Source organism: uncultured Thalassospira sp., from assembly GCF_963976115.1.
GTDB lineage: Bacteria > Pseudomonadota > Alphaproteobacteria > Rhodospirillales > Thalassospiraceae > Thalassospira.
Genome location: NZ_CAXBJJ010000011.1, coordinates 115,344 through 213,023, shown reverse-complemented (window position 1 = coordinate 213,023; position 97,680 = coordinate 115,344). Strand labels below are relative to the sequence as shown.

The 97,680-nt window shown below is 54.0% G+C and carries 89 protein-coding genes and 1 pseudogene (1 of these 90 cut by a window edge); 45 read left to right on the top strand and 45 right to left on the bottom strand.

Annotation, left to right across the window (positions count from 1 at the left end; genetic code table 11):
• Positions 1–82 precede the first annotated feature (82 nt).
• The 3 genes from AAC086_RS16180 (at position 83) to AAC086_RS16170 (ending at position 2,312) form a co-directional block, all read left to right on the top strand.
• Complete coding sequence (locus tag AAC086_RS16180) at positions 83–421, top strand: glyoxalase superfamily protein (RefSeq protein ID WP_339780186.1); 339 nt, start codon at positions 83–85, stop codon at positions 419–421.
• Positions 422–438: 17 nt separating this feature from the next.
• Positions 439–909: a GIY-YIG nuclease family protein gene (locus tag AAC086_RS16175; protein ID WP_339780184.1), complete on the top strand. Its 471-nt coding sequence runs from the start codon at positions 439–441 to the stop codon at positions 907–909.
• Positions 910–1,217: 308 nt separating this feature from the next.
• Positions 1,218–2,312: a helix-turn-helix domain-containing protein gene (locus tag AAC086_RS16170; RefSeq protein WP_339780182.1), complete on the top strand. Its 1,095-nt coding sequence runs from the start codon at positions 1,218–1,220 to the stop codon at positions 2,310–2,312.
• 43 nt (positions 2,313–2,355) lie between these two features.
• Here the strand turns inward: AAC086_RS16170 and AAC086_RS16165 are convergent, their stop codons facing one another.
• Positions 2,356–3,285 (bottom strand): LysR family transcriptional regulator, encoded by a 930-nt coding sequence (locus tag AAC086_RS16165; protein ID WP_339780181.1) that lies wholly within the window; start codon positions 3,283–3,285, stop codon positions 2,356–2,358.
• A gap of 87 nt (positions 3,286–3,372) precedes the next feature.
• On the opposite strand from AAC086_RS16165, the gene AAC086_RS16160 reads away from it, so the two are divergent.
• The gene (locus AAC086_RS16160; protein ID WP_339780179.1) at positions 3,373–4,200 is read left to right on the top strand and encodes a phytanoyl-CoA dioxygenase family protein; all 828 of its coding nucleotides are present in this window, start codon (positions 3,373–3,375) and stop codon (positions 4,198–4,200) included.
• A 46-nt stretch (positions 4,201–4,246) separates the two neighbouring features.
• Here AAC086_RS16160 and moaA read toward each other — a convergent pair whose 3' ends face one another.
• From moaA to AAC086_RS16145, 3 genes are all read right to left on the bottom strand, one after another.
• Positions 4,247–5,245, bottom strand: coding sequence for a GTP 3',8-cyclase MoaA (moaA, locus tag AAC086_RS16155; protein ID WP_339780177.1), 999 nt, complete (start codon positions 5,243–5,245; stop codon positions 4,247–4,249).
• 134 nt (positions 5,246–5,379) lie between these two features.
• Positions 5,380–6,231, bottom strand: coding sequence for a hypothetical protein (locus AAC086_RS16150; protein WP_339780176.1), 852 nt, complete (start codon positions 6,229–6,231; stop codon positions 5,380–5,382).
• Between the two features lie 162 nt (positions 6,232–6,393).
• Positions 6,394–6,579, bottom strand: a complete 186-nt coding sequence (locus tag AAC086_RS16145; protein ID WP_339780174.1) for a DUF3553 domain-containing protein — start codon at positions 6,577–6,579, stop codon at positions 6,394–6,396.
• A 348-nt stretch (positions 6,580–6,927) separates the two neighbouring features.
• On the opposite strand from AAC086_RS16145, the gene AAC086_RS16140 reads away from it, so the two are divergent.
• The 6 genes and pseudogenes from AAC086_RS16140 to AAC086_RS16115 form a co-directional block, all read left to right on the top strand.
• Complete coding sequence (locus tag AAC086_RS16140) at positions 6,928–7,539, top strand: histidine phosphotransferase family protein (RefSeq protein WP_339780172.1); 612 nt, start codon at positions 6,928–6,930, stop codon at positions 7,537–7,539.
• A 157-nt stretch (positions 7,540–7,696) separates the two neighbouring features.
• A complete protein-coding gene (locus AAC086_RS16135) occupies positions 7,697–10,360 on the top strand; it encodes a hybrid sensor histidine kinase/response regulator (RefSeq protein WP_339780170.1) in 2,664 nt (887 codons plus the stop codon).
• A gap of 17 nt (positions 10,361–10,377) precedes the next feature.
• Positions 10,378–10,884, top strand: a complete 507-nt coding sequence (locus tag AAC086_RS16130; RefSeq protein WP_339780168.1) for a chemotaxis protein CheW — start codon at positions 10,378–10,380, stop codon at positions 10,882–10,884.
• An 89-nt stretch (positions 10,885–10,973) separates the two neighbouring features.
• Entirely contained in the window at positions 10,974–11,339 is a 366-nt protein-coding gene (locus AAC086_RS16125) for a response regulator (RefSeq protein ID WP_339780167.1), read from the top strand.
• A gap of 64 nt (positions 11,340–11,403) precedes the next feature.
• Positions 11,404–13,182, top strand: a complete 1,779-nt coding sequence (locus AAC086_RS16120; protein ID WP_339780165.1) for a chemotaxis protein CheB — start codon at positions 11,404–11,406, stop codon at positions 13,180–13,182.
• Positions 13,183–13,191: 9 nt separating this feature from the next.
• Positions 13,192–13,992, top strand: a pseudogene (locus tag AAC086_RS16115) (protein-glutamate O-methyltransferase CheR); the annotation flags it as partial.
• A gap of 620 nt (positions 13,993–14,612) precedes the next feature.
• On the opposite strand, the gene AAC086_RS16110 reads toward AAC086_RS16115, so the two are convergent.
• Positions 14,613–15,314, bottom strand: a complete 702-nt coding sequence (locus AAC086_RS16110) for a response regulator transcription factor (protein WP_085589642.1) — start codon at positions 15,312–15,314, stop codon at positions 14,613–14,615.
• A gap of 370 nt (positions 15,315–15,684) precedes the next feature.
• Between AAC086_RS16110 and fliI the strand changes: the two genes are divergently transcribed.
• Together fliI and AAC086_RS16100 are read left to right on the top strand one after the other, a co-directional pair.
• On the top strand, positions 15,685–17,145 hold the full coding sequence (gene fliI, locus AAC086_RS16105) for a flagellar protein export ATPase FliI (protein WP_339780161.1): 1,461 nt from the start codon (positions 15,685–15,687) through the stop codon (positions 17,143–17,145).
• A gap of 131 nt (positions 17,146–17,276) precedes the next feature.
• Positions 17,277–17,705, top strand: coding sequence for a flagellar FliJ family protein (locus AAC086_RS16100; protein ID WP_339780160.1), 429 nt, complete (start codon positions 17,277–17,279; stop codon positions 17,703–17,705).
• A gap of 29 nt (positions 17,706–17,734) precedes the next feature.
• Here the strand turns inward: AAC086_RS16100 and AAC086_RS16095 are convergent, their stop codons facing one another.
• A complete protein-coding gene (locus tag AAC086_RS16095; RefSeq protein WP_339780158.1) occupies positions 17,735–18,226 on the bottom strand; it encodes a YbaK/EbsC family protein in 492 nt (163 codons plus the stop codon).
• 446 nt (positions 18,227–18,672) lie between these two features.
• Between AAC086_RS16095 and AAC086_RS16090 the strand changes: the two genes are divergently transcribed.
• The 3 genes from AAC086_RS16090 (at position 18,673) to AAC086_RS16080 (ending at position 21,136) form a co-directional block, all read left to right on the top strand.
• On the top strand, positions 18,673–19,230 hold the full coding sequence (locus AAC086_RS16090; protein ID WP_339780156.1) for an iron transporter: 558 nt from the start codon (positions 18,673–18,675) through the stop codon (positions 19,228–19,230).
• Positions 19,231–19,302: 72 nt separating this feature from the next.
• Complete coding sequence (locus tag AAC086_RS16085; RefSeq protein ID WP_339780155.1) at positions 19,303–19,671, top strand: cupredoxin domain-containing protein; 369 nt, start codon at positions 19,303–19,305, stop codon at positions 19,669–19,671.
• 52 nt (positions 19,672–19,723) lie between these two features.
• On the top strand, positions 19,724–21,136 hold the full coding sequence (locus AAC086_RS16080) for a 4Fe-4S binding protein (RefSeq protein ID WP_339780153.1): 1,413 nt from the start codon (positions 19,724–19,726) through the stop codon (positions 21,134–21,136).
• 57 nt (positions 21,137–21,193) lie between these two features.
• On the opposite strand, the gene AAC086_RS16075 is transcribed toward AAC086_RS16080, so the two are convergent.
• Positions 21,194–21,937, bottom strand: a complete 744-nt coding sequence (locus AAC086_RS16075) for a TerC family protein (RefSeq protein WP_339780151.1) — start codon at positions 21,935–21,937, stop codon at positions 21,194–21,196.
• Between the two features lie 219 nt (positions 21,938–22,156).
• Between AAC086_RS16075 and AAC086_RS16070 the strand changes: the two genes are divergently transcribed.
• The 4 genes from AAC086_RS16070 (at position 22,157) to AAC086_RS16055 (ending at position 26,581) form a co-directional block, all read left to right on the top strand.
• Complete coding sequence (locus tag AAC086_RS16070; protein ID WP_339780150.1) at positions 22,157–23,392, top strand: ABC transporter substrate-binding protein; 1,236 nt, start codon at positions 22,157–22,159, stop codon at positions 23,390–23,392.
• A gap of 96 nt (positions 23,393–23,488) precedes the next feature.
• Positions 23,489–25,177 carry an ABC transporter permease subunit gene (locus AAC086_RS16065; RefSeq protein ID WP_339780149.1) on the top strand — a complete coding sequence of 563 codons (1,689 nt, stop codon included), beginning with the start codon at positions 23,489–23,491 and terminating at the stop codon, positions 25,175–25,177.
• Positions 25,174–25,851, top strand: a complete 678-nt coding sequence (locus AAC086_RS16060) for an ATP-binding cassette domain-containing protein (RefSeq protein ID WP_339780148.1) — start codon at positions 25,174–25,176, stop codon at positions 25,849–25,851. Before AAC086_RS16065 ends, AAC086_RS16060 begins: the two co-directional genes overlap by 4 nt.
• Positions 25,852–26,026: 175 nt before the next feature.
• Positions 26,027–26,581, top strand: a complete 555-nt coding sequence (locus AAC086_RS16055) for a 2OG-Fe(II) oxygenase (protein ID WP_339780146.1) — start codon at positions 26,027–26,029, stop codon at positions 26,579–26,581.
• A 6-nt stretch (positions 26,582–26,587) separates the two neighbouring features.
• On the opposite strand, the gene AAC086_RS16050 is transcribed toward AAC086_RS16055, so the two are convergent.
• The 23 genes from AAC086_RS16050 to AAC086_RS15940 form a co-directional block, all read right to left on the bottom strand.
• On the bottom strand, positions 26,588–26,989 hold the full coding sequence (locus tag AAC086_RS16050) for a hypothetical protein (RefSeq protein ID WP_339780144.1): 402 nt from the start codon (positions 26,987–26,989) through the stop codon (positions 26,588–26,590).
• A 138-nt stretch (positions 26,990–27,127) separates the two neighbouring features.
• Positions 27,128–28,747, bottom strand: a complete 1,620-nt coding sequence (locus tag AAC086_RS16045; RefSeq protein ID WP_339780142.1) for a hypothetical protein — start codon at positions 28,745–28,747, stop codon at positions 27,128–27,130.
• 7 nt (positions 28,748–28,754) lie between these two features.
• The gene (locus AAC086_RS16040) at positions 28,755–29,543 is read right to left on the bottom strand and encodes a MinD/ParA family protein (protein WP_339780140.1); all 789 of its coding nucleotides are present in this window, start codon (positions 29,541–29,543) and stop codon (positions 28,755–28,757) included.
• Positions 29,540–30,538, bottom strand: coding sequence for a GTP-binding protein (locus AAC086_RS16035; protein WP_339780139.1), 999 nt, complete (start codon positions 30,536–30,538; stop codon positions 29,540–29,542). The genes AAC086_RS16040 and AAC086_RS16035 overlap by 4 nt, the downstream gene beginning before the upstream one ends.
• Before the next feature lie 24 nt (positions 30,539–30,562).
• Positions 30,563–32,644, bottom strand: a complete 2,082-nt coding sequence (gene flhA, locus AAC086_RS16030; protein ID WP_339780138.1) for a flagellar biosynthesis protein FlhA — start codon at positions 32,642–32,644, stop codon at positions 30,563–30,565.
• 224 nt (positions 32,645–32,868) lie between these two features.
• Positions 32,869–34,482 carry a sigma-54 dependent transcriptional regulator gene (locus tag AAC086_RS16025; protein ID WP_339780137.1) on the bottom strand — a complete coding sequence of 538 codons (1,614 nt, stop codon included), beginning with the start codon at positions 34,480–34,482 and terminating at the stop codon, positions 32,869–32,871.
• A gap of 82 nt (positions 34,483–34,564) precedes the next feature.
• Positions 34,565–35,359, bottom strand: a complete 795-nt coding sequence (locus tag AAC086_RS16020; protein WP_339780136.1) for a MotA/TolQ/ExbB proton channel family protein — start codon at positions 35,357–35,359, stop codon at positions 34,565–34,567.
• Between the two features lie 23 nt (positions 35,360–35,382).
• Complete coding sequence (gene fliN / locus AAC086_RS16015; protein WP_073953552.1) at positions 35,383–35,745, bottom strand: flagellar motor switch protein FliN; 363 nt, start codon at positions 35,743–35,745, stop codon at positions 35,383–35,385.
• Positions 35,746–35,931: 186 nt separating this feature from the next.
• On the bottom strand, positions 35,932–36,870 hold the full coding sequence (locus AAC086_RS16010) for a FliH/SctL family protein (RefSeq protein WP_339780134.1): 939 nt from the start codon (positions 36,868–36,870) through the stop codon (positions 35,932–35,934).
• A 94-nt stretch (positions 36,871–36,964) separates the two neighbouring features.
• Positions 36,965–38,617, bottom strand: a complete 1,653-nt coding sequence (gene fliF, locus AAC086_RS16005; RefSeq protein ID WP_339780133.1) for a flagellar basal-body MS-ring/collar protein FliF — start codon at positions 38,615–38,617, stop codon at positions 36,965–36,967.
• Positions 38,618–38,914: 297 nt separating this feature from the next.
• Positions 38,915–40,630: a flagellar hook-basal body complex protein gene (locus tag AAC086_RS16000; protein WP_339780131.1), complete on the bottom strand. Its 1,716-nt coding sequence runs from the start codon at positions 40,628–40,630 to the stop codon at positions 38,915–38,917.
• A gap of 52 nt (positions 40,631–40,682) precedes the next feature.
• A complete protein-coding gene (locus tag AAC086_RS15995; protein ID WP_339780130.1) occupies positions 40,683–41,471 on the bottom strand; it encodes a flagellar hook capping FlgD N-terminal domain-containing protein in 789 nt (262 codons plus the stop codon).
• A gap of 16 nt (positions 41,472–41,487) precedes the next feature.
• Complete coding sequence (locus AAC086_RS15990) at positions 41,488–43,095, bottom strand: flagellar hook-length control protein FliK (RefSeq protein WP_339780129.1); 1,608 nt, start codon at positions 43,093–43,095, stop codon at positions 41,488–41,490.
• Between the two features lie 488 nt (positions 43,096–43,583).
• Positions 43,584–44,117 carry a flagellar export chaperone FliS gene (fliS, locus tag AAC086_RS15985; RefSeq protein WP_339780128.1) on the bottom strand — a complete coding sequence of 178 codons (534 nt, stop codon included), beginning with the start codon at positions 44,115–44,117 and terminating at the stop codon, positions 43,584–43,586.
• 55 nt (positions 44,118–44,172) lie between these two features.
• Positions 44,173–45,975, bottom strand: a complete 1,803-nt coding sequence (fliD, locus tag AAC086_RS15980; protein ID WP_339780127.1) for a flagellar filament capping protein FliD — start codon at positions 45,973–45,975, stop codon at positions 44,173–44,175.
• Positions 45,976–46,077: 102 nt separating this feature from the next.
• Positions 46,078–46,488 carry a flagellar protein FlaG gene (locus AAC086_RS15975; protein ID WP_339780126.1) on the bottom strand — a complete coding sequence of 137 codons (411 nt, stop codon included), beginning with the start codon at positions 46,486–46,488 and terminating at the stop codon, positions 46,078–46,080.
• A gap of 87 nt (positions 46,489–46,575) precedes the next feature.
• Positions 46,576–47,895 carry a flagellin gene (locus AAC086_RS15970; protein WP_339780124.1) on the bottom strand — a complete coding sequence of 440 codons (1,320 nt, stop codon included), beginning with the start codon at positions 47,893–47,895 and terminating at the stop codon, positions 46,576–46,578.
• A gap of 282 nt (positions 47,896–48,177) precedes the next feature.
• On the bottom strand, positions 48,178–48,648 hold the full coding sequence (locus tag AAC086_RS15965; RefSeq protein WP_339780122.1) for a flagellar assembly protein FliW: 471 nt from the start codon (positions 48,646–48,648) through the stop codon (positions 48,178–48,180).
• Positions 48,649–48,745: 97 nt separating this feature from the next.
• On the bottom strand, positions 48,746–49,936 hold the full coding sequence (flgL, locus tag AAC086_RS15960) for a flagellar hook-associated protein FlgL (RefSeq protein ID WP_339780119.1): 1,191 nt from the start codon (positions 49,934–49,936) through the stop codon (positions 48,746–48,748).
• A 26-nt stretch (positions 49,937–49,962) separates the two neighbouring features.
• Positions 49,963–52,419, bottom strand: coding sequence for a flagellar hook-associated protein FlgK (gene flgK / locus AAC086_RS15955; protein WP_339780117.1), 2,457 nt, complete (start codon positions 52,417–52,419; stop codon positions 49,963–49,965).
• A gap of 17 nt (positions 52,420–52,436) precedes the next feature.
• Positions 52,437–52,898 (bottom strand): hypothetical protein, encoded by a 462-nt coding sequence (locus AAC086_RS15950; RefSeq protein WP_339780115.1) that lies wholly within the window; start codon positions 52,896–52,898, stop codon positions 52,437–52,439.
• 4 nt (positions 52,899–52,902) lie between these two features.
• Complete coding sequence (locus AAC086_RS15945) at positions 52,903–53,250, bottom strand: rod-binding protein (RefSeq protein WP_339780113.1); 348 nt, start codon at positions 53,248–53,250, stop codon at positions 52,903–52,905.
• Positions 53,250–54,392 (bottom strand): flagellar basal body P-ring protein FlgI, encoded by a 1,143-nt coding sequence (locus tag AAC086_RS15940; RefSeq protein WP_339780111.1) that lies wholly within the window; start codon positions 54,390–54,392, stop codon positions 53,250–53,252. The genes AAC086_RS15945 and AAC086_RS15940 overlap by 1 nt, the downstream gene beginning before the upstream one ends.
• Positions 54,393–54,757: 365 nt before the next feature.
• Here AAC086_RS15940 and AAC086_RS15935 point away from each other — a divergent pair, with 365 nt between their 5' ends.
• Positions 54,758–55,204 (top strand): flagellar assembly protein FliX, encoded by a 447-nt coding sequence (locus tag AAC086_RS15935; RefSeq protein ID WP_339780109.1) that lies wholly within the window; start codon positions 54,758–54,760, stop codon positions 55,202–55,204.
• A 148-nt stretch (positions 55,205–55,352) separates the two neighbouring features.
• Positions 55,353–55,769, top strand: a complete 417-nt coding sequence (gene dksA / locus AAC086_RS15930) for an RNA polymerase-binding protein DksA (protein WP_339780108.1) — start codon at positions 55,353–55,355, stop codon at positions 55,767–55,769.
• A gap of 250 nt (positions 55,770–56,019) precedes the next feature.
• Here dksA and flgH read toward each other — a convergent pair whose 3' ends face one another.
• The 4 genes from flgH to flgF form a co-directional block, all read right to left on the bottom strand.
• Positions 56,020–56,817, bottom strand: a complete 798-nt coding sequence (gene flgH, locus AAC086_RS15925) for a flagellar basal body L-ring protein FlgH (protein ID WP_339780107.1) — start codon at positions 56,815–56,817, stop codon at positions 56,020–56,022.
• Positions 56,818–57,058: 241 nt separating this feature from the next.
• On the bottom strand, positions 57,059–57,937 hold the full coding sequence (gene flgA / locus AAC086_RS15920) for a flagellar basal body P-ring formation chaperone FlgA (RefSeq protein WP_339780106.1): 879 nt from the start codon (positions 57,935–57,937) through the stop codon (positions 57,059–57,061).
• A gap of 193 nt (positions 57,938–58,130) precedes the next feature.
• Positions 58,131–58,916, bottom strand: coding sequence for a flagellar basal-body rod protein FlgG (gene flgG / locus AAC086_RS15915; protein ID WP_339780105.1), 786 nt, complete (start codon positions 58,914–58,916; stop codon positions 58,131–58,133).
• A gap of 78 nt (positions 58,917–58,994) precedes the next feature.
• Entirely contained in the window at positions 58,995–59,735 is a 741-nt protein-coding gene (gene flgF, locus AAC086_RS15910; protein ID WP_339780104.1) for a flagellar basal-body rod protein FlgF, read from the bottom strand.
• Positions 59,736–60,319: 584 nt separating this feature from the next.
• Between flgF and AAC086_RS15905 the strand changes: the two genes are divergently transcribed.
• The 10 genes from AAC086_RS15905 (at position 60,320) to AAC086_RS15860 (ending at position 71,773) form a co-directional block, all read left to right on the top strand.
• Positions 60,320–60,856 (top strand): flagellar basal body-associated FliL family protein, encoded by a 537-nt coding sequence (locus AAC086_RS15905; protein ID WP_339780103.1) that lies wholly within the window; start codon positions 60,320–60,322, stop codon positions 60,854–60,856.
• Positions 60,857–60,899: 43 nt separating this feature from the next.
• Entirely contained in the window at positions 60,900–62,027 is a 1,128-nt protein-coding gene (gene fliM / locus AAC086_RS15900) for a flagellar motor switch protein FliM (RefSeq protein ID WP_339780101.1), read from the top strand.
• Positions 62,027–62,695 carry a DUF6468 domain-containing protein gene (locus AAC086_RS15895; RefSeq protein WP_339780099.1) on the top strand — a complete coding sequence of 223 codons (669 nt, stop codon included), beginning with the start codon at positions 62,027–62,029 and terminating at the stop codon, positions 62,693–62,695. Before fliM ends, AAC086_RS15895 begins: the two co-directional genes overlap by 1 nt.
• Before the next feature lie 242 nt (positions 62,696–62,937).
• Positions 62,938–63,663, top strand: coding sequence for a hypothetical protein (locus tag AAC086_RS15890; RefSeq protein ID WP_339780097.1), 726 nt, complete (start codon positions 62,938–62,940; stop codon positions 63,661–63,663).
• A gap of 209 nt (positions 63,664–63,872) precedes the next feature.
• Positions 63,873–64,259 carry a response regulator gene (locus tag AAC086_RS15885; protein WP_085580778.1) on the top strand — a complete coding sequence of 129 codons (387 nt, stop codon included), beginning with the start codon at positions 63,873–63,875 and terminating at the stop codon, positions 64,257–64,259.
• A gap of 23 nt (positions 64,260–64,282) precedes the next feature.
• Positions 64,283–64,945: a protein phosphatase CheZ gene (locus tag AAC086_RS15880; protein ID WP_339780092.1), complete on the top strand. Its 663-nt coding sequence runs from the start codon at positions 64,283–64,285 to the stop codon at positions 64,943–64,945.
• A 26-nt stretch (positions 64,946–64,971) separates the two neighbouring features.
• Positions 64,972–65,817 (top strand): hypothetical protein, encoded by an 846-nt coding sequence (locus AAC086_RS15875; protein WP_339780090.1) that lies wholly within the window; start codon positions 64,972–64,974, stop codon positions 65,815–65,817.
• Positions 65,814–66,536, top strand: a complete 723-nt coding sequence (locus AAC086_RS15870) for a flagellar motor protein MotB (protein ID WP_339780088.1) — start codon at positions 65,814–65,816, stop codon at positions 66,534–66,536. The genes AAC086_RS15875 and AAC086_RS15870 overlap by 4 nt, the downstream gene beginning before the upstream one ends.
• Before the next feature lie 2 nt (positions 66,537–66,538).
• Positions 66,539–70,165, top strand: coding sequence for a hypothetical protein (locus tag AAC086_RS15865; RefSeq protein ID WP_339780086.1), 3,627 nt, complete (start codon positions 66,539–66,541; stop codon positions 70,163–70,165).
• A gap of 321 nt (positions 70,166–70,486) precedes the next feature.
• Positions 70,487–71,773, top strand: coding sequence for a tetratricopeptide repeat protein (locus AAC086_RS15860; protein WP_339780084.1), 1,287 nt, complete (start codon positions 70,487–70,489; stop codon positions 71,771–71,773).
• A 129-nt stretch (positions 71,774–71,902) separates the two neighbouring features.
• On the opposite strand, the gene fliP is transcribed toward AAC086_RS15860, so the two are convergent.
• The 5 genes from fliP to csrA form a co-directional block, all read right to left on the bottom strand.
• Complete coding sequence (gene fliP, locus AAC086_RS15855; RefSeq protein ID WP_339780194.1) at positions 71,903–72,655, bottom strand: flagellar type III secretion system pore protein FliP; 753 nt, start codon at positions 72,653–72,655, stop codon at positions 71,903–71,905.
• A gap of 95 nt (positions 72,656–72,750) precedes the next feature.
• Positions 72,751–73,149 (bottom strand): flagellar biosynthetic protein FliO, encoded by a 399-nt coding sequence (locus AAC086_RS15850; RefSeq protein ID WP_339780082.1) that lies wholly within the window; start codon positions 73,147–73,149, stop codon positions 72,751–72,753.
• Between the two features lie 169 nt (positions 73,150–73,318).
• Entirely contained in the window at positions 73,319–73,639 is a 321-nt protein-coding gene (locus AAC086_RS15845; RefSeq protein ID WP_339780080.1) for a hypothetical protein, read from the bottom strand.
• A gap of 4 nt (positions 73,640–73,643) precedes the next feature.
• Positions 73,644–74,057: an EscU/YscU/HrcU family type III secretion system export apparatus switch protein gene (locus AAC086_RS15840; RefSeq protein ID WP_339780078.1), complete on the bottom strand. Its 414-nt coding sequence runs from the start codon at positions 74,055–74,057 to the stop codon at positions 73,644–73,646.
• A 255-nt stretch (positions 74,058–74,312) separates the two neighbouring features.
• Positions 74,313–74,627: a carbon storage regulator CsrA gene (csrA, locus tag AAC086_RS15835; protein WP_339780076.1), complete on the bottom strand. Its 315-nt coding sequence runs from the start codon at positions 74,625–74,627 to the stop codon at positions 74,313–74,315.
• Positions 74,628–74,889: 262 nt separating this feature from the next.
• Between csrA and AAC086_RS15830 the strand changes: the two genes are divergently transcribed.
• The 10 genes from AAC086_RS15830 (at position 74,890) to AAC086_RS15785 (ending at position 85,437) form a co-directional block, all read left to right on the top strand.
• Positions 74,890–75,294, top strand: coding sequence for a flagellar basal body protein (locus AAC086_RS15830; RefSeq protein WP_339780074.1), 405 nt, complete (start codon positions 74,890–74,892; stop codon positions 75,292–75,294).
• Between the two features lie 29 nt (positions 75,295–75,323).
• Positions 75,324–75,731, top strand: coding sequence for a flagellar basal body rod protein FlgC (flgC, locus tag AAC086_RS15825; protein WP_339780072.1), 408 nt, complete (start codon positions 75,324–75,326; stop codon positions 75,729–75,731).
• Positions 75,732–75,762: 31 nt separating this feature from the next.
• The gene (fliE, locus tag AAC086_RS15820) at positions 75,763–76,089 is read left to right on the top strand and encodes a flagellar hook-basal body complex protein FliE (RefSeq protein ID WP_339780070.1); all 327 of its coding nucleotides are present in this window, start codon (positions 75,763–75,765) and stop codon (positions 76,087–76,089) included.
• Positions 76,090–76,334: 245 nt separating this feature from the next.
• The gene (fliQ, locus tag AAC086_RS15815; RefSeq protein WP_339780068.1) at positions 76,335–76,604 is read left to right on the top strand and encodes a flagellar biosynthesis protein FliQ; all 270 of its coding nucleotides are present in this window, start codon (positions 76,335–76,337) and stop codon (positions 76,602–76,604) included.
• Positions 76,605–76,679: 75 nt separating this feature from the next.
• Positions 76,680–77,447: a flagellar biosynthetic protein FliR gene (gene fliR, locus AAC086_RS15810; protein ID WP_339780066.1), complete on the top strand. Its 768-nt coding sequence runs from the start codon at positions 76,680–76,682 to the stop codon at positions 77,445–77,447.
• 71 nt (positions 77,448–77,518) lie between these two features.
• Positions 77,519–78,589: a flagellar biosynthesis protein FlhB gene (gene flhB, locus AAC086_RS15805; RefSeq protein ID WP_339780064.1), complete on the top strand. Its 1,071-nt coding sequence runs from the start codon at positions 77,519–77,521 to the stop codon at positions 78,587–78,589.
• A 282-nt stretch (positions 78,590–78,871) separates the two neighbouring features.
• Positions 78,872–80,884 (top strand): methyl-accepting chemotaxis protein, encoded by a 2,013-nt coding sequence (locus tag AAC086_RS15800; protein ID WP_339780062.1) that lies wholly within the window; start codon positions 78,872–78,874, stop codon positions 80,882–80,884.
• A 273-nt stretch (positions 80,885–81,157) separates the two neighbouring features.
• Positions 81,158–83,812 (top strand): ATP-binding protein, encoded by a 2,655-nt coding sequence (locus tag AAC086_RS15795; RefSeq protein ID WP_339780060.1) that lies wholly within the window; start codon positions 81,158–81,160, stop codon positions 83,810–83,812.
• Positions 83,813–83,988: 176 nt separating this feature from the next.
• On the top strand, positions 83,989–84,717 hold the full coding sequence (locus tag AAC086_RS15790) for a hypothetical protein (RefSeq protein ID WP_339780058.1): 729 nt from the start codon (positions 83,989–83,991) through the stop codon (positions 84,715–84,717).
• Positions 84,718–84,927: 210 nt separating this feature from the next.
• Positions 84,928–85,437 carry a DUF523 domain-containing protein gene (locus AAC086_RS15785; protein ID WP_339780056.1) on the top strand — a complete coding sequence of 170 codons (510 nt, stop codon included), beginning with the start codon at positions 84,928–84,930 and terminating at the stop codon, positions 85,435–85,437.
• Between the two features lie 54 nt (positions 85,438–85,491).
• Here AAC086_RS15785 and AAC086_RS15780 read toward each other — a convergent pair whose 3' ends face one another.
• The 4 genes from AAC086_RS15780 to goxA form a co-directional block, all read right to left on the bottom strand.
• On the bottom strand, positions 85,492–86,262 hold the full coding sequence (locus tag AAC086_RS15780; protein ID WP_339780054.1) for a PH domain-containing protein: 771 nt from the start codon (positions 86,260–86,262) through the stop codon (positions 85,492–85,494).
• 130 nt (positions 86,263–86,392) lie between these two features.
• Positions 86,393–87,205 carry a class D beta-lactamase gene (gene blaOXA / locus AAC086_RS15775; RefSeq protein WP_339780052.1) on the bottom strand — a complete coding sequence of 271 codons (813 nt, stop codon included), beginning with the start codon at positions 87,203–87,205 and terminating at the stop codon, positions 86,393–86,395.
• 505 nt (positions 87,206–87,710) lie between these two features.
• Positions 87,711–88,802, bottom strand: coding sequence for a glycine oxidase maturase GoxB (gene goxB / locus AAC086_RS15770; protein ID WP_339780051.1), 1,092 nt, complete (start codon positions 88,800–88,802; stop codon positions 87,711–87,713).
• Positions 88,799–90,841 (bottom strand): CTQ-dependent glycine oxidase GoxA, encoded by a 2,043-nt coding sequence (gene goxA / locus AAC086_RS15765; RefSeq protein ID WP_339780049.1) that lies wholly within the window; start codon positions 90,839–90,841, stop codon positions 88,799–88,801. The genes goxB and goxA overlap by 4 nt, the downstream gene beginning before the upstream one ends.
• A 288-nt stretch (positions 90,842–91,129) precedes the next feature.
• Here goxA and AAC086_RS15760 point away from each other — a divergent pair, with 288 nt between their 5' ends.
• The 3 genes from AAC086_RS15760 (at position 91,130) to recA (ending at position 94,246) form a co-directional block, all read left to right on the top strand.
• Positions 91,130–92,029, top strand: coding sequence for a DMT family transporter (locus tag AAC086_RS15760; RefSeq protein ID WP_339780047.1), 900 nt, complete (start codon positions 91,130–91,132; stop codon positions 92,027–92,029).
• Positions 92,030–92,389: 360 nt separating this feature from the next.
• A complete protein-coding gene (nikR, locus tag AAC086_RS15755) occupies positions 92,390–92,863 on the top strand; it encodes a nickel-responsive transcriptional regulator NikR (protein WP_339780045.1) in 474 nt (157 codons plus the stop codon).
• Positions 92,864–93,172: 309 nt separating this feature from the next.
• The gene (recA, locus tag AAC086_RS15750) at positions 93,173–94,246 is read left to right on the top strand and encodes a recombinase RecA (protein ID WP_339780043.1); all 1,074 of its coding nucleotides are present in this window, start codon (positions 93,173–93,175) and stop codon (positions 94,244–94,246) included.
• 301 nt (positions 94,247–94,547) lie between these two features.
• Here recA and AAC086_RS15745 read toward each other — a convergent pair whose 3' ends face one another.
• Positions 94,548–95,066 (bottom strand): superoxide dismutase family protein, encoded by a 519-nt coding sequence (locus AAC086_RS15745; protein ID WP_339780042.1) that lies wholly within the window; start codon positions 95,064–95,066, stop codon positions 94,548–94,550.
• Between the two features lie 471 nt (positions 95,067–95,537).
• The gene (locus AAC086_RS15740; protein WP_339780040.1) at positions 95,538–96,224 is read right to left on the bottom strand and encodes a DUF5610 domain-containing protein; all 687 of its coding nucleotides are present in this window, start codon (positions 96,222–96,224) and stop codon (positions 95,538–95,540) included.
• 328 nt (positions 96,225–96,552) lie between these two features.
• Between AAC086_RS15740 and leuS the strand changes: the two genes are divergently transcribed.
• Positions 96,553–97,680: the 5' end (the start) of a leucine--tRNA ligase gene (gene leuS / locus AAC086_RS15735; RefSeq protein ID WP_339780192.1), read on the top strand. 1,905 nt of this gene lie beyond the right edge of the window; only the first 1,128 of its 3,033 coding nucleotides appear in the window; the start codon lies at positions 96,553–96,555; its stop codon lies off the right edge, out of view.

Here is a 97,680-nt window from a genome sequence, read left to right as displayed (position 1 = left end):
CCCATTACGCCCTGCGGACTTCTCCTTGCCAGGCGGCAGACTGCGCTGGCAAAATGGGTCATATTAAAGGAAACATGCTTTAATGGCGCAAAGTTACGGTTTTCGTAACTGGAACACCGCCCTTGCCATGACACGGCGCAATTCCATCGAGATCAGTATCGAAAATCTTGGAATCGGTAAACGCTTTGCCGGTTCTTATCTTGGCCATGCCGTGTCGGGTAAAATCCTGGGGGTAACCCGCACACCCGTTGGTGGTGTCTACCGGATCGAGGTGCATCTTGATCACCCGGTCGATGTGGTGGCGTCCAAACATTTCAGCGGCTTTCGCCAGCGTATTGCTGCGCGGATCAATCGCGATTGCGAACCGGTTCTGGCATCGGGCCAGCGCGGACCGGGCCTGTCGGTTGATTTGTTGTTATAGCGTGGTCAATATCACGAATGCTGCTTTTGCCCACCCTTAATGACCAAACCCTCCGGCTGCTGCCCAATGCAGCCGGAGCCTATATTTTGCACATTGTCGTGAAAGCCGATGTTGCCCTGGTCCAGCGCCAGTTTGCCGGGAAGGTCATTAAACATGGGACATATTTTTATTGTGGGAGTGCGCGGGGGCCTGGTGGCCTTGCCGCACGGGTCAAACGTCATTGCGCCAGCGATAAAAAACCGCACTGGCACATAGATACCCTGACAATCATGCCGGTCGGCAAGGTTATGTCGGTTTTGGCTGTACCTGATGGCAATGAATGCGATTTGTGCTGCTGGTTACGTGAAAAGTTTTTACTTGCGGTTCCTGTTCCCGGTTTCGGCAGTTCTGACTGTGCGGTATGCCCCGCACATTTGCTGGCAGTTCCAGGGGGAGCCTTAATGGCGGTTAACATATTGAACAGCATCAAAAATACCGCTTCCGTCTGAGTTGAAGGGAAAATGTTCGATGTTGTTTTATGGTACTCCCTGTTTATGATCGTCGGGTATGGTCTGTATCTGTTCGTAATTGATCCGGATGGATGGAAACGCGATAGTGGTGCGGTGCCGAAGGTTTATTTCCCGGATCATTTTGCGGTTTCGGGTGGCGTTTTAATTTCTGTTAGGCCTGATACATGCTTGAACTGAAAGGTGTCGCCCTGCTGATTATTGCTGTCGTCGGGATCGGCCAGGCGCTTTTTTTGATATTATTGCTGCTTCAGGAAGGCAAACGTGCCTTTCGGGCCAATCGCTGGTTGATGTTTTTCACAGCGATCGTTTGTATTATTTTTGTTGATAAGGTTCTCGACGTTTTCTTGTCTCCATTGATACGTTTGTATCTTGCCCCTTTATTCTCGCCCTTTGTTTTTGCCTCCATTCCGGCAACTTATTTGTATTTTCGCGAAATTTCCGGTCGTCCTGTGCCGCAACCAGCCAGGCATTTCGCCATTGTTTTGCTTGTCGCCATCTGCACATCCGTCATTGTCTGGGCTATTCATAGCAATACAGATGTAAACCGCCTGTTGTTGACAGATCAGGGGCTTGGTCTGAACTGGAAGGCCCCTGTCTCGGTAACGGCGTTGATGCTGGCGATGATTGCCGTGTATTGCGGGCAATTTATTGCCTATATGATTGCGATATGGCGAACATGTCTGGTCTATCACAGGCAGGTGCAACAGCAGTTTGGTCTTGATGGGGCGGTATTGCGCAACTGGACTATCGAGTTGCTTGTTGAAACAAGTGTTATCTTTGCGATTTATACAGCGATTAACCTGTTTGATATCTTTGTATTAAGAAGCGAATGGCTGATTATTCTTGCTCATTGCGGTTTTGTTTTGGTCTTTTTTCGTATCAGTCACGTCATCGCAACCAACCCTGCGCTTTTTGTCGAGGCAGGTGTGGCTGGCGTTTATGATGTCTTGGACAAAGAGGGGGTGCCGCCTGACGGTGTACCGGGAAGCAATGCAACATCGCGCAATCTTGTGGATGAAGATGAGGTCAGGCGCATTTGTCGACGGCTAGATAAGATCGTTACGCGCGACGAGGTGATATTTGATCCCTTACTTTCGATGCCCAAGCTGGCCCAAATTGTCGGGGTGACACCTAATCAGCTTTCCTTCGTGCTAAATCGGTATCTTGGGAAAAGCTTTTTTGATTTTGTTAACTCGGTGCGAATTGATCACGCCTTGCGCTTGCTGGTCGAGGAGCCTGATCGGCAGATCCTTGATATAGCCATCAGCATCGGATTTAATTCAAAATCGACGTTCAATCTGGCTTTTAAAAAGATCACGGGGACAACACCGTCCGCCTATCGGGCCACGAATATCGCGAAAGACGTACCGCAGATCATTTGACCGAAGACAAGGTAGCGAACGCGTTTGCATCTGTTTGGGGCTGCTATTTTGGGGCTTTGAGGCCATTTTTCTGATTTTGATCGTCGAATATACGACAAATCAGGCGTTGGGCACTGTTTGCTGCCGCCAATTTTGGAAGATGATTGCTACGGGCCAAAATGATGGGTTCAATTGCGCTATGATCCCTGATTTTGCGGGCAATAACGGGATTGCCGTCATAGGAAAAATCGCCGGGCGGCAGGGTATAGGCAATGCCGATGCCTTCGCCATTGGCGGCAAGGCTGCGCATGACCTCCAGCGACCGCACCCGGTGGGCAACGGTGGGGTTATGGCCTGCATGGCGAAACAGGTTCAGCATGTGGCGGATCGACAAGCCTTCCTCAAACAGGATCAGCGGTTGCGATGCCAGATCGGCAAGGCTGACACTGCCATGTGCGGCCAATATTGAATGGGGGGCCATAAAGGCGTGCGGTGAAACCGCTTTCAGCGCCGTTTTATCGAACGCGGCGTCCAGCCCGAGGTCATAGGTCAGGGCAAGGTCGATTTGCCCTTCGCGCAGGGTGCGCGCCAGACTTTCAAAATCGCAAATGCGCCAGCGCAGGACGACATCGGGCAGGCCGGTTCGCAAGGCCTTTAACATCGGGGCAAGGTGGCCCGGTGCCAGATCATCAAAACAGCCTAATGTCAGCGTGCCATTCACATTGCGCAAGAGTGCCGCCGGGTCTTCCAGCCTTTGTGCCTGTGCCAGCAGGGTTTGGGCTTCGGCGATATAGTTTTGGGCAAACGCGGTCAGGGTGATCGGGCTGCCTTTGCGGCGGATAAACAGTTTTTGTCCCAGCCTGTTTTCCACCAGTGTCAGTGCCACCGACAATGCCGGTTGCGACACATGCAGGTTTTGCGCCGCCTGTGCCAGGCTTCCGGCATGGGCAACAGCCACCACATATTCGATCTGACGCAGGGTTAAATATAACATCAGATTAATTATAACTTTAGAATGTATTATTGGAAACTATTTAGCAGGCACGGCAAGCTGGTGACATTGCCAAGCAGGAGTTTCCCCATGCCCCAATCCGCCACGCCGCATTCCGCCACGCCGCACTTTCTTGTATCCCCGTCCGATATTGAAACCTTTCAACGCGATGGTGTGGTTTTGATCCGCGGGCTGTTCGCCGACTATGTTGACCAACTGGCCGCCGGGATCGAAACCAATATGAGCCAGCCCGGCCCCTATGCCGCCGAGAATTTGAAGGAAGGGGAAGGCGGGCGGTTTTTCGATGATTATTGCAACTGGCAGCGCATTGGCGAATTTGAACAGGTGATCTGCCGATCCCCGTTGGGCGAAGTTGCGGCGGATTTGATGTGCTCGCAAGGGGTGCAATTGTTTCATGATCATGTGCTGGTCAAAGAACCGGGCACGTCCAAGCCCACGCCGTGGCATCAAGATAGCCCGTATTATTTTGTTGAAGGGCAGCAAACCATCAGTTTCTGGTCGCCGCTGGACCCGGTGCGCGAGGCATCCTTGCGCTGTGTTGCGGGGTCTCACACATGGCCGCGTGCGGTATTGCCAACACGGTGGTTGTCAGAACAAAGTTTTTATCCCGACGAGGCCGATTATATGCCCATCCCCGACCCGGATGCCGACGGCATGGACATTCGCGAATGGGAAATGGCGCCGGGCGATGCCGTGGCCTTTGATTTTCGCATATTACACGGCGCGCGCGGCAATTTGACGGGTAACCGCCGTCGGGCTTTTTCGGTGCGGCTGGTGGGGGATGATGCCCGTTATGTTGACCGCCCCGGTCCGACATCGCCGCCCTTTCCCGGGCATGGCATGCAAGCCGGGCAAAAATTGCGCGAGGACTGGTTTCCGACGATTTTTCAGCGGTGATGTACCGAGATATTTGACGGGGCTTTATCGCGGCCTATGGGGCGGTTTAACCGCCCGTCATGCTCATATGGCGCGCAACCGCGGGTTTGGCCCCTTTGCGCTCGATGATAAAATCGTGGCCCTTGGGTTTAAGCAGCATGGCGCGGTCCAGGGCGGCATCAAGCAGGGCGGGGTCATTTTCGCGCAGGATTTCGCGCAGGTCGATATGGTCTTCCTGGCCCAGGCACATATAAAGGGTGCCGGTGCAGGTGATGCGGACCCGGTTGCAGCCTTCGCAGAAATTATGGGTGAGAGGGGTAATGAAACCAAGGCGTCCGCCGGTTTCGGCAACGCTGACATAGCGGGCCGGGCCGGGAGTGACATGGTTGCTGGGCACCAGCGTCCAGTCTTTTTCCAACCGTTCGCGCACCACGGTTAATGGCAGGTAATGGTCGGTCCGGTCGCCATCAATATCGCCGAGCGGCATGGTTTCGATCAGGCAAAGATCAAACCCTTCCTGCCCGCACCAGGCCAGCATGCGCGAAAATTCGTCTTCATTCTGGCCGCGCAGGGCAACCGCGTTGATCTTGATGCCAATACCGGCTTCCTTGGCGGCTTGCAGGCCGGTCAGGACCTGTTCTAACCGTCCGCGCCGGGTGATCTCGGCAAATTTCTGATGATCCAGCGTATCAAGCGAGATGTTTAACCGTTTGACTCCGGCCCGGGCCAGATCATCGGCATAGGTGGCAAGCTGGCTGCCATTGGTGGTCAGGGTCAGTTCATCAAGCGCGCCCGATTTCAAATGGCGTGACAAACCGCGGATCAGATCCATGATGCCACGCCGCACCAGCGGTTCGCCGCCGGTCAGGCGCAATTTGCGCACACCGCGTGCAATAAAGGCCGAGCAAAGCTGATCAAGTTCTTCAAGCGTCAGGATCTGTGATTTGGGCAGAAACGTCATGTTTTCCGCCATGCAATAGGTGCAGCGAAAATCACAACGGTCCGTTACGGAAACCCGTAAATACGAGACATGACGGCCATATTTGTCGATCAGTGGTTTGTGCACGGTTTTGCTGCCTGCATGTTATGTGGTCTGTTTGCCCCCGATCCTCCGGGTGACCGATAGTTTATAACAGATAGTTCATATATGGGGGCACGGGCAAGGCCCGCCACCTCACTTTTTGCGGAGCAAGGCGGAGGTCAGGCCTGATGATCCTCCTGCCATGTGGCGGCCTCGCGATTATGCAGGGCGGCAACGTCGCGGTCGATATGGGCCATAACACTACGTAATGTGGTGACTTTGCTGTGGTCAATTTCGGCGGCTAGCAGGGCGGAGCGTTCCGGGTTGGCGAGAATGGAACGGACATCCCGAAACAGGGCCTGGACCAGTTTGACAAAATGATCTTCGGTAAATTCCCATTGCGTTCCGTTGCGGTGCATATTGTCGTTCACCAGCTGGATGAACCAGTTTTTGCGCTTTTCGTAATCGGCAAAATGCATGGCCATGCGCACAAAAACCATTGTGATCTGGGTAGATACCAGCGGATTGGCCGAAAGATGATCCCAGAAATCGGTGGCATCGCGCATTTCGTCTTCTTCACTGGCGTGAGTATCGACAATGGCCCGAATTTCAGAATCGATCTGTTCGATGGTGTCGGCCCCGACCATCATGCGGATCACCTGAAAAAACGGATGCAGCATTTCACGCGACAGCGCGCCATGTTCCAGATCGCCTGCTTCGCGGCCTTCAAGCAAATAGGCAAAGCGGCTGACCATCAGGCGGCCAAACGGGTCGTTGCGGATGGACGGGGTGCGCCGGGCATTGGCGGCGTTGACTTCGGATTCCAGAGCATACCATGCATCGTCAAACAGTTTGGGTTGCGCCTTTAATGATGCCAGCGCCTTGTTGATGTCTTCCACACGGATTTCATTTCCCTGGTTGCGGGCCTTTTCTGCCAGCCCGTTGGCAAAACGTTCCAAAACGGCCCAGGCGGCGTCGTGGTGGCGTTTTTTAAAGCTGTCGGCTGCCAGCGGCGTTTCAGTGTTTGTCATTTAAGGTGTCCGCAATTGTTCGGGGTCATGAAAACGCAGGTGTTAAGCACGGTCCGTTGAGGCGACAGTCTAGCGCGGGAACCCGCGATGTTGCAGTCAAAAATCGACTGTCATTTTTCCGGCGCAATAACTATCGTCGATATCCGCCGGTTTGGGGCTGTTTTATTCGTAACCGATGGCCGGTTCGACAATTTCCAGCACCACATGGCGCGTCCGAATAATCTGGCGTCCGGCTTCTTCGAAATTAACCGCAAGCCGGTCGCCATCAACGGCCTGAATGCGGCCAAGCCCCCAGTCAGGCTGAGAGGGGTGGCGAACAATGGTGCCTGGTGTAAGAAGAAAATCCATAAAAACTGTGATCCCAACCGTTAAGGGTGTTTTTCAGGGGCACATTTCGCAGGCATCTGACCATTTTTGCATCGGGCCAGGCGAAATCTGCTCTCAGGGTGTTATTTATTTAACCTGTTTGGACAAATCTAGCATCGCAAGGCACGGCAGACAAAGGGCGAAAAATGGCATCTTGCCAAATTGCCCTGCCTGCCGGTGCGATTTTGGCCTATCATGTAAATAAGGTTTTAATACCTGTTTTGCACATTAGGGCCTGGATTCCCGTCTTGCGGGGCGAAATCCGTTTGTTTTTATGTGGGGATGCGGTTTTTTGGGGAAACCGCACCGTCAGAATCTGGAGCACAGTGCATGCAACAGGACAGGCAGCTAGAGCTTATCCTGATAGAACTTATCAGCTCGCGAATTTGTCATGATCTGGTTGGTCCGGTTGGCGCCGTAAATGCCGGGGCCGAACTGATGGACGAAGCGGGTGGTACAGATGATGAAGCCCTGGCCCTGATGCGCCGCAGCGGACAGGAGGCCCAGCGCCGCCTGCAACTGTTTCGCATGGCTTATGGCCGGGCCGGTAACAGTGTTGATGCATCGACACTGCACAAGACGGTTACGCAGGCATATGAGGCCGATGGCAAGGTAACGCTGGTCTGGACGGACTACCGTGGCATCGATGCGGTAACCGGCAGAGTTGTCCTGAACATGATCATGATGGCCCGCGAGGCCCTGCCATTTGGCGGCGAAATATCGGTTCAGCACGACTCCGAAAAGAAAATTCGAGTCGTCGCACAGGGAAAACGAGCCGCAATCCGGCCGGAAATTGAAAAGGTTCTTTCAGGCCCGGTTGACCCGCAAGAGCTTGATCCGCGTAACATTCAGGGCTTTTTTGCCCGGAACCTGGCTGAAAAAATGGGGCGGACTCTGGCGGTAGAGGCAAAAGAAAATTCAGTTACTTTGATCTATGTTTAAAAAAATTGCAGTCCCAGTATAGTAAAACCGTATGCTAGGCTCTACCTACATGGTAGCTCTCGTGTAAGACGAGAAAAAGAATTTAGTGGGCAGATTTGATGCGGTTGACGTCCCGGGTCCGGTGATGGTCTGATTGCCGGCATTGTGGAGGGGGTATATGGACGATCTTTTAAGTGAATTTCTGACCGAAACTTCGGAAAGTCTTTCGACGCTTGACGTCGAGCTGGTGAAACTTGAGCAGAACCCGAACGACCCGGATATTCTATCGAATATCTTCCGTCTGGTTCATACCATCAAGGGCACTTGCGGATTTTTGGGGTTGCCGCGTCTGGAAGCTGTTGCTCATGCGGGTGAAAACGTGCTGGGCAAAATTCGCGATGGCGAGCTGATTGTTACGCCCGATGCCGTGACGCTGGTTCTTGAATCGATCGACACGATTAAATATCTGTTGAGCGAACTTGAAACCAACGAAACGGAGCCGGAAGGAAACGACGCAGACCTGATCGCCCGTTTGAACTATTTTGCTGATACTGGCAACCTGCCTGCCGCTGGCGATACGCTGGCCACGCCTGCCGAAAGCGCCCCGGCTCCCCGGGCGAAGATTTTTCTCGAGCCTGAAGTTGCAGCAGAGCCCGAACCTGAACCGAAGCCCGAAGCCCCCAAGGCACCTGCCGCTGCGGCCAAGCCGCCCTCGGCGCCGAAATCGCAGGCCGTTCAGGCCGCTGTTGACGCGGCGCATGATGCCGGTGCCAAGGCTGACCCGCATCATCGCAACGAAGCCAAGGAAAGCACGGTTGCGGCACAGACCATTCGTGTGAATGTCGAACTGCTTGAAAACCTGATGACACTGGTTTCCGAACTGGTGTTGACACGTAACCAGCTGTTGCAGATGGTGCGTGGCAAGGATGACAGCGAATTTACCGTGCCCTTGCAGCGTTTGTCGCACATCACCACCGACCTTCAGGAAGGTGTGATGAAAACCCGTATGCAGCCGATTGGGAATGCATGGGCGAAATTGCCGCGTATTGTGCGCGATCTGGCCCTTGAAATGGGTAAAAAAATCGATCTGCAAATGATTGGTGCCGATACTGAACTGGACCGTCAGGTTCTTGAATTGATCAAGGACCCGCTGACGCACATGGTTCGGAACTCTGCCGATCATGGCCTTGAAGATATTCAGGGCCGCCGGGATGTTGGCAAGCCTGAAACCGGAACGGTCACTTTGAACGCCTATCATGAAGGCGGTCACATTATTATCGAGATTTCCGATGACGGGCGCGGACTGAACGTCCCACGGATCAAGGAAAAGGCACTCAGCAACGGCCTGGTGTCCGAAGGCGAACTGGAAAGCATGTCGGATCAGCAGATCCACCAGTTCATCTTCAAAGCCGGTTTTTCTACGGCTGAAAAAGTCACCTCGGTGTCTGGTCGTGGTGTCGGTATGGACGTGGTTCGGACCAACATTGAAAAGATTGGCGGTACGGTCGAACTGAAATCGGTTGAAGGTCGCGGGTCGAGCTTCATCATTAAAATTCCGCTGACCCTGGCCATTGTTTCGGCCTTGATTGTTGAAAGTGGTGGCGAACGCTTTGCCATTCCGCAAATCAGCGTTCTGGAACTGGTCCGCGCCTCCAGCAATTCCGAACATTGCATTGAGCGTATCCACGACACACCGGTTCTGCGCCTGCGCAACCGTTTGCTGCCGCTGGTCACGCTCAAGAAAATTCTGGGGCTGGATGAAGCCGACGAAAGTGATGTCGATGAAGAAGCCTTCATCGTCGTGGCCCAGGTTGGCACCTACAGTTTTGGTATTATTGTTGACCGTGTGTTTGACACCGAGGAAATCGTGGTCAAGCCGGTCGCCCCGATCTTGCGCGATCTGTCGCTGTTCTCGGGCAATACCATTCTTGGTGACGGCAGCGTCATTATGATTTTGGATCCGAACGGCATTGCGACCCGGACCGGTGAAATTACGGTTGGTGGTCAGCAGGGCGTTGAATCCAAAGCCAAATCTGAAAGCTCTGACCGCGAAACCACCTCGATGCTGGTGTTCCGCGCGGGCGGTAACGAAATACGGGCCGTGCCGCTGGCACTGGTGGCACGACTGGAAGAAATCGATGTTGAAAGCATTGAATATTCCAACGGTCGTCCGCTGGTTCAGTATCGTGGCAAGTTAATGCCGCTGGTGTTTATTGATAATGCCTATCAGATGAAAACCGAAGGTCGACAGCCGACCCTGGTGTTCCAGGATCGCGAACGGACCATGGGGCTTGTTGTTGACGAGATCGTTGATATTGTTGACGATGTGCTGAATGTTGAGCTGACAGCTGACCGCGATGGTCTGGTTGGGTCTGCCGTGGTTGATGGCAAGGCAACGGATCTGATCGATGCGGGCTATTACCTTGAGCTGGCCTTTAGCGACTGGTTTGGCAAGGAAGAGGCAACTGGCGAAAAGAAAAAGGTGCTGTTGGTTGATGACAGCCCGTTCTTCCGCAATTTGCTGACGCCAATGCTGTCGGTTTCGGGCTTTAAGGTGACGTCGGTTGAAAGTGCTGAACAGGCGATTGAACTGAAAAACAGTGGTGCGCTATTTGACGCCATTATCAGTGATATTGAAATGCCCGGCATGAACGGCTTTGAATTTGCTGAAAGCCTGCAAAAAGATGAGGCCTGGGGTGAAATTCCGATTATTGCCCTGTCCTCTCATACCAGCGAAGAAGATTTCGAGCGGGGACGTCGTGCCGGGTTTAGCGATTATGTCGCTAAATTTGACCGCGAAGCCCTTGTGTCGACCCTGATCCAGACGCTGGCAGCTGTCTAAGTCGAAGGTAAAGTATCATGAGTGACAAAAACGCACTTGTCCCCAGTTCTGATCGCCAGACGGCCCTTGATCTGGGGGGATCAACCAAGGATTTCGTGACGGCGACAATCGGCAAACAGATGTTTGGCATTCCGGTTTTGACCGTACAGGATGTGCTTGGTCCGCAGCGGATTACCCGTATTCCGCTTGCGCCGCCAGAAGTAGCCGGTTCTTTGAACCTTCGCGGGCGTATCGTTACGGCGATCGATGTGCGCAAGCGTCTTGGCTTGCGCAACAAAGAAGACGAAGATCCGGGAATGAGCATTGTTGTTGACCTGGGGGGCGAACTTTATAGCCTGATGGTTGACCAGGTCGGGGAAGTTCTGAGCGTGCCGCAAAACGCATTTGAACGGAACCCGGCAACACTTGATCCGCGCTGGCGGGAATTTTCCGACGGGATTTTCCGTTTGGAAAAGACCTTGCTGGTTATTCTTGATGTGACCCGGTTGCTTGATTTTGCCGGGTCTGTGAAGCAGGCGGGCTGATGCCTGTCTGTTAAAGATGTACCGGGCGCGCCCGGCGCCCGGATATTGCCGGTCGTGGCTTAACAAGTGAAATTGCGAGAAGGAAGTCGATGAAGAGTTGTCTCGTCGTCGATGATTCAAAAGTCATCAGAATGGTGGCACGCCGTATTCTCGAGGAATTGGGATTCGAGGTTGTCGAAGCCGAAGACGGCATGGAAGCACTTGAAAAGTGTTTTTCCGACATGCCTGATGCCGTGCTGCTTGATTGGAACATGCCGATTAAAAGCGGCATTGATTTCCTCCGGGATTTGCGTGCAGCGCCAGGAGGGGATGAACCCGTTGTTGTGTTCTGCACCACGGAAAATGACCTGGAACATATCCAGGAAGCCATTACCGCCGGGGCAAATGAATACATCATGAAACCCTTTGATAGCGAGATCATCCAGGCCAAATTTGAACAGGTTGGCCTGATCTGATCCTTGTGGCCGCGACATCATTTGGGGCGTTGCGGCCTTTTGACCAAGCGGGAACATCGTATCTGTGGAACAAAACCACATCGATCCACCATACAAAGTCCTGATCGTTGACGATTCGGCAATTGTACGCGGGCTTATCGCGCGTATGTTGCAGGACGATCATGATATCGAAGTCGTCGGGGCTGTTGCCAACGGGGAAGACGCCCTTGGTGTCATGCATGATGGTGGCATTGAAACCGTCGTTCTCGATATCGAGATGCCGGTGATGGACGGTTTGACCGCCTTGCCGAAAATCCTCGAGATTGATCCGACGGTGCGCGTGATCATGGCATCGACCCTGACCAAGCGAAATGCTGATATCAGTTTCCGTGCCATGACCCTGGGCGCGGTGGACTATATTCCCAAGCCTTCCTCGGCAAAGGACCTTAATGTTGGTTCGGGGTTTCGTAGCGAACTGATCGACAAGGTCAAGGCATGGTCCGAACAACGTCGCAAGATGCTCGAACAGTCAGCTGCATTTGACGCGGGTGAATTTGACGAGGAGACCGATCCTGGTGCGATGCCATATTCGGACTCGCTGGCGGATGCTGGCACAGAAGTGCCTGTCAATGCGGATGCGGGTTTTGCCGATGCCGCAGAAAATGTGGCTGCGGATACCCCGGAACATGAGAGCGCCGACATCGACGGTGAAAAGCCGTTTCGCGCCGAATTGTCGGTCGACCATCAGGTGTTGCAAAAAACCGGGCGGATCCAGCGCAAACGGTTTACGGCCGAACTGCGCCCCCGACCGATGCAGCAACCGATGCGCCCGCAAATGCGGCCAATGCCCTCTGCGCCCATGCGGAACCAGGATGACGCTGCGCCGATGCCAGATCGCGGTTCTGCCCATGCCCAGCCGGGCGGTGCTTATCCGCCGCGTGATCCGGGCCGCCTGATTGAAGAAGCTGCCGTTGCTGCGAAAAAGGCGGGCATTGTTCCCGTTGGCGGGGCGCCTGCTTCGGGCCATACTGCCAAGGCCCATTTGACAGGCAAGCCGTCAGTCGCGCGCGCGGCACCCGGCGAGGGCACTGCGCCTGGGGCGAAAAATACGGACCCGGCCTCTGCGCGGGCTGCGGGGCAAAAACGTGATGTTCCTGCCCGCACGCCAGCACCGGCACGTCCGGCCGACAGCAAGGCCAAACGGGGATCGGTCGTTGGCAATGCCCCGGCACCGGCACGACGGGGGCGCAACAATCAGGGCCCGGTAACCCTGCAGCCTGAAAAACATATCAACGTTGAAGCGATTGCCATTGGCAGCTCCACGGGCGGGCCACAGGCATTGTTTGAAGTTTTGCGCGGCCTGGTGGGGGTGCGTCAGCCCATTTTTATTACCCAGCATATGCCCGCCACGTTCACGACCATTCTGGCCGAACATATTACCCGTTTGACCGGGTTGAAGTGCGGCGAAGGGGTGAATGGCGAAAACGTTGAGCCAGGAAGGGTTTATTTGGCCCCTGGTGATTACCATATGGTCGTTGAGGGGCGCGGTAATAATCGCCGGATCGCCCTAAACCAGAATGCGCCGGAAAACTTTTGCCGTCCGTCCGTTGATCCGATGTTGCGCAGCCTTGTTGACAGTTATGGTGGTAATTTGCTGACAATCATCCTGACCGGAATGGGCCAGGATGGTATGTTGGGGGGGCGCAATGTTGTCAGCGCTGGCGGCATGGTGGTGGCACAGGACGAAGCAACCAGCGTGGTATGGGGAATGCCCGGAGCTGCCGCCCATGCCGGGGTTTGTACGGCGATACTGCCAATAGGGGGCATTGCCCCTTACGTGAAAAAATTTGCCGGAGGTCGTTAACACAAGATGCTGAAGCCGGAAGACTTTGATTTCGTTAGCAAACTGATCAAATCCCGCTCGGGCCTGGTCCTGACGCAGGATAAGTTCTATTTGCTCGAAAGCCGGCTCATGCCGATTGCGCGCAAGCGTGGTCTGAAAGACCTCGGCGAATTGATCGGCGCCTTGCGTGGTATGGACCGAACATTGATTGAAGATGTGGTCGAAGCGATGACCACCAACGAGTCTTTTTTCTTTCGCGATACCAAACCGTTCGATCAGTTTCGCCATGTTGTGTTGCCCCATATGATCAAGGCGCGGGCCAGCAAACGTCATTTGCGCATCTGGTGTGCGGCGGCGTCTTCGGGGCAGGAACCCTATTCGCTGGCCATGATCCTGCAGGATTTTGCCAGCCAGCTGGCGGGATGGCGGATTGAAATTATCGGCACCGACATTTCGCGCGAGATCCTGAACAAGGCGCGGGCCGGTCTTTATTCGCAATTTGAAGTTCAACGTGGTTTGCCAATTGCCCTTCTGGTCAAGCATTTTCAGAAGGCTGAAGACATGTGGCAAATTTCGGCTGATTTGCGCGCCAAGGTTCAGTACCGCGAATATAACCTGCTGGAAGATTTAAAGCCGCTGGGGCAGTTCGACGTTGTTTATTGCCGCAACGTGCTGATCTATTTTGATCAGCCGACCAAAACCGATGTGCTGTCGCGTATTGCGGCACAAATGCCCGATGACGGCTTTTTGTTTTTGGGTGGTGCTGAAACCGTGCTGGGCATTTCTGACAAGTTCAAGCCCCTTGTTCGTCAGCGCGGTATTTATCAGCTTAACCGTCCAGGCGCGCCGGATGTTGATGTGACCGCCCTTGAAAAAGTGCAGGCTGCCGCAGGTGCGGCACCCGGGGCAGCAGGTGGTTTTGCCTTTCCCAAGCCCAAAGCAATGCAGACGGGCGCTGCTGGCAGCACCGCAGCCACGACGCCCTCAACGGCACGCCCATCGACGACCAGCACAACACCGCGCCCTTATGGTGCCGGAAGCACAGGCGCGGGGACGACAGGAAGCAGTACCTATAGCCGTCCTGCACCAAGTGGAACGGGGACTGCGGGTTCTGGCGGTGTTGGAACGTCACGCTATGGTACCGGTGGTGTGGCGGCAGGTGGCAGCGGCACGTCAAGCAGCGGTTATCAGCGCCCGGTAACCCCGGCAACTCCTGCGGGCGCGGACACAGGAAGCAAATATTCCTCCACCCGTCCGGCATCCTCTACTTTTGGTCGGACGTACCCGCGCAAGCCCGACGACAAAAAAGATTAAACGTGCTTTATATTCCGCGATAAACGCCCGGACTTTCAGCCGGGCGTTTGTTTGCGATGTTGTCTTGAGACAAAAAACACCTCGCCACGTTATGTACGGCGAGGTGTTTTTTGCTGTGCAGATAGCGGCACTGCCATTCAGGCTGCTGCGTGCGCACCATTACTTTCCGGGTCACGCAGCACATAGCCACGGCCCCAGACAGTGTGAATGTAATTATCGCCTTCGGTCGCAGACTGGATTTTCTTGCGCAACTTACAGACAAAGACGTCAATAATTTTCAGTTCCGGTTCATCCATGCCGCCATAAAGATGGTTCAAGAACATCTCTTTGGTCAGCGTGGTGCCCTTGCGCAAGGACAGCAATTCTAAAATGCCATATTCCTTGCCGGTCAAATGCAAGGGCGACCCGGCCACATCGACGGTGCGGGCATCAAGATTGACATGCAATTTCCCCGTCGCAATAACCGATTGCGCATGCCCCTTGGACCGGCGAACAATCGCCTGGATGCGGGCTAACAGCTCGGTTTTGTCAAATGGCTTGGTCAGATAGTCGTCCGCGCCAAACCCCAAACCTTTTACCTTGTCTTCGGTTTCAGTCAGGCCCGACAAAATGAGAACCGGTGTTTCCACCCGCGCATCGCGCAGGCGACGCAAAACCTCGTACCCGTCAATGTCGGGCAACATCAGGTCCAGCAAAATAATATCGTAATCGTATAGTTTACCAATCTCGAGGCCGTCTTCGCCCAGATCGGTGGTATCCACAACCATGCCTTCGGATTTCAGCATAAGCTCTATGCTGTCCGACATGGCGTCGTCGTCTTCTACAAGCAGCACCCGCATTTTCCGCTCCGCTCCGTTACCATATTCCGCAATAAATCTTGTGTTTATCCGGATTGTCCCGGCTATGCCCCAACAGCAGCCGTATCATGGGATTTTTCCCGTTTTGTTAACGATACGTTGCTTTGCGACTCGTGGCAAGCAGACGAGTCGCCATTTATTAACTTTTTTACCGCCATATTGTTCCCGTCATGACCAAGTAAAGAATTAACAGGGGTTTAAGGCCCTTTCCCTAGGTCAGAACTTTGGCGTCATTACGGCCAAAACGACGGGCGGCTTTGAAAATTTGGTCTTATCGCCTATATTTGGGGCATAGAACGCCGGTTTCCGCCCCCGCGTCGCAAACCATTCTTCCCCAGCAAAGCAGGGCCCCATGTTTCAGATTGGCAAAAACATTATCGCCGACCTTCGCCACATCCCCGAATACTGGGTGGTTGGCCGTGTGACGGCTGTTTTGGGGTTGCTGGTTGAAATTGGGGGTGTTGAAGGGGCAATGTCGATTGGTGACCGGTGCAAGGTTGTTCGTCGTGATGGCGAAGCCGTAATTTGCGAGGTTGTCGGCTTTCGCAGTGAACGCGCCCTTTTAATGCCCTTTGGCGCGCTTGATGGCATTGGTATTGGATGTCAGGTTGAATTGTCCGATACCCAGCCGCAAATTTACCCCGATGATGGCTGGTTGGGCCGCGTGATCAATGCATTTGGCGATCCGGTCGATGGCAAGGGGCCATTGCCGCAGGGCAATGTTCCCTATGCCATCCGCCGGACCCCGCCGTCGGCCCATACCCGCCAGCGCGTTTCGGGCAAGCTGGATTTGGGCGTGCGCGCGATGAACACTTTCCTGACCTGCTGCCGGGGGCAGCGCATGGGTATTTTCGCCGGTTCCGGCGTTGGTAAATCCAGTATGTTATCGATGATGACGCGCCATACCACATCCGATGTATCGGTGGTCGGGTTGATTGGTGAACGTGGCCGTGAAGCGCGCGAATTTATCGAGGATGATTTGGGCGAGGAAGGTTTGCGCCGGTCTGTTGTGGTGGTGGCCACATCGGACGAACCTCCTTTGATGCGCCGTCAGGCCGCTTATATGACAATGGCGGTTTCCGAATTTTTCCGCGACCGCGGGCGTGATGTGTTGTGCATGATGGATTCCGTGACCCGGTTTGCCATGGCCCAACGTGAAATCAGCCTGTCGACCGGGGAACCCCCGGCGTCAAAGGGGTATACGCCAACCGTGTTTGCCGAACTGCCGCGTTTGCTGGAACGGGCCGGGCCGGGCGGGCCGGGGCAGGGGTCGATTACCGGGCTGTTTACCGTGCTGGTGGATGGGGATGACCATAACGAACCCATTTCCGATGCCGTGCGCGGTATTTTGGATGGTCACGTGGTGCTGGACCGTGCAATTGCCGAACAGGGCCGCTACCCGGCGATTAATATATTGCGCAGCGTATCGCGGACCATGCCGGGATGTAATAACGAGTATGAAAACCAGATCGTGCGCCGTGCCCGGCAATTGCTGGCAACCTATAACGACATGGCGGAATTGATCCGGCTGGGGGCCTATCGCCGCGGGACGGATACCAAGGTGGACGAAGCCATTCATTATTTCCCCCTGATCGAGGAATTTTTAAGCCAGCGCAAAAATGAATGTACCCGCCTGGCCGAAGGTTATGCCGATTTGGCCCGCAGGCTGGATATGACCCCGGTTGAGGGGGGGAACGCCCAGGTGGCCGGTAATGCAGGCCATGCAGCCCGACCAGGCGGGACGGTAAACAGCCAGTCGCGCCAAACGCCGACCGATTTGAACGCGGCCAAACGCGCCCTTGGTGGGGGATAGCTATAAAGCCTGAAGCTTGCTGGTGGTATATTCGGGCATAGGCGGGCTTGTGCCTGTTCCTGTGCCTGCGTGGGGCTGTAACGCGGGCTGATTGGCGATGATAAAGCAAGAGACATAAGAAAGGCTGCCAGATGGCCAAGGATTTTAAGACCCTTGTGCGTATTCGCAAATGGACGCTGGATGAAAAACAGCGCGAATTGGGTGACATGTTGCGTGTGCTGGAACAGTTGATTGAACAGCGCGAAGAACTGGGTCGGGCATTAATAGCCGAACAAAAGGTAGCGGCGGAGAACCCGCATACGGCAGGTTTTGCCTATGGCAATTTTGCCAATGCCGTGATTGCTGAACGCGCCGCCCTTGTCGAGCAGATTGCAGCACAGGAAGCCAAAATTGACAGTTTCCGCGATGTGGTGGCCCAGGCGTTTAAGGATATGAAAACTGCCGAAATTTCAGAGCGGAACCGTGTTGCCACCGTGCGCGCCGAAGAGGACCGCAAGGAACAGGAAAACCTCGATGAAATTGGGTCACGTGCCGCCACGCGCAAAGATAGCCTGATGTAGGGGGGGGCAGTCCTGCGTCTTGGTGGCGTTTATGGCGCGTTCTGGTCCAGTATATGGCCCTTTGTAATGCCGGTGATATGACATAATTGTGCCGGGGTCAGGCAAAATACACTGCGCGGCGTGCCTGCCGCCAGCCAGATGGCGGGTTTTGCCAGCAGCTTTTCGTCAATCAGTGTTCGTATGGCATTGGCATGACCAAAGGGCGGTACGCCCCCAATTGCATATCCGGTATGGTCTTTGACCTGTGTCGCATCGGCCTTGCCAATGGCTTCGCCAATCACGGCTTCAACCTTGTTTTCGCAAACCCGATCCGCCCCGTTCATAATGATCAGGACCGGGGTTTGTGTATTTTTACCCTGAAATATCAATGATTTGCCAATGTCACTGATGTCGCAGCCAACGGCCCTTGCTGCATCGGCGGCTGAACGGGTGCCATCGGGAAATTCCAGCACATCAATATCAGCCAAACCGGCTTGTTCAAAGGCGGCGGCAAGTCTGGCGGGGGGCGCTATTTTTTTCATAACCTGGCGGCTGCTTTGCGGGCTGTGATGAATAATGATTAAAAAGAATAGCTTTTTACCAATTTCTTGCCAAAACATTTCACCATGAAATTTGTTTTGGGCGATAACTTTTGCCTTTGCGACTCTGTGACCGATTGGGCGACGTGAACCTGAAGCCATTCCAGAGATGTAAATTAATCCGCACTTTGCAAGTATTCTGATTTCCCTGCTGATTGTATGACGTGCTGTTTTGGGGATGATTTCACCCGGTGAGGACAATTTTTGCCGATTATTCTGGCGCCGTAAGTTTGATAATGATAATCCTTCTCATGTCATTTGGGGGCCTTGTTTGTTAAGCCCTTCCTTTCTGCCCCCATTTTAAAACCTGTGAACACGTCGTTATCACCTGCGGTTTGTTGTTGATTGCCTGTTGGCATTTGGCTTCATCGCATGAAGGAGTGTGCCTTATGAAATTTAAAGCCCCCTGGATTGCCAGGATTGGTGCTGCCGGTCTTGGTGTGTCTGCATTGTTGATGTCATTGCCTGCACAGGCGCTTGAATATCCCATTGGTGAACCCCAGCAGGGGGGCGGCCTTGAAGTGGCAGCGGTCTATTTGCAGCCAATCACCATGGAACCCAAGGGGATCATGCGGCCTGCCGAGACATCTGATATTCATCTTGAGGCGGATATTCATGCCTTGGCTGATAATAAAAACGGCTTGGCAGAAGGCGAATGGGCACCGTATCTGGACATTGGTTATACCCTGACCAAACTTGATGATGGCAAAACTGAATCCGGGATGCTGATGCCGATGGTTGCCAATGACGGCCCGCATTACGGCGACAATGTTAAATTGATGGGGCCGGGAAAATACCGTTTGACCCTGGATGTTGCACCGCCTGCTGCCGCATCGAAATTCGGGCGTCACATTGATAAGGAAACCGGCGTTGCGCCGTGGTTTAAACCTTTCAAAAAGAACTATGACTTTGTTTTTGCCGGTATTGGCAAAAAGGGCGGTTATTAAAACGGCCTGTGAAGCTGGCGCGTGTTTGACGTGCCAGCTTTTTCAATCTGCTTGTTAATCAAGGAAATAGGCATGATGCAAAAATGGAAACAGGCTGTTTTCGCGATTTGGGCCGTTATCCTGGTCGGTGCGGGCCTGGCATGTTTGCCCGGTGCGGCACAGGCCGACGAGATGCAAGTCATCCATATGGATATCAAAGACGGTGTGATTACGCCCAACCGGATCGAGGTTGCAGCGGGCACCACGTTTAAAATTATGGTGACCAATTCGGGCAGCAGCCCGGCGGAATTTGAAAGTTTGCGTTTGCACCGCGAAAAGGTTTTGGCACCGGGTGTGACATCCTTCGTCGTGATCCGTCATCTTTCTGCCGGGACATACGAATTTTATGACGAATTCCATATGGATCAGAAAACGGCCAATGGCGTTATTGTTGCGAAATAGGAAGCCGGGCGACCTCGACGGTGCCCGGTATTTGTGAAGCGGCCTTGATGACATGACGATATTCACAAAAATTGTAAATGGTTCTGGTGCCGTCCCGTCCGGGCGGCTTTTGGCGTTTGGAATGTGGTTGCGCAACCACCAGGTGCTGGTTCGTCGCCTGCAATGGGCGGTGGTCGGCATTTATGCGATATTGCTGATTGTGCCGGTTCTTATGCCTTTGCCCGGTCTGGCGTCGCATATCTGGAACAATGTGACCGTGTTTGCACAGTTCGTGTTCTGGGGCATTTGGTGGCCCGGTGTGCTGGTGTCGATGTTGCTGTTCGGGCGGCTGTGGTGCGGGCTTTTGTGCCCGGAAGGGGCGCTGACGGAGTTTGCCAGTCGCCACGGGCGGGGCCGTGCCATTCCGCGTTGGGTCCGCTGGCCGGGCTGGCCGTTTGTGGCGTTTGTTCTGACCACTGTCTATGGGCAAATGATCAGCGTTTATCAATATCCGGCACCGGTTTTGCTTATTTTGGGCGGATCAACGCTCGGGGCGATGATTGTTGGTTATCTTTACGGGCGTAACAAGCGGGTATGGTGCCGGTATTTGTGCCCGGTGAACGGTGTTTTTGGGGTGTTGGCCAAGCTGGCCCCGATGCATTACGGTGTTGATCGTGCGAAATGGGACCTGAATGCCGCAACCCACAGCCACGAGCACCGGTTTAACTGTGCGCCCTTGGTGGCGGTGAAAAACATGGAAAGCCCGTCGCCCTGCCATATGTGTGGCCGCTGCAGCGGTTTTCACGATGCCGTTGCCCTTCAATCCCGTTCTCCCAATGATGAAATTGTGCGTTTGTCGGGCCGCACGGCAACAATTTGGGACAGCTTGTTGATCATTACCGGCCTGATGGGCGTTGCCATCGGCGCCTTTGAATGGAGCAGCAGCCCGTGGTTTGTCGAGATCAAGCAGATGTTGGCGATGGCACTGGTGAACCACAATATTATCTGGCCGTTGCAAGCGACTTTGCCCTGGTGGATTTTAACCAATTATGCCGCCCTGAATGACGTGCTGACCGTGCTCGATGGTGCCGTGTTGCTAGGTTATATTGCCGCAACCGCGCTTGTCCTGTCGGTTTTGATTTCGATCCCCTTGAAGCTGGCCTGTCGGGTGACGCGTTCGCGTGGCGGGCAGCCCTTTTTCCATTTATCCCATGCACTGATTCCGTTGGCGGCCAGTGGGGTTATTTTGGGGCTATCGGCACAGACGGTAACGTTGCTGCGGGCGGACGGTTTTGCTTTGGCATGGGTGCCAATGGCGCGCCTGGCCCTGCTGATCGCGGCAACAACCTGGTCGTGGTGGCTGGGAACCTCAATTTTAGTTCGCAAGGATGGGGGGGCTGTGCAAAAGGTTGCCGCGTCGTTGCTGTTTGCGCTGGCGCTGGTCGCACCTGTTTATGCGTGGGTGTTGATGTTCTGGATCTGGTAGGCAGACATGAAGGATGCCGCCGCGTGCCCGATCAAAATGGCAGCGGCGGCAACCGGTTTATTGGTCGGTGCCGGTTTGGTATTTAAGCTGGTTTTTCTTTTTGCGCTGACGGTTAAGCAGATTAAGGGTTTCCACCGACAGGCTGAAAGCCATGGCAAAATAAATATAACCCTTGGGAACATGTATTTGTACACCGTCCAGCAGCAAAACAAACCCGACCAATATCAGAAACGACAGGGCCAGCATTTTGATCGACGGGTGTTTGTCGACAAAATCGCCAATCATGCGCGCGGCCATTAACATCACCCCCACCGATATGATCACGGCCAGCATCATGACGGTAAGATGGTCCACCAGGCCCACAGCGGTGATCACGGAATCAAGCGAAAAGATAATATCAAGCAGCATGATCTGAACAATGGTGCCAATAAAACCGGCAACGGGTTTTGCTTCATGTTCGCCCGGTTCATCAATGGTGTGGTGAATTTCCATCGATGCCTTGGCAATCAAAAACAGGCCACCAACAATCAGGATCATGTCGCGTCCGCTAATGGCGCGGTCAAATATTTCAAACAGGGGGGCGGTTAGTTCCATGACCCATGCGATGCAGGCCAGCAGCAACAAGCGCATCAGCATGGCCGCCAGCAGGCCCGCGCGACGGGCCGCTTTTTGCTGCTTTTGCGGCAGTTTAGAGACAATCACCGACAGAAAAACGATATTGTCGATGCCCAGAACAATCTCAAGGGCGGTCAGTGTTGCAAGACCTACCCACATATGGGGGTCGGTGATCCAGTCAAACATTGGTGTTTCCATTTCAGGGGTGTGGCCTTGCGGCATCGTCGCACCAAGATGTGTTTGGCGCGGTCTTAACGCAAGCGTGAATTGATTTCACAGGCCATAGGCCCGACAACAATTTAGTGCAGATTGGTAACGGCGGCAAAAATTGATTGTTCCGGTGTGCCCACAAAGCAACCATCGACATGCACGCCGATTTTAAAAGTTCAGGGGGAAGGAACACATATGCCCAAATTAATCGCCGGTTTAATGGTGGCGGCAACGCTTGGCGCAAGCCTGACTGGATTTTCCCCCCGTGCCAGTGCAGACCCGGCCCCGGATATGCAAAACTGGGATGCGGTTTTAAAACAGGCCAAGGGCCAAACCGTTTACTGGTATGCCTGGGGCGGGGAGCCGCGCATTAATGATTATATTGCCTGGGCTGGTAACCAGGTGCAGGAAAAATACGGCGTTACCGTCAAACAGGTGAAACTTGCCGATACCGCCGATGCGGTTTCAAAGGTGGTTTCGGAAAAGGCCGCAGGTATTACCGATGGCGGGGCGGTGGATATGATCTGGATTAACGGTGAAAATTTTGCCGCGATGAAGCGCAATGATTTGCTGTTTGGGCCGTGGGCGGAGCAAACCCCGAACTTCAAATATGTTGATGTGGCGGGCAAGCCAACCACGGTGAACGATTTTACCGTGCCGACCGATGGGCTTGAAGCCCCGTGGGGCATGGCGCAGCTTAGCTTTTTTGATGATACATCACGGGTGAAAACCCCGCCACACAGTGCGCAGGAATTGCTGGCATGGTTGCAGAACCATCCCGGTCGGTTCACCTATCCGCAACCGCCCGACTATATGGGGTCATCCTTTTTAAAACAGGTTTTAACCGAACTGGTTGATGACCCGGCGGTTTTGCAAAAACCGGCTGATGAGGCCGATACGCAAAAGGTGTTAGCGCCACTTTGGGCTTATCTGGCAAAAATGCAGCCGCTTTTGTGGCGCGATGGCAAGGCATATCCGGCCAATGGGGCGGCCTTGCGTGCCATGATGGCCGATAATGAAATTGATATCGGCTTTTCTTTTAGTGCGGCCGAGGTTTCCTCGGCGATTGCCAATTTCGAACTGCCCGATAGTGTGCGCAGCTTTGTGTTTGATGGGGGCACCTTGGGCAATACCAACTTTGTCGCCATTCCGTTTAATGCATCGGCCAAGGCCGGGGCGGTGGTGCTGGCTGATTTTTTGATGTCGCCTGAAGCCCAGTTGCGCAAGCAGGACCCGGAAATCTGGGGCAGTTTTACCGTGCTTGATATGGATAAAATTCCACCCGCAGATCGCGAAAAATTTGACATGCTGGATTTGGGTGTTGCCACCCTGTCGCCTGCCGAAATGGGCAATGTGTTGCCCGAACCGCACCCAAGCTGGATGGAGCTGGTCGAACGTGAATGGCAAAAACGTTATGGCGTTGCCAAATGATTTTGCCAGCTTTCGTTTTCGGGTCGTGCCATTGTTGTGGCTGCAAATGGTCCCGCGCGGCTGTGCCAGGCGTATGTTTGTTGTGACGGGGGATCTGTGCCCAAGCTGCTAAAATATGCGCCGGGTTTAACCGTGTTTTTAATGGTCGGGCCGTTATTGGCCGGGCTGTTGGGCACGGTGTTGCCTGCTTTTGGCTATTTACCGGCCTTGGGTGGCGGGCAATGGTCGCTGTCGGCGTGGCAGGCTTTATGGGCGCAGCCGGGATTGCTGATTTCAATAAGGTTATCGGCGGTGACGGGGCTGTTGGCAACGGGGATTTCCTTTGGTGTGGTCATGCTTTTTTGCGCGGCATGGCAGGGCACACGTGCCTTTGGCCTGATGCAGCGGGTATTGGCACCGATTTTGTCGGTCCCCCATGCGGCAGCGGCCTTTGGCATTGCCTTTTTAATTGCCCCGTCTGGCTGGATCATGCGGGGTTTTGCCGCCCTTGGCGGCTGGGACCGCCCACCCGATATTATCACCGTGCAAGATGGCTGGGGGCTGGCGCTGGTGGTTGGGCTGGTGGCAAAGGAAATACCATTTTTGTTTTTGATGACGCTGGGGGCCCTGCCCCAGGCCGATGTCGAACGCACCCGCCATATTGCGTTAACCCTGGGATATGGGCGCATAGCGGGCTGGTTTAAAACCGTGTTGCCGCGTATTTATCCGCAAATCAAATTACCGGTTTTTGCGGTTTTGGCCTATTCGGCGTCGGTGGTTGATGTGGCGATGATTTTGGCCCCCACCACACCGGCCCCGTTGGCGGTGCGTATTTTACACTGGGTGTCCGACCCGGATTTATCGATGCGCTTTATGGCATCGGCCGCCGCCCTTGTTCAGTTGGGCGTGGTTGTCGGCCTGATTGTCCTGTGGTGGGTGGGTGAAAAAACAGTCGCCCGGGCGGGGCGTGGCTGGGCCGAGGCCGGGGGGCGCTATCGCCAGGAGGGGGCCGCGCGCGTGGCGGCGGCGGCTTTGGCGGGGATCAGTGCTGCCTTGGTGTTGTTGGGCATTGCCGGTTTGGCGCTATGGAGTATTGCCGGGTTTTGGCGCTTCCCCGATATGCTGCCGGGGCAATGGAGCGTAAAATTATGGCTGCGCGAATTGCCTGCGCTGGGCGATGGGATGATCAACACCATCATCATTGGCGGGGCGGCGGTGTTGCTGGCGATTATTTTGGTGGTGGCCTGCCTGGAATGTGAACAGCGTAACGGTGCCCGGCCCGGACGCGGGGCCTTGTGGCTGATTTATGTGCCTTTACTGATGCCGCAAATCAGTTTCATGTTTGGTTTGCAGGTGTTTTTCAGTTTTTTGGAGCTGGAACGCACGCTGGTGTCGGTGGTGCTGGCCCATTTGATTTTTGTGTTGCCCTATGTGTTTTTATCACTGGCCGACCCGTTTCGCGCCCTTGATACGCGGTATCGCCAAACCGCCTTGTGTTTAGGGGCATCGCCCGACCGGGTGTTCTGGCAGGTGATTTTGCCGTTATTAACCCGGCCCGTTTTGGTGGCCATTGCGGTTGGCTTTGCCGTTAGTGTCGGGCAATATTTACCGACATTGCTGATTGGTGCCGGGCGCTTTGCCACCCTTACCACCGATGCGGTGGCCTTGGCGGCGGGCAATGACCGGCGCATGATTGGTATTTACGGTATTTTGCAAACCATTTTGCCGTTTATCGGCTTTGGCATCGCCATGATTATTCCCGTAACCCTGTTTCGCCGCCGTCGTGGTATGCAGGGTGGTCTATGAAACAACCCGATAAAAACACCGGCCTTACGCTGGATGATGTTCGCATTTCGGTAAGGGGCCAACAATTATGCGATGTCAACCTGACGGTTGCGGCAGGCGAGATCGTTACTGTGATGGGCCCCAGCGGTGTTGGCAAATCATCCTTGCTGGCATATGTGTGCGGTACATTGGCGTGCGGGTTTGATGCCGTGGGACGTGTCTTTTTAAATGGCACGCAGATCGATACCCTGGCCCCGCAAGACCGCCATGTCGGTATTCTGTTTCAGGATGACTTGCTGTTTCCGCATTTATCGGTGGGGGGCAATCTGGCTTTTGCCTTGCCTGCGCATATCAAGGGCCGGGGGCTGCGCCGTGACGCGGTAGAGCAGGCCCTGTTAACGGCCGATCTGGCAGGTTTTGCCGACCGTGACCCGGCAACATTATCGGGCGGGCAGCGGGCCCGGGTGGCGGTGATGCGGGTTTTGCTGTCGCAACCGCGTGCCTTGTTGCTTGACGAACCTTTTTCCAAACTTGATGCAACCCTGCGCGATCAGTTTCGCCGCTTTGTGTTTGATCAGGCCCGCAAACAGGCCTTGCCCACCTTGCTGGTCACCCACGACCCCGACGACGCCAGCGCCACCGGCGGGCCGATATTGACACTGATGGCGCAAAACGACGATGTCATCGTGCCCTAAGCACACCGATCAAGGCTGGCATCTGTCTAAAAATCGACACAGGGGTATGATGCTATTGCCCTGAATTTGCGCTGTTAAAAATGTGTCCGGTATCCGTTTTTTCCGCTGGTCAGGTGTGAAAAAGCGGTATAGATCGGCGCTTGCACCAACAGGGTGCTTTTGGAGTCCTGGCGATATGTTTCCTGACGAAATGTCTTTGGTTGTGCCAGACGCACTGGATGTTGAAACCTGCGACCGGTTGATTGCCAATTTCAACGACCGCCTTGATGAAGGCGGGCTGGTGCAGGGGCAATCGGCCAGCCATATTCGCCGCAGTCAAATCGGCTGGTTCAACGAAGAACAGGAACCCGAGGTGATGCGCCGGATCATTGATCTGGTGGCAACCGCCAACCGAACCTGTTTTGATTTCGGCCTGACCGATTTTGCCGAAAATGCCCAGATCGCCCGTTATGAAGGCGACCAGCGCGGGCATTATGACTGGCACAGCGATATTGGCGCATCTGATGTGGCACGCCGACGCAAGTTGACAATGGTGATCCAGCTTTCCGATCCGGCTGATTATGACGGCGGGCAGTTGCAGCTTAACCCGGCCGGACATGTGATTGATGCGCCCATGGCACGCGGTAGCGCTATTTTATTTCCCAGTTTTGTTTTGCACCGTGTCGCGCCGACTGTGGCCGGGACGCGGTTTTCCCTGTCCATCTGGATTCACGGTCAGCCGTTTCGCTAACCTGCTTTAATACCGTTCCAGCCGTTCCAGCAGGCGGGTATTGTGCCAGCGGGGCTGGCGATCTTCCAGGGTGGCTTCGTGATGGTGTACTGTGTCGTTGTCGGCGGTGTATTTGTTTAACCGCATATTGATCCAGCGCGGCACCAGTTCGTTGTTGAAATCTTCCATAAGCAGGACGGCAGCCTGTTCAAGGTTGTCAAAGGTTATGGTTCCGATTTCCTGAAAATATGCTGCCAGACAGTCGGATTTCAAAAGCAAGCGGTCCGGCACATACCGGAGGCTTAATTGCGCCGGGAAAACATTTTTCGCACCGTGAAGTTCGCTTTGCAGGGTGACAACGTAATCAAACTGAATGCCGGGGTTGGCTTCGGTTTGCAGCAAGTTGCGGCGTTCAAAAATTTCCAGCATGGGCCTGTTCCTGATCCAGATATATTATCAAGCAGCATAGTGGCAGCGGCGTATTAAAGGAAACGTGCTTTAATGCCAGCGGCGCCAGGGTTAATGCCGTTAACCGGCAATGTACTTTATTGTGGTGTGCTTTGTGTTTCAGGCTTCGAACCCGCGTTTTTGCGGCCCGGTTGATGCCGGGTCGGGGCTGACCGCGACAAAGCGGCTGCCATTTTGGAAATTTAGCGCGCCCCCCAGTTTCGCAATCGCCAGAGCCTGATGAAAAATGGCCCGAATATCGTCGCGCTGCGGGCCATCAAGGGCATTTTCGGTGCGCACGATCAAATCAAATTTCTGGGTTTCCTTGCGCACCAGCCCGTCAAGCTGGGTATGACCCAGCCGCGTAAAAGACAAATCCAGCAAAAACCGGGTTCCCGCATCATCGGCCTTGCGGTTCGATGTGTCGTCTTCTTCGCCGTGGCCGTGTCGCCAGGCCAGTTGCATCTGTTCAATGCGTTCGCCCATATGAAACGGCATCGCCATCACCCGCCAGCCATCTGAACGCGGTTCGCTGGCCATGTTGCGCAGAATGTTAAAATCATTGTCCAGTTTTTTGCCCAGCCCGGCATCTTTGCCATCGCGACCGTCAAGTGCGCTGATGGTGCGTTCGCCCAGCCACCCTTTGGCAGACCCGGTTGCACCCGTCATGGCGGTAAAGAAAAACATCATGGTGGTGGTCAGGCGTGGCCCGGCTGCCGGGATTTGGTTGAGCAGGGCCTGTGCGGCTTGCGGGTCCGCCTGGGCAAGGGCGGCAATCGCGCGTTGCAGGCTGTCCCAGTTGTGGCTAAGGCTGGCGGCCTGGCCACGGGCCAGAAGTTCGCCCTCGGTCATGACAGGCAGGGGAATGCGGGCGGCGGCGGCACTGGTGGCATCAACCGCAAAAGACAGCATTGCGCCAACCGGGGCAGGGACCGGCAGCCGGACGCCGATAATACCGGCATTGGTCCGCAGGGCGGTAAACCCGTCGGGCAACATACGGGCTTCGGGGCTGTTGGCGGGCAATACCGTGCCGGTTAACAATAGAGGCGGGCGGGCTCCGGTGATATTTGCGGCCGCTGCTACCTGCCCCGTTTGCCCGGCCTGCCCGGCAAGGATGTTGGTGCTGGCGGCGTTGGCGATGTTTGCCGGTGCCGTTTGTCCGGCGATGTGTCCGGCGGGCAGAAAACTGGCGGCCTGGGCCGGTGATGCAGCACCGGGGCCGATAAAGACCATTTGCATCTGGCTGCCCGCAGGCAGGGTGCTGCCGCCGGGAAAGGTCAGGCTGGTGGTGGTAACACCGGTAAAACTTTGCCCGGGAACCAACGGAGCCGGATTGGGGGTAACGGGTGCCGCAGCCCCGCTGGCCCCGGCACTGGCCCCTGAAGCTGCACCGCCAGCGGTGTTGAGCACTGTTTGCGGCAATACCTGCAATCGCAGGCTGCTGCTGCCATCGGCACCGGTTTGGGGCATGATGCGCACCCAAACCAGATCATTCATAGTGGCAGGCAGGGCTTGTGGCAGTTTCAGGGTGACAGTCCCCGCACTGGTTTGCAGGGTGACTTCGGCGCCGTTTTTGCTTTGGATGGTCGCCTGGATCAGGCTGTCGACCGGTAATCTGGCAAGGGCCGCGGGGGGATTTTGAACAACCGCACTGGTGCCCGCATTGCCCGCACCTGCTGCACCACTGCCAGTGGCGTTGGCACCGGAGACAGAGGCAACAGGGGGGCTGATTTCTGCCATGCTGCTGTTATCCTTCGATCAGCCTGGTTGCGATTGCTTCAATATCCTGTGCGGCAATGGAATTGGGATGACGGGTGAGCAGCGGTGTCTGGCTGCGGATGCATTCCGATACTTTGCTATCCGCCCGGATCACGCCCAAAAGCGGCGGAGAGATTTTTAAAAATCCTTCGCAGGCCTTGAGAAGTTTGGCATAGATCGCTTCGCCTTCCTTTTTGTCTTTTGCCAGATTAACCACCACACGGATGTCGGCCTTGGGCCGGGTCATATGTGTGACCTTGATAAAGGCATAGGCATCGGTCAAAGCGGTGGGGTCGCCATTGGTCAGCACAATTACGGTATTGGCAAGGCTGGTCATCTGGCGAACACCCTGATCCACCCCGGCACCAAGGTCGATGATCACCTTGTCATAAGATTTGCCGGTTTGCAGCAAATCATCGGACAGGGCCTGCAAGCGGCTGGCGGGCAGGTTGGCCAATGTGCCCGACCCGCTGCGCCCGGCCACAATATCAAAGCCGCCAACTTCAAAGGTTGTAATGGCATCGCGTAGCGCAATGCGCCCGGAAATAACCCCGCCCAAATCATGCTTGGGCATCAGGCCTAACTGAATGTCGATATTGGCAAGGCCTAAATCACCGTCAAACAGCAGCGATTTTAATTCATGCAAAGCCAGGGCATGACACAGCGAAATGGCAAACCAGGTCTTTCCTACGCCGCCTTTTCCCGAAGCAACGGCAATGACATTGCGTCCCTTGGTGCGTCCAGCCTGTTTTGGGGTGGCATCAGATGTGGCTGTCATTTCATGACCTCGGCGAAACTCTTTTTCTTGTGGGTGTGTTTGGCAGGCATAAGCAACTTTGCCAGTGCGACCGGGCTAATGGCTGTCAACCCGTCTGCAACCTGGGCGGTCATGCTGACATTACACAAGGAAAGGTTTCCTGTGTCCGCACCATATAACGCGCCTCCCAGTCGGGATGCAACATCAAGGCGTGTGATCAGCATTCGGGTTGTTCCGCATTCCGCAAAGGCATTGGCAATATCGCCTGTTTCTTCGGCATCAACACCGGCCGGGCAAACCAGAATGGGTTCGCTGGGAACGGCATGTAAAAGTTCGCCCAGTACCGCAAGTTCGGCCTGGACATAGGGGTTGCAGTTTGCCGTGTCGAGAAACACCAGATCCGCCCCGCGGACGGCATCAAACTGTTCGCGCAGGTCTTCGGGGGATTTGATAATTCCCAATGGAATTTTCAGAATTTTGGTAAAGGCGCGTAATTGGTCTACGCCACCGGCCCGTCGGGTGTCGCTGGTTAAAACCGCAACCCGGCGTTTTTTCATGACGGCCCGTGCGGCGGCCTTGGCAACGCAAAGTGTTTTTCCCGCCCCTGGTGTGCCGACAAAGGCAATCGCCCGTGGGCTGCTTTTTTCGGGAAGGGGGGCAAATTCAAATATTTCGTCAAGCGCACTGGCCAGCAATTGCTGCGCATTGCCCGGGGTGCGTTCGCGGCCCATGGCATCGCACAGGCGCAGGCGCAATCGTTCGGGGACTGAATGGCGAATTAAGGCACGTTCGACTTCCTCGATCAGTTCGCTTTGCGTCGGGGCATCGGCCCTGTCATCAATGCCGGTGCCATGGCCGATCTCAAAATCGGGTTCATTGTCGATGGCGGCTGTCAGGCGTACCCCGGAACCGGGAATATCCTGGGTCGATACAATAATGGCATCCGCACCCATATGCTCTTTGACCAGTGCCATCGCGGCACTCATGGTGGGGGCGGTAAAGGTTTTAAGGCGCATGGCGCGCCCCTTTTTGCCCGATCATTAAATTTGCCCCATTGTTTTTAATTGCGCCTTGGGGTGAATTTCATTTTGCGACATGACAACCGTTGCCGGGCGGAAACGTTCCACAATGGATCGCACATAAGGACGAATGCCCGGGCTGGTCAGCAAAACGGGGGATTCCCCCATCATGCCCAGGCGTTCAAATGTGGTGCGCACTTTGTTGATAAATTCCTGCAACTGGCTAGGCGGCATCGATAGCTGCTTTTCTTCGCCTGCTCCGACCAGGCTTTCGGCAAAAATCTGTTCCCATTCCGGCGACAGGGTGACAAGCGGAATAACGCCATCGGCGTTTGAATTGTTGTCAGAAAGCTGGCGGGCAAGACGGGAACGGACATGCTCGGTCATGAAGGTCGGGTTGCGGGTAAAGGCGGTGGCTTCGCCGATCCCTTCCAGAATGGTGGGTAGATCGCGGATCGAAATGCGTTCGGTCAGCAATGCCTGCAACACACGCTGAACCCCGCCAATAGAAATCTGGCTGGGAATAATATCCTCGACCAGTTTTTTCTGTTCGTCTTCCATCTCGTCGAGCAGCTTTTGCGTTTCGGCATAAGATAGCAGTTCGGGCATATGGTCCTTGACCACTTCGGTCAGATGGGTGGTGATCACGGTTTGCGGGTCCACCACCGTATAGCCCCGGAACATGGCTTCTTCCTTCATGCCCTGTTCCACCCACATGGCGGGCAGGTTAAAGGTGGGTTCGATGGTTTTTTCACCCGCCAGGGTGATTTCCTCGCCGCGCGGATCCATGATCAGCAACATGTTGGGGCGCAAATCGCCCCGTCCGGCCTCGATTTCCTTGACCCGCACCACATAGGTATTGGCCGGAAGCTGCATGTTGTCCTGGATGCGCACACTGGGCATGACAAAACCCATATCTGCTGCCATCTGGCGCCGCAGGGCCTTGATTTGATCGGTCAGTTTCTGTCCGCGTTCGGTGCTGATCAGCGATAACAGGCCATAGCCGAGTTCAAGCCGGACATAATCCATGCGCAGGGCGTTGGCGATGGGTTCTTCGGCGGGCGGGGCGGCGGCATCGGCGGCAGCATCGCTGGCTTCCTGAACCACAAGGGCGGCGGCCTTGTCTTTGTTTTTGCCAAGTTTCCAGGCCAGATAACCCATGCCGATTGCCGCCCCCATAAACCAGATCATGGGGATACCGGGCAAAAGCGACATGCCGCCCATCATGGCAGCGGCAATGCCCAGCGCGGCAGGATAGTTCGAAACCTGGCCAAAGACGGCCTTTTCCGTTGCCCCTTCCATCCCGCCTTTGGTAACCAGCAACCCGGCGGCGGTTGAAACGATCAGGGCGGGGATCTGTGATACCAGACCATCGCCGACTGTCAGGATGGTGTAGGTTTCGGTGGCTTCATTCAGGCTTAGCCCCATTTGGGCCGTGCCAATGATAATGCCGCCAATCACGTTGATGAAGGTAATCAGAATACCGGCAACGGCATCGCCACGCACGAATTTGGACGCACCATCCATCGACCCGAAAAACGAGCTTTCTTCTTCCAGTTCCTTGCGCCGCGCCTTGGCCTGTTCTTCGTTGATCAGGCCCGACGACAAATCGGCATCAACCGCCATTTGCTTGCCGGGCATGGCATCAAGGGTAAAACGCGCGGCGACTTCGGCAATACGGCCTGAACCCTTGGTGATCACGACAAAGTTAATAATGACCAGAATGGCAAAAACAATGATGCCGATAACAAAATTGCCACTGACCAGAAAGCTGCCAAAGGCCTGAATCACATGGCCTGCGGCCTGCGGGCCTTCATGGCCATGCCCCAGAATAAGCCGGGTTGTTGCAATGTTCAGCGCCAGGCGCAGTGATGTCGCGACCAGCAAAATCGTTGGAAAAGAGTTAAATTCCAACGGTTTCTGAATGAACAGGGCGGTCATCAGAATCAGGATGGAAAAGCTGATCGACAGGGCCAGAAACATGTCGAGCAACCAGGTTGGCAGCGGAAACATCATGATCACAAGGATCAGAACGAACCCCAATGCCATGGCAATGTCGCCACGCCGCATGGCCGAACGGAAACGCCCTTTCAGATTCCCCATAAGGGCATTGCCGCCGGATTGTCCGTCGGTGTTTCGGGGCCCTGAAGGGGTTATTTGGCGACCATCTGCCATGTTTTGCGCTTTGGTTCCTGTCTGTTGCCATTTATGGCGGGGAAAACCCGGCCTTGTTTATAAGGTGCTTTTTTCGCTATCACGCCCAAAGGTCAGCCATCTGTGACAGTGGCAATGTACCCCGGGCATGTGTCGATACCCGTTTTATCCGTTTATCCGTTGCCGGGAAGCGGAACGCTAACCCCTTCGTCGTTATACTGGCGCAATTTGTTGCGCAAGGTACGGATCGATATTCCCAATATGTTGGCGGCATGGGTGCGGTTGCCAAAACAATGTTTCAACGTATCGATAATCAGTTCCCGTTCAACATCGGCCACTGTCCGACCCACCAGGGCCGCTGTGATAGAGCCGTTCTCGGATATCACACCCTGATCGGCGCGATCGTCCGCGATATCGGTTGGTGCCGACGCCGGGGCCGCACGCGCATTTTCAGTATAGGGATCTTGCGGTGCCGGTGCCGGTTGTCGGGGGGGCGCGCCATAGGTGCCATTGCCAGATGTATCATAGCCGCCCGTTGCCGCACCCGAACTGCGATAGGCCTGGTTAACGTATGCCGGGTTATAGGCCGACGCCGCCACATTGTTTCGGGCGATGTCGCGCGGATCGGGGCCGGATGCGCCATAGCCTTGCTGTTGTGGCGGCGGGGCTTGCGGGGCAGGTTGTGGAGCCGTGCCGCTTAACATGATGGCTTCGGGGCCAATTTCGTCGGGGCCGGCAATCAGCACGGCACGGTGCATGGTGTTTTCAAGTTCGCGCACATTGCCGCGCCAGTAATGGTGCACCAGCCGTTCAATCGCCAGCGGACTGATCGGCCGGATCGGCATGTCGTTGGCTTCGGAATATTTACGCACAAAAAACTCTGCCAGTACAGGGATGTCGCCGGGCCGCTCGCGCAACGCGGGAATATCCAGATTGACGACATTCAGGCGAAAATAAAGGTCTTCGCGGAAATTGCCTGATTGCACATAGGCTTCAAGGTCGCGGTTGGATGTTGCCAGAATGCGCACATCAACCTTTACCGGTTTGCTGCCACCCAGCCGGTCAATTTCGCGTTCCTGGATCACGCGCAGCAATTTGGCTTGCAGGCGCACATCCATTTCGCTGATTTCGTCGAGCAGCAAGGTTCCACCATCGGCTTCTTCAAACTTGCCAATGCGCCGTGCCTGGGCGCCGGTAAAGGCACCTTTTTCATGGCCAAACAGCTCCGATTCCAGCAAGTTTTCGGGAATGGCAGCACAATTGACGGCGACAAAGGGTTTGTCAGCCCGGTTTGATTTGCGATGGATAAACCGGCATAGAATTTCCTTGCCGGTGCCACTTTCGCCGGTGATCAGGATGGACGCGGTGCTGCGGGACACCTGTTCGGCAAGGCGTAATGTTTCGGTCATGCGCGGATCGCGATGGATCAGGGCATGGCTTTCTTCGGTCACGGCTTCAAAAATGGCTGCAATCAGATCTGCCTCGGGGGGCAGGGGGATATATTCCTGTGCCCCGGCCTTGATCGCATTTACAGCGCCATTGATGTCGTTGCCCACACCGCAGGCCACGACCGGAACGCTGATGCGTTCGCGCGACAGGGCCGTGATCAGGGCCCCAACATCCAGGGTGATGTCGGCCATGACCAGATCAATGCGCTTGCCCGCGCGCAGGATGTTCAAGGCAGTGGTAACGCTTTCGGCCAACTGAACCGAAGCGCCCCGTGCCATCGCGATCTTGCTGGCTGCGCCGATCTGGCCGCCCAGTCCACCAACGATCAATACCTGCATTGCCTAATCTCTTTCCGATCCGCTTTTTGTATGTCTTTGCTGCAATACCATTGTTTTGTCACCGAAAAATGGCAGTCGGGGATCAATCAAAATAACTGACCCGTTTCGCCGGTGGCAAAATCGAATTTATCAGCATTTCGAGGCGACGGGGGTTTTCCTGTCGTCCGATTGAAACGGCACCGACCATATAGACCGAGTTCAATAGTTCTTCTTCCTGCGAGTTGCGTTCCAGTTTGGCCGCCAGCGGCATGAACACCATGTTCGACAAAACAGCACCGTAGAAAGTTGTCAAAAGTGCCACCGCCATCGAAGGACCAATTGATGACGGATCATCAAGGTTGCCCAGCATCTGCACCAGGCCGATCAGTGTGCCGATCAGGCCCATTGCCGGGGCAATGTCGCCTGCTTTTTTTAATATGCTCGCCCCTTTTTGGTGGCGCGAAATAGTGGCGTTCATGTCCTTGCGCATGATCCCTTCAACTTCTTCGGGCGGGGTGCCATCCACAACCAGGGACAACCCTTTCCAAAGAAACTCCTCGCTTAGCAAGCTGTCGAGATGTCCTTGTAGCGACAGAACACCGCCCTTGCGGGCAATTTCAGCCAGTTGCAAAATTTGCAAAGCCGCATCTGCAGGGTTGCGCGACGGATGAAAAATCGTCCGTGCCAACACTTTGCCCACCCCGAGAAATTCGCCCAGGGCAAAACACACTGCCGTAATCGCGGCCGTCCCCCCAATCACGATCAGGATCGACGGTACGTCAATAAATGCCCCAGGCGATCCGCCCAGGAAAATTGCCGCAATAACCAACGCAAACCCGACGATGAGCCCGACCACCGTTGCGATGTCGAACGTCGTCTTCGTCCCCCCGTCCGCCATTCCCAGCTATCCTTCTGACCAGCCTAGTTTCGTTCTGATTTGATAATTTCCGTCATGGTTACCCCCAGACGGTCTTCGACAACAACCACTTCGCCACGCGCGACCAGGCGGTTGTTAACATATATATCAATAGCTTCCCCAACCTTGCGGTCAAGCTCCACGACAGCACCACGGCCCAATTTTAGCAATTGGCTCACCTGCATGGTTGCTTTTCCAAGCACAGCCGAGACCTGAACAGGAATATCATATACCGCTTCAAGGTCTTTGGAGGTTTTCATTCCCTCGCCACTGGTATCGAGTCCGGCCAGTAATTCAGTCCCTTCGCCTTCCAGCTCGATATCGTCATCATCGAGTTCGGACAGTTCAAGATCGTCATCGTCTGCCATTGTATTCTCCTGCATGTTTCGGGACGGATTGCTCCTGCCGAACCCGCATTGTCGCTGTCATCACATGTGTGATGCAATCTATTGTTTAAAACTGCCAGCGGTATCTTTTTTTATGGGGGGCAAGTTCGCCTGTCGGCGTATCAGTATTACTGTACGGGTCCATATGCCCTCCGGCATTTTACCGTGTTATTCGTCGTTTGTTGCGGCCACCTGTGCGCTTGCGTTTTCAGGCCCGGTTTTGGTGTTTTCCGCCTCGGCGGGCGGTGGCGAAGGCGTCGGTGCTGCATTTGCTTGCGGTTGGAGGGGGACGCCAGGAGCAGCGGCTGGTTCCGGTTTGCGGCTTTCCTGAATTTCGGGGTCAGTCATCGGATTGTCGTGGGAAAGGTCAAATCCCTCGCGGTGGGCGGTAATGGCGTTATCAACAACGGCATTTATTTCCGCCCATGTCCGTTCCTGGTCGCGAATGGCGGTGCCATCGCCCCACGATACCCGGCAGTCGCCTGTGGCAATGCTGGCTTCGCCGACAACAACAGCCTGGCCGGAAAAACCGCGACTGCGGGCAATTTCGCTCACACGGTTTTGCAGTTCTTCGGCAATGTCGGGGTGAACCTGTACCAGCACCTTGGGAACATCGAACAGGTTCGACAGGCATTGGCGAACGATATTTTCGATTTCAAGCGTGGTGTTTCCTTGTGTCCAGGCCGGGATCAGCTTTTTGACAATAGCACGGGTCACATGGATGGCATCTTCGACCGTGGTGGCGTGGGCGCGTTTCTGGATCTCGTCAATATGTTCCAGCCGGGCCGCAATTTGCCCGGCGGTATCGGAAACGGTTTTTTGCACCGACGCCAAAATTTCGTCGCGCCCCTGGGTCAGCCCCTGCGCATGGCCTTGTGTAAAGGCTTCATCACGTGCGCGGCTTTCGGCTTCGCGCAACATGGTTTGCATTTGCTCTTCGGTGTAAATCGCCGGGGGCGGCGGGGGGCCTTTTTCTTCCTCTTCTCTTTTCTTTCGCTGCGATTTGCGCTTGATCGAATAGTGTTCCTCTTCCGCGCCAGCGGGGCGGATGACGGTATCGGCATCGTCGAAGTTAAGCTCAAATTTGAATTTTTCGATCGCAGTCATATCATTTCGGCAATCTGTCGGGTGTTAGTCCGGGGTCGTAACGCGTAACCCCGGATCAGGAATATCAAACAAACGGTGCGCTCTGACCCGGCCTTCAGTTTTCCTGATAAAGCCAGTTGCGAATGATCGCCAGGGCCTCTTCCGGGTGCTTGTCAACAATTTCACCAATCTTCTTGACCGAGGAGGCTTTCACCCGGCCCTCGACCTGCGAAATATTGATCAGTTCGTCATGTTCTTCGTTCATATGCCCACCGGGCACCGGGGCCGGGCCAGCCAGGGCGGGGGTGCCATCCTGCATCATGTTGCCGTCTTCTGCCAGCAATTGCCGTTGTGCCATATCTGCCGCGCTGGGCAGGGTTTCAAAGGCACGGGTCAGAAGCGGGCGAACCACCAGCAAGATAACAAGGATCGCGACAATTGCCAGCACCAGCATTTCGGCAATACGGAAGACTTCAGACTTGTCAAGCCCCAGGAAGGTATCAACCGGTGTGTCGCTGAACATGTCTGCCGTATCAGCAAATTTCATGTTGATGACTTCAACCTGGTCGCCACGGTTGGGGTCATAGCCAATGGCACTGCGCACCAGAGCCGCAATCTTGTCGAGATCGCCAGACGAGCGTTCCTGATAAACTTTCTCGCCATTTGCGTCGGTCGTGTAGGTGCCATCGACCAGAACAGCAACGGTGACCCGCGAAATTTCACCAATTTCCTTGATGCTGGTGGTGGTGGTTTTGGAAATTTCGTAATTGACGGTTTCTTCCGAGCGGTTTTCCTGGCTGTTGCTGCCTGCGCCATTGTTGCCCAGATTGGGGTCGGGCAGGTTATTTTGCAGGGTTACCGGGTCCGTACCGTCATTTTCGGTGTTGGTTGAGGTCTGATCAACTGTCTGGCTGGATCGTACCACCTGTTCGTCGGGGTTAAACCGTTCGTTATTGGTGGTGACTTTGTTGAAATTCATATCGACCGAAACTTCGGCCCGCACTTCGCCAAATCCCAGCGACCGGGACAGCAGGTCCTCGATGGTGTTGCGCAACCGGGTTTCGTTGCGAACGCGCATTTCGTTGGCCGTCTGGGTCAGAAAGGTTGCCGTTTGCTGTTCACCATCACCGCGTGCCAGCAGATGCCCGCGTTCGTCAATGATGGAAACCTTGCTGGGTACCAGTTGCGGCACAGCGGCAGCCACAAGGTGCTGAATGGCGCTAACCTGTTCGGCATCAAGCGTTTTTCCCTGCAATTGCAGGGCGATAGACGCACTGGGTTCCTGGGTTTCGCGCGAAAACATTTGTCGTTTGGGCAAAACCAGATGGACGCGCGCCTGTTTTACGGTATCGATCGAGGCGATGGTACGCGACAATTCACCTTCAAGAGCACGCACATGGTTGATATTTTGCTCGAAACTGGTCGAGCCAATGCCATCCTGCTTGTCGAAAATTTCATAACCGACCGATCCGCCCGATGGCAAACCGGCTTCGGCCATTGAAATGCGCATGCGGTTGACCTGATCTGCCGGGACCAGAATTTCCGTGCCGCCCTTTAGCAACTGGTATTCGATCTGCTGTGTTTCCAGACGATCAACGATCTGTCCGGCATCTGCCGGGGACAGGTCGCGATACAGCAAATCCATATTTGGCTGCGAGACACGCAAAATCAAAAAAGCAAAGAACACAATCAACAACAGGCCAACGCCCGACAACGCCATCAGACGTGTCGGCCCCAGGCTCTTGAGAGTCTGTAAAATGCCGCCCATTCAGGCTGCTCCTATCCCGCTCGGTCACCCCAATTCCCAAACTGGCGAGGCATCGTACCGCCACACCACCCCTAACACGAATAGGGGGGCAAGTTGAAGAACAGGTTAACGACCGGCAATTTTTGCCCACCGATGTTCGTTTACAGGCATCTTTGGTTGAAAGATCGATACTACACCATATGGGTATTGGATCGTCGAAAAAAAAGCCCGGCAAAAGCCGGGCGAGTCCCTAACAATAAGCCTGTGGCAGAAACTGCCGTGGCAGCGGCGCGGGCGATTAACCCGCGCCAACCGCTGTTAACGTTTCACCCGGATCAGTTCGTCCAGCATATCGTCCGTGGTGGTAATGGTCTTGGTGTTGGCCGAATAGGCACGCTGGGTGATAATCATATTGGTGAACTCTTCGGCCAGATCGACGTTCGAGGATTCAAGGGCCGATGCCACCACTTTGCCTGCGCCATTTGTACCTGGTTCGCGCAACAGATAGTCGCCCGATTCACGGGTCTGGCGGTAGACGTTGCCAGTATGGTTTTCCAGTGAATCCGGGGCTTCGAAGGTCGCAACCGCCAGCTTGTAGACCGGGCGTTTCACGCCATTGGCAAATTGAATTTGCAAGAATCCATCTTCGGTGAAGCCGTAATTGACCATGGTACCGGCCTGCGCCCCATCCTGATTGATGAAGTCGGTTGTATATTCGATCAGGTTGCCATTGGCGTCGGTTCCGGCGGCAAACTGTTTAATCCCGTCCGTCTTCCCGATTGTTCCGGCATCAAGGGTGATGGAACTTGGTTCGGCGCCGTTGCTCCAGGTAATGCCGGTCACGGGTTGGTCAACCCGTGAAATGCCGTTTTCATCTGTAAAGGTTTTAAGACCACCATCGCCATTAAAGGTCATTGTTCCCGATGCGACGAGACCATTCGGATGCGTTGTTGCGTCAAGCTGGCCTGCTGCCGTTGATCCCGTGAGTTCATAACCCCATTTATTTTGCCCCAGCTTTACGACCTGAAGGTTCAGTTTATGTGCGGCCCCCAGGGAGTCATAAACTGTTACAGGCAGGGAATTATTTGCGGTAATCGCACCAGACGCGATGTTACCAGCCCCTGGTGTAAAAGCAGCTGTTGTTGTGAGTGTACCAAAGCCCAATCCGGTCAATGGTGTATTGTTGTTATTCGCCAGTGTCAGGGTTTCCTCTGGATCGGTAGAAGAAATTGACAATGTGTGGTTGGTGCTGGTGGTATCAACTGTTGCGGTTACGCCGGTCAGGGCCGTAATTTTGGCAGCCAGACTGTTCAGGGTTTCGCCGGCGGCAATTGTTATTGTTTGCGGGGCGCCCGTGCCAACCGTAATGTCAAATGAATCGCCGGCAGTTATCCCTGCCAGTGTGGTGAGGTCGGTTGTGCTGGCATCAATACCGGCCGTGCTGGACGTCGTCGGGGTTCCGGTGAGTGCGGTTTCTTCCAGGTTTAAAGTTGCACCAAATTCGATTCTGGTGGTCGATGCCGCTGCCGTCAGGATCGAGTTGATATCCAGAATCTGAAGATCTCCGGCCGCAGAGCTGTTCGACGACGTGACAGCGCCTGTTTTGTCAAGCAAATTTCCGTTGCGATCCGTTGCCCAGCCTTGAACGTAATAGCCAGCTGTATTTTTCAGATACCCGTCATCGTCGGGTTTGAAATCTCCGGCCCGGGTAAAGAACAATTCGCTGTCGTCGCCCGGGTTTGATGTATCGCGTACAACGAAGAAACCATCGCCCGAAATGGCGGCTGCCGTTGTCGAGGATGTTGCTTGCAACAGGCCCTGTTTACTGATCATGGCTGTCGGGTGAAACTGTACACCACCGGGCGTATAGTTGGTGTTGGTTGCGGCTTGCGTCACCAGGGTCGAGAACCGACCCACGGTGCTTTTATAGCCGACAGTATTAAGGTTGGCGATATTGTCAGAAATAACACCAAGGTTCTGGCTCTGGGCGTTAAGGCCAGATACACCAGAAATCATTGCACCGAAAAGGCTCATTTTTTTCTCCTGCGCTTACAGGCTGTTAGGCATTTCAAAAGTGGTCGATCGATCAGGCGGCTGTGTCGCTTGCCGGATCGTCGCCATCGTTTCCGGTGCTACCTGTTCCGGAGGTGCCATCACTGGCGTTATTCGTTGTGGTTGCGGCCAGTTTGACGTTGGTCAGGGTCGCAAACGGGACTGACACATCGCCAATCCGCAGATAAATATCGTCATCGCCAATATCAACACTGTCGACTTTGCCGACGATGCCAATTGACACCGATGCCAGTTTGCCCTTGTCATCTTTGAAGGTTTCGCCGTCTTTCCCCAGCGGCTTGATAACAAAGGTATAGGCACCTTCAGCGGCAGCAACACCGGCGTTATTCTTGCCGTCCCAGTTAAAGGACTGGACACCCGAAACATCTTCGACCGTTTCCGCATAAACCGTTTTGCCGTCCTGATCGACGATCTGAAGCTGAGCTGACGGAACTTCCGGCGAGATGCTGTATTTGAATTTGAGGTCTTCGCCGGGCGTGTGCCAGTTGGTATCGCCTATCGCCTCGATTTCGGCACCGACATAGGACAGAGCAGACAATTGGCGCTGCTGCCCTTGCATGGTCAGCAGGTTTTCAAGATTTTTGTTGGTTTCGATACCTTGTTCGACCTGGGCAAACTGGCTGAGCTGGTCGGTGAATTTGTCACTTTCCATCGGCGAGGTCGGGTCCTGATTCTTTAACTGCGTGGTCAGCAGCGTCAGGAAGGTATCGAAGTTCTGCGAAAGCGACGCGGTCGATTTGGTCGAAGACGCATTCGCATTATTGGTCTGAAGACCGATGTTGGTTAAGGAAGAAACCGTCATTTTTTATCTCCGGTATCTAAATGCGAATGTCAATAAGACCGTTGGAATTAATGCCGTAGCCCACAGCAACGTGTTGGGCCAGTTCGGCACCGCTAATAATATCGCCTTCATTGGGGCGAGATGCACCAGCACGTCCGCCATTGCCGCTATTCTGGTTCTGGCTTTGCCCCTGACCACCTTCCTGGCGGTGCTCAAAGGTGAAACTTTGTGAATCTGCATTCAGGCCTGCATCTCGTAATGCTTGCTGCAATCCTTTGACGTCCTGTCGCAGCATGTCCAGGGTTTGGCGGTTATCAGCCTGAACCACGGTTTGAACGCGGCCATCATGGGAAATTTCCAGTTTGACATCGACCCGCCCCAAATGTTCGGGGCGCAGTTGCACTGAAATCCGGTCAACGCCATCGCCCGCCCCTTTTTTAATTTGAACGGCCACCTGTTGCTGGACCGTTTCGGCGGTTGCGGCGCCTCGGCCCGCCTGGCCTGCGGCGGCCTGTGCCGTTGCGGTGGCTGTGCCGTTAACAACCTGCCCGGTAACGCCCGGGACAGCTCCGTTGGCACTTGCCGCGTCTGTTGCCCCGATGGCGGCGGTGGCTTTGGTTGCTGTCGCAGGTGCGGGCGTGGGTGTCGCCTGGGGCGCGGTGGCATTTTGCAGGGCGGCAAGATTTGCCATTGCGGTGTTGCTGCCTTGCGCGGGTGCGCTATTGGCTGTGGTGCCCGTGTTGGCGGCGTTGTTTGCACCGTTATTGGTATTGTTTTGGCCGTTGCCGCCATCTGCCTTGCCATTACCCGGTGCTTGTTGCTTCAGGGCGGCTTCAAAACTTGCCTTGGCATCCGGGGCGGCAGCATCGCCATCACTGCCAGCGCCGCCTGGCGACAGGGCTGCCTGCATTGTTTTGGCGGCACTCCCGTCATTCTGGACGGCACCATTGGTTGTTGCCGATTGCGACAGGGCAGTTGACGATAGCAGGGCATCCCTGGTGGTACCGTCACCGGTTTCTGTCGTTGCAGTCTGTCCAGCCGGTGTCGGAATTGTCGGAATACCAACGGTCGTTTGGCTGGCAATGACAGGTTGGGTGGCACCGGCGATGGCTTCTGCGGTGGTTTCATCCACCGTTTTTGCAGCCGTTCCGGTGTCCTCGGTGGCAGGTTTGCTCGTGTCCGCCGTGGTTTGTTCGTCATCTTTTGCGCCCGCGGTGTTGGTGGGCGCGTCGGTGTCGTCCGGGTTGGTTTCTTTGACCGGTTTGTCGTCGGCTACGTCCTGACTATCGACATTTTTATCGTCGCTGCCGGGATCATTCTTTGTCGCGGTTTTGTCTTTTGATGTGTCGTCGGCTTTAGATGCTGGTACATCGTCTTTGCGATCCGCGCGCGGCGTTGTGTCGCGATCATCATTTGACGTGCTGCGGGCGGGTTTGCGATCGTCCTGCGTGCTGCGGGTATCGCGCGACGACAGGTCGGCGGCACTATTTGCCGGGCTGTTTCGGGTGCGGGTAGCCGTTTCCGCCCGTTCCGCATGCACCTTGTCCATGATGTCGGCAAAGGCCACGCTGCTACTGGCAGGTTGGTTTTGCGCGGGCACCGATATGGTCGGCGTACTGAGTTTAGCTATCGCAGAGCTGTGCATGACACGGTCCCTATTTGTAAGTCTACGATAGATTATGCAATCTGCGGGCCAGTTTTAAAATTCGCCAATGGGTCATATTAAAGGAAACATGCTTTATCCAGTTCTCGATGCGTTGTTCTCATCGAGAACTGGTATTCCGGCACATCAACGGCAGGATGAAATTTCCCCGACAGGTAACAAATACGTTTCATCGCTTGTTTCTCCACAAGATATGCCAAACGAGATGATCGTTGATCCTTGCGGTTCACGCGCTATTTGCGTAGTGGTGTTGCGTTGAGCCGTGTCTTCCCACAACGTGCTCTATCCACCCGGCATCTTTTGCCGCTTTGCGGTTTTGGGGGTGGGGTAAGGGCACAATGCACAAATCCCCCGATCATGGATCGGGGGATAAAATACGATGCGGTTATGTCTGGTATTGCAAAAGAACTGCAGATAACACGCTATTTGGGGCAGGGCAGCCAAAACGGGTTATGGCACCAGAGCACGCGTTATGCTGAAATTGAAATGCCTGACGGGCGCGGTGCGTCGGGGCTTGCCGATCCCGCCGGGGTCGCGGGTTTGTCATCGCCTTCGGGGGCGGCGTTCTGCGACATGTCCTGTTGTTCGGTATTCCCATCCTTGGCACCTTGAACAGCCTGACGCAGTTCATCGGCACTTTTGCGGGCCAGAATTGCCCAGGAATCACGCATGGGGGTCAATAGACCAATAACGTCTTGTGCCGCCTGGGCGTCGTTATTGCGGTCAACCTTCATCAGGTGAACCGTGGAAAAACGATACAGTTCACGCAGGTTGCTGGCAATTTCGCCGCCTTGCTCCAGGTCGAGCGTGCCAGACAAATGAGCAATAATTTCCATTGCCTTGCAATTGGCGTTGCAGCGGGCCTGGATATCGTTGGCTTCAATCGCCTTGATCGCTTCCTGAAGCAAAGAAATGGTTTTATTATACAGCATGTAAACCATTTGGGCCGGCGATGCTGTGTTGACCTGCTGGTCGCCATAGGCGCGGGCTGCGTTCGTATTCATGCTATATTCCTTGATATCCAAAAGGTGGTAAATCGACGGCGGCCCCCGAGATTACCTAGTTATTTTTTTTCCCGGCTGCCATCAACTCGTCAAGCGAGCTTTGCACGTTTTTAATCTGTGCCAAAGCCTGTTCCATGTTGATGAACTTGTTCATCATGACTTCGCGCTGGTTGGTGATGCGGCTGTCGATGCGGTCAATTTTGTCTTCAAAACCGGTATTTTGTGTTTTGATAGAATTTATTTCCTGCGGCAAGCTGCCTTGTTCGCTATCGAGCATGTCCTGCATGGCAAATTGCAATCGGGCACCAAGACCGACAGAGGTGTCAATTGTTGCCGTTTCAGTTGCACCAGCAGCACCATTATAGAATATTTTCAGGCCATCAGCCGTAGTCAAGCTGCTGCCATTAATTGTTGCGTTCTTGGTTTCGCCATTCAGGGTATAGGTTGCGTCGGTTATCTTACCGTCGGCATCCTTGGTAACAGAAAACTCGTAATTTCCAGCACCGGTATTTCCGGTGAAGCTGGTCATGTTGAAGGCGGGATTGTCGGTTGTGGCTTTAAAATTAAAAAGCTCGGCGACTTCATCGACATTATTGATCAGCATGTCGTTCAGTTTTGTATCGTCGATCTTGAGTGTCCCGGCAGAATATTTGCTGTCGTCGGTACCACCACCGGCTTCCGCAGCCGATGTCAAGGTAATGCCGATTTGTGCCAGAACAGCCAGATCGTTATCGCTGCTTGTTGACCGAGACGGTGTGGAACCGACAATTTGCTGCAGGCTGGTTTCAACGGATTTAACCGTCGAATTGCCCAGCAATACAGCCCCTTCACCCGCTTTTTGCGTTTGAGGGTCGACATAGGTTTTTTCGTTGATAAATGATTTAACTGCGTTGTAAGCGTCGACAAATCCAAGTATTGCCTTTTTCGCAGCCGTCAAATCCTGTTCAACCGATACATTTATCGTTGTGCCAGGTGCTGCATCAAACAAGCTGATGGACAGGCCATCGACCAGGTCATTAACGTCGTTAGATGGTCGGGTAATTGAAACGCCGTCCATGGTGAATTTGGCGTCATTTCCAGGGTCGATTTCCTTGGCAGGATTGATTTCCATCGTACCCGTGCCGCTGTCTAATGACAGAATGCCCATGTTTTCCAAAACATTGCCTGTGTCATCGGACAAGGTCATGCGGTTGGTCGACCCGTTTTCTGTGGATGTCAGGACAATGGTTGATTGTCCTTCAGCCACTTTAACGACAGATGCCTGAACGCCTGTGGTCCCTGTGACGGTGTTGATCTTATCGCGAATATCCTGAAGCGTGTCTGTCGCGGTAACATCAATCTGTGCACTGCCCTTGCTGGTGCCGATGCTAAAGCTGCCGGTGCCAATCGCAGTTCCGCTGCTATTGGTGGCGGTGCTCAGGGCTCCTTCGGGGTTTATGTTGACGTTGTCGGCGCCAACTTTGTGCTTTGACGCGGTCTGTTCAACAACAAACTTGTAAGTACCCGTCGCAGCACTGTTACTTGCGCTGACGGACATTATATTTGCGGCATTGCCATCGGCAGATGTGCTGAAAACCTGCTTGGACGCGAAGGTGTTTTTGGACTGATCGAAACTTGTTGCACCATAAAGAGACGAAATCGAGGACTGAAGAGTTTTGACCAGATCCTGCAACTGGCTGACGGCAGTCAGTTTTTCGTCATTGGACTCAATGCGTTTTTGAAGATTGTCAGCCGGGATACGGCGCGCCTTCATCATCTTATCGACAACATCAACAAAGTCGATATTGGAACTCAAGCCTGAAAGCTGAATTCGTCCGTTATCGCCGACATAGACATTGTTTAAATTGACGCCGCTCATGATGCGTCTCCCGGTAACGAAAGCTGGGCAAATTTTACCCGAAAATGATTATGCGCACATTCATACGCAAATACCATGCCTGAAACGCTTTTTGCGTAATAATCAGGCTTCTTCGTTGACAAAGGTACCGAGATAATCACGAATTTGGGAAAACAGATTCTGAAGTTCCTTTGACGGAATTTCGCGAAGAACCTCGCCGTTTGTACGATCTGTTACCTTGGCAACAACACGCCCGGTATCGCGGTTGAAATTCAGTTCAACCCGATAATTGTCGATGGGGCGACCTGTAAGGTCAAGGTCGGCAAATGCCTGTTTTAACTGATCTGTCGCATCAATCGGAGCAATATCCCCAGATGCCTGATATCTTGATACCGGTGCAACGGTTGCAGGGGCTAAAGAAGAACCCGAATTTACGGATGGTAGCCCAAGGGTAGAAACACCAGAAGCCGCAGTAGTGCCGTTCGATGAAGAAGCGGTGCCATGAAGCGGCGATAAAGATTGGGTGATTTCCATTTGGGCCTCCCGTGCCGATGAAACCGGCATAGGATAATCCGTATAAGGAACGGAGCAATATGCTCCGTTCCCTTACGAATATCCGGATTACTGCAACAGACGCAGCAGGTTCTGCGGCATCTGGTTGGCCTGTGCCAGCATGGCAACGCCAGACTGAACCAGAACCTGTTTCGAACTAAACGCCGTCATTTCCGAAGCAACGTCCAGGTCCATAAGGGTCGAACGGGCGGCTTCAGTGTTTTCCTGCGTGGTCGAGAGGTTCTGTGCGGCAAAGTCAAGACGGTTCTGGAACACACCAATCTTTGCGCGTGCGGTCTGCAGATCGTTGATCGAGTTACCAACCGTTTCAATCGCGGCTTGCGCGAAGGTCTGGTTAGAAAGGTTGCTTGACTGCAGGGTGTCGGTGCCAGAAACCGTTCCAAGCGATCCCGTATCAACAGCGGTCAATGAGACGGTAAACCGGTCATTGGCGGTGTTGCCAGACCCGATCTGGAAGTCAACGTCAGCAAGCGCTGCAGAAGTAGAGGTCGGACGAAGTTCAATCGTACGAGCTGCGGCACCAGAAGTATTAGCTGTAGCATCATTGCTCCAGTCGTTGATCTGCGCCACTGTTGTATCATCTACCGGGTGCACGAAGTTTTCGTTCAGCTTCAGCTTGATGCCGAGCTTGTCGAAGTTCAGTTCCTTGGTCTGCCCTACACCAATCTTTTGTGAGCCGGTAGCTCCAAATTGGGTAACGTCGATCGATTGCGTAATAGGATTGTTGTTACCATCTAAGAGAGCTGTCGTACCGTCATTCGCAAAGGCAGACAATGTTAAAATTTTGCTGCCAGCAGCATTCTCTTGCATACTGAAGATAATTTTGTTACCTGCCACATCCGTGCCAGGGGGAATCGGCGAATTGGACGAGAAAGTGAGGCTCTGAATGCCACTGGCAGTCGTAACGTCCGCACCAATAGCCGTCGCTTTAACTTCGGTGCCGCCACCGGAGCCAAGCAACTGCTTGTCGTTGAATTTGGTGGTACCTGCGATACGGTCGATTTCGTCGCTCAGGTTGCCATATTCGTCGTTCAGGAAGCCACGTTCAACGTCGGACAAGTTGCCCGAAGATGCTTGAACAGCGAGGCTTTTCATGCGAACGAGAACGTTATCGATGGTGGCCATGCCGCCATCGGCGATCTGCAGCATCGAGTTAGCCTGGCCAACGTTAACCGTTGCGGTTTTTAGCGACTGGCTTTCTGCGTTCAAACGCGCGCCAATGGCCATCGAAGCCGCATCATCACGTGCCGAGACGACACGGGTACCAGACGACAGTTTTGAGAGCGAACGCGTCGCTGCTTCGTCTGAAGCCTGAAGGTTACGGTGCGCAACGTTGGCGGCATAGTTGGAAATAATGTTCAAGGCCATAGTGATATACTCCTACATGGATCACTTGCAATTGGCGATTTTGCCAATCAAACCCGGCAACTTTGCCGGAGGGCACCGAGATCTTCTTGATCAAGGATTACCGATTCGATAGACCAAATATACCCAACTGCGAAGATAGAGTCTAGTGTTTTTTGAAATCCCAAATTACCGAATGATAATAACGGGCTTCGGTCTTGACCGGTTAAAATATTCTTAACCGGTCAAGCGGCGGACAGGCTTCACGAAGCGAAATGCGGGCCGCTTCGTGTCTTGGATCGTCTGTCAGATATCGTGTTGAACAGGATATTTGTCATGCGGCATAATATGCTGCCAGCCAATCTGACGGGTTGTGTTGATGATAACCGGTGCCTGCAAATTAACAGACATGGCAAAACTTTGTTCATTCCCGGTCGGGCGAACGGTGACAATAAGCAAAATCGCCAGGTCTTCCTCGGGAATGGCGAGACTTTTGCCTGCACGTTCGATATCGACAGGGTCGTAAATACCGCTATCTGAATTATACGGTGCGACAACAAAAGACAGGTCTGCATCCGTCAGGCTTTGGAAAAGTTTGAACTGGTCAAGATTTTTGCCCGGAATATTGGCCAGTCCGAAAACATGCTGATCCGAGAATCCAAGCAAACCCACTGGCATGTAAATGGCCTTGTCCCAGACAAAATCGATATCGCCAAATCGCGTTTCCACAAGAATCGATTTGGGTACGCTGGTTTCATCAATTGGTTGCGTTGTCATTCTTTGTTGTCTTTCCCCACTGTAACACACCAAACATGTGATGCCTGATGGCAGCATCGTCAAGTTCTGTCGCGCGTGCCATGCCTTATATCAAGTCTTAACGCAGATAATTGACGAGAGAGAGATCTGCGGACTTGGAAATTGTCAGGAAACTGGCCTGCAATGCGGTATTGTATTGTTCAAGATCGGCCAGAGTTATCGGCACATCAACGTTTTTGATGTTGGAAATGGCATTGTTGGCAAAAACGGTAAAGTCCTGATGTTGAGCCTGAACCGTTTCAACGTTTTTGGTGTCGATGCCAATTTTCGATGTCACGTTGGGAAGATTTTCGATGGCATAATCAATATGGCCCATCGCCATGCGTAACGAGTCTTCGTCGGTGGATGTGCTCATGATGCGTAAACCGGCAATCAGGCTGGCAAAGGCGGGATCATCGGCACGAACGCCGTAATTGACGGCATAGTCTTCGTCAACACGCGCAGTCAGATTTTTCTGATCGCCATTATAATAGCCGGTATCGGCTGCCAATGCAGGATTATGCGACAGGCCGTCAAGCAGGTTGCCACCACCTGTTTCCGAAATCGACATGGCATTTCCGGAAAAGTCTTCAATAACCAGTCGGTAATTGCTTGTTCCCGGGTCGGCCCGGACGGACGCAATGGCCGGGGGCGGGGACAACTGGTTGATTTTATCGGCCAGATCCTGGGCCGTATCGGTCGGTAAATAGGTTACGGTTTGACCATTGATGTCAAGGCTGCCGCCAACGGTGCCGCCCAATGTGCTGAGCGGGGCAGCGGCATTTCCGGCAACCGAGGCAAAATAGGTATCGGGTATGGGGGCTGTGTCGAAATTTACCGGTGCTGTATCGGTCGTTGCCCCGCCAAACAGATAGCGACCGTCCAATGTGGTGTTGAGAAGAGACTGGACCTGATTAAGGGCCTGTTTTCCTTCTTCATCCAGATTAAGGTCATCTGCTTGGGAGTTGCTAAGGCCCTGTAGTAAAAGGGTTTTAATGCGGACAGCAACATCCGTCATCGAATCGGTTGCCGATTCCATGTTTTGCAACCGCAGTTTTATCTGTGTAATGTTGTTCAGATACTGACCGTTGCGCGAGAGCGAACCCTCCAGGTTCAGCAATTGCTGTGAGTCGGAGGCAATACCGGCATAGTCGCGCGACTTCTGGCCACCAGACGACTGGATGCTCAGGTCGGCATATTTTGCGGCATTGCTCAGCGCCTGGTTGGTTAGGATACTGTGGCTCGTAAATGTTGCGACCCGGCCTACCATTTTAGCTCTCCATTACACGCAGCATGTTAAACTGCATTTAGCAACTTATCAAATAATTCATCAACCGTCGATATGACCTTGGCCGAGGCTGAATAAGCACGTTGAAAGATGATAAGGTCGGACATTTCTTCATCCAGGTTAACGCCGGCTTCGTTTTGAATCCGGTTGCCGAGGTCATTTGCCAGCGTATTTTGAAACGTGTTGTTATCTTTTGCCGCAGCTGCTTTTGTCGAAGATGTGCTGATGATGCTGGCGGCATAGTCGATCAAAGATGTTTTTTCCGGCGACAGTCCGCCCGCAGCATCAAAGCTGATATCTTTACGCGCAAGGGCGTTGGCCAGGTTTGTCGCGGACGAATTGTCCCCTTCGCGAATACCATAGGGGATGCCAAGGCCCAATGTGTCAACCAGGCTTTTATCTGTGCCACCGACCGAGGGCATGGAGGCAAAGTTATCCGTTACATATAGCGAGTCACCGCCGGAATCCTGAATGCGGATCTTGTAAGATCCCGCTGCCCCGTCGAAATACACGTCCGCTGTGATGTTGTTGTCGGTCAGGGTTGAATCGGCGTTGATCCGTGCGGCAAGGCTGTCAAGCGAGTCAGTGCTGCCGTTATATGAAATGGGAACAGTCCCGAAGCTGCCTTTTATGCTTAGCGTATAGTTGGTGCCTGCGGGGGCGGGCGGCGATGCCGGAGTCCCCAGCCCGGAAAGGGTTTTTGACGGATCGGCAATCTTGATGCCGGCACCTGTGGCCACACCGGATTCATAAACATCCGCATTCAGTGTGCCGCGCGACAGGCGCGACGGATCGTTGACGATATCTTGCGAAACAGACAGATTTCCAGACATGTTGGGCTGGTCTTCCGTTAGCCCGATTTTGCTCGACAGGTTTCCGGTGTCGGTTGCAAGCATGTTGGCATCGCTTGAAATGACCAGACGTGAACGGCCGCCATCGGTGGCGATATACACCATGTTTGATGCCTGATCCGCCGTTAGGCCCAAAGCACCGGTTAACTGCCCGCGCAACTTGTCCTGAATGGTCGTCAGATTGTCGCCATTGGTGTAGGTGATGCTGATCGGGGTGGACAATGTGCCGCTTCCAGCCGCCAGCGTCAGTGTGCCGGACACGCCCAGGGCAGATGAGGCATCGGGCATGGCTGTTGATGTCAGGGTGCGGGAGTTTTTCGCTGTCGCGAACAGGTCGTTGAGGCCAAAATAATGTGACAGGCCCTGGCTGCGACCATCGCTGAGTGTGGCGCTGCTATCCAGTTCGTTTACCGCCACACGGTTGCCATCCTTGCCTTCAATCACCAGGCGGCCATCGGCAATTTTTGCCTGAAGGTCGGTGCCCGATGCAGAGCTGTTAATGGCGGTGACGAGGTCGGCAACGGTTGCCGGGCTTGGTAAGGTCGACAGGTCAATATCGGAATAGCTGACAACATCGCCATTGGTATCAAGGGCCGCAACACGAAATGTTCCCGTTGCGTTTAAAATGTCTGTGCCTTCGACCTGGCGCGAGCCGGTCAGGTTGGTGGGCGGCGGAAAAGCCGTACCTTTGTTATGTTCGGCATTGATCGCATCGCGCAACTGTGTTGCCAGTTCGTTGATCTGATCGCCAAGCTCTGGCAAATCCTGATCGCGCATGTCGATCAGGCCACGCAAGGTGCCAGATTTTATTTCGTTTGTAATATCAACACCATCAAGCGAGATGCCGGACCCGCTTGACCCCGGTTCGTAGCCAGCCGTCGGGGCGAAGTCAAGCGTGGCCGGGCTACGATCGAGTAACGGCCGTGATCCGTTGGCGGTGAAAATCACCATCGAGCCATCGTCACGGGTGTAGGTCGATGTGTTGATGATTTTGGAAAGAGAATTGACTTTCTGATCGCGCTGGTCACGCAACTCGGTGGTTGGCTGGTCAATATTGCCCAAGCGCACAATGTCGGTGTTGAGCTTGGCAATCTGGCTTAACAGCGTATTGGCATCTTTGATTTCCTGATCGATGCTATTATCGGTGTCGCTGCGCAGGCTCTGGATCTGATCGGACAGTTTGCCAAATGAGTCGACAAGCTGGGTGGCCGCAGAGAGAACCTGAACCTTGGGGGAGTTCTGTTCCGGGGAGCTGTTTAGCTGTTCAAAGGCGTCGGACAGATCACTGATGCGCTGGCTGATGCCAGAGCTCGACTGCGGCGAGCCAAACAAAACCTGGATGCGCTGGTAAAACTCGTCACGAACCTGGGCCGTCCCGGCTTTGCCCAGTTCACCGCGCAATTCACTTTGCAGGCCCGAATTCACATTGCGGGTCACATCGCTGATTTGTACACCGGCACCCTGTCCATTCAGGGTTATGGATTCCTGACCTGCAATTTTGCGTGAATAGCCTGGCGTGTTCACGTTCGCGATGTTCGATGATGTAATCGAAATACGCGACTGTGCGGTATTCAAACCGGTGATTGCAGAATTAAGGGCCTGTGTCAGTGACATGGTATTTCCCCTGTGCCTTAAAACGTTTCGTTCAGGCTGATGGAAAGGGTGCCGCGATTTTTGTTGGTGCTGTAACCCCGACCGACCGGGCTATTGACATAGCCGCCACGGTTATAGGTTGTGACCTGTTCATTCGCGCGGTTCTTGACGGCCTTGACGATGGTGTCGACCATGCGCTGATTGGTGATTTCAGCAGCTTTGAGGGCGTGCATGTTGCGTTTGGCAGCATCTTGAAAACGCGCCTGCAATTCACGCAGTTCGGCTTTTTCGTCCTCGTGCAGGTTTTTCAGGTCTTCGGCCCGGACGCGTAATTCCAGCACCAGCTGTTCATATTGCATCGACAGGGCAGATTTTTCCGAGACGAAGCGCTCATATTCCGAGGTGTCAAGTGTCCGCATACCTTCGGTTTCGCGCTCCAGCAGCGAAATCAGGTCAAAAGTGACGCTTTTCAGCTCAATGACCATCTGGTCCGTTGTCATGATATCAGGCTCCCTGCGTCTTGAGGATTTCGCGTGTAACAGCATCTGCAATTCCCACGCCACCGGCGTTGGTCATTTTTTGCGCGTACTGGTCAACCAGCATCGAACGAAACATTGTTTCGCCGTGCCCACCGCCAAAATTCGGATCGGTTTCGATCCCTTCAAACATGTGGCTCATCATCTGCGAGAGGAACATGCTTTCAAACTGTTTGCCCGCTTCCTGGGCCTGGGCAAGGGTTTTGTGCTTGCCGTTGCCAAGGCCGCTTGCCTGTGAGGCAATGGAAGATGCCTTGCTGGCCTGGGCGCTGGTTTGTGCCTGCGCCATCAGGGCGCTGGTGCCATCAATCATCATTACATCACCTCGATTTCGGCCTGAAGGGCACCAGATGCCTTGATGGCCTGCAAAATTGTGATCATGTCGCGGGGGCCAACCCCCAGGCTGTTAAGGCCACTAACCAGTTCCTGAAGCGTGACACCGGTATCAAGGATTCCCAGTTTTTTATCAGCCCCTTCGTCAACCTGCACATTTGTCCGCGGCACTGTGGTGGTGGTGCCGCCCTGGGAAAACGGCGAGGGCTGTGACACCTGCGGCGTTTCGGTGACCCGGATGGTCAGGTTGCCCTGGGCAATGGCGACACGGTTGATGCGAACATTTTCGCCCATCACGATGGTGCCGGTTGACTCGTCAATGACCACCTTGGCGATCTGGTCGGGTTCGACACGCAATTGTTCAATGTCGGTCAGCATCGCCACCACGTTCTTGTTATAACGGTCCGGTACTGTCAAACGAACGGTACCGGGGTCGCTGGGGCGTGCGGCAACTTCACCAAGATAGGCATTAATTGCGTTGGAAATGCGCCGTGCTGTCGTGAAGTCGGGGTTGCGTAACACAACCGACATAGATTTCATGGCATTCAGGTTGAAGTCGATTTCGCGTTCAATGATTGCCCCGTTGGCGATCCGTGCGGCGGTTGGAACACCCTTTACCACGGTCTGGGCGTTGCCCTGCGCGCTAAAGCCGCCTACGGCGACCGGGCCTTGGGCAACGGCATAAACTTCGCCGTCCGCACCGACCAGCGGCGTCACCAGCAACGTGCCACCCTGAAGGCTTTCAGAAGTGCCAATCGCGCTGATGCTGACGTCAATTTTCGAACCCTGCCGGGAAAAGGGCGGGAGTGTGCTTGTCACCATTACAGCGGCAATATTGTCCGACTTGATGTTGGTGATCTGGTCGCGCACATTGATGCCCAGCCGTTCAAGCATGGCGACCATGCTTTGACGGGTAAATTCTGAGTCTTTAAGGTCGTCACCCGTACCGTTCAGACCAACGACCAGACCATAGCCCACCAGCATATTGTCACGGACACCTTCGAAATCGGCGATATCCTTGATGCGGGACTGGGCATGAGCGGCTGACATGGGGGCCAGGGCGAAAATGCCCAGTGCCGCGATAATCGCTGCCTGAAATGCATATTTGCCAAGACGCTTGATCATGTTGGTTATTCCGCTTTGTCGAGGGCGAAAGTGACGCCGGTTAACGTGGGTGACAAGCCGTGAGAGATGCTGTCACCAGATACAAAGCGAAAAACGTGCCAACTGAGCATTTACTTGGTTTGCGCGGTCGCAATTTTTAAACGGTTTAAGCAAATTCAGCCCGTTATGGTGTTTTGGGGCACCAAAAACGCTGTAGAAGCCTGTACCCGGCATTTTTTTCCCGTTGCTCAAATGGTGTCTTTGGGCAAGACTCGACAAAGGATCACTTTGTCTCCAGATATAGATAGGGAGCAGAGACATTGATTGAGATTTCCCGGGCGGTAATTTCATTGGCCTGGAACGCATCAGCAAGGCAGTAGACAGACATGAAGGTTGGCGGATCAAAAGGCACCACATCGGGTGCATCGACACGCAAGGCTTCGGGCACCGGTGGTCATGGCCAGGGCTTTGCCAATGCCATGCGTTCCAGCGGGCAAGGACCGGAACGGGCGGCGGTTGCCGGTGGGGCGCATGCACCATCGTCGGTCAGTGCGCTTGATGCGCTGCTGGCCCTGCAGCAAAGCGGCGATGCACTGGATTCCCCGCGCAAGCGGTCGATCTTGCGGGCGAAAACCCTGCTTGATCAGCTTGATCGGGTACGTCAGGCCTTGCTGGGGGGGGGGCTTCCGGCATCCCAATTGGCGCAACTGGTTGATGTTGTGGGAAAACAGCGCGAGGAGGTCGATGATCCGGCGTTGGCGTCGGTTCTTGATGAAATTGAATTGCGCGCGCGGGTTGAATTGGCAAAGCTGGATGTTGCCGGTTTGCGCTAATTGGGAATAATTCGGGTATCTAATTGAAATTGCGCAGTTTTTCGGTTTTTTCTCGATAGATTTGGCGAAATTGTTCAATCAGCTTGCGCCGACAGGCTGCTGCCTCTATATTCCCGCGCGATCGGTGAGTCCTGTATAGAGGGCATACATGACTATCACATTAGCACCTGACTATCGTCCCGCCGAGGACGAAGAGTTCATGAATCCGCGTCAGCGGGAATATTTTCGTCAAAAGCTTTTGGCTTGGCGGACAGAACTTTTACACGAATCATCAGAGACATTGGCAAATCTTCAGGACGGAGGATTGCAAGAACCCGATCTTACCGACCGTGCTTCTGCGGAGACCGAGCGGGCACTTGAGTTGCGGACGCGTGACCGAGCGCGCAAGCTGATTTCCAAGATTGACGCCGCTTTGCGCCGCATTGAAGACGGATCCTATGGTTACTGCGAAGAAACTGACGAACCGATCAGCCTTAAACGCCTAGAAGCCCGTCCGATTGCGACCTTGAGCATAGAAGCCCAGGAACGTCATGAACGGATGGAACGCACCCGCCGCGACGATTGATCGCAGCGGTAAAAAAATACGGTAAAAAGACGGGATTCTGAACTGGAAACCGCAGCCGATAAAATTTGTTTCTTGTGGGAGAAACGCTAGAACGGGGATACCCGGCAAGGGATCGGTCCAGACAGGGCTGATCCCTTTTTTTTGGTGCGCCCATGCCGGGCGCACAAATAAAACCGGCTGGCAATTTTTTGCCAGCCGGTTATCGGGGGGGCAAAAGCGCCCTTATGCGGAACCCCGAAGCCTGTTTTGACTAGAAGGGTAAAAGGATGTCCATGATTTCGCTGCCATAACGTGGTTGCTGAACATCGGAAATGGTACCGCGTCCGCCATAGGAAATGCGGGCCTCGGCTATTTTGTCATAGGAAACGGTATTGGCCGACGTAATGTCGGCAGCCCGGATCACGCCCGCCACCTGAACCTCGCGGACCTCGGCATTGACGCGAATCTCCTGGCGACCATGAATGACATAGTTGCCGTTGGGCAAAACCTGCACAATGATCGCAGCGACTTTTAAATCGATGGTTTCTTTTCGGTCCAGCGTGCCGCCGCCCGAGTTTGATGTATTGCTATTGACGTTAAACAGGCTTGATGGATTGATGGTTTCGGGCAAAACCTTGGTCAACTGGCTTTCCAGACCCAGCAAGGATGGCATTCCCATATCTTCGGAATTCTTGCGGGTGCGGGCCGTGGTATTTGCCAGCACAGCCTTGTCAGAAATCGCGATGTTAACCGTCAAGATGTCGCCGACCTGGGCGGCGCGCTGATCCTTGAAGAAAGACCGCGCCCCGGTGCGCCACAGTGAATTGGGGTTGCTTTCAGCCACCTGTGGTGCCGGCATCGGCATGCTGACCGGTCGATAGCCGGGGTTTTGCGTGGGGTTGTTGATGCCCGACAGTTTTGGTGCCTCGCCAACTTCGGAAAGTCGCCGCATGGTATTGCAGCCTGACAGCAATGCCGTTGCGCAGATCAGCGACAGGGTCATTGCCAATTGGGGAAGCTTGGTGTGGCGCCGGGATGGCATTTTGTTCGGGGTTTTGATAAAATTCATTTTATCCTCCTGGGTTCCGCACTGTTTAACAAGCAACCGGCGTGCCAGTTATGAGGGACCCGGGACGGCAAACCTTGCCGGGCGTTTGATCGGGATGAGCAAGGTTAGCAAAATGGCGCTGTGCTGCGCCCGACGCGATTGGCAACAGCGTCTTTATGGCGGTGTGCTGACGAAAAAAGCGCGTTGACCGGTTTTATCAACGCGCTTTTCTATCAGTGGAAAATCAGAAAATATCTTTGCCTTACTGGCTCATGGCGGGAAGGGCGCGCACATCGTTTTCGGCGGTAACTTCAACCTGGATGGTTTTGTTGCTTTGCAAATTCACCACCCGGATCACATCCCCTTGCGATCCGTTTTCAAGGGCTTTCCCCCGTGCCGTCAGCGACATATTGGGCGTTTCGAGCCGGATCGTCACAATGGCCCCGCGCCGAACCAGAATTGGGGCGGTGAAATCCCGGTTGAGCAAGGGTTCCCCGGGGCCGACATTGCGGCGCACTTCCTTGCCAATCACGTCAGAAGGATTGCGCAAGACATTGGCTTGCAACCGGTCGGTGCGAAAGTCGCGCATTTCGACCTGATCGGGGCGAACTATGTCGCCACGTTGCACGGAATCAACCAGAACAGGCACCTGTTCAAGCGGAAAAAAACGGCCATTCATGCGGTATGTGCGTTGCTGGGCTGTCCCGCGCCCGGTGGTGACATCGGCAACAAACCGGCCTGTGCGCCGGTTGATGTTAATGCCGGTAATTTCCAGCTGTGCCGGTACATCGACGGGCAATTCAATACGAAATGTTTCCCCGCCCATATCCACGGTAAAAGGTGCGGGGATGCCGTTTTCCGACAAGGCACCATGAATCGCATCGGCGATTTCATCCATGCCAATGCTTTGACTGTCGCGGGTCACAACGATTTGGTCGGCGGTTGTCCGCGGGCGCCACGGCACCTTGTATCGCTGGGCAATTCCGGCCAGCCAGCGATAATCAAGAACGGCCTGTTGGCCCGGTTGCGGGGCATGGGCCACGGCAACATTTTCCTGATCGACCGGCAAGCCACTGAAAAGATCGCCCAAGGTGACATAGGCACCTTCGACGTTGGCCTGCGGACGCAAAAGAATATCCATTTCCTGTGCCTGCAGGTTTCCAGGCAACAGGAACAGCAAAGCCAGGACAAGGGCAGAAAGGGTGTTTCGCATCATCATGCCTGTGATGTTAGCACCAAAACAACAATGACAGGTAAAGCAAAACGCAATTCTGTCATGCCCGACCGGTTCTGCTGTATCGGGCATCATCTTTTGAAGGACTGTGCCCGGTCACTTATCGCAGGTTGCTCATCGCGCTCATCATTTCGTCGCTCGTGGAAATGGATTTGGAATTCATTTCATAGGCACGTTGGGCCTTGATCAGGTTGGTGATTTCCTGAACCACATTGACGTTGGAAGATTCAAGGTACCCCTGAAGCATGGAGCCAAAGCCAACCGACCCGGCAGTACCGGTGTTGGGTGTGCCTGAAGCATCGGTTTCAAGAAACAGGTTGTCGCCCATCGCGCTCATGCCGGCCGGGTTGATAAAGGTTGCCAGCTGAATCTGGCCCAGATTCTGCGGTGCGACCTGGCCGTCAATTTCGGCATAAACTTCGCCGGAACCGTTAATCGTCACGGATTTGGCGTTGTTGGGAATCGTGATGCCGGGCTGGATCGCATAGCCATCTTTGGTTACGATCTGGCCGTTCGCATCGAGTTTGAACGTGCCGTCCCGGGTATAGGCGGTTTCGCCGCTGGGCAAATCAACCTGAAAATACCCGCGTCCCTGCAAGGCGACGTCAAGTTCGTTTTCGGTCATGGTCACACTGCCTTGGCCGGTATAACGGCCAATCGCGGCGGTTTTTACACCAAGGCCCACCTGAACACCGACCGGCACAATGGTGCCGGTATCTGATGATGGGGACCCGGCGCGGCGCAAATCCTGATATAACAAATCCTGAAATTCGGCACGCTGGCGTTTATAGCCGGTGGTGGTCATGTTGGCGATGTTGTTTGACGTTACATCCACATTGGTGGATTGCGCCATCATGCCAAGAGCCCCGATATCGAGTGACCGCATTTTCGTCTCCTCATCCTGCGCGTGCTGCGCTGTCTTGGTGGGCCTGCAACAAGGTGCAGGCCAAATTGTTCATATCAATCAGGCGCGGACATCGCCCAGTTTGCTGATCATGTCGCGCTGGCGCTGGTTTTCATTTTCGATGGTTTTGACCACGGACTGATAGCTCCGTAAAACCTCGATCATATCGACCATTGCCTTGATCGGATTGACGTTGGATTTTTCCAGGGAACCCTGGACCATTCCGGGGTTTTCCACCGCCTGGGCCTGCTGGTCGGTATTATAAAGCGATGACCCTTCGGGTTTAAGCTGCTGGATATCGTCAAAGGTGGAGACCGCGAGGCGACCTACCTGTCCGACATCGGTTGAAACGGTGCCATCACCGGCAATGGTAACGCGGGTGTCGGCCTGGCCAAAAAACAGCGGCTGTCCGGCATCGGTTAACACCGGATATCCTTCCGACGTGATGAGCTGGCCGCCGGGATCAAGTGAAAAATTGCCGTTTCGGGTGTAACGGGTGCCATTGGGGGTATCGACCGAAAAATACATGTCGGGTTTGGTCAGCGCGACGTCAAAGTCACGCTCGGTTGTTTCGATATTGCCAACCGTGGTATCACGATACTGGCCAATATCCTGTACCAGAGCGATCTTGCGTTCGCCGCGGAACGGCGCATCCTTGTTCGCCGCGATCCAGTCGGTGAACATCATGTTTTGCTGTTTGTACCCGTTGGTATCCATGTTGGCCAGGTTCTGCGTGATGTTGTTCATCTGGCTTCGCAAAACTTTTTGGCGCGACATGGCGATATAGGATGTATTTTCCATTATGGGTAATATCCCGTTTGCAGGCAAAATTGGTTGCCAGCAGTAATGCGAATGGCGTGCCAGAATTGAAAAAATTATTCAAAACAGTATGTTAACGGTGTTGGGTAAAACTTGCCTCCTTGCAAAAAACGGCTGATGCGGCAAGAAAGGCCCCTGTAACAGGGGATCATTTTACGGTGTTTATATCGCGGCGATGCCAGGGCGTGCATTGCGACATCAAAGGGTGCGGCCACAGGATCGCAACGGGTTTGGTCGGCGATGGCGGGGCAGGTTGCATCGGCAGAAAATGCGCCATCGTTTGATTTAAAGGTGATGTGGCAAACTTTTTGCTTTGCCAGCCCTGTGTCGCTGGTATTGCGCAGGTTTGATCCCAAATGGTAAAGGGTGCCCGGTGTCAATGGCATGTGATGCTGATGGTGATGGCAAAGACAATGACTTTACAGTGCTTTTGTTGTCGATTGGCAGCGCAGCGGCTATCATGGGCAACGGAATGTTAACAGGGCCGGTTTAAGGCTGTCATACGGGTTCGGCGTGCGGATGCACGCACCGGAATGATCTGACAATGTGCGGGGCAGGACAAGCTGATGGGTGACGACATTGACGAAGTTGATGAAGACGATGGTGTCAAGCGCGGCAGTAAAAAGCTGCTGATTGTTATTGTTCTGCTGGTTCTGTTGCTGGTTGGCGGTGCGGCGGCGGCTTATTTTACCGGCTTGATGCAGCCGGTGATAGATATGGTGTTGGGTAAGGGCAGCCAGACCACGGAAGAAGCCGCATCGGAAGCGGCGATCGAACAGGCACCTGGTGTACCGGATAATGTCGGGTTTGTTGATTTGCCTGAAATTCTGGTCAATCTGAATACCGGCAGTGGCAAGCAAAGCTATTTGAAGATACGGGTTAGTCTTGAAGTTGCCGACCAGTTAAAAATCCCGGAAGTTGAGCAGATGATGCCGCGCATTGTTGACAATTTTCAGGTTTATCTTCGTGAATTGCGCCCGGAAGATCTTGCCGGGTCCGAAGGTATGTTCCGCCTGCGCGAAGAACTGCTGATACGGGTAAGTGCGGCGGCGAAGCCTGCCAAAATTAACGACGTTTTGTTTAAGGAAATGCTGGTACAATAACGTACCGCGCAGGACCGCAAATAAAAGCCTGGGATAAGCGCCGATGGCCGAAGAAGACGATGATGATGCACTGGCCGCTGAATGGGAAGCCATGGCTGGCGGCGGAGAGGAAGACGGTGACGGCGGCGATGACATGGCCGCCGAATGGGAATCCATGCTTGGCGAGGATGGCGGCGAGGACGAAGAAATTGTCGGCCCCGGATCTGCGCGTGTTCTGAACCAGGACGAAATTGACAGCCTGCTGGGCTTTGATGATGGCAGTGGTTCGGGTGACCAGTCGGGCATTCAGGCGATCATTAACTCGTCGATGGTGGCCTATGAACGGTTGCCCATGCTTGAGGTGGTGTTTGACCGCCTGGTCCGCATGATGTCGACATCGTTGCGTAACTTTACCTCGGACAATGTTGAAGTTTCGCTCGACAATATTTTGTCATTGCGTTTTGGCGACTATCTTAATTCCATTCCCTTGCCGGCAATGCTGGGGGTTTTCAAGGCCGAGGAATGGGATAACTATGGTCTGTTAACAGTTGATTCGGCCCTGATCTATTCGATCGTGGACGTGTTGCTGGGCGGGCGCCGTGGTACCGCCGCAATGCGAATTGAAGGCAGGCCTTATACCACGATTGAACGCAACTTGGTTGAACGCATGATCCATGTGGTTCTGGGTGATCTTTCCGCCGCGTTTGACCCGCTAAGCCCGGTTAATTTCCGGTTTGAACGCCTGGAAACCAATCCGCGTTTTGCCACCATTGCCCGCCATGCCAATGCCGCCATTGTGGCCAAGCTGCGGATTGATATGGAAGATCGCGGCGGGCGGCTGGAATTGCTGATCCCTTATGCAACGCTGGAGCCGGTGCGTGAATTGCTGCTTCAGATGTTCATGGGCGAAAAGTTCGGCCGTGACTCGATCTGGGAAAACCACCTTGCCAATGAACTTTGGCAAACGCATGTTAATTTGCTGGCTGTTCTTGATGAACAGATCATGGCGCTGGGCGATGTGATCAATCTTGAAGTGGGGAACCGGATGTTGCTTAATACCGGGCCAACGTCGCCGGTGGAAGTGCGGTGCGGGGATGTTGCCCTGTTTCGCGGCCTGATGGGACGAAAAGGGGACCGAATCGCCATTCAGGTGCGCGAACGTGCGCGCAAGAACAAGGAGGAAACCGGCTGATGGATTTCGAGTTTTATCTCGATCTCCTGATGATTGTTTTGCTGGTGGCGACAATCGTCTATGCGCTGATGCTCAATCGCAGGCTTGCGGCCTTTCGTCGTAACCGCGAGGACATGGAACAGTTCCTGTCAGCATTTCATGCCGCGACCGAGCGGGCTGAAATACTCATTCAGTCTTTGAAGGAAATGGCATCACAAAGCGGGGATGCGTTGCGCGAGGATATCGAGCGGGCCAGTGGCCTGCATGAAGATTTGTCCTTTATGGTGGATCGCGGAGACGCCATTGCCAATCGTCTTGAAAAGGCGGCCAGCGGCGTGAATGCGGCGCGAAAAACGTCTGCCGCGTCGTCGGAATCCGGGCTTTCCAGCCCGCAGGGCCATGGCAGTAAATCGTCACAGGATGACCGGAACGATCGGGTGGGCATTGAAACGCGTGCCGAGGAACTGGCCGCGCGCATGGTGCGTGATACGGAACGACAAAACGCGCGCAACGCCTATGATGACGGCGGCGGGCGAAATATGAAAAATGATGATCGGTCGTCAAGCCTGTCATCGCGCGATGATCGGGATCGTCGGGCAAATATTATGGACGATGATGATCTCGACCAGGATGCCGGGCGTTCCGAAGCCGAACGGGAACTGCTGGCCGCTTTGCGTTCTGTGCGTTAATGTTGGGGATGGCTCGCGCGCGAAGATGATGCGGGGCCGTGCTTTGGATATTGGGGAATTGTGTGGGGATTTGCGACGCTGCCATATGATAAAAGCAGGCCTCGTTTGCGCAAGCGGGCTTGTTCTGACAATGAATGTACCCCATTTTCAGGATATGGGGCTGCCGTTTGTTGTGGGTAGCTCGCAAATTTGGTTTTCAGCTCGTCTCGGTGTCGGGGCGGCAGATACTATCGGGTGAGTGAATGTCTTCTTTGCGTATTTTGCCTTTGCTGATTTTGGTGTCGGGACTTGTCCTGTCGCTAAAAGTTTCTGATGTTGTGTCAATCTGGCGCGACGGGGGCAATATGAAGGAAGTTGCTGCGGTCAGCGTTGTGCAGGCCGCGCGCGCGCAGGACAGCCCTGCCAATCCTGCTGGTGTTGCGGGTGAGCCGGGCCTGGATGCACCGGTTGATGGTGCGCTGACCCCGGCCATGGACCAGGAAGCCGCGTCAGGTGGTGACGCGGGAGATCAGCCGCCAACATTTGGGGGCGATCCAACCCTGTTCACCCAGGAAGAAATTGACCTTTTGCAAAATCTGTCGGCGCGTCGTTCAGAACTGGACCGTCGCGAGCAGCGCCTTGACGAGCGCGAAAGCCTGATTACGGCAGCCGAAGCACGGATTGATAGCAAAATTGCCGAAATGAAACAGCTTCAGGCGTCTATTGCGCAACTGGTTGAAAAGAAAGACGAGAAAGATGAAGACCGCATTAAAAAGCTGATCACGGTGTATGAAAAAATGAAACCGAAGGATGCGGCCCGGATCTGGAATGATCTTGATATGAATATTCTTTTGCAGGTTGCCCAGGGCATGCGCGAAGCCAATGCCGCCGCCGTTATGGCCCAAATGACCCCCGATCGCGCCCGTGCCCTGACGACCGAGCTTGCCTATAAACGCGATTTAAGCACGCTTCCGTTGACAAACCAGTAACCTCTCTGCGTCTAATTAAACGTGGAAGCGCGGGAAACTGTAAAATATCCATCCTGTTTTAGGGGATGTTCTTGAAATCGGATGGGAAACGCCCATTTTGTCAAAGTGAAAAGCCTTGATTAACCTAAATTAAATAGGTACATCACGAAGATAAATTTCTTAACCTAAGCTGGGTCTTTTTCCAGATTGACAGCATCATGGAGTGGTAAATGTCCGTCGATCCCAACATGCCAATTCTGATTGTCGATGATTACAAAACCATGTTGCGTATCATCCGTAATCTTCTTCGCCAGTTGAACTTCACCAATATTGAAGAAGCAACAGACGGCAGCATGGCATTGCGCAAATTGCGTGAAAAGCCATTCAGCCTTGTTATTTCCGACTGGAACATGGAGCCGATGACCGGCCTTCAGTTGCTCAAGGAAGTGCGCGCCGATGCAAAGCTGAAGGATCTTCCCTTCATCATGATCACTGCCGAAGCCAAGACCGAAAACGTTGTCATGGCAAAGAAAGCAGGCGTATCAAATTATATCGTCAAGCCGTTCAATGCCGAAACCCTCAAGGGTAAGCTGACCACGGTTCTTGGTGATTTCTAAGTCAAAGAGGGGCACGGGGCATTTTGTCCCGTGATACCGCCGTGGATGATAGCCAACTACGTGATCTGCTGGCTCAGCTTAAGAAACGTCTTGAAAAAGGCGATCTGAAGATTGAGGAAGTCTCCGGGCTTGTTGAAAGCCTGGCCAAGTTTCTTCCTGCCAGTAAAAAGACCGACAATCAGGATGAAAAACGCCTGTTTGGCGAACTTGATGAGCTTTCCAATATCATCCGCAAGATGAAAACGGAAATTGCGTCGTTGCGTCCCGATGACATCAAGGCCGAATATATCCCCAATGCCACCGACGAGCTTGATGCCATCGTTGATGCGACAGCCGGGGCAACGCATGAGATTCTTGATGCGATGGACTCGCTTGAAGAATTTGCAGGAACCCTGTCGCCCGATCAGGCGGAAATCGTGACCAATGCGACGATGCGTGTCTATGAAGCCTGCAATTTTCAGGACATTACCGGCCAGCGGACAACCAAGGTCGTCAAGGCATTGAAAGCCATTGAAGAACGGGTTGAAGGGCTGGTAACGGCATTCGGGGCGGAGATTGCGCGTTATGCCAAAGACAATCCGCGCAAGGCCAAAGAAGCAAAGCAGGGTGACGAGGCCCTGTTGAACGGTCCGCAGCTTGAAGGCAAGGGCGTTTCGCAGGCCGATATCGACGCGATGTTTAATTGACCCCTTGGGCGAAATGACGAACGGGTATGGCTGAAGCAGAAGATGACGTCCCAAAACGTGTAGTTGCCATGACCGGTGGCACAACGGCGTTGTTTTTGTCGCTTTATCTTCTGCTTTTAGCCTTTTTTATTTTGCTAAACACCATTTCCACCTATGAAGAGGTAAAGGCGCAAAAGGTGCAGCAAAGCCTGTCATCTGCCTTTGCCTCGATCTTGCCGCCCACCACCAGCCTTGATACGGTTACATCTGTTGACGGCCCTTTGATCGCCGCACAGGAAACGCAGAAAAAGCTCGGTGATTTGTTTCAGTCTCCGTTAAAAGTGGCACGTGTCGAAGTCCTTCAGCCGGGCAAGCTGATGGAGGTAATGATGCATACCGACCAGCTTTTTGATCCCGGTAAAATAACCATTCGTGACCGTCAGCAGGGCTTTGTTGTTAATCTGGCGCGTGCGCTGGCCAATACAGCAGGCGGGGCGCAATATGAAATGGAAATGATGCTGGGCAGTGATTTGGGCAAACATGGTACGGTTCCGATCGAAGGCAGCCTTGAAATTGCCCGTGCCGGTGCTTTTGCCCGCAAGGTTATTGCCCAGGGGGCTCCGGCGCGTTCTATCGATGTGGGGATCGACCCCGGTGCTGATCCCTTCGTTGTGACATTCCGGTTTTTCTGGGACCAGACCCCCGAAGCAAAGGCCGCAGCCGAGCGCGCGGCGAGCACCCAAAGAGATACTTCCTCTACCACGCTTCCCTTGCCAGCATTGCCCCGGTCGAATTCGGGCGGGCCAAGTGTCACCATTCCATTGCCGATGGCATCGCCTGGTGTTGTGCCTGCGCCCCCGTCCGCAACACCGGCACCGGGAGACGGCGGATGATGGACAAACCCAAAAAAGAAACACCACCAGGTCCGCCGATCTGGATGTTGAGCCTCGCCGATTTGATTTCGCTGCTGCTGACGTTTTTTGTCATGTTGTTTGCAATGTCGAGCGTGAAGGTGGATCGTTGGGACGAAGTTGTTGATTCTTTATCCCAATCCATTCGCCCCGCCCCCGTCGACCCGACCGACGAGCCGACCTCGCAAATGAATATTCCACGGGTTTATCGCAAACCGGCCATGAACCTTGATTACCTCAGTTCGGTGATTGAGGGGGCCATTCGCGATAACCCGATTTTGATGCATGCCCGCCTGAAGCATGATGCCGACAAATTGATTATCTCTTTGCCGGGCGATGTGATGTTTGTGCCAGGTAGCGAAAAATTGGCGCAAAGCGCACAGCAGGCCCTGTTCGTGCTGGGAGGCGTGCTGTCAAATATTGGTAATCGCGTTGGTGTTCAGGGCCATACCGACCCGCGACCGGTCAGCGCGAGAAGTCGTTACACATCGAATTGGGAGCTTTCCCTGGCCCGTGCGGCCGAGGTTGCCAACGAATTAAAAAGGTCGGGTTATCTGGATTACATAAATATTTACGGATTTGCGGCATCAAGATACGACACACTGCCGCGGATTGATGATGAAGAGAAGCGCTATGAAATGGCGCGTCGCGTTGACATCGTCATTGAACCCCGCAGCGGGAGCGGTCTCGGAGGTTCATAGGGATGCGATTTGGGTTAATGCGACTGTTGCTGGCTGTTGCCGTCGCGACCGCCGGTTTGGTGGTTGCAACGCAAACGGCATCGGTTGCCTATGCCCAAACGGCAAGCCCGGTTATTATCCGTTCTGGTGATCATGACGGCTATGGCCGCATCGTGGTGCAGTGGGATCGCAAGGTAAATTACACTGCCGAAATTATTGGCAATCAGCTTGTCGTCCGCTTTGATCAGCCGCTTGTGGCATCGCTTAGCGGTGTGGTTGCCCCGATTTCGGATTACGTGTCCGACGCGTTTTTCGATCCGGATGGCAAAACGGTGGCGTTTGTTCTGCGCGATGACTTTGATGTCCGGTCGTTTACCGTTGGCAACAATGTGGTGCTGGATGTTTTAGACAAGCCCGAACCCGCCCCGGCCCCCACACCCGCACCACAGCCAGAAACACCCGCTGCCAGGCCGCCTGCGCCTGCGCCCGCGTCGCCGGTGCAGGCCCCGGCATCGCCTCTGGCACCTGCAACAAATTCATCTGCGGCACCGCCGTCAACAACTGGCGGGGCGTTGCCATCTCCGCCTGTGAAACCGGCTTCTCCGACGCCAACTGACACCGTTCCGGCACCGGCTGTTCCGCCTGGTCCGGGGCGTGCACCTGGAGCAACAGCAGACCAGAATCTGCCTTTGCTGGAAGTCCGTGTCGGGCGTCATCCGACATTTTACCGGCTGGTGTTTGATTGGCCAAAAACGGTGAATTATCAGGTAAGTGGCCCTGATGGCCAAAGCACCATCGCGTTTGACAGTCCGGCCCGCATTGATGATGTTGCCACATCGCGGCGTTTGCCGCGCGGGGTGTCGCTATCACAAAGTGCCACCAACCCGCTTGCCGTCGAGATAAAGACCGACCCCGCCCGCAGCCTGCGCCATTTTCGTTCCGGGACAAAGGTGGTGGTTGACGTGATGGGGGTTGATGGCGGCCCGCAAGGTGATGAAAATACATCCTCTGCCCCATCTGCTGCCAATAGGCCAGGTGCGGGCACTGCGCCGCGTGATGTAAGCGCCCCTGATGCCCCGGCGACCAGCGCACAGCCGCGCCAACCAGCAGGCAATAGCGCAGGACAGCCGCGTCAGGTCAGTTCGGCCAATGCGGGCAGTGGTGCAACAACCGGCGAAGGGCAGGCAACGCCGGTCGAAAGCATTGGCAAGATTGTTGTCGGGGTCAATCAGGATCAGACAAAGCTGGAACTTACATTTCCCTTTGGCAGGCCGACAGGGGCCGCGATCTGGGATCGCGCCGGTTTTTTGTGGTTTGCTTTTGATACCCGCGCCGAGCTTGATTTGAGCCGGGTCCGTCAGGAAGCCAATCAGGTCATCGGCGTGATCGAGCAACTCGACAGTCCTTTTGGCACGCTGGTGCGTATGACAATTCCCGAAGGCGTTGGTTTGATTACCCGCCAGGATGAACTTGGCGGCTGGGTTGTCGGGATGGAAGCGGGGCAGTTGCAACCGGTTGAACGGCTGGGACCGACCATAGAGCTTGATAATGACACGCGTGCCAGATTGGCGGTTCCCCTAACCGGTGTGCGCGATACCATGACAGTCAATGACCCCGAAGTTGGTGATAGTTTGCGCGTTGTTCCGACAACACAACCTGGCTACGGTATTGAAACGGCATTGCATTATCCTGAATTCGATGTTCTGCCATCCTTTCAGGGGGTGGTTGTGGCACCGGTGAATGACCGTGTTAAGGTTTCCCATCGCGTGGCACCGGCTGTTCAGGTGCAAATCAACGATCCTGCCGCAGCCCCGCTACCGGGCGAAGCTGTCGTGGTGACGGCGGATAATGGATTGAATATTTCGCCCGAAGGGGCCCGGTTGCTGGCATCGGCAACGGGGGTGCGCGGGCGCAGCAGCGACGCCGATCAAGGCCGGATATTTGACCTGGAAAAGTGGCGGCGCGGCGGGCTGGATAATTACAATAATGCGATCAAGTCCTTGTTAAACGAAGTCGTTAACAGTGGCGACGAACATCGCAACAAGGCCCGCTTGGACATGGCCCGCTTTTATATGGCAAATGGCCTGGGGCCGGAAGCCAACGCAATGATCGAAATGATGGAGCAGGACGACCCGCTAATCGGGCAGAAATCGGAATTTCGCGCCCTGAAAGGGGCGGCAAAGTTTTTGAACGGCCAGTATGATGAAGCGGATCGTTTGTTAAATGACCCGCGTTTTGGCGATCTGACCGAGATCAAGTTGTGGCGTGCGGTGAACAGTGCTGCGCGCGGGCGCCCGAATGAAGGTGCGCGCGACCTGATGGATTCCATTCAACTTCTGGAAAAATATCCAAGCGAACTGTTAATGCGGCTTGGCCCGGTGGCGGCAGAACAGGCGCTGATTGTTAAAAATCCCAAGGCAGGCATGGATATTGTTAACAAGATTTTGGAAACGCCGGATGCGCCCAAAAACAAGTTGCTTGATGTGCAATATCTAAAAGGCCTGTTCGAGCAGGAGGCCGGCCAGTTCGATCAGGCGATTGCGACCTGGGACCAGGTGGCAGAAGGCGATAATCGCAAGGCCCGGGCACATGCCATTTTTGACCGCACCGACCTTTTGTTAAAATTAAAGCGCCTGACCGTCGACGCTGCGATTGACCAGTTGGAAAAACTGCGGTTCGCCTGGCGCGGTGATGATTTTGAATTGGCCGTTTTGCGCCGTCTTGGCAATTTGCAGGTTGAGGGAAAACACTTCCGTGATGCGTTAAAGACCTTGCGTCAGGCGGCTATTTTCTTCCCGAATAATCCGGCCACACCTGCCGTGACCGAAAAGATGCATAAAACCTTTGAGGATTTGTATCTTGGTGATGACATCAATAACATTTCGGCGATCAAGGCGGTCGCGCTGTATGACGAGTTCCGCGAACTGACCCCGGCTGGCGACAAGGGGGATGAACTGATCCGTCGCCTTGCCGACCGCATGGTTGGTGTCGAACTGTTTGGCCGTGCCGAAGAGCTGTTGCTTCATCAAATTGATTTTCGTCTGACCGGCCATGAAAAAGCCCGCGTCGCAGCAAGACTGGCGCTGGTTTATTTGCTCGACAATAAACCGCAGCAAGCTCTCGATGTTCTTGATGACAGCGACAGCCCCGAACTTGGCGATGATCTGGTTGCCCAGCGCTTGCATTTACGGGCCCGGGCTTTGCTTGATCTTGATAAGGGCCAAGAGGCGATGGCGCTTCTGGGCGATGATCTGACGCCGGAAGCCGAGCTTTTGCGAATCGAAAATTACAGAAAAGAAAAAAATTACGGCGCAATGGCCGACAGTTTCCAGCGACTGGTCGGAAGTGACCCCGGAAATATCGCCGATGGATTTAGCGATCAGCGTGCCCAGTATGTTTTGAATTGGGCCATTAATCTGGCGATGTCTGGCCGGGAGCGCGAGCTTGATATGGTCAAGCGGCGCTATGGGGCGTTGATGGCAAAAGGACCATATGCGAAAGGTTTTGATCTTATAACGTCTGCGCCAACCCGGGGGCTGATCGATTACAGATCGCTTTCAGGTGAAATCAAGGAAGTCGAAGATTTCAAGGGCTTCCTTGGTAACTATCGGGATCAATTGGAAAAAACCCAGCTTAGTTCCATTAACTAGGTCGTTTTTCGTCTGCTTCTGGTCATCAAACTTATGTCAGGGCATCGCTGTTGTTTTGATATCATTCCGTAGGGGGATGGCTGTCAAGCGGACATGGATACGGGCCTGTTGAAAATTTTTCGCTATTTTTCGCGGCGTGCCGGGACCGATTTTCGATTGACATCACCAACCTTGATCGCCTCTTGCGCGGTGTTTGGCGGGTTCCTCTTGTTATAACATCATCGCGGCGTGCGCATACCCTTACGAATAGGTTGTTGCTCTTTGCAAATATCTGTTTATTCTTGTAACGCTATATTTCCAGTGTGTGTAAGCTGAGGGCAAATGGATCGTGCACTCAAAATGGTCTATTATGATGAAGCTGATGTCGAACATGACATTTTTGCGCAGCTGAATCTTGCCCTGAAAAATTTTCGTGGCCTTGGTGTGCCCCGCAACGAATCAGCCACCCGTCGTATCCTTGATCAAATCCACCGTCAAAGCCGGGCCTTTGCTGCCGTGTGTTACGGTTTCATGCGCACCAAGGGTATTGGGGTGAGCCGTGATTCAGGCGAAGGCCAGCAGTGGTACCGTGAAGCTGCTTATTGGTTTCGGGAAGACGCCGAGGGTGGTGAAGGGACTGCGGCGAATAATCTGGGATATTTGTATGCCAAGGGGCTTGGCGTGCAAGAAAATGCCGAGATGGCTGCAGACTGGTTCCGTGACGCGGCCGACAGTGGCTCGCCCGCAGCGATTTATAATCTCGGTGTTTGTTATCTCAATGGCTGGGGTGTCGAACAGAATGACAGGCAGGCCTTCGAGCTGTTGCAGTCGGCGTGCGACCGGAACGACGTGGCTGCGGCCAGTGTGCTGGCCTATCTTTATCTGGAAGGGCGCGGTGTAAAACGCGACGCCGGAAAATCGTTTGAATATAATTTGCGGGCTGCCCGGGCCGGCAGCATCGAAGCTGCATCTGCGTTGGGCTATGCTTTTGGCGTTGGCCTTGGTGCGGAACGTAATGTCGAAGCCTCGATCAGCTGGTTTGAACTGGCTGCGGGCGAGGGCGATGCCTATGCCCAAGCCAATTTGGCGATGTATTTCTGTCACAGTTCCGAACTTAAGCTGTTTAATCGCGGCTGGCAGATGCTGTCGCTTGCCTGTGACCTAAAAGATGTTTCCGCCAAATATCAAATGACCCAGATTTTGATTTTTGGTGTCAAACATCGCGAGCCAGACTATAGCAAGGCGCTGGATCTGGCGATGGACCTTGCGGAACTGGGCCATCCTGGCGGCTACCATTTGATTGGCGTTATGTATGAGCACGGTCTTGGCGTGCCTGTTGATATGAAACGGGCTGCTGGCTGGTATGAACGTGCTGCGCGCAAAGGGTCGGCAAATGGTCAGTCGGCATTGGGGCGGCTTTTTGCCATTGGCAATGGTGTCGAACAGGATAATGTCCAGGCATATTACTGGCTTAAAATGGCGGCTCCGGCGCAAAATACCCACGCCTGGCGCGAATTTGATGCGGTACGTTCGCGTATGTCGAGTGATGAAATTAACAGGGCCGATCAATTGTTTATCAGCGATCCGGCCCCCCGTCGTTCGCATGTTGGCTTGCGCACCATCGAATAATCCGGTTTTTATGCTTAAAAACAGGCCCTGAAGTGGCCTGTTTTTTTGTGCCAAAATCACGGGTCTTATTAAAGGAAATATGCTCTAAGTGTTTGGTTGACAGGCAAGGTTGAGCAAGGTTTTGATGCTTTAGCTGGCCCCGAAACTTTGCACCAGAGATCCTGAAATCAGATACCAGCCATCAACCAGCACAAAGAAAATCAGTTTAAACGGCAGCGAGATCACCACTGGCGGCAGCATCATCATGCCCATCGACATCAGGATGCTGGCCACCACCATGTCGATGATCAGGAACGGGATAAACAGCAAAAAGCCGATTTCAAAGGCGCGGCGCAATTCGCTGATCATGAAAGCCGGGATCAGGGCACGTAACGGAATATCATCGGGCGAGGTGACGGTGACCTTGGCCATATTGACAAAAAGTTCCAGATCCCGGGCTCGGACCTGGGTCATCATGAAGTCATGTACCGGTTTGATCGCCCGGTTCATGCCTTCAAATTCGTCGATATCGCCATTGATCATGGGCTGAAGCCCTTCATCCCAGGCGCGTTCCATTGTTGGCATCATGATGAACAGGGTTAAAAACAGCGCCAGGCTGACCATGACCTGATTGGGCGGTGATTGTTGAATGCCAAGGGCGGTTCGCAGCAGGCCCAGCACCACAATGATCCGGGTAAAGGATGTGACCATCACCAAAATGGCGGGCGCCAGACTGAGAACCGTGATCAGCCCGATCAGCTGGATCATGCGCCCGGTGGAGGTTACGCCCGGACCATCCCCAAGGTCGAGATTAAAGGATTGGGCATGTGCAACATCACCCCCGGCCATAACGGCCAATAGCGGTAGCAGCGACCAGAAAGCAGCAAGTTTTAACGTCCGCATGGATAAAAATCGTGCTTTTCGGTCCGGCGCAGCACGTGTCCCGCCGGTGGCGGACGGATCTTTTTGCGCAGCATGTTGTGACGGGGGAAAAAACATCATGGCAAAACAGTTCCGTTTGTCGTGCGCGCTGCGATATCTGGCGATGATGCAGGTGTTTGGTTGCCGAAAGTTTGTGGGGATGTGTCGGTTTTGTTTTGCAGATTTTCCACATCCGGCAACAACTGGTCAAAGGTTGTGCCGATATTGCGTTCAACAACCATGTCCCCGTTGGGGGCCAGCACAATAAGATGTTCGGTGTCATCGCGGCGGATCAAAACCAGTCGGCGTTTGGCATCGAGCGGTAAAACCTCTATCAGGGCGAGACGCCGTATTTTACCACGATTGACCGAACGGGCGCCGGGCACGAACCGGCGCGCAAGCAGCGCAAGAACGCCAATCATTGCCAGCACAAATACCAGTGCGGCGACAAAGCGGAAATATGACCCAATATCCATCGCTGGCTGCTTATCCCCTGTTTTGTAAACTGGCCCGCCGGGCGACGGTTGCAATATTCTTTGTGGATTATCCCACTGTTGGCACCGGTGCAAGCTGCAACGCCTTTATGCCCGGTATTGCACCAGGCCAATCGCGTGGCTATCGCGTATGGCGACAAGGCAGGCCGGTTTATCGGTTGCGGGCGGCCTGCGTATAGGCATTAACCGCCTGATTGGAATTATTCAGTCCCTTAAGCTGGCGTTGCAGGCTGGCATGTTCGGTCCGCATCCCTTCTTCAAGCAGGTTGAGGTCTGATTGCAGGGCCGCCAAAAAGGGTGCTGCCTCCTGGCGCTCTTGCGGGTCAAGATTCTGAGCATTTTTACATAGGTCGGCAACCCGGGTTTCAAGCGCTCCCAGTTCCACGACCTTGCCTTCTTCAAGAAAGCGCTGGCTGGCGGAGACCAGGGATAAAATCCGCTTTAAATCCTGTTTGAACTGTTCAAGCGTCATGCGGCTATTCCTGCTTGTGACCATCGGATGATAGTCGTGAAATGGTGTCTCTGTCTGATCCTGCGGCACGGTCGTCCTGTGCGCCATAGATCTGATTGATACGGTAAATATAGTTCAATATTTCGGCCACAGCGGCAAAAGCTTCGAGCGGAATTTCACTTTCAATATCAACCGCCATCAGAATTTCGGCGAGGTCACTGTCTTTGCGAACCTTGATGCCCCTGGCAAAGGCCACCTGCAAAATCTGTTCCGCAACGCTACCCTGGCCCTTGGCCGTGAGTACCGGGGCATTGTCGCGGCCCTGCAAATAACGCAGGGCAACAGCAACCTGATCCTTGCTGCCCGGCGCGGCAAGTTTTTCCGCATTTGTTGCCGTGCGCTCAGCCAGCAGGTCAATGCTGTTTTTTTTGCCGGTCATTTTCACCCGTTATCTGATCATGCTGGTCAGGCGACCCATTGGTAACGTCATCTTACAGGGTCGATCATAGATGGCTGTTGGTCAATAAATCCTTGCCATAACACAGCAGGCATACATTCACAGGATATGACCATCGCAAAAATCACCGGTCCAGCCTGTTTCCCACAGGATCAGACACGATCACAAAACGCATTTGTTGCAATATTGCCCTTCAGCCGGGGCGTTTTTATGCGGGCATTCCGGGTCTTGTCGGGCTTAGCGGCCTGAACTGTTATCGGGGGCATCTTTTGCGTTGCCGCCATTTTCTGCCGGTGTGGTGTCATCCGGGCGAGAGGTGGCCGTGTCGGCTTCGTCACTACGGTTATTGAGCAAGCGGGCAAAATCAACGCTGGCTGTTGCGGAACGGTTTTCGTCTTGAATGCGATCATATAGTTCGCGGCGCAGCACCTGAACGTTTTCCGGGAATGTAAAGCCCAGCTTTACCGTTTTCCCGCGAACCTCGACCACAGTGACTTCAATATTGTCGTCAATGATAACGGAGTCGCCGACTTTACGGGTCAGATACAGCATGTTCGGTCCTGGTTTTTTTATCGGGGCTAGGCACGTCTCGTTCAGATCGCATGACTATGCCCGCTTTGCTCTCATTGGTCCAGAGGGCATGCAGTGCAAAGTAATTCCTGCCTTTTAGGATTGTGGCACGGGATATGCAAGGAAATGCTTGCCGGGTGAAACCGGGTCATGCCAGTCAGGCCGGAATGGTTAAAAAGGCGGTGTTAACCCCGGCTTTACCACCAAACCTGATACTGGGTCGGATAACGAAAGGGTAGAGATCATGGATATCGGCAAACTCAGCATGTTCGCCAACATGAAAGAAAAGATGGATTGGCTGAACCAGCGCCAGCAGGTTATTGCCCAGAACATCGCCAATTCCGATACCCCGGACTATCGCCCGGAAGACCTGAAAGAATTCAACCCGGCCACGGTGGGCAATGATCGCCAGTTTATTCTGGCAATGGCGAAAACCGCACCGGGCCACAGCACCGGTCTTCAAAAACCGGCCAATTTCAAGGCGGAAGAAGTTCGCAAGAACTATGAAGTTGCGCCGGGCAAGAACGCGGTGGTGCTGGAAGAACAGCTGGTCAAGATGAACGAAAACCGGATCGATTATCAAACCATGACCCGCCTTTATGCCAAGCAAAGTGAAATGATGAAAACGGCCATTGGTCGTACAGGCTAAGCTGTTGCATTCAATAGGAATTAAATGACATGGAACTTTACCGCGCATTTCAGATTTCAGCCGCAGGCATGAAGGCACAGGGCACACGGTTACGCGTTGCCGCCGAAAATATGGCGAATGCCGACAGTTTGCCGACCGAAGCTGGCAAGGACCCTTATCGCCGCAAAATCCTGACTTTTAAAAATGTCATGGACCGCGAAACCGGGGTTGATCTGGTCAAGGTTAACAGGGTTTATACCGATAAATCTGCATTCAATCTGAAATATGAACCGGGTCACCCGGCAGCAAATGCCCAGGGCTATGTGCAGACTCCGAATGTCGAACCGATGATTGAAATGATGGATCTGCGCGAAGCCCAACGCAGTTATGAGGCCAATCTCAATGTGATACAGTCCTCGCGCAGCATGTTGTTGCAGACTCTGGACATTATCCGTTAAGGTAGGTCTGTAAGGATAAGGAGTCCGCTCGATGATCAATAACAGCTTTGCCAATGCAATTTCTGCCTACCGCAACGCGGCAGATGGCAAAACCGACACGATTGCGGAGCGGGCAAATAACGGCACAGCCATTGACCCCGGGCAAAGTTTTTCTGACATGGTGCGCGATGCGGCATTTGATGCCCGCGATACCATGATGAATAGCGAAACCATGACCCAGAAAGCCATTGTCGGCAAAGCCGAACTCCATGAAGTGGTTACGGCGGTTTCTGCGGCTGAAGTTACCTTGAAAACAGTTGTTGCTGTGCGCGACAAGGCATTGCAGGCCTATCAGGAAATTTTACGGATGCCGATCTGATCCTTTTTTGGGGTCGGCAATTTTTGCAGGGGGCCGCATAGCGTGCGCCAGGGACCAAGACCCTGGTACCGGGATGCGGCTTTTTCTTTTGAACTTTCTTTCCTTTGCTGCCTGTCGCATGGCACAACAAAATCATGGCGACAGGGGGCTGTCCTCCTGTATGAAGACATAACTGGCACAAGGTCGCACTGAACGATGTTTTCGTTCATCGTCAGGCGGCATAACTGGGACGGAGCATTTTTCCGATGAATCAGGCCGAGATCATGGATGTGGCCTATGATGCGGTGTGGACCCTGATCAAGGTGTCCGGGCCGATCATGTTGATTGCCCTGGGCGTTGGTCTGATTATTGCGCTGTTTCAGGCCCTGACCCAAATTCAGGAAATGACCCTGACTTTTGTTCCGAAAATTCTGGTTATTTTCATTTCATTGCTGGTATTGCTGCCTTTCATGATGACTGAACTGATCGAATTTACCAATCGCATGGTCGATCATTTTGTCGGATTGCCCAATTAGCCTTGCCACGGCTGGCAAGGATCGCTTGTCAGCCTGACCGCTTGTAACCTTGCTTGTTCCGATCGGGTCTTTGTCATGTCATCCTTGCAGGACCTTCTTGTTCTTAATCTTTATGTTGTCCTGATGACATTCGCCAGGGTTGGGGCGGCCTTTGCCTTTATGCCCGGTTTTGGTTCGACAATGGTGCCAACACAGGTGCGCCTTTTGCTGGCCCTGTGGATTTCGGTGGTCATATCGCCGCTGACCTCGCCGCTAATTCCCGTGCAACCTGCCGATGCCCCGACATTGTTTGTCCATCTGGCCTTTGAAATCACCATTGGCCTGTTTTTTGGCATGTTCGGGCAAATATTGATGGGGGCCTTGCAAACCGCCGGAACGATTATTGCCTATTCATCATCAATGGCAAACGCCTTTATCAATGACCCGATTGCCGGTCAGCAAAGTGCGGTGACCGGCCGGTTGCTTACCCAGGTGGGGCTGGTTTTGCTGTTTGCCACCGGGCTTGATCATTTGATGATCCAGGCGATGTTTGAGACCTATACCTTGTTTCCGCCGGGCGGCACGTTGCCAACCGGTGATATGAGCGAGTTTATTTCCCACGCGATCAATGACAGTTTCGTCATCGCCATGAAAATTTCGGCACCGTTCCTGGTTGTGTCGATTGTTTTACAGGCGGCATTGGGGCTGTTAAACAAGCTGATGCCGCAATTGCCGGTGTTTTTTGTTGCCATGCCGGTGCAAATTGCCGTGGCATTCTTCTTGCTGCTTGTTGTATTGCCATCCATGATGATGGTGTTCCTGGATTATTTTGAAAACGGGCTGGAAAATTTCCTGGCACCTTAAAGGAAACATGCTTTTAGCGGCAGGTCTCAATTATCAGAGCTGCCCAAGCCAGCGCCACCCGGGGTGTAAACATGGCCGACGAAGACGACAGCCAAAAAACAGAAGACCCGACAGACAAAAAGCTTGAAGACGCGCGCGAGAAAGGTCAGGTGCCGGTTTCCAAGGAAGTCGGCAATTTCATGCTGCTGTTTGGCGGGGCGTTGGTGATCATGATGATGGCACCGGGCATGGCGCAGGGCGTGCGCGATCTGTCGATGCAGTATATCACCAACCCCCAGGATTTCAGCTTTGATGAACAAAGCATTCGTCAGTTTTGGCTGCAGTTGATTTTCGGCTTTTTCAAGATCATGGGAGTGCCGTTTCTGTTGCTGCTGTTTTTTGCAGCGGCCGGGCACCTTGTGCAGAACGGGCTGGTTATTTCAAGCGAACGGATTTCGCCCGATATCACCAAGTTAAGCCCGCTAAAAGGCCTTAAGAACCTGTTTTCGATGAAAACAATGGTCGAGTTCGTTAAGAATATCATGAAAATCGTTCTGGTCGGGGTGGTTCTGGTAATCGTGATTCTTCCAAAACTTGACGATATCGAACTCTATCCGCAAATGTCGCTGCCTGAAATTATGGACCATTTGTATCAGCTGATCGTGTTTTTGATGATTGCGGCCGTGTCTTTAACCGCGGTCATTGCCGGCATGGATTTTGCCTATCAGCGCTATGATTTCAACAAAACCATGAAGATGTCGAAACAGGAAATCAAGGACGAATACAAGCAAACGGAAGGCAGCCCGGAAATCAAGGCGAAGGTGCGTCAGATCCGTATGGAGCGTGCGCAGAAACGCATGATGCAAAATGTGCCCAGCGCCGACGTGGTCATTACCAACCCGACCCATTATGCCGTTGCCCTGAAATATGATGTTGGCATGATGCAGGCCCCGCATTGCGTGGCCAAGGGGCAGGACAATGTTGCCCTGCGCATTCGTGAGGTCGCCAAGGAAAACAACGTTACCGTGCTTGAAAACCCGCCTGTGGCCCGTGCATTGTATGCCACGGTTGAGGTTGACCAGGAAATCCCGCCGGAACATTACAAGGCGGTTGCCGAAATCATTTCCTATGTTTTTCGGCTGCGGGGCAAAAAGCTCGGCTAAATGTTTAGCTGTGACTATGGCACACCGCATTACAACCAGACCGTCAGGCCCGGGAAGGTATGGTTCTTAGCAGATATAAATCATTTTATATCTCGTTGCTTTTGGGCGAAAATTTTGTTGATATCCTTCCTTCTCATATAAATATATCTGCCAGCTCTGTGGGTTGGTGATGTTTGATGTGCGCCTGTCATATGGTTCGGTCCGTTTTATCGCTTATGGACCGGGCCTGTTTTTTGCCTTTTTACCTCGCTTAATTCGCGTGAGCAGTTCAGGAATATCTTTATGAAGCTTCGTCTTTCCGGGCAAATCGCTTTGTCCAACGCCATCATTGTTATCATGCTTGTTGCGGTGGCCATTGGAATTGGGATTGTTGATCTTGATGCCCGGCGTACAACATCCGAAGCGGTAGAAATTGCCTCGGTCACGACAGCAGATATTCCGGTGCTGATTCATAACATTTCAGATGCGCGTTACAATGTGGTCCAGGTTCAGCAATGGCTGTCAGACATTGCGGCAACGCGCGGTATGGACGGACTTGATGACGGCTTTGACAAAGCAGAGGCCGCAGCACAGGCCCTTGAAATCGATGTAGAAAAGGCGCGTTCTATTGCGCTGCGCTTGAAACAGCAAAAAATCGTCGATGCACTTGATGGCGTGATGGCGGCATTTCCTGCCTATTACGCCGAAGGTAAGGAAATGGCGAAGGCTTATGTTGCGGGTGGCACCCAGCAGGGCAATCGTCTGATGGGAAATTTTGATGCTGCGGCTGAGAAAATGGCCGCGGCCCTGGCCGCGATGGTGCAGGAAACCCAGCTATTTAGCCAAGATTCAGAAAAACATCTTGCCGAAAAGCTGGATGAACTTGATGCCAGCATCAACAAGGTTTTTTACCTGACCTCGGCGGTTACGATTGCGGCTGTTATTGTTTGTGCTTTGATTGCGCTGTTTATGCATCGTCGTATCGCTATCCCGCTGGTCGGGATGGTTGGTAATCTTGGAAAAATATCAGAAGGCAATTATCAGATTGTTGTTGCCCATTCTGATCGCCACGATGAAATCGGCGATCTGGGCCGGGTCCTGGAAGTTTTCCGCTCGACAGGGTTGCAGGCCCGGCAATTGCGCCAGCAGCAGGAACAAGATCGTCTCAACGCCGAAAAAAGCCGCCGCCAGGCTTTGCTTGGCATGGCCGAAAAGGTCGAAAGTGAAACCGGCAGGGTTGTTGAAACAATTTCCCGGCAAACCGGTGATCTGGCGGCTGCCGCCAGCCGCATGTCGGGCTCGGCAGATACGGTTCAGTCCAATGCCAGTTCGGTGGCAAGTGCGTCCCATCAGGCACTGGCAACAGTGGAAGCCGTCGCCGGGGCTGGTGAACAGCTGAATTCATCGCTGGTTGAAATCAACACCCAGATCGATCATGCAAATCGCATCAGTGCCGAAGCGGTTGCCGCCAGCAATGAAACCGAAACCACCATTGCCCGGCTGTCCGAAACGGTAAATGGCATAAGCGAGGTGGTTGAGCTTATTTCAGGTATTGCCGCCCAGACCAACCTTTTGGCCCTGAATGCCACAATTGAAGCCGCACGTGCTGGCGAAGCGGGCAAAGGGTTTGCTGTGGTGGCACAGGAAGTGAAAAATCTGGCAACCCAGACCGGGCGATCAACCGACGAAATCACCCGCCAGATCGGTGATATTCAGGCGGTCACTGAAACGGCGGTGCAAGCGGTGGCCCTGATTGCCGAAAAGATCCGCGATATTGACATGATCTCAACGGCAATTGCCGCCGCTGTCGAAGAACAAAGTGCTGCCACCAATGAAATTGCGCGCAATGTGACCGGTAGCGCCTCGGCCTCGCGCGAGGTTTCGAGTCGAATTGGCCAAGTGTCAGAGGAAGCCTCGATAACAGGTCAACTTGCCAGCGAAGTGGGGGGCCTGTCCAACCAGGTGGCGCATGCGGTGCGTGACTTGCGCAAAGTGCTGGTCGATGTTGTTCGTACCTCCACCAGCGATGTTGATCGTCGTGATGCACCACGTGCCCAAGTGTCAATCAAAACCCGGGTGCGATTGAACGGCGACAGTGCCAATGCCGAAATTATCAATATTTCCGAAGGCGGGGCCTTGATTAAAACGGTCAAGGCCCTGTCCTATGGCGTGGCAGTTGATTTGGAAGTCCCTGTCATTTCGGGCTGGGTTGCCGGGCGGGTTTGTGCGGTAAACGAAAACGAAGCCAGTATCGAGTTTAACGCCAGCGAAAATGTTCGCACCGCCTTGAAAAAATTTGTCGCCCGGCAGGCATAAATCGGGATCGACCAGCATGCGGCCATAACGCAGTTTGTTGTGGCCGTTTGCTGTGCTGCAGCAATGTTGTTGCGATTGCCAAAACCGTTTTTATCGCGGTCACAAGGGAATGTTTTGCTGTTTTTTCAGCCATGCCATGACGATGCCGTGATTTTGTCGTTCGATAGGATGGCTTCGGGGGGCTGCTGGTGAAACTTGCTGGTAGCCAGTGGGCGCAATTGCAGCTAAAACTATAGGCTGTCGTAATAAGCTGTTGGTAATAAAGGCGGTGACGTGCTGTTACGGGGGTTAATCCTTGCAGTAAGTGTGGCGTTTGTCGGTTTCATCTATGTGCTAATGCAAGTCATGGCGCAGGCGGGAATTGACCCACGCATGATGTGGATCATTGGTGCAATGGTCACAGGTGTTGCTGTTTTGGCAGTCGGCATCCTGTCGGCAACGGCGCGACGCCGTGATGGCGACCGTGATCTGGCACCGCTGATGTCGGGGTTTGCGGCGTCTGATATTGGTATCGCCCTGATCGACGCTTATGGCCGGACCCTTTATGCCAACCCGGCATTTTCTCAAAAACTTGGCATCGAACCGGGCCAGGATATGCTTGCCGCCCTTGAAAGCCGGCTCAGTTTCCTTGGCGCTGACAGTGCCGATCTGATCGATTTACGCGCGCGCGCCATGCGCGGCGAAGCTGGTGAAATCTATCTGGATCTGTTGTCAGATGCACTTGGCGCATCGGATCATGCCGCTGACACCACTTCGTCAAATTTTGATCCGGAAAATGACGGCCCCGATTCCTATGCCGTTGGTCCTTCTGGCGCTGAATATAGCCCTGCTGCCGGTTTGACAGCGGCGCCGACGGGGGATGCGAGAGCCTTGCGTTTGTCGGTAACCCCGGCCAATGCCCGGCGCGGGCAAATGTTGTGGACGGTCGATGGTGTTGATGCGGCCAGCCGTAATGCGCTTGTCGTTGCGCAGGGTCGGCACCTTGCCTTGCAGGATGCAACGGCGGTGGCCGCCCATCTTGCGCCGGATATGTCGGACCATATCGGGGGTATTGCCTCGCATCGGCCACCAGGGTCGAAAGGGTTCGAACATGCCGATCTGATGATCGAACGCCTGCCGGTCGGGGTGTTTGGCCTGGATGAAGATGGCCGTATTCTTTATGTCAATCAGCGCCTGGCGACCTGGTTGGGGGGCAAACCCGAAGATTACGCCGATGGCGCGGTGGAACTGGCCGACCTGATGGTGGGCGATGGTATGAACGGCGAAGTGCGCCTGAAGGTGCGCGGTGGCGAGCCGATCAAATGTTTTATTACCCATTCCATCAATGCCCCCAATACCGGGCCTATTCGCAGCCAGGCCGTTGTCTTCCCCGATCCGATGCCCGCCCATGAATGGGAACATGCTCTGGCTGAAACCGAGCGCCGGGTGCGCTGGTTCTTTGATGAAAGCCCGCTTTCGATCATTCTGGCTGACATGAGCGGCACCGTCACCGATGCCAACCGCGCCTTTATTGATACCGCCGGGCAAAAACGCGACAAGGTTATTGGCCGATCGATTTTGGAACTGATTTTGCCCGAAGACCGTGACGATGTGGCGCGCTATCTGTCCAAGGCGGTGATGGGGATGGGCAAGGGTGGACAGATTGAAGCCCGCCTGCAAGGTTCGCGCGGGGTGGCGGCACATATTTACCTGCAACGCGTTGCCGGACGGTCGGGCGAAAGCGGTGCGCTGTTGCTCAACTTCCTTGACACCACCGAACAGAAAAACCTGGAAGAACAATTTGCCCAATCGCAGAAAATGCAGGCGGTGGGGCAGTTGGCCGGTGGTGTGGCGCATGATTTCAATAACCTTCTGACCGCGATGATCGGCTTTTGCGATTTGTTGCTGTCGCGCCATGGCCCGGGTGATCCCAGCTTTGCCGATATCATGCAGATTAAGCAAAATGCCAATCGTGCGGCCAATCTGGTGCGCCAGCTTTTGGCTTTTTCGCGTCGGCAAACCCTGCAGCCCAAGGTGATTAACATTACCGATGCGCTGGCGGAAATGTCGAACCTGCTGCGTCGCCTGATTGGCGAAAAAATCGACCTGAAAGTGGCGCATGGCCGCGACATTGGCCTGGTCAAGGTTGATCCCGGCCAGCTTGATCAGGTGATTATCAATCTGGTGGTCAATGCGCGCGACGCAATGACGGCGGGTGGCGGGACGCTGGCGATTAAAACCGGCAATGAAATTGTTGATGAAACCAAACATGCCGGTGCGGAAATTATTCCGCCTGGCGATTATGTGCGCATCGAGGTCCGCGATACCGGCATCGGTATTCCCAAGGATAATCTGACCCGCATTTTTGAACCGTTCTTTTCCACCAAGCAGCGCGGTGAAGGCACCGGCCTTGGTCTTTCAACTGTTTATGGCATCGTCAAACAGACGGGTGGCTTTATTTCGGTCGAAAGCGAAATGGGGGTGGGCACTACCTTTACTATTTATTTGCCGCGCTATGAAATTACCGCCGAAGAGCTGGCTGCCAGCCAGGTCGTGGCCGAAGAAGCCCCGTCGCGGGACCTGACCGGAAGCGGTGCTATTTTGCTGGTCGAAGACGAAGACGCCGTTCGTACCTTTGGTGCGCGCGCGTTGCGCGGTAAGGGCTATGATGTGTTGGAAGCCAGCAATGGCGACAACGCGCTGGAAGTTCTTGAAAACACCGACAAAACCATTGATCTGGTTATTTCCGATGTGGTGATGCCCGGTCTTGACGGCCCCAGTCTGGTGCGGATATTACGCGCCGAGCGCCCTGGCTTGAAGGTGATTTTTATTTCAGGCTATGCCGAAGATACCTACCGTGATGAACTTGACGAGGAAAACGGCGTTCATTTCCTGCCCAAACCTTTCTCGTTAAAGGAACTGGCAACCAAGGTGAAAGAAGTCCTTTAACTTTTCCTGTCGCCGCAATTGTAAAATATTGCGTGGCTGATGATGTATAGGTGCAAAACCGGGGACCGCCGGGGTTGCACCTTTTTATTTTAGAAAGTGTAAACTATGGCATATGCAACCGCTATATGCTTAAACCTGCACATAAATTTTATGCGTCCGGAGGGAGCCGCCTGATTGTGCAGGACCGTTTTGCTTTTGATATTGCCCGCAAGTTTGCGGGAGTCGTTTTTCTTGTGCTGCTGGTTGTTGCCCTATTGCCATTTCACCCGGCGCAGGCACATGGCCCGATAGGTGGGAAATGTCTGGTTATGGCAATGCCCGAAGTTTTGGGGCCGCAACACAATTACGACAATTACATTCTGGCAATGGCGCAGGCCGGCTTGTGCGTTGACCCTGTCTGGATGCCTAACGGGCGGGCTGTTTTGGCTCTCGAAAACGGGGATGTAGACGGCATTTTTGCCCGCCCTCCCGGGTTCGACGCTGAAGTTTCTGTTCCGGTTTTATCGGGTTCAGCCCGCGTTGGCCGGGTGCCTGAAGTGCTGGTAACAAGGGATGCCATGATCACCGGCCTGGGTGATTTGCGCGACCAGTTTGTGGGTGTTTGGCTGGGGTCAAAATGGTCTGACGACTTGCTGGCGAATTACCCGAATGTGGTGCGTGTGCCGGGGGGCCCAAAGATGATGCAAAGCATGATCAAAATGGGCCGTATCGATGCCATGCTGCTCGATGGCTATTCCCTTGACGTAACCGGCGGAGTGCCTCCGGGTTTTTACGCACATAGTGTTGGCGAGATCACGGTCTATAGCTGGGTTTTGGCCCGGCATCGCGATTATCTTCCTAAGCTGGATGCCGGAACCGTTATATTTCGCCAGCACATGCTAAAAGGCGGGGCGAAACAGTTCTGATCCGTTCGGGCTGGTGATCATGTGGTGCGTCTGATTGGTGACGGTAACGTCTCAACTGGCTTGATATCGCGATATCAAAATGACCATGTGAAGCGCGCTTTCGGGGCGTAAATTTTTCGGCAAAGGCAGCCCGGTTTTCAGGATAAGGTATATTATTACACTATCTTTTTGTTGTGTTGAGTTTGTATTTTTCGTTCGGAGAACCTGTTTGTGCGTGCTCGTATCCTGATCAGTTCGTGTTTGTTGGGCGCGCCGGTGCGCTATAACGGGTCTGCCAAAATGTTGGTTCATGGTGCGATTGACCGGTGGCAGAAAGAAGGGCGTCTGGTGTCGGTATGCCCGGAAATATCAGCAGGTTTGCCCATTCCACGGCCACCCGCTGAAATTGAACGGGGCTATGATGGCGCAGATGTTTTGGTGGGCAATGCCCGTATCGTTGAAAATACCGGGCGAGATGTCACCGATGCCTTTTTGTCAGGTGCGCAAATTGCCCTTGATATAGCCCTTTCCCACCGGTGCCAGTTTGCATTGTTAACCGATGGCAGCCCATCCTGCGGCAGCAGTTTTATCTATGACGGGCAATTTAACGGCACGCGCCATAACGGTGTTGGGGCCACTGTTGCCTTGTTACAACGCAACGGCATTGCCGTTTTTACCAATACAAAACAGGGTATAGAACAACTTGAGCAGGCGTTAATGCAGGCCGATCTGGCTGTTTAAAGGTTCTTGTCTGCCATTGTTCATTCGGCGCATGACGCCAGCTTCCCAATTGTTTTAGAACGTCTCGGTTTCCGACGGCAGATTGCGGTTTTGGTCTTGCGATTCAATCACGGTTTCGCGACTGCGCCCGGTAATGTTTACCGGGTCGCTTGCCCGGTGCGATGTGACCCGGCCAAAGAAATCCGATAGTTCTTTGGCAACTTTTTCAGGCGATGTTACCTGACGCAGGATAAAGCTGTAACCCAGCCGGTCGGTTATGCGTAAATCGCCAAAATCAAAGATATTGCCAATCACGCTTTTATAAATCTGGGTGGCCTTGATGGCTTCAAACCCGGTGTCGTCCTGATCTTTAACGAAAACACCGCTGCGCGTGACAATGCGGCAATTGGTGATCACGCGTTCAAAAAAGAACAGGTCGCGTACAGCCGTCAGCGGCAGTAAAATACTGTCGCGTGCTGCGGCGGTGGAAAGGCCCAGGGCGCGGCGAAAAATGCGCCAGATAATTGAAATCGCCGCAATAATCACGCCAAACAGGGCGATGGAAAAGACAAATTCGTAATTCTCCCACATCCGGTTCAGCGCGGCAAAGGCATCGGGTCCGGTGACGGCGGATTTAAGATAGGGGCGCAGAAAATCGTAAATCTCGCGGTAATGATAGGCCGCGTATATCAGCACCGCCAGCCAGATGATTTTAATGATACCAGGTACCAGAATGGATGTGGCCGATAACGGCAAGTCCATGATCACAACTTCACCGTCATGTAAATGACGCCGAATGCCCTTAAAGGGTTTGGTTTGCGCGTTTTCGGTGTTTTTCCGGCTCATGAAGGCTGTCCTGTGTGTTGCGACGGCCCCCACCATACTGCTTGTGCTATATATTTCGCAAGGCGATGGCGCGCTGTCGGGGGAAATGGGTGCGTGTTTTGCCGGATATAAAAGTTTTGGTGACGGGCGGCTAAAACGTGCCGTCGTGGGCAAACAAATCAGCCAGTACAGCATCGCGCGCCGTAAATCCCGGTGGTTGGGCCGGGCGGGTACTGTCATGTGTCAGCCGGGCAAAAACCACTTTTCTGTTGCCTTTGTATGCCCAGCCAACAAACCAGCCCCAGGGTTGGCCCTTGATTACGGTGCCATCAGCCTTTTGCGAAAGCCCGGCACCGGTTTTGCCATAGACGTGCCAGCCGCTGGGTTGCAACCCGATGTCAAACAGCTTTGGTACCTGATCATAGGTATTTTCTGACACAGGTAATTCATGTCGCACCAGTTTTTGTAAAAAGGCGACCTGTTGGGCAGGGGAGATTTGCAGGCTTGAACTTAACCACGCATGGGTCAGGCCGTTATGTGTTCCACCATCGCCCGAAACATCGCGGTTGCCATAATCGAAGGCGGTGACATAGGCCTTAAACCGGTCTTCGCCCAGTTGCCGTGTGATGTGTTGCGAATACCACACCACAGAATTTTTGATCCAGTTGCTTGGGTCGGTGTCGTTGCGCCATGATGAACGCCAGTCGGGATAGCCTTTCTGGAACGGTAAAACCGGATGATGGGCATCGGTTAAAATGCCTGCGTCATATCCCATCAGGCTGATCGCGATTTTAAAGGTCGAGGCGGCGGTGGCGGTCTGGTTGCAATCACCTTGCGACAGCAGGGTGTTACCGGTTTGGGCATCGGCGAGCAGGGTGCAAACGATGCTGGTTTTGGCCTGTGCCAGTGTTGGCAGATTTAACGCCCCGGCCAACAGGCTCATGATAAACAATATGTGTTTCACAATCCTGCCTTCCTTAAAGTATCCGTCTTGATCAAGCAATGTGCAGTCTTGATTGAAAACCTGAATTTATCCTGAATCCTGTTGTATCGGTGATGTTATATCAAAGCTTGTTGATCAAAACCGATCAACAAGCCCCTTAAAGCACTTTTCCTTTAATATGACCCATTTTGTTTGTTTTTGGCGTGTCGTTTGGCAAGGCACAGCGCGCGGCGCGATGCGGCGCATCGGGCGAGCGGTGTAACGCCGCCAAACACCGCCAAAATCAAACCCTGTGGGCCAGCGCAGTCTGCCGCCTGGCCGCGTCGAAATCCTTGTCCGTAAACCCATTACGCCCGGCGGACTTCTCCTTGCCAGGCGGCAGACTGAGCTGGCAAAATGGGTCATATTAAAGGAAAAGTGCTTTAGTCGGGCGGGCTTTTTGAGCCCTTGCCTTTCGCGGCATGGGCCGCGTCGCAATGTCGCGCCGACCCCATTCTCAACAAGTTATTGTCATCGATAATTGCTTTTACATCTGATTTTTCTGTCGGCGCTGCCAGAACACCGATCCGTCAAACCGTTTTTCCTGCTGATAGATTTTTTGCCGCTGGACCAAAAAATCGGCGACGCCTTTTTTAACCGCCGCCTCATAGGATGTCAGGGCGTCGGTTTGGCCTTTTTGGCTGGCGCAGATGGCGTGGCTGGCCTGGCGGGCCATCCACAGGGCCGTTGTCATTCCGTGCGATGAGAGCGGGTCAAACGCGGCGGCGGCATCGCCGACTGCAACCCAGTTATGCCCGGTTACCGGTGTCATCCATGTTGTGCCGGCACTAGCCAGCATCGGCAGATCGCCCAGGCAAAAACCGGCACTGTCGATCCAGCGGGCGATGTGGCGGGTATTTGCCACCTGTGTGGACCATGTGGCAAAATCCCGGCTGATCCCGGCGGGCAACAGATCGGGATCGGAAAAATAGCTGATCACCATGCGGCCGCCGGGCAAAAGGGCGGCATACCACCAGCCGTCCTTAGCCGTTTCAATCAGTGTTGCCGGTGTTGGCTCTATATCTGTATCGGTCTGGTTTAAAAAGCAATGTGCCGCAACGAGCTGATCCGCCCGGTGCCGTTCGCCTTGGGTGATGGCAAGGGTGCTGCTGCGTCCTGTGCAGTCCATGGCATAGCGAAAGCTGTGCTTCGCGCCATTGGTCAGGGTGACGTCCCAATTCTTGCCGTTCAGGCTGGCGCGCTGCACGGTGCTGTCAATATGGGTGGCACAGCATTTTAGGGCGGCGGAGAACAGGTCATGTTCAAAACCGGCCCGGTCCAGGACGCATCCTGGCCCTTCAAGATGCACAATGGCATTTCGTTCATGTAACTGATCGCTGCCCCAGGCTGAAAAACTGGTATTTGCCGCCCGGTGGATCGGGCGGGTTAACAAATGGGCAAGCCCCAGATTGGCCAGAATGGTGTTGGCGGCAGGCGATAATGTTTCGCCAATCCGGTCGCGATCCGGTGTGGGGGCGGGGGCAACCCAAATCGGGCGCACCCCGCATTGTGCAAGCGCAATGCAGGATGCGGCCCCGGCAATGCCGCCGCCGATGACAGCAATTCTGGCACGGCTCATTTCGGCAATTCACCGTCTTCCGGTGTCCAGAAATAATTCATTTCCATGTCACTGCGTTCCATTTCAACGAACATTTCTGCCGGAATTTTTTCGGGGCGTTTGTCATCGCTGGGGCCAGGTTTGCGCACCACAAACCCCATGCGTTGCCACAGCGAAATCATGTTGGTGATGCCATCCCAGTAACTGCCATTGGCATGATAGCCAATGCCCGCGACCCCGCGCGACCACGGCACACGGTTTTCAAAGAACTTTTCGCGTTCGGCCGTCGAAAGGTCGGTGCGCATCATTTCGTCGTAATAGCGTTCCGGCAGTACATCAATTGGCAGCAATGCCGGCCACCAGACGGCGGTGGGAAATTCCGACTGCATCAGAACCTGCTGGCAGCTAAAGGCATCGCATTGCCACGGCAGGCCCATCCAGCGGGTTAAATCGCCCGGCATTTGCGGGCCAATCGGCGGCGGGGCGCCATTGCCGCCGTTAAATGCCTTTTCCGGCGTCAGCAAGCGGCCAATATTCTGGATCAGGCTGGGCCGGTTGCCATGCGCAATGCGAAACGGTTCGGCATTTTGGGTGCGGTTGCGTTCATACATCGGGGCCAGCCGCAAATAATAGGTCAGTTCCACGCCGGGGTGAAACGCTCCGCCCGAACAGGGTTCAAGGGCGGCTTCGGTTAAGGCATGGGGGCGCAGGGCCACATCCATGTCGTCAAGTGCCTGAATGGCGTCGGCTTTTTCATCCTTGAAATCATCGACAAAATTGCCCGCCGCCCAGGCTTTTAAATAGGAATATTGCAGCTTGGGAAACTGAAACCATTGCAGCGGGCTGCCATCATAATTAACCCCGTCACCCAGCATATAGGGCATTTTAAGCTGTTCTTCTTTATAGGCATCGGGGCCGGTATTTTCCGGATTGCGGAATTTGGCAAAGACATCCTCGCGGAACTTTTTGTTTTCCGGCGAAGGATCGGCCAGTTTGGCAATATAGGCAGGGTCCGAAAAATTGCCCACATTCAACCAGCCTTCGCGCAGATTGGCGGCATTGGTCAGCCATTCCATCAGGGCCAGGCGGCGGAAGGTGGGGTAAATATATTTGCGAAACGATAGCGGTTCGCTGGGGGCGGCGGACCATTTTTGCGCAACGTTCAAATCGTCAATCACGTCATACAGGGTGGTGATTGGCGGAATTTCCGGGGCAAAATTGGGGCCGACACAGGCAATCCATGCCCCTTCTGCCGCCATTTCGGTGCCATCGCCCAATGTCACTTTGGCGGTGACCGGGCCATCGCACCAGTCATCGTGCCAGCCGTCATTGTCAGCAAAGCTGGTAATACCGGCATTTACCGGGCTGGACGATTTGCCATCGGGGGGAAAGACCAGCAAGCGCCCGTCATCATCGGTGCGCACTTCGCCAAGACCGACCGGGTTGTCACCATAAAAAGAACCGCCCATGGCAAAATCATCCATGCCGCCATCCTTGTTCGTGCCTTTGCCCGAAATCGATGTGGCACCGCCATCAATGACCAGCATTTGTTCGCGCTTTTTGTCGGATACGAAATACTGGTTGCGCATCTGGCCGGGCAGGCCGGGGGCCAGGTCGCCATTATCAAGCGGGTTGTTAAACCCGTACCAGGCGGCTTTGGTATTGGCGACATGGACCTGCCAGTTGATGGTGGCATCATTGCCGGTAATTTCGCCAATCACGCGGTCCTCGTTGTCAAACGCGTAAATGCGAAACCGCTGGACCTGCTTTTTGATCAGTTGCCGCCCATCCTTGAACCCGCCTTCGGGGTGCGGCGGCAGGCCGGGAACCTCGGGGGCCAAAAACCATTGCTTGCTGCCGCCCACACGCGAAATACCAATGGCAGGATAAATGCCCAGCCTGGCAATTTTTGCCCCTTTGGGGGCGGCCTGTGCGGCATTGGCACTGCTGATCGCCGATTTTGCGATCATGGGAAACGCCATCAGGATCGCCCCCGCCCCAACACCTGCCAAAAAATCGCGACGTTTAAGTCCTTGTTTATGAGGCTGCTTTGAATCCATCGTGTAGTCTCCCCTGTTTATACAATTTCCAATAATTATTCCTCAGGTTGATAATGGGGGCAATAAAACAATTTCAATTATAGTATGTATTTCAACCGTTTTTGGCATCACAAAAACGGGTTTAAACCGTCTGCAGTACCGCCTTTCGGGGTCCTTGTTTTTCAATATCAGGAGCACATCCCCCTGTTCGTTCCGATTGCGAATTTGCCCGATATGTGATTGAAACACTTTTTGGTTTTGCTGCCTTTTCAGACGAGACTTCGCGTCTCCCGATTGGATGCCCCTTGCATGATCCCTTTTTTCGGTGAAGCTGCCGCCATGACGGCGGCCCTGACCTGGGCCACGTCGAGCATGATTTTTTCCAATATTGGCGGCAAGGCCGGGGCGCAAAGTGTTAATCGCGGGCGGTTATTATGTTCAATTATCTGTCTGACGGTTCTCCACTGGCTGGTTGAAGGTCAACCCTGGCCGCATGCCACCACGCCCGAACAATTGGGGTGGCTCACCCTTTCATCGGTTTTGGGGCTGGTGATTGGCGATGCCATGCTGTTTCACGCCTTTGTCGTGTTGGGGGCGCGGTTATCGATGCTGATGATGTCATCGGTGCCGATCATGGGCACGGTGCTGGCATGGTTTCTGTTCGACGAGGTTTTAAGCCCAGGCCAGATCGGCGGGGTGGCCCTGGGGGTTGGCGGCATTCTGACCGTGATCATGATCCGCAAGGGGCGACCGGCCAACTTGAACGGGCGCCAGTATCTGATCGGCATTTTGTGCGGGCTGGGCGGGGCAATGGGCCAGGTTGCCAATCTGATTACAGCGAAATACGCGCTGATTGGCGGGTATTCGGCCCTGTCTGCGACATGGATACGCACCTTGGTTGCCGTCCTGATTATGTGGGGTATTGCCGCCCTTACCGGTCGTGTGCGCCGAACCCTGGTGTCATGCACGGCACCCGATGTGCGCAGATGGCTGATGCTGGGTGCTTTTATCGGCCCGGCCATGGGGGTGTGGTTGTCGATGCTGGCGGTGCAAAACGCCAATGTTGGTATTGCCAGTACCTTAATGGCAACACCGCCGGTTTTGCTGATTGTTTATGAAGCTGTGATCTTGCGCAAACCCGTTGGCGTGCAGGCCGTGATTGGTACCTGTATGGCCTTTGCCGGTGTTGCCGTGCTGTTTTTGCTGTAAATAAAAAAAACAGCCATACTTAAAAAAGCACGGCTGTTAGTTAAACAGATAAAATATCTGTGGGACACGAGCAAATGCTTAAACGGAGCGGAAAATGACAGGGAAGTCGCTGTCCGTTTATGCATTTGAATCATATGAGGCATTTTTGTGGTTGTCACCCTTCGTATCGGGAATGTTTGAATTTGTCAGAATTCAATGAACGGTGCCTGATCGGGCCTGTATCATCAATCCGTCCGCAGGGGCTGCTATGATAAAGGCTGTTGCGAAGTTTGATTGAAACATCTGCCATCCTTTGTAAAACTGTCAGCAATGATGTTGAAGTAGGCAGGTATAACGGATGATTTGGGAAAGGAAGTTTGTATGACGCGTGTCACCGTCTCGATCGAGGATGATTTGATGTCGGCGTTCGATGCATTTCTGGACGGGCGCGGCTATACCAACCGATCCGAAGGGTTTCGCGACCTGATCCGCGAAAAACTGCAACAGGAACAACTGGCCGAAGACAAAAACGGCAGTGGCATTGCTGTTCTGAATTATGTTTATGATCATGAAGAACGGATGCTGGCCAGCCGTTTGATGTCGGCGCAGCACGAGCATCATGATCTGACCGTTTCAACGGTTCATTTCCACATTGATCATGATACCTGCCTTGAAATTGTGACGCTGAAAGGTAAACTCGGCGATATCCGCAAATTCGCCGATCAGATCCTGGCCCAGGCCGGTGTGCGTCACGGCAGTCTTTATATCGTGCCGGGTGAATTGCATGTCGAGGCCCACCGCCACAGCGATGACGGACACACCCACAAGCACGAACACCTGAAAATCATTACCTGATCGTGTTCGGTTCGCTGGCGAGGGGGATGCTTTAGCGGTTTTGTCATTGCATTGTCGGGCTTAAAATCTCTGTTTTCATTAAATTGATTTTAGCAGGCAAATTTCTGAGGGAAGAAATGAGAACAAACTTGCAACATCCAAAAGGATGTGACAGTGTTCGCATTATGTTCTCAACGCCCCTGTGTGGAAAAACAGCGATACGTTCCATTTTTCCATGCAGGGTACCCAGCGGTGGCGTTCCGCATTTCGGACCGGGGAACCGCCCGCGTTGCATCTGACCCGGCCCTGTGGAATAAGAGAGTTCGAGCAATGATTCAAACCGCGCTGAATTTGGTGGATAAGGATACTATGGATAAGCAAAAAGCACTCGAAGCCGCCCTGGGGCAGATCGAACGCGCCTTTGGCAAGGGCTCGATCATGAAGTTGGGGCAGCGTGGCAGTGTTATTGACATTTCGGCAATTTCAACCGGTTCGCTCGGGCTCGATATTGCACTTGGTATTGGCGGCTTGCCCAAAGGCCGTATTGTTGAAATTTATGGCCCTGAAAGCTCGGGTAAAACAACCCTGGCCCTGCATGTGATTGCCGAAGCCCAAAAAGCGGGCGGCACCTGTGCCTTTGTTGATGCCGAGCACGCGCTTGACCCGGGATATGCCCGCAAACTTGGCGTTAATGTCGACGAATTGCTGATTTCACAGCCCGATGCCGGTGAACAGGCGTTGGAAATTTCCGATACACTGGTGCGTTCTGGTGCCATTGATGTGCTGGTGGTCGATTCCGTGGCTGCTCTTGTTCCGCGTGCCGAACTTGAAGGTGAAATGGGCGATACCCATGTCGGCTTGCAGGCCCGTTTGATGAGCCAGGCCTTGCGTAAACTGACCAGTTCGGTTTCGCGGTCCAACTGCATGGTTATTTTTATCAACCAGATCCGCATGAAAATCGGTGTGATGTTTGGCAGCCCGGAAACCACGACCGGTGGTAACGCGCTTAAGTTTTATGCCTCTGTCCGTTTGGATATTCGTCGCATCGGTCAGATCAAGGACCGTGACGAGGTTGTCGGCAACCAGACACGGGTCAAGGTTGTTAAAAACAAAATGGCCGCGCCGTTCAAGCAGGTCGAGTTTGACATCATGTATGGCGAAGGCGTTTCCAAGATGGGTGAAATCCTTGATCTGGGTGTCAAAGCCGGGATCGTGGAAAAATCGGGGTCGTGGTTTTCCTATAATTCCACCCGTGTTGGCCAGGGGCGTGAAAACGCCAAAAACTTCCTGCGTGACAACCCGGAAATGACCAACGAAATTGAACGCGCCATTCGCGAAAGTGCCGGTTTGATCGCCGAAAGCATGACCAATATGAGCGAAGACGAAGTCAGCAATGACGATTAGGTTTTTGACGGCATGATGAAGTTAAAGCGGGTGCTTTGTGCGCCCGCTTTTTTGTCTGCGATAGTATTGGCGGCCTGAAATGAATGTGGAAAATGCGACATTTGGCACAGGTCGGGGGCCGCAATTGTTTGTCCTCCCGGTGGGGAGGGGCGTAAACATGCTTTTCCATCGTAAAACGTCTTCTTGCCGCCGGGCCATTGGCATCGGCGGCACTTCAAAGCCAGTTATTCTTTAAGAATGATATTTGGGCATGTCAGGCTACGTGGTTTTTGCGGTTGCCCAGGCCTGTTCATTGGCCTGTTCATTCAATAATCGCGCAAGCGATACGGTCCCCCGCAGCACCGGAAGGCTGGGACATATAATCGTCTTCACCGGCATGGATAACGATGGCTTTGCCGCGAATGGCATTGGCACCGCCATCAAGGATGACCCGGGTGTTGATGACCTGACTGAACATTTTGTCTAGTTCATTGACATATTGGTTGGGCATGTCCCCGGCATGCGGGCCGTTTGGAACCAGAAAACCATGTGGATTTTTAGTGGGGTTGAAATGGCCCCCCGCGGTTGTAAAGGCGCTGGCTGTGTCGCATTCACCGTTTTCATGAATGTGAAAGGCCACCCATTGGTCCGCCGGAAGGCCGGTTAGCGCAGTCATGATCACGACGCCGCCCGTGGTTTGGGTCAGCTTGGCCGTGCCAATATTGGTTCCTTCAATATTGTGGAAGGTCGCGGTGGCCGTGACTTCAGCAAAGGCGGGAAAAGCAAGCAGTGAAACTGCGCCAGCGACAAAGGCGCGTAAGGGGACGGTGATGGCCCGCATCGGTGTTCTCCTTATTAATTTGTTAACCTATTGAACCACGCAGCCTGCGCTTTGTTCCCGTGCGGGGCGGGTTTGTTTTATCCTCCCGGCCTTTTTGTTTTTTTGAGCTGGACGGGGGATTGCGGGCAATGTGCAACGTGCAACGGCAAACCGTTATTTTCAAAAAAGCCCCTGTAAAGGTTAAATCTTTAAAACCACCTGCTTTTGGACAGGCCCGGATTTTGTGAACGGGCGTCGTTTCACATTTTGCTCAGACAAATTTATACATAAGAGATGGTCTGCAGGCGCATAAAAAAGACCGACCTGACATATGAGTGTCAGGTCGGTCTGCTTCTTGCGGCTTGCTCGGTCTTATTCTGTTTTTCGATGTCGGTGACCTTCAGGGTTTTTCAATATCCCAAGGTGAATTTTATCGAAAAAAATAACAAACAGCTTCAGAGTGTAGTTCTGTGCCCTGTTTGCCGTTTAATTTCAGTTATAGGCACCAAATTGCGGGCGGTTTCGGTTCTGAGCCACGGCAGATTGTGCCGAATACTGGCTGGCCTGCGCTGTTTGCGTAATCTGGGTCTGAATGGTCTGTTTATCACCTTCCGGTTTGGCGGCCGCAACAGTGTCGTCCTTCTTCGGGCCAAACAGTTCGGTGATACGGGCATCAAGCGATTTCAAACCATCATCAAGGCGCTGTTGCGTGTCATTGATGCTGGCTGTAACCGTTTCATTGAGCGCACCAAGACCTTCAAGAAGGTCGCGCGCCTGATCAATGCCCTTGGCAATCCCCTTGGATGCCTCGGACAGAATATTGCGCGCTTCGTCCCCGTTTTCGGCCCGCGCCGTAATCAGGTTGGAAACCGCGCCTAAAATCCGGTCAGCAACGGCTTCGGGTGTGTAATCATCAGGATTAACACCTTCGATCGACAGCCCGGAACCAGACAGTTGTTCATTAATTGCCGAAACCATCTGATCCGTGGTCAGCGCCTGGGCAGAGCCACTGGAAAGCGAAATTTTGGTGGCATCGCCAAAAATATTCGATCCCGAGTCTTTGCCGATCTGAGAGCCATTCTTGCCAGATGCACTATCTCCGCCGGGCAAATAAGCCTGGGCAGAACGTGTTGATATTCCGGCATTTTGAATATTTTGGCCACCAACAAGGATGTCCATTTTCCAACTCCTGCGATCGTTCGGGGGAACGCGCGTTAATTTTACAACAACAACACTGGCATATTTTTACGTAAAAAGCCAGTGAAGTATTAACCGCTGGGTTGAAGGCAGGGGTTCTATGCGGGTGATCTGGCCCGGGGCGAAGGGGCGCATGGCATATGAAAAGGCCCGATATGTGCAGCATTTAACGCCGATAAATGCGATGGGGGATTGCACCGCAGGCCAAGCCCGATTATTGAACAAGGTTTAATTCGCAATTTTACCCGGTCAGGGCGTGTCGAGATTTCTCCGCGGTTTGACCCTGACCAGATGCAGGAGCAGTTTGACAGTGGTAACCCCCAAAGTGGCAAACTCTACAGTGGCAAACTATCAGGAAAGTGCCTCGGTGTTTGAAAAACGCTGGCAGGAATATTGGCGTGAAAACGATATTTATCGCACCCCAAATCCTGGCGATGCCGATTTCGACCCAAGCAAAAAGAAAAGCGTGATCCTGGATATGTTCCCCTATCCCAGCGGGGTTGGGCTGCATATTGGTCATCCGCTGGGATATATCGCCACCGATGTCAAGGCGCGCTATAAACGCATGAGCGGCTTTAACGTTCTGCATTCCATGGGCTTTGATGCCTTTGGCCTGCCTGCCGAACAGTTTGCCATTCAAACCGGCCAGCATCCGCGCATCACCACCGAAGCCAATATTGAAAATATGTTGCGCCAGTTCGAGGTGATTGGTCTGGGCCATGACCCGCATCGTCGTTTTGCCTCGACCGACCCGGAATATTATAAATGGACGCAGTGGATTTTTCTGCAGCTGTTTAACAGCTTTTATGATCCGTTAATGGAATGGACCGGCCCGGATGGCAAAGTTGTCATCGGCCGGGCCCGCCCGATTGCCGAGCTGCGCCCGCTGCTGGATGCCGGTGAGTGGTTGCTCGATGAAGACGGCGTTGCCCAGCCTGCCAGCATGGTAGGCGATGGTGTAAAAGCCGAAGGGGCCGCCATTGGCCGCGCGATTGACCGCGCCCGCCTGGCCTATGTCGATGAAGTGCCGGTAAACTGGTGCCCGATGCTGGGCACGGTTTTGTCGAACGAGGAAGTCACCAACGAAGGTAAATCCGAACGCGGCGATTACCCGGTTTACAAACGTCCGCTCAAACAATGGATGTTGCGCATTACCGATTATGCCGACCGGCTGGTATCTGACCTTGCCGGGCTGAACTGGCCCAACGGCGTTGTTGAAATGCAAAAAAGCTGGATTGGCCGTTCGGTGGGCGCGCGGGTGAATTTCCCGGTTGAAACCGTTTCGGGCGTCGATCGCAAAATCGCCGTTTACACTACCCGGCCCGACACCATTTTTGGGGCAACCTATATGGTGCTGGCACCCGAACATCCGTTGGTGGATGCGCTGGTTGTCGAGGGGGCAAAAGACGCGGTTGCCGCCTATCGCAAACAGGCCGCC

Excerpts from the sequence above, each read along its gene's own strand:
- AAC086_RS16180 (WP_339780186.1), top strand. The coding sequence starts at position 83 with ATGGCGCAAAGTTACGGTTTTCGTAACTGGAACACCGCCCTTGCCATG.
- AAC086_RS16175 (WP_339780184.1), top strand. The coding sequence starts at position 439 with ATGCTGCTTTTGCCCACCCTTAATGACCAAACCCTCCGGCTGCTGCCC.
- AAC086_RS16170 (WP_339780182.1), top strand. The coding sequence starts at position 1,218 with ATGTTTTTCACAGCGATCGTTTGTATTATTTTTGTTGATAAGGTTCTC.
- AAC086_RS16165 (WP_339780181.1), bottom strand. The coding sequence starts at position 3,285 with ATGTTATATTTAACCCTGCGTCAGATCGAATATGTGGTGGCTGTTGCC.
- AAC086_RS16160 (WP_339780179.1), top strand. The coding sequence starts at position 3,373 with ATGCCCCAATCCGCCACGCCGCATTCCGCCACGCCGCACTTTCTTGTA.
- AAC086_RS16150 (WP_339780176.1), bottom strand. The coding sequence starts at position 6,231 with ATGACAAACACTGAAACGCCGCTGGCAGCCGACAGCTTTAAAAAACGC.
- AAC086_RS16145 (WP_339780174.1), bottom strand. The coding sequence starts at position 6,579 with ATGGATTTTCTTCTTACACCAGGCACCATTGTTCGCCACCCCTCTCAG.
- AAC086_RS16140 (WP_339780172.1), top strand. The coding sequence starts at position 6,928 with ATGCAACAGGACAGGCAGCTAGAGCTTATCCTGATAGAACTTATCAGC.
- AAC086_RS16135 (WP_339780170.1), top strand. The coding sequence starts at position 7,697 with ATGGACGATCTTTTAAGTGAATTTCTGACCGAAACTTCGGAAAGTCTT.
- AAC086_RS16130 (WP_339780168.1), top strand. The coding sequence starts at position 10,378 with ATGAGTGACAAAAACGCACTTGTCCCCAGTTCTGATCGCCAGACGGCC.
- AAC086_RS16125 (WP_339780167.1), top strand. The coding sequence starts at position 10,974 with ATGAAGAGTTGTCTCGTCGTCGATGATTCAAAAGTCATCAGAATGGTG.
- AAC086_RS16110 (WP_085589642.1), bottom strand. The coding sequence starts at position 15,314 with ATGCGGGTGCTGCTTGTAGAAGACGACGACGCCATGTCGGACAGCATA.
- fliI (WP_339780161.1), top strand. The coding sequence starts at position 15,685 with ATGTTTCAGATTGGCAAAAACATTATCGCCGACCTTCGCCACATCCCC.
- AAC086_RS16100 (WP_339780160.1), top strand. The coding sequence starts at position 17,277 with ATGGCCAAGGATTTTAAGACCCTTGTGCGTATTCGCAAATGGACGCTG.
- AAC086_RS16095 (WP_339780158.1), bottom strand. The coding sequence starts at position 18,226 with ATGAAAAAAATAGCGCCCCCCGCCAGACTTGCCGCCGCCTTTGAACAA.
- AAC086_RS16090 (WP_339780156.1), top strand. The coding sequence starts at position 18,673 with ATGAAATTTAAAGCCCCCTGGATTGCCAGGATTGGTGCTGCCGGTCTT.
- AAC086_RS16085 (WP_339780155.1), top strand. The coding sequence starts at position 19,303 with ATGATGCAAAAATGGAAACAGGCTGTTTTCGCGATTTGGGCCGTTATC.
- AAC086_RS16080 (WP_339780153.1), top strand. The coding sequence starts at position 19,724 with ATGACGATATTCACAAAAATTGTAAATGGTTCTGGTGCCGTCCCGTCC.
- AAC086_RS16075 (WP_339780151.1), bottom strand. The coding sequence starts at position 21,937 with ATGTTTGACTGGATCACCGACCCCCATATGTGGGTAGGTCTTGCAACA.
- AAC086_RS16070 (WP_339780150.1), top strand. The coding sequence starts at position 22,157 with ATGCCCAAATTAATCGCCGGTTTAATGGTGGCGGCAACGCTTGGCGCA.
- AAC086_RS16060 (WP_339780148.1), top strand. The coding sequence starts at position 25,174 with ATGAAACAACCCGATAAAAACACCGGCCTTACGCTGGATGATGTTCGC.
- AAC086_RS16055 (WP_339780146.1), top strand. The coding sequence starts at position 26,027 with ATGTTTCCTGACGAAATGTCTTTGGTTGTGCCAGACGCACTGGATGTT.
- AAC086_RS16050 (WP_339780144.1), bottom strand. The coding sequence starts at position 26,989 with ATGCTGGAAATTTTTGAACGCCGCAACTTGCTGCAAACCGAAGCCAAC.
- AAC086_RS16045 (WP_339780142.1), bottom strand. The coding sequence starts at position 28,747 with ATGGCAGAAATCAGCCCCCCTGTTGCCTCTGTCTCCGGTGCCAACGCC.
- AAC086_RS16040 (WP_339780140.1), bottom strand. The coding sequence starts at position 29,543 with ATGACAGCCACATCTGATGCCACCCCAAAACAGGCTGGACGCACCAAG.
- AAC086_RS16035 (WP_339780139.1), bottom strand. The coding sequence starts at position 30,538 with ATGCGCCTTAAAACCTTTACCGCCCCCACCATGAGTGCCGCGATGGCA.
- flhA (WP_339780138.1), bottom strand. The coding sequence starts at position 32,644 with ATGGGGAATCTGAAAGGGCGTTTCCGTTCGGCCATGCGGCGTGGCGAC.
- AAC086_RS16025 (WP_339780137.1), bottom strand. The coding sequence starts at position 34,482 with ATGCAGGTATTGATCGTTGGTGGACTGGGCGGCCAGATCGGCGCAGCC.
- AAC086_RS16020 (WP_339780136.1), bottom strand. The coding sequence starts at position 35,359 with ATGGCGGACGGGGGGACGAAGACGACGTTCGACATCGCAACGGTGGTC.
- fliN (WP_073953552.1), bottom strand. The coding sequence starts at position 35,745 with ATGGCAGACGATGACGATCTTGAACTGTCCGAACTCGATGATGACGAT.
- AAC086_RS16010 (WP_339780134.1), bottom strand. The coding sequence starts at position 36,870 with ATGACTGCGATCGAAAAATTCAAATTTGAGCTTAACTTCGACGATGCC.
- fliF (WP_339780133.1), bottom strand. The coding sequence starts at position 38,617 with ATGGGCGGCATTTTACAGACTCTCAAGAGCCTGGGGCCGACACGTCTG.
- AAC086_RS16000 (WP_339780131.1), bottom strand. The coding sequence starts at position 40,630 with ATGAGCCTTTTCGGTGCAATGATTTCTGGTGTATCTGGCCTTAACGCC.
- AAC086_RS15995 (WP_339780130.1), bottom strand. The coding sequence starts at position 41,471 with ATGACGGTTTCTTCCTTAACCAACATCGGTCTTCAGACCAATAATGCG.
- AAC086_RS15990 (WP_339780129.1), bottom strand. The coding sequence starts at position 43,095 with ATGCACAGCTCTGCGATAGCTAAACTCAGTACGCCGACCATATCGGTG.
- fliS (WP_339780128.1), bottom strand. The coding sequence starts at position 44,117 with ATGAATACGAACGCAGCCCGCGCCTATGGCGACCAGCAGGTCAACACA.
- fliD (WP_339780127.1), bottom strand. The coding sequence starts at position 45,975 with ATGAGCGGCGTCAATTTAAACAATGTCTATGTCGGCGATAACGGACGA.
- AAC086_RS15975 (WP_339780126.1), bottom strand. The coding sequence starts at position 46,488 with ATGGAAATCACCCAATCTTTATCGCCGCTTCATGGCACCGCTTCTTCA.
- AAC086_RS15970 (WP_339780124.1), bottom strand. The coding sequence starts at position 47,895 with ATGGCCTTGAACATTATTTCCAACTATGCCGCCAACGTTGCGCACCGT.
- AAC086_RS15965 (WP_339780122.1), bottom strand. The coding sequence starts at position 48,648 with ATGACAACGCAACCAATTGATGAAACCAGCGTACCCAAATCGATTCTT.
- flgL (WP_339780119.1), bottom strand. The coding sequence starts at position 49,936 with ATGGTAGGCCGGGTCGCAACATTTACGAGCCACAGTATCCTAACCAAC.
- flgK (WP_339780117.1), bottom strand. The coding sequence starts at position 52,419 with ATGTCACTGACACAGGCCCTTAATTCTGCAATCACCGGTTTGAATACC.
- AAC086_RS15950 (WP_339780115.1), bottom strand. The coding sequence starts at position 52,898 with ATGACAACGGACCAGATGGTCATTGAGCTGAAAAGCGTCACTTTTGAC.
- AAC086_RS15945 (WP_339780113.1), bottom strand. The coding sequence starts at position 53,250 with ATGATGATTGATGGCACCAGCGCCCTGATGGCGCAGGCACAAACCAGC.
- AAC086_RS15940 (WP_339780111.1), bottom strand. The coding sequence starts at position 54,392 with ATGATCAAGCGTCTTGGCAAATATGCATTTCAGGCAGCGATTATCGCG.
- AAC086_RS15935 (WP_339780109.1), top strand. The coding sequence starts at position 54,758 with ATGAAGGTTGGCGGATCAAAAGGCACCACATCGGGTGCATCGACACGC.
- dksA (WP_339780108.1), top strand. The coding sequence starts at position 55,353 with ATGACTATCACATTAGCACCTGACTATCGTCCCGCCGAGGACGAAGAG.
- flgH (WP_339780107.1), bottom strand. The coding sequence starts at position 56,817 with ATGAATTTTATCAAAACCCCGAACAAAATGCCATCCCGGCGCCACACC.
- flgA (WP_339780106.1), bottom strand. The coding sequence starts at position 57,937 with ATGGATATTCTTTTGCGTCCGCAGGCCAACGTCGAAGGTGCCTATGTC.
- flgG (WP_339780105.1), bottom strand. The coding sequence starts at position 58,916 with ATGCGGTCACTCGATATCGGGGCTCTTGGCATGATGGCGCAATCCACC.
- flgF (WP_339780104.1), bottom strand. The coding sequence starts at position 59,735 with ATGGAAAATACATCCTATATCGCCATGTCGCGCCAAAAAGTTTTGCGA.
- AAC086_RS15905 (WP_339780103.1), top strand. The coding sequence starts at position 60,320 with ATGGGTGACGACATTGACGAAGTTGATGAAGACGATGGTGTCAAGCGC.
- fliM (WP_339780101.1), top strand. The coding sequence starts at position 60,900 with ATGGCCGAAGAAGACGATGATGATGCACTGGCCGCTGAATGGGAAGCC.
- AAC086_RS15895 (WP_339780099.1), top strand. The coding sequence starts at position 62,027 with ATGGATTTCGAGTTTTATCTCGATCTCCTGATGATTGTTTTGCTGGTG.
- AAC086_RS15890 (WP_339780097.1), top strand. The coding sequence starts at position 62,938 with ATGTCTTCTTTGCGTATTTTGCCTTTGCTGATTTTGGTGTCGGGACTT.
- AAC086_RS15885 (WP_085580778.1), top strand. The coding sequence starts at position 63,873 with ATGTCCGTCGATCCCAACATGCCAATTCTGATTGTCGATGATTACAAA.
- AAC086_RS15875 (WP_339780090.1), top strand. The coding sequence starts at position 64,972 with ATGGCTGAAGCAGAAGATGACGTCCCAAAACGTGTAGTTGCCATGACC.
- AAC086_RS15870 (WP_339780088.1), top strand. The coding sequence starts at position 65,814 with ATGATGGACAAACCCAAAAAAGAAACACCACCAGGTCCGCCGATCTGG.
- AAC086_RS15865 (WP_339780086.1), top strand. The coding sequence starts at position 66,539 with ATGCGATTTGGGTTAATGCGACTGTTGCTGGCTGTTGCCGTCGCGACC.
- AAC086_RS15860 (WP_339780084.1), top strand. The coding sequence starts at position 70,487 with ATGGATCGTGCACTCAAAATGGTCTATTATGATGAAGCTGATGTCGAA.
- fliP (WP_339780194.1), bottom strand. The coding sequence starts at position 72,655 with ATGCGGACGTTAAAACTTGCTGCTTTCTGGTCGCTGCTACCGCTATTG.
- AAC086_RS15850 (WP_339780082.1), bottom strand. The coding sequence starts at position 73,149 with ATGGATATTGGGTCATATTTCCGCTTTGTCGCCGCACTGGTATTTGTG.
- AAC086_RS15845 (WP_339780080.1), bottom strand. The coding sequence starts at position 73,639 with ATGACGCTTGAACAGTTCAAACAGGATTTAAAGCGGATTTTATCCCTG.
- AAC086_RS15840 (WP_339780078.1), bottom strand. The coding sequence starts at position 74,057 with ATGACCGGCAAAAAAAACAGCATTGACCTGCTGGCTGAGCGCACGGCA.
- csrA (WP_339780076.1), bottom strand. The coding sequence starts at position 74,627 with ATGCTGTATCTGACCCGTAAAGTCGGCGACTCCGTTATCATTGACGAC.
- AAC086_RS15830 (WP_339780074.1), top strand. The coding sequence starts at position 74,890 with ATGGATATCGGCAAACTCAGCATGTTCGCCAACATGAAAGAAAAGATG.
- flgC (WP_339780072.1), top strand. The coding sequence starts at position 75,324 with ATGGAACTTTACCGCGCATTTCAGATTTCAGCCGCAGGCATGAAGGCA.
- fliE (WP_339780070.1), top strand. The coding sequence starts at position 75,763 with ATGATCAATAACAGCTTTGCCAATGCAATTTCTGCCTACCGCAACGCG.
- fliQ (WP_339780068.1), top strand. The coding sequence starts at position 76,335 with ATGAATCAGGCCGAGATCATGGATGTGGCCTATGATGCGGTGTGGACC.
- fliR (WP_339780066.1), top strand. The coding sequence starts at position 76,680 with ATGTCATCCTTGCAGGACCTTCTTGTTCTTAATCTTTATGTTGTCCTG.
- flhB (WP_339780064.1), top strand. The coding sequence starts at position 77,519 with ATGGCCGACGAAGACGACAGCCAAAAAACAGAAGACCCGACAGACAAA.
- AAC086_RS15800 (WP_339780062.1), top strand. The coding sequence starts at position 78,872 with ATGAAGCTTCGTCTTTCCGGGCAAATCGCTTTGTCCAACGCCATCATT.
- AAC086_RS15780 (WP_339780054.1), bottom strand. The coding sequence starts at position 86,262 with ATGAGCCGGAAAAACACCGAAAACGCGCAAACCAAACCCTTTAAGGGC.
- goxB (WP_339780051.1), bottom strand. The coding sequence starts at position 88,802 with ATGAGCCGTGCCAGAATTGCTGTCATCGGCGGCGGCATTGCCGGGGCC.
- goxA (WP_339780049.1), bottom strand. The coding sequence starts at position 90,841 with ATGGATTCAAAGCAGCCTCATAAACAAGGACTTAAACGTCGCGATTTT.
- AAC086_RS15760 (WP_339780047.1), top strand. The coding sequence starts at position 91,130 with ATGATCCCTTTTTTCGGTGAAGCTGCCGCCATGACGGCGGCCCTGACC.
- nikR (WP_339780045.1), top strand. The coding sequence starts at position 92,390 with ATGACGCGTGTCACCGTCTCGATCGAGGATGATTTGATGTCGGCGTTC.
- recA (WP_339780043.1), top strand. The coding sequence starts at position 93,173 with ATGATTCAAACCGCGCTGAATTTGGTGGATAAGGATACTATGGATAAG.
- AAC086_RS15745 (WP_339780042.1), bottom strand. The coding sequence starts at position 95,066 with ATGCGGGCCATCACCGTCCCCTTACGCGCCTTTGTCGCTGGCGCAGTT.
- AAC086_RS15740 (WP_339780040.1), bottom strand. The coding sequence starts at position 96,224 with ATGGACATCCTTGTTGGTGGCCAAAATATTCAAAATGCCGGAATATCA.